Here is a 115,343-nt window from a genome sequence, read left to right as displayed (position 1 = left end):
CTGGACTAAATCAATCGTTTTACTTGTCACATAGAGGCCGATAAGAGCATATAAACCACGTTCGATGTCAAACACAATCGCAGCAGAAAGAACAATCATTCCATCGATAAGCGCAACACACGTGCCTAAGGACAACCCAGTAAATTTGTTTACAATCTGTGCTGCCAGGTCCGTCCCTCCTGTAGACGCTTTACCTCGAAAGACGATTCCCAAGCCCAGTCCTACACCAATCCCGCCGAATAAAGCACCCAGCAGGGGATCTTCCGTCCACGGCTTCCAGTCTTCTGTTAAAAATACTACTAGCGGCAAGAAAACCGTACCGATGGCTGTTTTCACGCCGAATTGAAGGCCCAGAAAGATTAACCCTGCAATGAATAGCGGAATATTAAATGCCCACTGAACGAAGGCTGGCTTCCAATCAAACAGACCTTTCAGGATGGTCGATATCCCACTCACCCCTCCTGAAGCAACCTCATTTGGCAGTAAGAACACATTAAACGCAAGAGCCACAATCGTTGACCCAAACACAACAAACAAATACTCTAACAACTTCTCTTTCCGCGGATTAAATGCCTGCCCACGACGTCTCTCTTTCAAACCCATCCAGTACGACTCCTTTAACCTATGTATTTATAGTATGAGTACAACCTCTTCCTTTATGCAGAGTATGCAGAGGGACGGACCTCTAATTGGTCAGATCGTGAACCTCTGAGCATGAAGATTGTACATATATTTCGCTTTAAGAGTTGAAAATCATATGTATGAAATAGGGCCAAATAAACTTTCCCAACCTTCCAACACGCTCTGTATCAACCTTTGAGAGTATAGCATGGGTACTTAGAGGTGTAAATAACACTTCAATAACGTGGTAAAGCACTAATAAGTTGAGGTGTTTTTGTGGTGAGGGACGGACCTTGATTAGTGAGAGGGTTTACAAGGGAAAATTTAGCTTCCGTCTTCTGCAATAAGTGATAATACCGATAGTCGGCGTGTGCTTATTTGTGTATGTAAAGTATATTCCACGTTCATATCCATACATATGATGGAAGAAACTGACCTCCTTTAAAGGTCCGTCCCTTAAAATCTTTAGAAAAAAGCTGAAACCTCCAATTAATGGAGGATCCAGTTTGAGTATGATTATTGAATTTTGGAACGAAGATAAGCGTTGATGAATGGGTCGAGGTCTCCGTCCATGACGCCTTGTACGTTTCCTGATTCTGTGTTGGTTCTGTGGTCTTTGACCATGGAGTATGGGTGGAAGACGTAGGAACGGATTTGGCTTCCCCATCCGATTTCCTTTTGCTCTCCACGAATTTCGGCAAGCTCCTGTTCCTGCTCTTCGATTCGCTTTTGGTAGAGCTTCGCTTTCAGCATTTTCATGGCTGACTCACGGTTCTTGATCTGAGAACGTTCAGATTGGCAGGTTACCACGACATTCGTTGGTAAATGCGTGATACGAACAGCCGAATCCGTCGTATTGATATGCTGTCCACCGGCTCCACTTGCACGGTACGTATCGATTTTAAGGTCTTCCGTACGGATTTCGATTTCAATTTCTTCATTAAACTCAGGCATGACTTCACAAGACACGAAGGAAGTGTGACGACGTCCTGAAGAATCGAATGGTGAAATACGAACAAGACGGTGTACGCCTTTTTCAGCTTTTAAGTAACCGTACGCATTGTGACCTTTAATGGCAAGGGTCACACTCTTGATGCCTGCTTCATCTCCAGGAAGATAATCAAGGGTTTCTACTTTGAAACCGCGTTTTTCTCCCCAACGAGTGTACATACGTAGAAGCATGGAACCCCAATCCTGAGACTCCGTCCCACCTGCCCCGGGATGCAGCTCAAGAATCGCGTTATTTTTATCATGTTCTTCGCTTAGAAGCAGCTGAAGTTCGTAGTCATTTAATCGTTTGACCAAATCACCAAGCTCCTCTTCAAGGTCCTTTTGAAGATCTTCGTCCGGTTCTTCTTTAATAAGTTCAAGGGTAAGCTCAAGGTTTTCATGGGATTCAAGCAATGATTTGTACTCGTTTACAAGATCCTTTAAACCATTTCCTTCATTGATTAACCCTTGAGCTTTTTGCTGGTCATCCCAGAAATCGGGTTGAACCATGATTTCGTCCAGCTCTTGAATTCTGGCCTCTTTGTTTTCTAAGTCAAAGAGACCCCCTGAAGTCCGCTAATGTCGTAGCTGTTTTTTCTAACTCTGCTCTGATTTCTGATAGTTCCATGAGTGTTCACCTCTATAGTTATTTGGGTTGTTGAATTTACTTTGTTTTGATAATACCTGGAATAGAGTGGCCGGATTTTCTATTAGACAGTAGTGGTTGATTTCCGCTCCAGGTGCTCGCTTTCCGCGGGGCGGGCGGTGAGCCTCCTCGGCTTCGCCTGTGGGGTCTCACCTGTCCCGCTTCTCCCGCAGGAGTCGAGCACCTTCCGCTCAATCAACTTCAGCGGTATGCTTTTACATAACCTATTTAAAAGACAACAATCTTACAAAAAATTAGCCAAGTATAACAACCGCTATCCCAGGCACCCATAAAAAACGGAAAAGTACCTGGCACTTATTTTATCAAAATAAGCACCAGGTAGCATTCTCTTTATTTATCCAGTTATGCCGTGGCAGTGTTTGTACTTTTTACCGCTTCCGCATGGACATGGTTCGTTGCGCCCTACGTCTTCTTGCTTGCGAACTGGTTGTTTCTTAGCCTTACCGCCTTCTTCTTTCGGGTTCACCGCTTGACCTTTGGCTACTTCCTGACGTTCAAGATTGTTGCGGATTTCAGCTTTCATGACGTATTTAGCCACGTCTTCTTCGATTGCGAGTACCATGCTTTCGAACATGGCAAACCCTTCATGCTGGTATTCGCGCAGTGGGTCGGTTTGACCGTAGGCACGAAGGTGGATACCTTGACGCAATTGATCCATCGCATCGATATGGTCGATCCATTTTGTATCAACCGCGCGAAGCAGGATGACTTTTTCAAACTCACGCATTTGCTCCGGCGTAAGTTCTTCTTCTTTTTCATCGTAACGGTGCTTCACATCTTCATAAATCAGATCCATCATTTCTTCCGGCTCTTTTCCACGTAGATCATCAACTGTTACGTCGTTTTCAGGAAGAAGATTCGCGTTCACATAATCAACGATGCCTTGAAGGTTCCAGTTTTCCATATTTTCTTCTGCTGTATGGGCTGCTACCTGACGTTCGATGGCTGATTTGATCATTCCCTCAACAATTTCACGAAGGTTTTCTGAGTCGATTACTTCATAACGCTGTTTATAAATGATTTCACGTTGTTGACGTAAAACATCATCGTATTGCAGAAGCTGCTTACGAGCATCGAAGTTGTTTCCTTCCACTCGTTTCTGGGCCGATTCTACAGCACGGCTCACCATTTTACTTTGGATTGGCTGAGTATCATCCATTCCAAGGCGTTCCATCATGCTCTTCATATTATCAGAGCCGAATCGGCGCATCAATTCATCTTCCATGGAAAGATAGAACTGGGTCACACCAGGATCTCCCTGACGACCGGAACGTCCACGAAGCTGATTATCAATACGGCGTGATTCATGACGCTCGGTACCAATAACGGCAAGACCGCCACGTTCGATGACGCCTTCTCCTAGTTTGATATCCGTACCACGTCCGGCCATATTTGTCGCGATGGTTACGGCACCAGGCTGACCTGCTTCTAAAATAATTTCCGCTTCACGGCCATGGTTTTTCGCATTTAACACATTATGGCGAACGCCTTTTTTTGTTAAAAGTTTAGAAATAAGCTCTGACGTTTCAACGGCAACGGTACCAACCAGTACAGGCTGTCCTTTTTCGTTCCGTTCTTTAATATCATCGACTACAGCAAGGAACTTCCCTTCTATAGAAGCGTAAATCAAATCGGCACGATCATCACGAACGATTGGCTTGTTCGTTGGAATCACAATGACATTCATATTGTAGATATTACGGAACTCTTCTTCTTCCGTTTTCGCCGTACCGGTCATACCGGAAAGCTTTTCGTACATACGGAAGTAGTTCTGGAACGTAATCGTTGCCATCGTCATGCTTTCGTTCTGAATTTCAAGACCTTCTTTTGCCTCGATTGATTGGTGAAGTCCGTCACTGTAACGACGACCCTTCATCAGACGTCCTGTGAAAGAGTCAACGATGACAATTTCACCTTCCTGAACCACATAATCCACATCACGGTGCATGCTGACGTGAGCTTTTAATGCTTGATTGATATGGTGGTTAAGGGTTACATGTGAAATATCAAAAAGGTTATCAATGTGGAAAGCTCTTTCTACTTTGCTGATTCCGTCTTCCGTTAATAGAACACCTTTTGTTTTTTCATCATATGTGTAATCTTCATCTTTTTTCAGCGTACGTACGACCGCATTGGCCTGGATATAAAGCTGAGGCGTACGTTGTGCGTTACCGGAAATGATCAGAGGTGTACGTGCTTCATCGATTAAAATCGAGTCAACCTCATCGATTACGGCAAAATGAAGAGGACGCTGCACCATTTGATCTTTGTACAGGATCATATTGTCACGAAGGTAGTCGAATCCGAATTCGTTATTCGTACCATACGTAATATCCGCTTTGTATGCTTCACGTTTTTCATCTTTAGACATCGAGTTTAAATTCAGGCCTACAGAGAGCCCCAGGAAATTGTATAGCTTACCCATTTCCTCAGCATCACGGCTGGCCAGGTATTCGTTGACTGTGATAACGTGAACGCCTTTTCCTGTGATCGCATTCAAGTACACAGGCATAGTCGCTGTCAGCGTTTTACCTTCACCGGTTTTCATCTCAGAGATGTTACCGCCATGTAAGGAGGCACCACCCATAAGCTGGACGCGATACGGATATAAACCAAGAACGCGGCGAGCCGCTTCCCGTACGACAGCAAAGGCCTCAATCATCATATCTTCAAGGTCTTCACCCTTTTGATAACGCTCCTTGAATCGTTCCGTTCTTTCACGGATTTCATCATCCGTCAACCGCTCCATATCGGGGCCTAATTCTTCTATTTGATCAGCCAGTTTTTCAAGCCTCTTTAATTCTCTTTTATTTGCATCGAACACTTTGTTTAATAGACCAAGCATGTATAAACGCTCCTTTATCTGTGTTTAAATGAGAGCCGAACGTCACCAGTATAACGAAAGAAAATGAAATTCAGATGAGAGTGATGAAAAATCCATGTAATAAGTCACCATTATCCGCTTCCAATCACTCTACTAAAAATTCGCTACAAAATCCAAATATCCTCCCACAAAAACACGATATATTCCCTACCAATCTTACCACTATCCTATATGGGTTACAACTCAAGGAGGGACGGACCTCTCAATCACAGATCTTTCAAAGGTTGGATGCTTCACTATCACACGGTATTCCTGGGTTGATCATGAGATGTGAGGTCCGTCCCTCTAGAAATAGCGTCGATTCAGGTTGAGGGACGGACCTCACCTACTAAATATATCCGTCCAGGGTTGAATTGGTGAAAAGTGAGGTCCGTCCCTCAAAAACAAAAAAGCCGCCTATGCAGACGACTTTTAGGTGTTGTGTATTTGAATGGTTAGACTTTAGTTGCTTTCAGTAGTTCGTAGACGGTGTCCTGGTAGCTTTCCCAGATTTGTTTGCTGCGTCTTGAGATGCTGTTAGCAGAGACATCGAAGTATTCTGCCAGTTCTTTTTGGACGTGGCGGATACTGATTTCGTCGATGTTTTTCGCCATGTCTACCAGTGCTCCCGAGTAGATTTTCGGATTGCGGATCGTTGGGCGCTCTGTGTAGAAGTATTTTTCCAATACGGCTACCAGCAGCTCACTCTCTTTTTTGTCTTCCCCTTTTTCAGTCAGGAAGTTTTGAAGGGATGTGATCGCTTCAACGTATTCAGGTGTTTTCCAGATTTCTACTCCTTCGATCGCTTCTTCGGATTTCTTATCCGAATCCTTGGAAGTATCTGTTTCATCCGTGGCTTTAGTAGATGCTGCTGCTTTTCCGGCCTTTTTCTTCTCAGCACTATAAAGAACGAATCCGACATCTGCTATTTCCAAGTACTGCCCTGATAAGTAGTCATGCAGATTTTCAAACTCACCTTGTTCAAATCGGATTTTCACCAGTTCCATCGCTGCTTTCTCAATCGCAGGATAAATGAAATATTGAGCGAATGGAAGATACTTCTCCCCATTCGGCAATAGTAACCCCAAGAAGAAACTATTCTCTTCTAATTTACCGAACTTTTCAGTTACAATCAGCACATCACCAGTGATGGCTTCTTCCACACGTAATGTATTGTCATCTACCTTCTCTACGGTACCTGCCGTCACACGCACGTTTTTCCACGACTCCAGTACTTCAGCTGTCTGAGGACGAGTCACCGTGCTCAATTGCTTATCGACAAAGCGTTCGATCAAACGAACACCGTCAGCATCCTTTTGAGTCGCTCCGTACCAGCTGACAAAGGCCATTTCATAAATATCCGGATCCGCTTGCATCAAATCCATTTTCGCTAAGTAGCGGTGATAGGATTCTTCCATCTCTGTTGACTGTGCCGTAGCAATATAATCATAAAGCTGCGCCTGAAGCACATCAAGCTCCTGACTCACCAATGTATCTATATTCACAACATTTTCTTTTTCACAGCATTTCTTATATTTTTTCCCACTGCCGCATGGGCATGGTTCGTTTCTTCCGACTGTACTCATGTTTGTATTTACCTCCAACTTCTTGAGTCCCGTACACAAATGTTCATTATATAACATTTAAAGCGTTCCTTAAACTGTTTTAGAACAAGAAAAAAGAACCAATCGCTTTTGGACTGGTTCTTTTAGGATCTATCGTCCTTGTTTTTTCATATAATCCAATACGTCAAGATCAATATAATTCTCATCCTGCTCACGCATTTCAAAGTTTTCGGTATGGAGATAGTCTTTCAAGCTCTGATGAAGGGACTGTCTTTCTTTTGCATAGCCAAGACGGTTGAGTTCCCGCTCCACTTCATCATGGATTTCACCTTCCAGCAATACGACTCTACCAGGCTCTGAATCTTTAAAGTAGAGCTGATGCATCAAGTAGATTCGTTTCAATTCCTTAATTGGAGAGGCGTGATCATCCACCCTCAAATCAATGTACCGATCATTGAAGCCACCATATCCACCGTTTTCCTTCACGATTAAAAGGGCAGCAGACTGCATGCCTCGGGAATCGCCACCAGCTTCCTGACCGGCATCGAGTGCATGGAGTAATCGCTCAGCCAGAGATCCAGTCGTCGACCCAAATGTCTCTGCCATCGCCTTTACGGTCTTCTCATCCACTAAAATATTTCCTTGAGCTGCAAAGTGCTTTCCTGTTTGTCCACCGGCCCAGTCATAACATCCCTCTCCCGTAAAAGTGGCGGGATTCCCACATGCATCAATCAACCCAACCTGGCGTGATGGACGCTCGGAATCATCCTTTGTGATGATATCCAGGGCTTCCTCTGCCGTCTTTCCTTCTTCCATTAATTGAAGTGCATGAGGCCCGTACGAGGTATTCGCGTAAGACTGAGTTGCCACGGCTCCCACACCCGCTTTCGCAAATGGTACGACCGATCCAACACCGAGGAATTTGGATTGGACTGCAATCCCCCACTCTTTCTCTTCCGGGTCATAGCCTACAATGGAATACGTCATGGTGAAGTCCTCCTTTAAATTAAAGCGTCAGGATTCAATCCTTTTAGCTCTTCTACTACAAATAACCCATCCTTGCGAATTAAAACATCATCGAAGTAAATTTCTCCTCCGCCATATTCTGGACGCTGGATACAGACCATATCCCAATGTACACTCGAACGGTTTCCGTTATCCGCCCCTTCATAGGCCTGTCCTGGTGTGAAATGGAAGCTTCCGTTTATTTTTTCATCAAATAGGATATCCAACATCGGCTCATTGATCTTCGGATTCACACCAAGAGCAAATTCACCTATGAAACGGGCACCTTCATCTGTATCCAGAATATTGTTCAGTTCCTTCGTTTTATCTGCCGTTGCTTTCACGATCTTCCCGTTTTCAAACGTCAAAGAAACATTGTCAAAAGTAAATCCACGATACAGTGTCGGTGTATTATACATAATCGTCCCGTTCACACTATCCTTCACGGGAGCTGTATACACTTCCCCGTCCGGAATATTCCGCTCTCCAAAGCACATGACAGACGGAATATCCTTGACGGAAAACGTAAGGTCCGTCCCTTCGCCGGTAATACGAACTTTATCGGTTTTATCCATCAGCTCTTTAAGAGGCTTCTGGGCTTCCTCCATCTGCTTGTAGTCCAGGGTACAGACTTCCAGAAGATAATCGAAGAATGTGTCATAACTCATCTTCGCTTTTTGGGCGAGTGACGGGTTTGGATAGTTTAATAGAACCCATTTCTTATTTTGAATGAGATAGTCATTGGATTCTTTCATATGCGGCATGAGAAGCTGCCACTGTTCGGCCGGCACCTCACTCATCTCTGCATCATTTGCTTCGCTTGAAATATTGAGAAACGCATCGATATCCTGATATTTATCCATATTCCATTTATTTTGCAGAATCATTTGTTCCGGTTTCGCATGAGTGGCCATGATACGCAGTAACTCCTGATCGCCGAGCTCATAATATGGAATCACTCCCATCTCATACGATTTCTGGAGAAGCTCCTTTACAAGTGGTTTCGTGGAATGCTCCCCTGCAATAAAGAGTTTTTCTCCTTCTTTTAATGCTAATGAATGGGTTAGCAGCACTTCTGCCAACTTCTCTAATCGTGGATCTCTCACTTGTATCCCCCTAAATTTTGTCTACCTTCAAACAAACTTCGACAAAAAATGGAAATAACCTCCTTTTGATTATAAAAAATCCTGCGGCCGAAGTGACCGCAGGATTTAAGGTAATTAGTTTGTTTCGATTAAACCATACTTCCCGTCACGACGCTTGTACACAATATTCGTCGCATTTGTCTCTGCGTCTGTGAAGATGAAGAATGTGTGACCCAGCATGTTCATTTGAAGGATCGCTTCTTCACTGTCCATCGGCTTAAGATTGAACTGCTTCGTTCTTACTACTTCTGTATCGTCCTCTTCCTCCAGTTCAACCGCAGCTGCACCATTTGGAGAAACGTGATTCAGATCTTCCTGAGCCGCGAAGAACTCTTTCGGGCTGCCCTTTTCACGCATTTTACGGTTCACTCTTGTTTTATGTTTGCGAATTTGACGCTCTAATTTATCTACAATCAGGTCAATGGCCGCATACATATCCGTGTTGCGTTCCTCTGCACGTAACACTAATTGCGGCATTGGAATAGTCACTTCAGTTTTCGTATTTTTATCAGGATACACTTTTAAATTAACATGTACATTTGCATCAGGAGTTTCATTAAAGTAACGGTCTAACTTGCCAATCTTCTTCTCCACGTGTTCGCGAATCGCTGGAGTTACCTCAATGTTCTCGCCTCGAATGTTGTAGTTCAACATGTAAACTCCTCCTTTTAAAAATAAAGCTATGTTTATATATTCTCCATTCCCTCAATTATTCCTCCTTAAACTTTCTAAATTTTTTGTCAATTTTCCGTAAAGTTTGTTATATGGTGTCGAGAGTGTTGATGGTTGTGGGATTGGAGAATGAAAAATTGAGGTGATGGTTGCGAGTATGTAGGGTTCACCTTTCACTATTTATACTATTATTTTCTCATTTTTGGAGGGGAATAAACGGTGGGGATTTGGAGGATTTGTGTATAGTTTGGGGCGGATTTGTGAAGGGTCTGGTGTGTTAGATTTTTTTGTACCAGGTACAAATGCTGCGGATTGTACCTGGTACAATCAAGGTTAGTTGTACCAGGTACAAAATGAATTCAACTTAGTTATATAGGCTCGTTCCAATCCTTAATATTAAATTTTGTTTCTACATAAAATTTATATTTCTCATATGGATGGTCATCAAGATTTGAAAGAATCTTTTGAGTATCAACAATTGATTTATAACCTGCCGTAATAAAACTCTTATAGCTGCTCCAATGATAGTCTTCAGGTTGTTTAGAGTACTTGGATTTTACCGGGTTCAAATGAATGTAACTACTTGTATCTATCAGTTGCTTAGAGTTATTAATTAGCTTGGCGTAATATCGATCCTGAAACACATGACCGACATAATTGTATTTCCTATTAAAGTACCTTGCATAAATGGAATGAATGTAATGGATAATCTCTGAGGGAGAGTTATCAAGTGTCCCAATAATGAGATGAACATGATTGGGCATGAGGCAATAGGAGTGGAGAGTGAATGGAGTTTTTTCTTTTGCTCTTTGCACTAATCCTAAATAATGATTAAAATCTTTTCTATCTCGAAACAGATTATTCTTTCTGTTACCACGTGCGGTTATGTGATAAATAGCTCCAGGATACCAAATCCTATGGTTTCTTGTCATACACTCTTCCTTTCTCTAATAAAGTTACCATTATTCCTATTCGACATAATTCGAAATTTCCCTGCTTAAAGGTGTGTGGTTGAGAGGAGGAGTTTTATTTGTACCTGGTACCTCTGTACACTTTTGTACCAGGTACAAATACTATGGATTGTACCTGGTACATCAGAAGCTAAACATCCACATCCCGCCGACCAAAAATCCATCCGGCCAATCCACCAAACCCAATCAAATACACCACAATCACTATGACCGAAAACAAAAACGTCATCCCTTCAAAAGGCGGAGTTCCGAAGAAATACTGCTGCAAATCTGTATTCGCAAATAATAAATACCTACCCCATTCCATTCCCCGCTCATTCATGACAATCAAGAAAGTTCCTGCAGAAAATGTCAGAAAGATGGTCGTTCCACTGGCAAAGGAGCTGCTTCTCGTCAGTACAGAAAGGGTGAAAGAAATGGAGCAAATCACAATCAGTTCAAGAAACCTCAGCACATAAGCTCCCGCTACAATAAACACGTTCACGCCGAATTCAAAGAAGCTGTCGTAGAACCAAAGTATGCCCAGTATTGACGAAAAAATAAAATGTGCGGACGTCAGAAGAGTTGCTATGAGGATAACCGTTAAGTATTTTGAGAGCAGGATTTTCATACGGTTGACCGGGCGAATGAGCAATAGCTTGATGGTACCTGACGAAAATTCACTTGATACGATGTCCCCTGCTATGATGAGGCAGAAGACTTGTAAGACTATGAGCAGGTTTGAACTGATCCGCATATATTCCCAGAAGGAAAATTGAATTCCCTCGAACAGCATGTAGACGAAAAGGGATGCGATGGAGTTGATAAATACGATGACCCCAAGGGAGATCCACATGCGGGGACGGGATAGTTGTTTTATGAGTTCATTGGTGATTAGGTTGATCATGTGTCTTCATCCGTTTCGTACTTGATTTGCCAGTTTCTTGGGAGCCACTCTCAAATAGCCCTCGTGAATCAAGGTTTCAATAGCTTTCCATCCTACTTCCTCTGCCTCTACTAAGACCCAGACTTGTCTACCTATGTAGGGGGCTTTTGTGTAACCTGGCTGCTCCAGTAAGATTTCTTGCGTGGTGGGTAGGGTTTTAATAGATAAGGAGAGATTGTTCTCCTCACCAAGAATTACAAAGGGCTTGTCCTTCACCCGGAAAGAAGAGTGTCCAAAGCCGTCTATGTGCTCATGAACTTCAGGATAGGTTACGCAAAGACTTCTGATTTCATCTACCAGACTATTTTTCATCAAGTCTTCCTCCAGCATTTTTTCTATTATTATAGCATGAGATTATTTGGAAAAAGAAAAAAGCCTCGGGGATTCGAGACTTAGTGTGTTAAATAGGGATTAAGTTCTTTTTCAATTGTCATTTTCCATGTAGAAAGTGCGGGTGACAGTATTTCCTGCACAATACTTTGTTTGTCTAAGTTGTTTTCTAACTGCCCATTCAGTTTCCATACCGGATCCGTCACGGTATCAAATTGGATTAGAGCTCATGAATGCCTTCGCTCCCATTAAATATTTCTTTTAGCAAGCGATTGCATTCTGAAATCTGCTCAATGGTCTGGAAGGCTTCTGAAAGGAGCATGTCCCCTTCTGTTTTGCTTAGATCAGTGAAGCTTGCTACAACGTACTTCAGTGCTTCTTCGATTATATCAAGCAAACAACGTATTGGCTGACCAATTTATACTGTTTTTCTTCTAAGTTAGTCGCAAAATTCAAAGAACCACCTATTTCTTTTTATCGTAGAACATTCCATCATATTGCAGGGATTCATATGGATTTGAATACTTTTGAACGGAAGTTTTTTTCTTCGTTAACCCATTCATATCTCGCTTGATTTCTAAACGCAGTTGATCCAACTGCCGATCAATCTGCTGGTTCCAAACAATCATTTGCTTGCCGAGCTCCTGCTCATCCTGAGTATAAGGTGGCTTGATGGTGCCAAGTACGCTCTGTCTTTTTTCTAAAAGAGACTCCACTTCCTCAATCGTGGTTTCCCTGTTTTCATCTTTCACCTGTTCCAATGCTTCTTTCAATTGTTTCGTGATGGTGTAGCAAAGAAGGACAGAGCTCATTAAACCTTTCCACCTTGACTTGCATGTTGCTTCTGGCGGTTGAGTTGAATGACTTCTTTCCAGGTATCACGGAAGTCCGTGATAAGGCCTTCTACTTCTTCTAAAATTGCCACTTCATTCTTGATATTAGCTTCAGTTAAACGACGATTGATATAGTCGTAAAGGGACATGAGGTTTTGTGAAACTTCAAGATCCGTATTCAATGTAACCATTAATTCGTTCACGATGGCTTGGGTCTTTTGGATATTTGTATTTTTCAATTCAATATTTTTGTCTTGAATGGCTTTTTTCGCGATATGAATAAATTTCAGGCTTCCGTTATAGAGCATAAGGGTGAGTTCACCTGGTGATGCGGTGTTAACCGAGTTGTTCTGGTATGCTGCATACGGGTTGTTGATGGCCATAGTGACACTCCTTTTGTTGTGATTAGCCGCCGAATTGGTTCATGAGGAACATGGATTGTTCGTTGGAGCGCTGTATGGCTTTTTCCATGGCGGTGAATTGGCGCCAGTAGCGGTCTTCGACTTGGATCAACCGGTCCTCAAAACGGTCCATTTGGCTGTCCATATTGTTTAATAACCGACCTAGAGTAAATGTATTATTGGTGCTCGAAGCTTTTCCTGCTTTTTTCTCAATGCTGTCCATTGTATTTTTTACTGTATCACGTAAACGACGAGCGATACCTTGTTCATTTGAAGTCGCGCCATCTTTAGCAAAAATCTCATAGATCGCATTCGGATCTTTGGAAATCGCTTCTTTTAGCTTGCTTTCATCAATAATCAGTTTTCCTCGATCAAGATAATTACTTGATGTTTTGATTCCGATTTGGGCTAAATGGTTAACGCCTGAAGTTCCACCTGAAATTGGTGTGTACATGTCTGTTCGCATTTTGTTTAGACCAGATGTCAGAACGGAATCGTTTCTCAGAGTACCGTTACGTGATTTTTCTTCCCATAATTCGATTTCTTTTTCTTCCATTGACTCTTTTTGTTCGGCTGTCAAAGGTTGGAAATCACGGTATTTCTTTTCGTTTACTTCACCGTTTGCTTTTTCGATGAGTTTGTTGTATTCATCGACGAATTTGACGATTTTTTCGAGGATTTTGTCGGTGTCGGGTTGTGAAGCAAAAGTTACATTTGTATTCGATGCGTTCTTAAGAGTCAGTTCAAAACCATTGATTGTAAACGTATTTGATGACCGCTCAGTAGCCATTCCATTGTATGTAAACTTAGCATTCTCGCCGATGGAACCTCTATTATTTGTGAGAGCAGTATCGTTTTCTGCATCGAGGTTCAAATGAGTAGTAAATAACGCCCCTTGCAGTTCAATTTCCGGACCAGCCGAATTGTTGCCCGTGTTCTTGCTCATAACAGACATTTGCTTCGTGTGTTGATCATAAAACATGGTCACGCCGGTCTGAGCATTAATCTTCACAATAAGACTATCTAACGTCTCATCTTCAGCCGTGAATTTAATCTCAGTAAAATCAGCCGACATCGTTCCATCTGCTTTAATTGCCTTCACTTTAATACTTTGCTCACCAGTCATCCCGAACGACTCACTCAATTTCTTCTTAGGATCAAATGTGCCACCGTCGGACTGGGTAATAGCTGAGCTGTACATCGTAGCAGCAGTAGCCAATTTTGCTACTTTTAATGTACCTGAGAAATCAGTGGTAGAACTGATGTTTTTAACAGATACTTCATTCGGATTCGAAACAGAGACTGTCTTCTGCGTATACGTCCCCTGCTTCATCACCCCATCAAAAATAAGATTACTAAAATCAAACATCATTTTATTCATATCCCGGTAGTCATCACGTTGCCATCCAAGATATTGCTTCTTCTGTTCCAATTTATCTAAAGGAATTCTTTCCGCCTTCATTAAGTCCTTTATGATTTGATCCGTGTCCATACCACTGGCAAGGCCACCAATTCGCATATCAGCCATATGTATCTCCTTCCACTAAATCTTCTTATCGACCATTAAACCAACAAATTCCGTCATTGCGGCATGCATATCAAGAATCTTTTTTGCCGGTATTTCTTTTACTACTTCCTGCGTACGATCATCAACAATCGTCACATAGTATTCTTTCAATTTATCATGAAATTCAAATTTGAGGTGGGTATTCGAAGTTGACATAAACTCATTCATTGCATGAACAACATCTTCCATTTTTTCTTTGGTGACAGGTTCTTTGATTGTTGTTTCTTCATGGTGTCGTTCCTGCGCTTGAATTTGTTTCACTTCTTCACTTGTATGATTCTCTAATCTAGTAAATGATTGTATCCCTGAAACTCCGCCTGTCACTTTATCAATCATCTTTGGATCCTCCTGAGGGTTATATGGGTTATATCGGAGTTTGGTGAGGAAAGTTTAGTAGTTAGATAGACTATTCAAATTTTAAACATAAAAAAAGAGACTCTATTGCTAGAGTCCCTCTTAGAAAAATTAAAATTAACGAAGAAGTTGTAAAACTCCTTGTGGTTGTTGGTTCGCTTGCTTTGCGACTATGTCTTTCGATCATAGAATAGACTATATCTTCACCCTTTTGTATGTAAGGAGCTGGGCACTTCGAACAGCATTTACTGTCCTACGAGATTCATAGTCATAGCTTTCGCTTTAGACCGTGTTCTCTAGTCGTTGAACCTTCTCCAGAGTTTCCTCACAGGAGCTTGGCTGCTGATTATCCATTGTAGTATCTCTATCATTTTCAGACCGTTCCGCCTACCGTTTCCAGTTACGTTGTGGTTGATAAAGCTTTAGGAAGTTCCAGCAATTCACCCAGTTATTCTCCAGTTCGTTACCAAACTGGACGCCCTCGAATCAATTATCTCAGAAGTTGTAAAACTCCTTGAGGCATTTGATTGGATTGAGCCAACATTGCTTGTGCTGCTTGAGAAAGAATAGAATTCTTTGTTTGGTTCATCATTTCTTTAGCCATGTCCACGTCACGGATACGTGATTCTGCAGCAGTTAAGTTTTCAGAAGATGTATTTAAATTGTTGATAGTATGCTCTAAGCGATTTTGTGTAGCACCTAATGCTGAACGAACAGTAGAAACTTTCTCAATTGCTGTATCTAAAGCACCTATTGCAGTTTGTGAGTTAGTTTTATCTGTTAAATCTCCAACCCCACCTGTAATTGTGGCAGCATCCATAAGTTCAAAAGTATATGTGATTTTTTGTGCAGCATTTGGTCCTACTTGAAAATCAACTGCAGTTGTAGTTCCATCCCAAAGTTTTTGTTTATTAAATTCCGTATCACTAGAAATTCTAGTAATTTCTGTAGCTAATGCTTGGTACTCTTTATCCAGAGCAGCACGGTCTTCAGTTACATTCGTATCATTCGAAGATTGAACAGCAAGTTCACGCATACGCTGAAGAATTGAATGAGTTTCATTTAATGCTCCTTCAGCAGTTTGAAGCATTGAAATACCGTCTTGTGCATTACGTGAACCTTGATCTAACCCACGAATTTGACCACGCATTTTTTCTGAAATCGCTAGACCTGCAGCGTCATCTCCAGCACGGTTAATACGAAGACCAGAAGAAAGTTTTTCCATAGATTTACCTTGAGCACCATTGGCAGTGTTTAACTGACGATAAGTATTCAACGCCGCAATATTATGATTAATTCTCATAACTAAAATTTCCTCCTTGAAATTAAGCCCACATCCATGTGAACTATAAAAGTTTAGTAGTTTGCAACGAGTCACAAAGGTCGGCCGCCCTTCCCCTCATTGCTTACATAACTAATATCGGTCGTTTTGACTAGTGTTTAATAGTTTATGAAAAATAATTAATCATTTTTTGGCAAAAGATTAAACAGATTGTCGATCCCTTTCGAAGCTTCAGTGTTTTCTTCTTGGATAGAAAGGTACACTTCTTTCCGATGGATATCCACGTTCTTAGGAGCATTGATCCCCAATTTCACCTGATCACCTTTTACAGAAATGACCGTTAGCTCAATGTCATCCCCGATTTGAATGCTTTCTCCCGTTTTCCTTGTCAGCACTAGCATCCCCTCACCCCTTCTTTCCTGCAGGCTGAGCAAAGATCAGGTGCTTGGTTTGGTAATCGGTATTGTTTAAAATAACTTGCTTTCCTTTACGATTTGCTAGATTAATAATAATAGGAGCCTGTAGATTGACCGTTGACTCATTAAGTGGTTCTCTTACTGTCAAAATAGAAAACACCTGCACTTCTTTTTCTGTAAGGTTTTCCAGTAACTCCACACTCGCCTGATTCAATTCAAAATCATATTCCTTAAAAAAGACAAACGGATCAGTCACCACAAATCCAAGCTGAGGCGTCGTCACGGACTGCAATATATGAAACCACTCATTTTCAGGAAGTGGCAATAAAACAAACTGCTTCTCTTCCCCAAATCCGGGGATTCCGTGTTCAAATGTCAGAACATCTTCTGATTTCACTTCTATATCTCCATGATATTTCGTATTGATTTTCATCCGCTTCATTCCTTCATTCTATATTTCTTGTTCGTAGTTAATCCCTACGTGCTTCAAATTCGCAAAATCAATTTGTAAGTCGGCGTAGCGCTTCAAACTGACATCCACTTGTGCAGGCGTATATTGGATGTTCGGTTTCTGTGAACGGGAATTGTTGATTACTCTTTGAGGTTCGACGTTAACTTCTACGCTTCCGGGATCGTATCCAATCTTGACGCTCCCTGCAGAAGGGATCCATCCTATGTTGAATTCATACATCGGATCCTCACTGTTCCTTTTAGCCTGGGCAGCAATCGCACCTCCACCATTCTCGATCATCATGAGTTCATCCCCGTCCTGAGCGACTCGGGCAAGTCCCGATAACCAGTCTTCATATCCTTGTTGGGAATATTCTTCTATCCTGCGACGCACCGATTTCAAGTCCATATCCGACCGGGCCTCGGTTTGATCGATGGTCAGTTTGGAAGGCGTCCGTTCTATTTCCATCTTTGCCTTTGGCTGCTGAATATCCAATTGTGCCGGTGGCTGTTCAATGTCCATACGGCCTGGAGTTGTCCGGATGCTCAGGGCTGCTGAAGTGGACTGCAATCTTATTTGTGGAACGTTCACACATTCTCACCTCCATATAAAAAGGGACTGACCCTAAGGTGACAAAACACCTTAAAGGGTCAGTCCCCTTGCTTTTATCGTAGAAAATCCATTAATGTGGGCTGAATGATTCTCGCTCCGACGCTGAGTGCCGCTCTGTGGACACTTTCCTGGGTTTTCAAATCCGTGATGACGCGTTCAATGTCAGCGTCTTCGTTGTCAGAAAGAATTCGGTTTGCTGTTACTTCCTGTTGACCCAGTCGGTCGTCTACCATTTCAAGACGATTATAACGGGCACCGAGTTCAGAACGTTCTGCTGATAACGTGTTCATGACATTATCCAGATTCTCAAGCTCTGTATTAAGGGCCGAATCATCTCCCGACTCCAATGCTTTTTGGATGTTGTGCACTGTGTCGAACAGTTTCTGATTAAAGACCTTATTCGGATTGACGTTTGCTTTTAGCGAAACGCCTTGCGAAACTTCTACAGGATAAGCATCGATAGCACTGCTGCCTAAATTGTCTGCGACCTGTGGAGTACTTCCGTCTGCGGGATTCCCATCCTTGATCGGAGAATTCCCAACATCCGTTCCATGAAAAATATATCTTCCTGCCACTTTCGTTTCAGCGACACTAACCAAATCTTGTTTAATCTGTTCAATTTCAACAGCCACTGCTTTTCGGTCTTCCGGGCTTAACGTTCCATTTTTCCCCTGCAACGTCAATTCCCGAACACGCTGCAACCCTTGGTTCGCCTGTTCGATTCCGGACTCTGAGTTTTCCATCCAGAGGTAAAGTTCCGATAAATTCCGCTTATACTGCTCGATCCCGGTCAGGTTCGAACGATAAAACATCCCTTTCATCGCAACCACGGGATCATCCGATGGCTTTGTTATCTTCTTCCCTGTCGCCAATTGATCCTGCAGCTGTCCCATTCTTCCATAGGAAGAGCTTAGGTTTCTCATCGAGTTCGCTGTCAGCATACTTTGTGTTACGCGCATATTCGTTCACCTACCTATCTTCCAACGGTCCCCATGCCGTTGATGATTTTATCGAGCATTTCGTCTTGCAGTGTGATCATTCTGGCAGAGGCGTTGTAGGCATGCTGGAATTTGATCATGTCGGTCATTTCTTCGTCAAGGGACACCCCGCTGACGGACATGCGGCGTTCGTCAACCGCTCCTCTTAATACGTTGGAGTTGCTTGCGAGTCGCACGGATTCTTGGGATTCCACTGCCATCTTTCCAATCACGGATTCAAAGTGCCCTTGGAATGAAGCTTCTTTTTCTCCATAAGGCAATTTAGTCGTTGTGATGATGTCGGCAAGCGCCAGAACATTGGATGCGTCTCCAAGCGTGGGATTATCTGCACCCGCTGTCGCGATATTATCGAGATTGCTCATTTCATCGGCGACCTGTATTCTTTGGGCGAAGCCTTCTTTCGGTACACCATCCAAATCTGCTGAAGCATTCTTAGAATCCTGGAAGAACTTCGGTGTATCCGGTGTGAAGTTGTCAGGATCAAAGTTTGGATCATTCATTTGTTCAGGTGTGACCCCTTGTTGATGCTGGTTATTGAATGCTTTGGCGAATTCGTACGCCATGCTGTCCAGTTCATCGAGCATGCTGATGTAGGAGCCTTCTGCTTCACCGTCTTTATTTTTTAAGCCGTATGTATCGACAAGGGCTCTCAGTTTTCCTTCACCTTGTGATAAGAAGTCCTTTACGTCGAGTGTCTGGTTTCCGATCGTTACGGAATCCACCGTATTTTGAGGGCCTTCATAGGTAAGCTTAAGTTCATTCACTCCAGCTTTTCCGACCAGATTGACGGCCAGGTTTCCGTCTTTACCGACCAATGTGACAGTGACCGCACCTTCTGCGATAGGGGAAGACGCTCCTCCATTGGATTGGTAGCTCGTTTGAATGGAAACATGTTTTGAAAGTTCATCGATTAATCGGTCCCGTTCATCGTATAGATCATTCGGGAGATAGCCATGTGGCTCAACATCAGCTATTTGTTTATTGATGTTATCAATTTGTCTCGACAGGGAATTGATTTGCTTTTCACTTACAGACAACTCGTTTTTCAAATCGCCTCTGACACTCGTTAAAGAAGAAGATAAGTAAATAAATGTTTCAGCAACAGCCTTCCCTCTCTCGACGACCACTGACCGGGCTCCGGAATTGGATGGGTTAACGGCTAAATCCTGAAGGGACTGCCAGAACATGTCCATCGTTTTCGACAAACCTGAATCGGATGGCTCATTCATGACTTCCTCCATCTTCTTCATCGCTTCCATTTTCGTTTCCCAGTAGCCTAGTTTCTGATTTTCTCCTCTATACTGCATGTCCAGGAAGGAATCACGCACACGTTGAATCGAACCGGCGTCGACTCCCGTTCCGATTTGACCTGGGATTTGCGGGCGGTTCATGGAGGGGGCAGGATATGGTGTCGTTTGTTCAAAATTGACTCGTTGACGGGTATATCCAGGGGTATTTGCGTTGGAGATATTGTGGCCGGTTGTATAAAGGGCGCCCTGCTGGGTGTACATGCCTCGTTTCGCCGTTTCCAGGCCCATAAAAGTGGATCGCATGGTGTTGCCTCCGTTTCAATTAGTAAGTGCTATGCTTTCGAATCAAACATGGATCGTCCGGATGGTGATGGTTTTTCACCGTTTGGACGTGAGTATGTTGACTGATCCGGCTGCGGTTGCATCATGGATAGATTCATATTCACAAATTGAAGAGATTGATAGACAAGCTTTTGATTCAGCTCGTTTTGAACTTTCAACTCTCCGATGATATCGACCAGTTTTTGCTGCCAATGAGCGAGCTTTTCTTGTTCTCCAGATGAACTGTGCTCGATGCACTGAGAAAGTGTTGGTGGTTCGCTCAAATGTACTCCCCGTGATTGAAGATAGTGACTCGACTCACGTTGCCGCTCAGCTTCAACCGTATGGATGGCGGCCAAATACTTTTGTTCATCCCTCAATACACGATCGAGTTCACTCATATCGCCTTTTTTAATCACATCTGTTTTACTGACAGAAAGATCGAACAAACTATTGTGCAGCTTATACAGTTTTTCAAGAGTTGTCATTAATTTGGTGGCTGACATGTTTGTTCGCTCCTTTTTTATTGTCCGTTATAGAAATCCTTCAATCCTTTAGCAATGGCTTTCGGATCGATGGTGTAGTTCCCGCTCTGTACCTGATCTTTTAAAGCTTCCACTCTGGCTTGGCGCTCCTTGCCGAGTTTAGAAACCTCCTGCATCTCTTTGGCGGCAGAAGAGATTTCGATTTTGTCGGATGCCGGTTTACCTGCTTTGCCGACCTGATCCATCTTGTTAAGATTACGCTTATAAGGATTAATGTTCTGATTTCCGATATTGTTAATCTTCATCATTTTCCCCTCGCTTTCATCACGTCCATTGTTTCTACCTAGTATATCGGATAAAAACGCGTTTTGTTTAGTATAAGAGACTGGTTAGTTCTTCCTGATTTAGTTTACTCTGAACTAGTTCTTATCTCTCATAGTGTAGTACGTTCTCTGACCCGATTCTTTAACCTTACTTTTCCATTCCTGCTCGGTTTCGAACTGCTTCAGCTCATTGACAAGTTCAGAGGAACAATCACCACAGATCCTACCCGTCCCAATAATCTTCCCGCATTTATCACAAGGATAACCCATATTCGGAAACTGTCTCGTCTGAATGCGGCCTTTTTTCACCCATTTATATAGAAGTTCCTCGTCTACTCCCGTTACTTCAATCACACGTGACATGGATGCAGCACGGTTCTCCCGTTTCTTTAAAAATTGGTAGACGGTCTCGTACATGTTTTCTTCTTCTTTATAGCATTTGTCGCATACATCACGAAATTTATTTTTCATAAAAATCGCGTTGCAACGTGGACAATTGATGATTTCTGACATACTTTTTTCCTCCCGGTGAAGCTTCTCTTATTCGTTATATCGGCAGAAAAGAGGATTGCTTTAACCCCTGGCAAGAGTTAAGGAAGATACCTCTTCAGCCCCCGCTTCCTTCAAAAGTTTTGCCGCCTGCCTCAAGGTCGTCCCCGTCGTATAAATATCGTCAAATAGCAAAATGGATGTACCGTTCAGATCGGATTCAACCAACTGAAAAACCTGTTCCTGACGAAGACGATCCTTTCTTGACTTTTTCGACTGCTTTTCAGAATGCGAACGGGTGAGGATATTGGAGGGACGGACCTCCGCTTCTTCCAGTAGAGCGGTAGATTGGTTGAATCCTCTCTCATAGAAGCGGTCACTACTTAGGGGGATGGGAATGATGAGGTCATATTCTATTTTAGTGAGATAGGATTTAATAGTGTGAGAGAAGGCTTTTGCCAACACGTAGTCCCCCCGATATTTATACTTTGCCAGATACTCTTTAAGAAAATCATTATACCGATATAATGAGAAGTTCTGATTTAGAATCCCTCTCCACTCGGGATTCCCTTCCCATCGATGACAGTCCAGGCACTCGGCACCTTTAATAAATTCTGTAGAAAAATCATCTAATGCCCGGGAGCACCCCAAACAACGCTTCCCTTCTATTTTCACCAGCTGTTTATTGCACTCATCACACAGAAATTGCGGTTCCCTGTAAAACAACCCTCTCCAGGATATAACCTCAACCAGTTCATTTGCACAATTCAAACAGTTATTTTTCATCTATCAACCCTCTTTTCCCGGCTTCCTTGTTCATGTGATCAATATGAAGAAGAGCCTTGATCATTTCACCCGTGCGGCCGTAATGAAAATAGATAATTTCTCCCTTTGGATAGTCTGCACTACGTCCTACCCTTCCTGCGATTTGCACGAGGGCGCTTTCCGTAAAAATCTTTTCTTCTGCTCCCAGGACGGCGACATCTATTTTCGGAATCGTTACTCCTCGTTCTAAAATGGTGGTTGTTAATAGAATAGAAATCTCTTTGTTTCGCATTTTCATTACCTTTTCTTTTCGGTCTGGATCTTCGGCATGGACGGATTCGATGAGAGGATTCATTTCTTGAAATAACGGCAGGGCTTTCTCCATTAGTTCGACGGTAGGGAAGAAAATGAGGACTTGTTTGGATTGCTGGAGTTTTGATAATGTCCACTTCTTTAAAGGACGAGGGATTCGATTTTTCTTTAAAGATTTTTTCCAAAGACCACACCACACAAACCTGGGAAGTGGAATCGGGTGACGGTGGAATCGGGCCGGGATTTGGATAAAGGTTCTATTACCCTTGGCACACTGATGCTGTGTTTTTTGATCAGGGGTAGCAGTGAGGTAGATAATCGAGGACTGAGGTTTGCAAGCTTTTTCCACTGCCCATTGCAGGGAAGAATCGTAGGAGTATGGAAAGGCGTCGACTTCATCAATGATCATGACATCAAAGGCGTCCTGGAATCGGTACAACTGGTGTGTGGTGGATAGAACAAGTTGTCCATAGGTATTCCGTTCTTCTGAGCCTCCATAAAGGGTGGTCACCGACGTGGCAGGGAACACCTTTTTAACACGTGGAGATAGTTCAAGGATTACGTCGGTTCGGGGTGCGGCAATGCATACCCGTTTATTCTCCCTAAGAGCTTCATGGATTCCCTCAAAGAGAACCTCGGTCTTTCCAGCCCCGCACACGGCCCATACCAGCAAGTCCTTCCGCTCTTTAACGGCCAAAACCATTTGTTCAGAAGCTGTCTTTTGCGCTTCTGATAGAGTGCCAGACCATTTAAAAGTGGGAGTCGTTTCTGACGTTGGTGCAGGTCCTTTCCAGATTATGAGTGGTGTGCATTCCGATACTCTGCCCATCATGATACAGTTACGGCAGTAGGTGCAAAGGGTGTGGCATCTGGAGCAGGAAAATGAAGCGAATAAATGAGGTCTGTTGTTTCCACAACGGTGGCAACAGCTTTTTTCCACACCTTTTTCATAGGAAACATAGCCATTCAAATAGTGCTCTTGAAGGGTGTCGATTGTAAATGGGATCTCGTCCAGTAGTAATGAACGCCCGCTAAGAAAGGATTGAAGCTCTGGAGAAAAATGAAAAGACGGGTTGAGAGGTCGAGGTGGAAGGAAAGGGAATTCTGAAATCCTTTGTAGAACGGTGGCTTCCTGTTCTATAAGGGGCTCTGGTATTAATCCATTATCTGCAAAAGCAAAACGCAAAAACATCACTCCTAGTTCGGGATAGTGATGTATTCTACATAAAGGGGTGAAAATCCTGCCTAATAAAAATGGTGCAAGGCACAAAAACGTTGTTTTGTGCCTTGCATCGAGAGATCAAGAGTGTACCTGGTACATGATGATCTGATTGTACCTGGTACAAAACCCTATGATTGTACCTGGTACAAAACGTGCGAAATGTACCAGGTACAATCAAAAACACCCAATCCCTATCGACTCATCCTCCGAGCCCAACCCATTCCCATCGATCCCTCACCTAAATGAGTACCGATGACCGGACCAAAAATACTAACATTGAACTCCACATTCGGATACTTCTCTTGAAGCTCATTCTTCCACTCAATTGCTTCTTCTTCGCGATTCGCATGGATAATCGAAGCCTGAAACTCTTCTCGGGAAGACACAGCTTCTTCAAGCAAAGACTCCACCCGCTTCAACGCTTTCTTCTTCGTACGGATTTTTTCAAACGGAACAATCACTTTGTCGACAAAGTGCAGCAAAGGTTTAACCTGTAAAAGGCTTCCGATGATCGCCTGAGCTTGCGATAGCCTGCCTCCGCGTTGCAAGTGAGCCAGGTCATCAACCATGAAATATGCCTGTACTGATTGCTTCATTTCATCCAATAATTCAACGATTTCTTCAGCCGTTTTCCCTTCACGACCAAGCTTTGCCCCTTCAATGGCATAGAAGCCCTGGATCATGCAGCTGATTTCAGAGTCATAGGGATACACTTTTATGCCCTCTACCATTTCCCCCGCTTGAACGGCGCCTTGGTACGTCCCGCTGATTCCACTTGATAAGTGAATGGAAATGACGGCATCGTAATCCTTAGAAAGTTTCTCGAATAACTCGACGAACTTTCCGACTGGAGGCTGTGAAGTCGTTGGAAGCTTTTCCTGGGTGCTGACCTCTTCATAAAATTCACTTGCCGTAATATCAACTTCTTCTTGATAGGTTTCTCCTCCGAAAATGACGCTGAGAGGAATCATATGTATGTTCAGTTGATCACGCAATTCTTTCGGGATGTAGGCGGTACTATCCGTTACAATTGCCGTTTTCATAGAATTACCATCCTTATTGTTTATTTTTATAGCCCCGCTATGAGCTTGTCTAGTCTACCTTATGTATCCTTTTCATTTTATATGAAAACAAATTGGTTTGCATTAGTTTCTCGGGACTTTAGGCTTCACAAAACCAATCAAACGTTTGTTTAAGAATCTGAACCCATATGGTACAAGGGATTCGATGTCCTAATCAAACGTTTGTTTAAAGGTCTTACTTCATGCCAACAGGCAAAGAGGAGACGATTTTTTTCGATTTTCTTGACGATAGGAATACTCCTGCAAAAATGATGAGTAATCCTACTATCAGGTTATGCGTGACAGGTTCCCTCAGAAGAACGAATCCCCAAATCATCGCAGTACCCGGAATCAAGTACGTCACAGTCGAAGCAAATTCCGGACTTCCATTCGTCATGATATAGAAATAAAGAAGCGTCGCTACACCTGATCCTAAACAGCCTAACCCTAAGATACCCAGGATGACCTCTCCTGTTAACAAATCTCCAACTGAGATCGGATTGGTCAATATCATACCTGCAAAGCCTACAGCTGCACCTATCAACAGCTGGAATGTAGAAATGACAACCACACTCGTTCCAGACAGATATTTTTTTGTGAATTGAGAGGCAAACGCATAACTCATGGTGGCCAGCACCATTGTCCCAACACCTACAAAATCAGAGGTAAAGATTCCGCTCACCTCGAAATTCATTAGGACGAGAATCCCTACAAACCCAACAACAATTCCAAACCATTGAAATCCTGTCAATATGACAGAGAAAAATAAAAATCCTACCAGCCCCGTCCAAATCGGTGTGGTCGCATTTAAAATAGAGGCCGTATTACTATTAATCTGTGTTTCACTTAACGCGATCAGGGTCCAGGGTAGCGCGGCATTTCCAATCCCGACAACAAACAGCTTCCACATAGGGAGCGATTTCCTCTCCCCTTTTTTCCTCTGTATGAAAAAGATAGGAAGAAGCACAAGCGCCCCGGATAAACAGCGTAAAAAGACCGTTCCCCACACACCAACGGGATCCACCAACCACTTGATAAAAACGAACGACATCCCCCAAATCAGACTTAAACCAATTAAGGCTACATATAATCTGGCCAATTTGCTCCCTCCTCCCTTTTGTGTCTAGATCGTATAATTTAATAGTTAAATAGATGTTATAACATATTTTGTTAGTTCTATCCTATCTTACTTTGCTGAAGATGGAAACATTCTTTTTTCGTATTTTTGACCTATAATAAAGCATTCTTTTCCAATAAGAAGAGGTTCATTCGAAGGGGATTCACATCTGCCAACTGAAACCATTTAACTTTCATGGGTTTTCGTCATATAATGGTTGGGTAGGATTTAACTTAGAGAAGACGAAAATTACTTTATAGGACTGATATAGAATGTACAATAAGGAAAAAGTGTTTGAAGAATTATCAAAGGTGATGCATTCTGACAATATCAAACGGGACGAATTGTTAAGAGAGCACCTGTATACGAAGTTAGGCGGAAGAGCAGATTTCTTCTTAACGCCAACCACTTATGAAGAAGTTCAAAACATTGTGAAGCTTTCAAATAAAGTGGATGTTCCATTTACATTATTAGGAAACGGATCGAATTTGATTGTAAAAGATGGTGGAATTCGTGGAATCGTTCTTCATCTGAAAAACTTTAAAGACATCAAAACGACTGATCAACTGATTGTTGCTCAAAGTGGTGCAGCGATCATTGATGTGTCGAGACGCGCGTTAGCTGAGAAATTATCAGGACTTGAATTCGCCTGTGGGATTCCAGGTACCGTTGGCGGTGCTCTATTCATGAACGCCGGGGCCTATGGCGGAGAAATCAAAGATGTTCTGGATTATTGCCATGTCGTCGACCGTGAAGGGAACCTGGTAAAACGTACAGCCGCAGAATTAGAGCTCGATTACCGTCATAGCAATATTTCTGAAAAAGACGATATTGTACTGGAAGCAACCTTCAGCTTAAAGCCTGGCGACTACGAAGAAATCAAGGCCGTTATGGATGATCTGACAGATAAACGGGAATCCAAGCAGCCACTTGAATATCCATCTTGCGGAAGTGTTTTTAAACGACCACCTGGATATTTCGCCGGGAAGCTTATTCAGGATAGTGAGCTTCAGGGAACGAACTTCGGTGGCGCAGAAGTATCCAAGAAGCATGCAGGCTTCATCGTAAATAAAGACAATGCGACAGCAACGGACTATATCTCTCTGATTGAACACGTTCAAAAAACAGTAAAAGAAAAATTTGATGTAGAGCTTGAGCGGGAAGTTCGCATCATCGGGGAAGACCTAGAATAAAAAAGTCAGGAATCATTGGATTCCTGACTTTTTTATTGGTTTTACAGCATCTACAATCAGCGATACAAATCCAAGATTTCCATTCTGATTCCGATGATCGAATCGCTTGGAACGATAGATGTATCCTTCCTTCTCATCCCATTGTTCGAAATGAAACTGTCCGGTTTCATCACAGTATTCCAAGAGACGGACCTCGTAACCAGCTTCTTCGAATAGGGAGGTTAAGGTCTTATACGTATGGACGATTTTATGGCTAGCTGCGGGATGGTCAATCGGTCCGGGTCCACCAACCTGTACTCCCTTTTGATACTTATCATTCGGAAAATAACCATCCGGCACTGCACAACGAATGTATCCGCCTGGCTTTATATACCTCCAGCAAATTTGTGCCGCTCTCTTTCCTTCATCAAACGTTAGATGCTCCCATACATGCTCAGCGAGAATGGCTTGTACGGAATCCTTAGTAAACTTCGCTTCCCAATTTTCTTCATTAAGGAGATCAAGCTCTGTTTCCTGAGTCTGAATCCAGCCGGGATTATTATCATATTCCCCTGCACCAATCACCACTCTGATGTCTTTTTCTCTTTTCATTCTTCCACCAACTCCGAATATATATTTACTGAATTTATCATTCTATGGATGGATGCCGATACCTCTTTTTGAACGAAAAAAACAGCCTAAAAGAGTTTTAGACTGAGGAGGGATGATTCGATTTAAATTTTCACATTATCTTTTTTTGACAATGGGGGCGGGCTTCGTTCTACGAAATTCTCTCAGCTTTATCACTTGGGATTGAGTCACTTTCGCATCCTGCTCATATGCTTCACGAGCTTTAAAGTAGAGTAACGACACAGCTAATGCCCTCCTTTATAAAATAATTAGTTTCTTTTTACCCGTAAAATGCTAAATAAAACCATATCACAAGAAAAAATCAGACTTTTTTTCGCTTATAAGAATGATTAGCCCCAGCCTTTTTCACCTCCAATGAACGCTTTTTGTCAGAAGTTATAATCCCATAGAATCTTCCATTCTCCTTCTTCAAGTGTCACATAACATGTTTGACTGATGGTCAGCTCACCGAATTGACTGTCAAAAAATAAATCGACCTCTGCTTTTCTTACATTCTTAAATGTCAGCCCTTCCTCATTAAACGTGAACTTCTCTAATTTCTCTATTTTCCCCACCTCCACGTCAAACTCATCTACACCCATATGACCCATAAATACATGGTTCTTCGTTTGAATATAAGAGGATTTCGGAAACTTGTTCTGCATTTCCGGATGAAACAATTCCCACGCGTTTCCGAAATCACCGGATTGTTCGAATTGATAAAATTCCTTGATGACCTCTTCTGGTGTATCAGGTTCCCGGCTTTCCCCTACTATCATGAATAGGGCTACTACGATAAGAATGGAAGCAATTACTCCAATAACAAGAGGAACCGGACTTTTTCTTTTCATAGCTCCACCACTCCCTGTCTATAGTAATCTTTATGAGGGACTTGCTGGATGTATGTAAATAAAAAAGCTCTACGAAGTGATTTTTTCATGGAACCTCTTATTGGAGTGAATTTAGATTACTTTTTCTCTGAATCCTTTCCCAGCTTTTGAATCAATTCTTCTTTTTTCTCTAAGATAAAGGCTGTCAACTTTTGATTAAATTGAATATCAAAAAGCATAGCCGCTTTGTCCAGATAAGGTAATGCTTCGTGGAAACACTCTTGCAGCTCCAGGTTATACCCAATATGATAATTTAATTGAGCAAAACCATATAAGGTTTCTTCTTCAATGATCCACCGAATACCTTCTTCACAGTATTCTATTGAATCCTGATACTTTCCCAGTCTCGTTAATACTCTGGCAGTATTATATAAAAGTCTTGTTTTAATCGATTTATCGCTAAGTTGATCATTGTATTTCAATGCATGATTTACTTTAGTATAGATTTCTAATGCTTTCTCATAATTATTTCTGCTGAATTCAAGGATCCCCATACTAATTAGAATATTCATTTCTCTTTCCGACATGGCTTTTTTTATATCATAGGTAAGTGAAAGTGCTTTTTCTAGAATCATTAACGCCGTTTCTCGATCCTTTTTTACTTCATTCACATATATCCCCTTATGCCAATAAAGGAGCTGGAGGTTGGTTTCATCTTTTAAAAACAAAGGATTTTTCTCCTCTGTTTTAACAATTTCAATGATTTCATCATATTGCAATTTAACTCTAAGCTTCTTTAACTGCCACTCTACTTCCTTAACGTAATCCAGGCGTGGTGTCATTCCAATCTCAAAAAAGTAGTTTACATCTACTCCGAGCTTCTTTGAAATTTGATAAAGAGAAGTAGCACTTGGATAAATGTCTCCTTTTTCTATTCGACTGATGAGAGCTTGTGTGCATATCCCATCTGCTAATTCACCCTGAGTCAACCCGACTACTTTCCTGAGCTCTTTAATTTTTTTTCCAATGACTGAATAATCCACAATCTCACCACCCAGAATATTAATATATTTATATTTTAACAGAAAACGAGCTGTTTCTTTAGGGAAATCCTCATACATCCCTTCTCAAGCCCATAGAGCGATAATACATACATTTCAAATCTATGTTTTAATAAACTTAACGACAAATTACAATACCTTTGGACGGCACTTTCCTTAATGGGAAGTGCTCTTTTTTTAGGAACGGACCTCTACTCGCTTTCATACAATTCTAAAGGAAGTCCATCTGGATCTTCAAAGAAAGTGAAACACTTATGGGTATATGGATTTATTCTTATTTCTTCCGTTTCAATATTCTTATCATTTAACAGTCTGACACTCTCCTCAATATCCTCTACTTCAAATGCTAAATGGCGCAACCCTTGCGCTTCTGGATAGCTGGGACGTACTGGTGCGTCAGGGAATGAAAATAATTTGATGACGTATTCTCCATTTAACGCTAAATCCAGTTTGTACGAGTCTCTTTCTTCCCTGTAAATTTCTTGTTTCACTTCAAAACCCAGTTTGTTGACGTAAAATTCTTTTGATCTAACATAATCTGAGCAGATGATGGCGATATGGTGGATTTTTTTGAAATTCATGGTCATGGGGCCACTGGCACCTCCCGTATTAATCGAAAAAAAGAAGCAGCCCAAAGGCTGCTTCTCTCAATTCTTATTTCATCGCATCCGTCAACACAGGTACGATTTGCTTCTTACGTGATACAACGCCTTTTAATAGGGCTGTATTGTTTTGAAGGGTTACATTAAATGCTTTTTCCACTTCAGCAGTTTTGCTTCCAAGTGCCAGCGCAGTTGAGTCGTTTTCCAAGATGTCTGTTACAACAAGTAAGAAAAGATCCAATCCTTTTTCCTTGATCATTGTTTCCATCGCAGCTTCCACTTCTGCCTGACGTCCGAATACGTCATTCACATCGACAACGTTGATTTGAGCCACTTCTACCTTCGCGTTACCCATTGAGAATTCTTTCGCATCAAGGGTTACAAGCTCCGCAACTGATTTCGTGCTCATGTTTGCACCGGCCTTCAGCATCTCTAATCCGTACACCTCTGCATCAACGCCTGCGATTTCAGCCAATTCCTTAGCTGCTGCTACGTCTTCATCTGTGCATGTGGGAGATTTGAATAAAAGGGAATCCGAAATAATGGCCGAAAGCATTAAACCAGCCATTTCCTTCGTTACCTCTACTCCTTTTTCCTTGTAGATCTTGTTTAAGATCGTTGCTGTACAACCAACCGGCTCTGCACGGTAGTATAAAGGATCTGCCGTTTCAAAGTTGGCGATACGGTGGTGGTCGATGACTTCAAGAACGCGTACTTCCTCAATGTCTTCCGCGCTTTGTTGACGCTCGTTATGGTCAATAAGGATAACCGTGTCGGTTTCACTGGCAACCTTCTCAACCAAACGTGGTGCGTCAACGCTAAAGTAATCAAGGGCATATTGTGTTTCACCGTTCACGTCACCTAAACGTACAGGCTCTACGTCCATCCCGATCTTTGTTTTCAAATCAGCATAAACTAGTGCAGACGTAATCGTATCTGTGTCTGGATTTTTGTGTCCGAAAATAAGTGTTTTACTCATCATCATTCTCCTAACTCTATGTAATAGTCATCAATGATTTCTCTCTTTACATTTTCTTATATTACCATATTTAAAAGTAAAACCGTATCCGTTGGGAAAGATTTTTCCCAATGATTATGAAGGCAATATTCCCAAATTATGTGTTTTACTAATGGAGGGAGGTCTCCACATATCTGGCCAATTTTCATTCAATCTCCCTCATTAATTCCTTCCCAATTTCACCTTCATATTCTTCATACAGAGGAGCCAGCCTCTTCATCCATTCTTCTTTTTCTGAATTTAACAGAATGTGAACTTCTAAATCAGCGTTTCTTTTCAACTCGCGCATATGATCGTCATTGATTTCAATAGAATGCCTGCGAATCCATTCAGTCGTTTGCTTCATCGCTTCTTCAATTTCCACCCGGTACTCTTCAGGCAAGTCATCCCAAAATTCTACATTCATTAATACGACATAGCCTAAATAAGAATGATTGCTGACTGTAAGATACGATTGATGGTCATAAAGCTTCTTCGAGTAAATATTCGAAATGGTATTTTCCTGTCCATCTATAAATCCTACTTCTAAGTTCTCGTATGTTTTATTAAAAGGCAGGTGACTTACGGCAGCCCCCATCCTTTGATATTGATCTTTTATCACTTCACTCGGCATGGTACGGAAGTGGAGCCGATTGAAATCACCCGGCCTGATCAAGGGTCGCTGACTATTGGTGATTTGTTTAAATCCGTTATACCAAAAGGTAATTCCTTTCACGTTTTCTTGTTTTTCTACCTTTTTAAGTAATATATCTCCTATATTCCCCTCAAATGCCTGTTGAACATCGTCATAACTATTAAACGCAAAGGGTAAGTCGAACACACTATACTCTGGAACATAAGCAGAGACTTTAGACGTGGCGGGGATAATCATTTGGACATTATTATTTTTAAGAGCATTCCATTCACTGATATCCGAATAGAGCGCGCCGTTTGGGTAGATTTCAACCTTCACTTTTCCCTTGGTATTCTTTTCTACTAGTGCTTTAAAACGCCTAATGGCTTTTCCTTTCGGTGTATTTTCAGAAACAACATGACTGACTTTAATGACAATGCCATCTTTCAGTTTTTCTTGATCATCATCATATTCCGAGGTAAAACCGGTCTGAGATTGAAATCCAACAAAATAGGCTGTAGCGATCCCTGTTATAATAAACAACCCTATAAAGAAAAATGTTCTCATTATTGGACCTCCCCTCTCTCCGTTCTACTAAAAATGGTACAATAACTTTGAATGAAGAGGAAGGAATATTCAGAATGAATCGAAAACAAATGCCCATTCGGTGGAAAATGACGATATTATCCTTTGGTGTAGTCCTGTTTGCGCTAATCATTGGATTTATTATATTTATAGGAAAAGCGATTGAAATGAAGAAAGAAGAGTTAGGAAGCCAAGCACTTATTACAGCTAGGACGGTAGCTAACCTTCCTACCGTTCAAAGCCATCTCGAGGATTCCGGAGGATGGGGAAAAATTCAGCCCATTGTAGAAAATATCAGGACGGTAAATGGCTCTGACTATATCGTCGTCCTCAATATGAACCGGATCCGTTACTCACACCCGTCCGATGAGCAGCTTGGAACCATCTCTGCCGGAAAGGATGAAGGCCCTGCTTTTGCCGAGCATAGTTATGTGACGACAGCTAAGGGGGAAATGGGTACGGCGGTAAGGGGGTTTGTTCCGATCATGAACGTTGAGCACCAACAAATCGGTGTGGTCATTGTAGGCATCCTGCTCCCTTCTACACTCGATATAATGAGGAATCTTCAAAATGAACTCATCATTATAGGTGCTATCACTCTCCTATTCGGCATCATGGGTTCATGGTTATTAGCAAGACAAATAAAGAAAGATACCTTTCAGCTGGAACCTTATGAAATTGGAAAACTCCTGGTGGAAAGAACCGCTACTTTTCAAGCCATGAATGAAGGCATCATTGCCATTGATAATCAAAAAAAGATCACCGTCTTTAATGAGAAAGCTAAAGATATATTAGTGGTAGATGGAGATCCAGTCGGAAAATACATTCAAGAAGTACTTCCTTCTACAAAATTACCGGACGTCCTAACAGAAAAGGAACCGATTTATCATGAGGAAATGAGATTAGAGAACAAGATTGTATTAAGTACCAGGGTTCCCATTTTAGTAGACGGAGACATTGTCGGGGCCGTTGCCGTGTTTCAGGATCGAACGGAAATGACTCAACTGGCAGAAGAGCTGACTGGAGTGAAAGAATTCGTTGAAGCATTGAGGGTCCAAAACCACGAACACCAGAATAAATTACATACCGTTGCCGGTCTGATTCAATTAGAAGAAGGAGAGAAAGCTCTCGATTATATCTTTCAATCCTCCCAAGAAGAGGAACATCTCACCGCCACCCTGACGCGGCAAATCAAGCTTGATAGTTTGACAGGATTACTATTAGGCAAGATCAGGAGAGGAATGGAAATGGGGATAGAAGTGAAGTTCGATTCCGATAGCTACCTATCATCCCTTCCCCCTCTTCTGGATGAACATGATTTTGTCATTATCTTAGGTAACCTGATTGAAAATAGCTTTTATGCCCTAAAAGATTCTGGAGAAGAAACCAAGGTCATTCATGTCTATTTAAAAGAAGACCCGGACACTTTTCATATTGAAATAGAAGATAATGGAGCAGGAATGACGAAAGAACAGCTTCCCCACTTATTTCAAAAAGGATACACAACCAAAGGAAAAAATGGCTCAGGCATCGGGCTCTACTTGATTCATAGCATTATAGAGAAAGCAGACGGTCATTTTAAAGTGGAGTCAACTCCCGGTGAAGGGACGTTATTCCAACTCACCTTTCCAATGAATGGAGGGAACAATCATGAAGGAACCAATTAACGTATTACTTATTGAAGATGATCCAATGGTTCAGGAAGTCAATCGAATGTTCATAGAACGTGTACCCGGCTTTACAGTGTGCGCCATTGCAGGAAATGGACAGGAAGGTGCGGAGAAGGTTGCTTCCTATCAGCCCGACCTTGTCCTTCTGGATAACTTTATGCCTAAACAAAATGGCCTTGAAACCTTACAAGCCTTTCGGAAGCAGGATACAGACGTGGATGTGATTGTCATATCAGCTGCACAGGATAAAGAAACCATCAAGATGATGATGAGATTAGGGGTATTCGATTACATCATTAAGCCTTTCAAGTTTGAACGATTGAAACTAGCTCTTGAGAAATATCAACTGTTTAAACAGCAAATGACAGGAGGGGGATCGGTGGGACAACAGGAATTAGATCAGCTTCAGGGTGTTCCCTCTCCCATTAAATCCTCCTCCGTGAAGGAAGAATTACCAAAGGGATTGAACCAGCAAACGTTACAGCAGATCATTCATTTTTTAAAAGACCAAAGAAGCCCCTTATCTGCAGAAGAAACCGCTGAAGGAATCGGCATTGCACGTGTAACAGCCCGAAGATATTTAGACTATTTACAGAAATCAGGGCAAGTTCAAATCATGATCGAGTATGGCGGTATTGGACGCCCGATCAATCGGTATCAATGGAAGTAAGAAAGAATGAGGCGATTGTTTCATGCCCCATTCTTTTTTTGTTCTCCTCGATCACACTCCCGGACCAAAAAGACCAAAACGTCCTTTAAGTTCTAAATATTCTAATTTCTTTATGTAAGCGTTACCATGTTTAACAGGTAACTTAAAGGAGGACGAAGCGATGAAAAAAGTAAAATGGATTTCGATGGTAGCCATCGTCTCATTACTATTGGCGGCATGTGGCAGTGATGGTGCAAGCGGCGGCGATTCAAGCAGTGGCGATGATTCTTCCAGCCAATCAATCGTCTTTGGGACAGGTGGAACGTCCGGTGCTTATTATGCGATTGGCGGATCATTAAAACCAATTTTCGAGGAAAGTGATTCAATCGGGAATGTAACAGTAGAATCAACAGGAGCTTCTGTTGCCAATATCCAAAACATTACAGACGGTTTAAATCAAATGGCGATTGTCATGAGCGATGTTGCTTATGATGCAGCTGAAGGAAAAAGACAATTCGAAGGCAATAAAGTAGAGGTTCAAGCTCTTGCAGGCATGTACCAAAACGTGGTTCAGGTAGTCGCTATGTCTGATAGCGGAATTAAGAGTATTGAAGATTTAAAGGGTAAGAAAGTAGGAGTCGGTCAGGTAGGTTCCGGCGTGGAACAGAGTGCGAAGAAAGTATTGGAAGCGGCCGGCTTAACGTACGATGACCTTGAAAAAGTCACTCACACAGGGTACGCGGATTCTGTCCAGGAAATGAAAAATGGCACACTTGATGCTGCATTCTTCACATCAGGTGTACCGAACAGTAATATTACAGACCTTATGCAGCAAAATGATGTATCGTTTGTTGAAATCAAAGGAGATCTTGCTGATAAGCTAATGGAGAAATACCCATTCTATAAAACATTTACGATTGAGTCAGGAGACGAGGCAAAATATAACCTGGATTCAAAAGTTGAAACCGTCGGGATCCAAAATATGCTGATTGTATCGAAGGATGTAAGTGAAGACACAGTATATAATTTAACAAAACGCTACTACGATTACTTAGGAACAGACGCAGTAGCGGTTGCACCGCTTAAAGAAGTCGACCGGGATGAAATGGCGAAAGGCCTCATTGCTCCCCTGCATCCGGGAGCGAAGAAGTTTTATGAAGAAAAAGGATTACTGGAATAATAGAGAAAGGGCATCAATCCTGGTGCCCTTTTCATTCTATCTATGAGAAAAAGAATCTCGGGTGCCTCTACCCTGCTCCTATTTATCCTTCTCGCCATTGTTCCGTTCAACACGATCGTCTTATCTGATCAAAATACAAATATAGTCGTACAGCCTGTTTTCAATCAAAAGGAATTTTCCATCCGCTGGACACATTCTGTTGAAAAAGAAGATTGGGAAGAGTTTTTTTACATCGAAGATCATACAATCACCCTGACCTCCACCCGTTTCAAAACGTTTGGTGCCGGTGTTCCAGATAACGCAGGCGAGGACACATATATCAAAGACGGCTGGGTGTATATGACGAATATCCATCAACCGATTGGAGACTCATTGCGCTTCCAAACAGGTAAGAATACGAATCATCGTATTTCATTAAACGAGCGAACTCTAGTACTTGATTCTCAGCGGTCCTACCAATTATCGATAAGGTCCGTCCCTATCTATGAACTGATTTATATGATTGTGAATGATTAAGCGAGGTGACTCATGATGAGAAAACAAAAGAACACATCTGTGGAAGAGTTAGATCGGGAGGGAAATACGAGAAGCCGGTTTCCCAAAGTGATTGGTCTATTTATTTTACTATTGGCAGCCGGGATTGCACTCTTCCATTTATACACGTCTTATGCAGGTGCGTTAGTCGATGTTAAGCAGCGAAGCATCCACTTATATGGCTTGATGGCCATTGGATTTATCCTTTACCCTTTTATTAGTAAAAAGAAAGGTCTACCTGTTCCATTTTATGACTATATCTTAAGCGGTTTGTCCTTATTCGTTGGCATTTATATGTTATTCAGTGCGGAGCGCATCATTAAAATGGGGGGACAAATCAACGATACCGATTTCATCGTTGGAATACTCGTCATTATCCTTCTTCTCGAACTGACAAGGCGTGTGACCGGCTGGGGCTTGACTCTTCTTGCCCTTGGATTTTTAATCTATGGTCTCTATGTAAAGCTGGCCATCTATCCGGAATTGAATTCTCAAATCACATTGACTGTTACAAAGAAAATGATTTCCCAGCTTGTTTACATTACGGAAGGGATCCTTGGTACAGCGATTGGGGTGTCGGCAAGCTACATCATTCTCTTTATCTTATTTGGAGCCTTCCTTAGCCGCTCTGGAATGGGGAAATTATTTAATGACCTGGCACTGGCAGTCGCCGGTCATACAAAAGGCGGTCCTGCTAAAGTTGCCGTTATCGCCAGTGGATTTCTCGGTTCCATTAATGGTTCGGCTGTTGCTAATGTTGTGACAACCGGGGCTTTCACCATTCCATTGATGAAAAAAATCGGCTATAAGAAAGAATTTGCAGGGGCGGTCGAATCAGCGGCAAGTGTCGGTGGGCAGATCCTTCCTCCAATCATGGGTGCAGCCGCCTTCATTATGGCAGAGAATCTAAATATTCCTTATACCAAAGTGATCTTGGCAGGTATCATCCCTGCTCTGTTATTCTACATCGGTATCCTGCTTCAGGTGCACTTTAGAGCTTCCAAACGCGGATTACACGGGGTACCGAAATCAGAATTGCCATCCGTGAAAGCAGTACTGGCCGAAAGAGGACATTTAATCATACCGATGGTGATTCTCCTGTACTTATTATTCTCAGGAAAAACACCGTTCTACGCTGCGTTCTGGTCGATTTTAGCAACGATTATCATTTCCGGTTCGAAGCAGGTTCTTACGTTATCAACCCTGCTCGGAGTATTTTTCATTTTCCAACCACAGTTGAATGGCTTCCTTTCAGGAGAAGGCATCCCTCCCCTCAAAAGCGGATGGTGGGAACTCCTGTTGATTGTGGTGATTCCATTAGTGATTAATCTCGTTAGAAAAACAAAAAATCTGGAAGCCGAAGAAATAGGCTTAAAGGATTGCGTACAAGCATTGGAAGAAGGAGCGAAGACGACGATTCCGGTTGCAGTTGCCTGCGGTGCTGTTGGCATTGTCGTAGGAGTTGCCTCACTGACTGGAGTTGCACTTGAGCTCGCAAACAGTATTGTCGGTATTGGTGAAATGATCGACAGCCCCCTCCTTCAGCTCGTTATTACTTTACTGCTGACAATGGTCACTTCCATCGTACTAGGGATGGGCTTACCAAGTATCCCAACCTATATCATTACGAGTACCATGGCAGCACCGATCCTTTTACAGCTACCCTTGTTCCGTGAATTGGCTGGGTCGACGGAAACGGCGGTTTTTGTTGCTCACATGTTTGTGTTTTACTTTGGGATCTTTGCAAATATAACGCCGCCAGTCGCCCTGGCAGCGTTTGCCGGAGCAGGCATCAGTGGAGGTGATCCGACTAAGACCGGATTCCAAGCGATGAGACTTGCTATTGCAGGATTTATCGTGCCGTTTATGTTTGTATTTTCTCACGAAATGCTGATGGTAGACGCATCTGTTATGAGTATTCTTGTCCTGACGGTTACATCAGTTATCGGAGTGTTCCTGCTGTCGGTTTCCATTGAGGGGTATTTCAAGAAGAAACTCCCGGTCAGTATGAGATTGATAAGTGCAGCAGCAGCTTTCCTCCTGATCTATCCTGGCTGGGTGACAGACATTGTTGGCTTCACCGTCTTCGTCTTTGTTCTGTTTTGGAATTACCAAGGAAAGGGTAAACCGATGAATACGGAAATCAATATTCCCAATTAAATGAGGTGAGTTTCAATGGATTTTGGTTTAAAGAATAAAGCAGTGATTGTCACTGCTTCCAGTAAAGGATTAGGAAAAGCAACGGCACTCGAGCTTGCAAAAGAAGGAGCTCACGTGCTTATTTCCAGCAGAAATGAAGAAGAGCTTCGATCCACGGCAAATGAAATCATCGAACTGTCCGGGAATCAGTATGTTTATTTTGCTACATGTGACATGACGAAAGCAGAAGACATTCAAGCACTTGTTGAAACAGCGGTAAATAAACTTGGAGGTGTTGACATTCTCGTCAACAACACAGGCGGTCCACCTGCAGGGGGATTTCAGCAATTTGATGATGAAGACTGGCAATATGCCTTTGAGCTCAACCTGCTCAGCTATATCCGGACCATCCGAGAAGTAATTCCTCATATGAAAAAGAATAAGGGAGGACGGATCGTCAATATCGCTTCTTCCTCTACAAAGCAGGCAATCGATGGTCTGATTTTATCCAACACCTTCAGAACAGGTATTGTCGGCTTATCGAAGAGCTTATCAAGGGAACTTGCCCAGGATCATATTCTCATAAACACGGTAGGTCCGGGTAGGATTGCAACAGAAAGAGTGGCTCAGTTGGATCAAATAAATGCAGACAAACAAAATATCCCTGTTGAGGAGCTAAAGGATATGAGTGAAAAAGCGATACCTATTGGACGTTACGGGGAACCAGGGGAGTTTGCCCAAGTGATTACTTTTCTGGTTTCAGATGCAAATACCTATTTAACCGGTCAATCCCTCGTCGTTGATGGCGGGTTGGTTACCGCACTATAAAAAAAGCAAAGCCCCAAAGGCTCTCACCTTTGGGGCTTTGCTCATTCTATTTATACAGTGAGCTTTCCTCCGTTAGGCTCGCACCCCGTTCGAATGATCATCTCAACCGTCTCATTCGACATATCCAAATGAGAAACCCCGGTACCTTCCATTAGCTCTTGAGTATTGCGATCATCAAACGTCAACGCCCCTGCCAGATACACCTTGAACACATCAATCAAGCTATTAAGCTTCATTTCTTCCTCGTCTAATTCATACTCACCTGTGTTTTCAACGACCGATAAGTTTTCAAATTTTAGTGCTTCTTTTAACATCTTCAATAGCTCTATGTTCTCCGGCGGATTAGGATTCGTAATATGATAGATTTTGTTCGCTTGTGCTTTTTCAGGCGCCAGGCTTAGAATGTCTGCTACATAATCCACGGGAACGAGATTGGAAGTACCGTTTTTAGCCGCAACCAGTCTGTAGGTCCGCTCTTCTCCACGGCGCCTTGCAGTCTTACGCTTGAACACCCCGAGAGCACGCATAAATCCGTACAGTGTGAATTGAGAGTCCGCTTCCCCCGTTTTAGAATCTCCTACAATAATAGCCGGACGGAAAATGGACACATCCATTTTGTCTCGATAAGAAAAAACAAGATGCTCCGATTTCACTTTGCTTTCCTCATATGGGTTATGGAATTCTCCGTCTGCTGGATAAAGTTCCTCCACCCCTTCTGCCAGCTTTCCGACTGTGTAAGCCGTACTCACATAATAAAACTTCTTCACTTGCAGAATGGTAGCCAATTCAAGGATATGCTTGGTCCCATCGTAATTAGCAGCAAATAGTTCATCACGCAAATCAAAATCAAATTTCACCAGGGCAGCGAGGTGATAAACCTCATCAATCTTCCCTGTTAACCATTCAAGATCATCCCTGCTCAAGCCGGCATTGGGAATGGTAATATCCCCTTGGAAAATATGAATTCTCTTTTGCTCATCCATTTGAAAGGAATCTCTTAATCTTTCAGCCTTCTCTACATTTCTTACTAAAATGTAGACTTCGTTACGTTTATGTTGTAAAAGGTTCTTGATGAGCCTCCCACCAAGAAAACCTGTCGATCCCGTTAAAAATAAATTCAAAATTGATCACTCCTGTTGAATTTCAACCTCTAGGGCTATTTTGTCTATCATAGCACATATTGAAAGCGGAATCGTGGTTAAAGAGAGAGTTGGAACATGATGTCAATAGACGGACGTTTAATAGCAAAAAACGATGAGCATATTTTTGCTCATCGTTTTCAACTCATATTCTCTTCACTTTACCAGCTATCATAAAATCTTTTCGTCACTTCTACCGTATGCGTACTGCCTCCCGCTTCTTCTACATCTTCAAGAAGCACGGCGAGCACCATCGTCGGGTCATTCTGATCATACGAGACAAATAATCCATTTTCCGTTCCGGTTGTCCCTTGTTCAGCCTTGATTTCGGCTGTACCGGTTTTTCCGGCGATTGCTTTCCCTTTTACACTCGCTTTTCCGGCAATTCCTTCAGTGACAACTTTTCGAAAATCTGTTTTCAGCATGTCAGCTTGTTCTTTCGTCAGCAAGTTTTTTTTCCAAACCTCATGTTCTTCATCCTTTAGAAGTCTTGGCTTCATCATGTTTCCATCGTTGATGATTCCTCCGTAAGCACTGGCAAGATGAACGATACTCATAAGAACTTCCCCTTGACCAAAGGCTGAATCAGCCAGTTGGACTTCTTTTGAGATGGTTCCGTCGTTGGAGATTTGGGATTTATAAATTGGATAAGAAGATGGAATTTCTTCTCCAAAACCAAAGTCCTTTAATCCTGCAATAAAGGTATCTGCTCCCATCTCTAACCCCACTCGGGCAAAATAAATGTTATCCGAGAATTTCAACGCACTTTCCAAGTCCACTTTACTCTCATTATCAAAGACACGGACGACTCGGTAATTACCCCAGGAATCATCCTTTTGCCACTTCTTCCCCGTAATATCATAGATCTTATTTGGATCTAATTTCCCCGATTTCAATCCAACGGAAGCTGTAATTCCCTTCATCGTTGAACCGGGAGAATAAGCAATAGGGAAACGATTGCGGAATGGCTTTTTCGGGTCATCTGCAAGTTTCTTATATTTCTCAGAAGACATTCCCAGTACAAGCTCATTCGGGTTATAAGCAGGTGTGCTGACAAGAGCTAACGCTTCACCTGTTTGTGGATTAAGAGCGGCAGCTGTTCCTGCTTCACTCTTCATCTGTTCATACAATTTCTTTTGCATTTCGGCAGCGATGGTTAACGTAATATTTTGACCGTCCTGTACGTCCTGTTCAGCAACGGTTACGACCTCTTCAGAATCTTCCTTCTTCAAATAAATCCGCTGACCATCTTTTCCTCTTAATTGATCTTCATATACTTCTTCTGCACCGCTGAGACCCATTAATGACTGAGCTGTATAGCCTTTATCCTTAAGTTTCTCCAACTTTTCTGCAGTAAGCTTTCCTATATATCCCGTCAGGTGGGCGGCAGCTTCTCCATATGGGTATTCTCTTGCAGGCACCCGCTTGGAGTACAGACCGCCTAACTCTATAACTTCCAGAGCTAAAGGTCGCTCGGTAAGGGCGATCTTTTTAATCGGCACAAAAAATTCCGGTTTCACCCAGCTCTGATCAAGTTTACCCTGAATGGATTCCGCTGACATATCGAGCAGGGATGAAAGCTTCTTTAAATCACTCTCGTTAAACTCTTTCGGTACGATCCCGAGCTCAAATGCTTCTCCGTTCATCGCAAGTGGCTGTTGATTCCTGTCAAGGATATCCCCACGCTTAGCAGGTATACTCTCCACGCCTACTTTATCTCCGTTTTCCATTTCCGGCAGGATAAAAGAAGGCTCCCATTCTACAAACCAATTTTCATCTTCACCTTGTTTTTCTTTTGTTAAAGTGATTTCTTTTTCGTAGGAAACCTCACCAGCCAAAGTGTTGAATGAAATAGTCAAAGGAAATCCCGCTTTTGTTTCTTTGTCCCAGTCCACTTCTTTTTCCGGTTTTTTAAAAGATACTTTAACGTCCTTCACTTCTAAATCTTCATAGATGTCCTTGTATCTCGTGACGAAATCTTCCTTTTTAAATGTATCTTTCGTTGAGCTGTTGAGGTAATTTGTGAACATATTTTCGAACTTTTCTTTATTCCACAGATTTACATACTCTTGTAACTGATCCGTTGGTTTGGGCTTTTCTTGGCATCCGGCGATCAATAGACTGAAAGCAACAAAGAGACAAAGCAGCATGACTTTTCTATACATATGTACTGACAACCCCTATATTAGACTTTTCATTTCACTTCTAATTCTTTCAAAAATAACAAATTTTTTCAAATTTAATGTATCTATATGCTTGTATCTCGTTTATGATGATGACCTGGAAGGGCAGCGAAATTTGTCATATTTTAAAATAGTGGAAGATAGAATGAAAATATGGAAGATAAATCCAAAATTGTACACAAATTCGAAATACGGCAGATAAAGCTCAAATATGGCAAATTTCCCTCCGCAAAATCCTGATATGCGTACCACTCCTCCACCGAAAATCCAATTTCCACCACCTTTTCCTCCCAATCCCCATCTTTTCTCCACCCTACATAATGCATTTCTTTAAAAATTTGTTATAATAGTACATCGTAAGAGTAATAAGGAACAGAATCCTAAGATTATATCTTGCAAATATATATCGATAGGTGGAAATAAACATGAAAAATTATCGAGTACTACTGTATTACAACTATGTAGCCATTGAGAATCCTGAGGAGGTTACTGCCAAGCATAAGGAATTATGCGCGGAACTTGGCCTTATGGGACGTATTTTGATTTCATCTGAAGGAATCAACGGAACATGTTCCGGTACGATCGAACAGACGGATGCTTATATGGAAGCGATGAGACAGGATCCTCATTTCGCGGACACTGTGTTCAAAATCGATGAGGCAGACGGTCATGCCTTCAAGAAATTAAAAGTTAAATACCGTCCGGAACTAGTAACCCTACGTCTTGAAGATGACGTGAATCCGAATGAACTCACTGGGAAATACCTTGAACCAAAGGATTTCTTTGAACAAATCCAGCAGGAAGATACGATCCTTCTTGATGCACGTAACGACTATGAATATGAACTGGGACACTTCAGAGGAGCCGTGAAGCCGGATATCAAAAACTTCCGTGATCTTCCGAACTGGGTCCGCGATAATAAAGATAAATTGGAAGGCAAGAAAATCATTACGTATTGTACGGGTGGTATCCGTTGTGAAAAATTCTCTGGCTGGTTAGTGAAAGAAGGCTTTGAGGATGTAGCGCAGCTTCACGGTGGAATCGTTACCTATGGCCAGGACCCGGAAGTAAAAGGTCAGCTATGGGACGGTCAGCTTTACGTATTCGATGAGCGTATCGGTGTTCCTGTCAACCAGACAGAGCACGTTGTTGTCGGGAAAGACTACTACACAGGTGAACCTTGTGAGCGCTACGTAAACTGTGCGCACCCGCCTTGTAACAAAAAAATTCTTTGTTCTGAAGAAAATGAGCATAAATATATGAGAAGCTGCTCTGATGAATGCCGTAAGAGCCCGGAAAACCGCTACATTAAAGAGCATGGTTTGACGGAGGAAGAAGTGGCAGAGCGTTTAGCCGTGATTGAAAAAGAGAAGGAAACTGCAACAATCTAAATGATTTAAAAGAGAACTGGATTTCACTTCCAGTTCTCTTTTTGGTTTTTACCGCTTCTCTCTCTTCTGACTCTCCATATACTTCTTCTCTTCCTTAGTCGACAACAATCCTGTTGCTTTTCCGATATTCCCGTTTCTCATTTTCCAAACGGCATTATGATCCCTGACTGCACCTGAAAAGTCTTCTTCTTTCCAGCTGACTAAGATTTCGTTGTAGGTATGTTCATGCTTATATTTGTTAACTTCTAATTGTGAAAGCAAGTAATCGATTCGTTCATCGGTAATTTCAAAAAACGACCATTTTTCTTTCGCCTTTACCTTTTGATGACTCATCGCGTGTATGTATTGCTGGATCAGATCTTCACTTAGCGGAGTTTTTACTTTTTCCCCGAATGGGTTTTCTTCGCCGGTTTTGGTTTGTGGTGCAGTGGTTTCCACACCGGCAGTTGAGACAACGTCCGTCTGGGTAGTATCTTCAATGGTGCCGGTATTGTTTAAACTGCTTACGGCGAAATATACTCCGATGGCCGTTAAGAGCAGGACGCTCCCTACAATGATAGAGAAAGATTTTTTTCGTATCATGATGATACTCCCCCTGTATGCTATGGAATCTATGTTCCTTTTTTTCTGTATTACTTCCTTCTATATTTTAGGCTAAATGTCCTGCAAGAATTTGTAAACGAATTGTAATGCTACTATATTTTTCATTGGTACTTAAGAGATAGTCGCTAAGCTGGTTGTATTCAAGTGGTAACTGCTATATAATGACTCAATGTTTGTAAATTGATTTCCAGTCTACATAAAGGGAGCTTTGATAGATTTGAAGAATCAGACGTGGTTGTCCATTCAGTTCTTTGCGATTTTTTTCACTTGGGGAATTTTCATACCTTACTGGACAGCGTGGCTGGTAGAAAGTAAGGACTTTTCCATATCGGCTGCAAGTACGGTGATTGCGGTTGGAATGATCACGCGGTCGTTTTCGAGCTTTTTCCTGTTTCCGAAATTGAGTCAGACGGTTTCGTTGGGACGACTTTCTCGATGGTTAGTGTTGATTTCCGGGGCTTCATTGTTGCTATTCCTGCCTATGAATTCTTTTGGGATGATTTTGGTGTGTATGGGGTTATTCAGCCTGGTGTATCCGATGCTGCTTCCGATGGTTGAGAGCATGGCGGCTGTGATGATGAAGGAAGATGGCATTGATTATGGCAAGAGCCGTTCGTGGGGATCGATTGGATATACGGTTGCACTGCTTATGGTTGGATTTATGACGTCTCTATTTACCGAGGGGGCAGTCATTTACCTGCTGTTCGGTGGGATTGTGGTGATATTACTGTCATCTCTTGTGAAGCTGCCTCAGTCCATTAGTGGGACCCGTGGTCAGGAAAAGCTTTCTTATCGAGGATTGCTCAAATCCCGTAAGTTTGTCTGGGCCATGGTCATTGTCGTGTTGATTCAGGGAGCTCATGCTTCTTACTATAATTATGGTGTCCTTTATTTGAAAGAATTAGATGTCAGCGCCGTTTATATCGGTGTCATTTTAAATATTGCCGTGCTATCTGAAATTCTGTTCTTTGCGTTTTCAGATCGGCTGTTAAAAGGCAAAAGCATTTCTGTCATGTTTATGATTGCAGCAGGGGCTGCTGTGACGCGTTGGACTTTGTTGTTCCTATTCCCCAGCACCCCTGTGTTCATCTTTACCCAAATCTTTCACTCTCTAACCTTCGGATTAACACATTATGCCTTTATGCGGTTAATTTATGAAGAATTGGAGAGCAAGGACATCCCGGCTGCCCAGGGAGTGTATACTTCGTTGGGTATGGGGTTGAGTACCGCGATCCTGACGTTTATCGGTGGATTCCTGTATGATATCTCGCCTGGTTCTGCGTTTCTTGGAATGGCCGTTGTGGTGGTTCCCTGTGTGGTGCTTGGTGGATGGATGTATTGGAAGTATGACCGTGTGGCGGATGGTGTGTTTTTTTATAAATAGTGTTGTTTGAGAGACCGTTCAGGATGTAGATGCTGGGCGGTTTTTTATGTGAAGATTTTGGTGTAGACGGTGCCTTTGGTGGAGCCGGTTGTTTTTAGGTTGAGTGATTGCAGGATCAATGTAGCAGATCTAGGTGATGATAGGTTCAGAAAGTTCCGTAGTTCCTGATTGGTGATGGTGGGTTTGATAAGGAGGAAGTAATCCTGAATGGCTTGGAAATGGGCAGTTTTGGACAAGTGGTGGCAGTTGGGGCATAGCCATATGCCTGTCTTCCTATTCATGATGTGAAGGCATTTTTCACACTGGACTCCTTTTATAATGTCTTTTTCGGTTAGCTGGTAGGTGGTGAGGATTGATGAATAGTTAGGTCGATGTTGATTCAGGAGGAGTCGCTTTACTTTTTTGAGGTCGATGACTTCCCGGGTGTATTCTGTGTTTAACTTGCTGATTTCCCTCACGATGTTTTGGGCGTGGATCATTTTGTCATAAGGCGGGACCCTTTTGTGGCCTGGTGCCATTTTCAATATGGTGGCCGGATTGCTGAAGACGACGAGGAATTCGACTGGAGGACACGGGAGTTTATTATTATGGAACCATCTTTGCAGGAATAACATCTGACGGTTGGCTTGTGTGATGGGATCCGGATAACCTGTTTCGATTCCGTTGAACTGCTTGGAGAGCTGGTTGAATTCGGGGTCCATCATAAGGATTCCCGATAGATTCTTGATTTCGATGGGAAGCGAGTAGTGGGAAGTGACTAGTAAGCTATCGATTTGGAAGTAGTCCGGTGCGATGGGCAGCCTGAGGTCATTGAAGATCATATACTTTTTATCCGTCAGGAAGCTTAAATGATAATCGACAGCCTTCTCTCCGTGGTATCCTGCTTTTCTTTTTTTAAGATCCTGTTCAATGAGTGTTCTTTTTGGATGATCGATGGGCTTAAGCCGATTTAGCAAGGCTTCGGTTTGGAGAAGTCTAATGGGAGTTTTTCGTTCTTTTACAATCATTTTATTAGGGGACACTCCTTTTGGGTTGGGATATACATTAGTTCTACTTTTTTGATGAAATTCCTGCTTTTTGATGGGATTTTGTTTAAGGTTGTCTGTTTTAGCTGGAGGATTGGTCCTTGATGGGGGCTTTGGTCCGGATAAGGGGGTGAAATCCCTGATCGAGGATGTCTTCGTAGAGGAATTAATCCCATTGGGACTGTATTCGATCTCTATTTCGGATTATTGATCCTGTTTGAGATTTTTTAATCCTGTTTGAGATTTTTTAATCCTGTTTGGGATTTTTTAATCCTGTTTGGGATTTTTTAATCCTGTTTGGGATTTTTTAATCCTGTTTGAGATTTTTTAATCCTGTTTGAGATTTTTTAATCCTGATTTTGATTTATTGATCCGCTTTTTAAATAATTGATCCTATTTGTCGAATTTTCTTGATGTATGTATGCGTTAGGGCCATTAAGGAACGCTTTCCCAACTGCGTCAACAGGCAGAGGCTCCGTTGTTGGAACAACGTATCTTACGGTTTTTTTCTGCTTTTTACTAGAAAATAACTTTAGATAGTCTTTTTTTATCTGGAATGTGATCCTGTACGGGGACTGAGGGCCGGATTGGGGGGGATATTTCTGATCGGGAATGCCTTCGGGGGAGGAATTGATCCCATTTGGACTGTATTCGATCTCTATTTCGGATTATTAATCCTGTTTGGGATTTTTTAATCCTGATTTTGATTTATTGATCCGCTTTTTAAATAATTGATCCTATTTGTCGAATTTTCTTGATGTATGTATGCGTTAGGGCCATTAAGGAACGCTTTCCCAACTGCGTCAACAGGCAGAGGCTCCGTTGTTGGAACAACGTATCTTACGGTTTTTTTCTGCTTTTTACTAGAAAATAACTTTAGATAGTCTTTTTTTATCTGGAATGTGATCCTGTACGGGGACTGAGGGCCGGATTGGGGGGGATATTTCTGATCGGGAATGCCTTCGGGGGAGGAATTGATCCCATTTGGACTGTATTCGATCTCTATTTCGGATTATTAATCCTGTTTGGGATTTTTTAATCCTGATTTTGATTTATTGATCCGCTTTTTAAATAATTGATCCTATTTGTCGAATTTTCTTGATGTATGTATGCGTTAGGGCCATTAAGGAACGCTTTCCTAACTGCGTCCACAGGCAGAGGCTCCGTTGTTGGAACAGCGTATCTTACGAAAGATAAAACGCCCCACCCATACCAGGCAGGACGCTCCATTTAATTAGTTAAATCGCTTATATCCGACAAACTTAGGATTCCAATACGTATTGCTCAACTTCGAAATCATTACCCCGCTGTCTGAAGCGTGGACGAATTCTCCGTTTCCAAGGTAGATTCCCATGTGGCTGATGCCGGCTTTGTACGTATTCTCAAAGAATACCAGGTCGCCAGCTTTTGGACTTGAGACGAAGGATGATTTGCTATAGTAGCCATCTGTGTTGGTACGTGCAATCGATTGTCCCGCTTGATTGAATACATAGTAGATGAATCCGCTGCAGTCGAAGCCGGATGGTGATGTTCCTCCCCATGCGTATGGAGTTCCTACATATTTCTTCGCGATATCTACCACATTTGAAGATGGCGTTTGAGATCCGCTATCTGAAGTTCCTTTAATGGAAAGCTTTTGACCGACATAGATGTTATCAGAGCTTAATCCGTTCCATGACTTGATAGAAGAAACGCTTACATCATAACGGACTGCGATATGTGATAAGGTGTCTCCGGATTGGACGGTATAGGTACTAGAGCCTGATGGCGGTGGCGTGCTTGTGCTTCCAGAAGAAACGACCAGCGTTTGACCAGGAAAAATGACATCACTCTTTAAATTGTTCCATGCTCGGAGTTCCGCAACGTACACGTCAAACTTGGCACCGATTTTTGACAGGTAATCACCTGATTGAACGGTATATGTTTTAGCAGAAGTACTTGTTGGTGCTGATACTTCAAGGATTTGGTTTACATAGATCATGTCGGAGCTCAGTTTATTCCAGCTCTTCAGGTTTGAAACAGATGTATCATATTTATAGGCAATCACCGAAAGGGAATCCCCTGATTGTACGCGGTAAGAAACCGCTTCCGATGAATTGACAGCAACTGACGAAAGTAAGGCAGCAGTAGTAAAGGCAATAATGGTTTTCTTCAAAAAAAATGTCTCCTTTATCGATAATGTCGAATTTTGATGCTTGTCCATTATGGATGAAGAAGACTGATATTTTAATAGGCTAAAATTCTTATATGAAGAAAAATAAGGAAGAAACCCCAGTATAATAAGGTTTAGTAATTTATGGTTACATTACCAAGTGGAGTATCTTCTTTTTCCGGGTCTTTTCTCTCCTTCTTTTTGAAGAATCTGACTACACCTGCCTTTCCCTTGGCCTAGGGACCTCCTTTAATAAGTTGCCATAGTCCTGTACTCTTTTTTTATCAAGAAAATTCTGAATGACAATTTGCTAGTTATAGACTAAAATGAATAGAATTTATATTTATGTAAACAAGGGGCGGGTTGGATTGGCGGAAAAAATTAGGCTGTCAAACTTTGAATCTCTCAGGGTACTGTCAATGGTCATGATCGTCTTGTTGCATTTCGGTACCTACGGATTTTCAAAATATATTGCGATATCAGAGTTAAGCACTGTGAATCAATTTCTTTTCCATTTAATAAAGGTGCTTTGTATCGTCGGGGTCAATGTATATGTGCTAATAAGCGGATATTTTTTATGTAAGTCACAATTTAAAATGAGCAAAGCGTTCAGGGTCGTGCGGGAAACATTCATTTTCTCGGTTCTTATTTTTGCAGGATTGACCGTTTTACAATTAACGGATGGATCCTATACCAGCTTTATCAGGTCGGTATTCCCGGTGTATCTGTCTACCTACTGGTTTATCACCGTTTACATCGTATTGTTTATGCTTTCACCTTACTTAAATATCTTGATCAATCAGCTTTCCAAGAAAGATTACGGAAAATTTCTCTTCCTATTATTTATAATAAATTGTGTATGGCAATTCTTCCATCCCTTAGGGAGCTTCGGGGTGAACGGTGGCTATAGCATCGTGCATTTCATCTTTCTTTATTTTGTGGCGGGCTACTTAAGACATCATGGACAGTTTCTGTCTGCCTTAGGCAAGCACTATTATTTAAGCGTTTACATATTGTTGGGAGCCGTTTCGGCCTTGGTTTTACTACAATCGTGGGAATTACCATTTAAGCTGTTGTCGTATAACTCCCCTGTTATTGTGGCCATGTCACTTGCGCTGTTCCTATTCTTCTCGCAGCTTACGTTTGTATCCAGGCCGATAAACTTCATATCCGGATATGTGCTAGGGGTTTATTTGATCCACGAGCATCCAATGATCAGGCAGCGATTGTGGAATAATGTGATGGAATTAATGGGAACCGGGAATGAAGCTCTCTTGATCGTGCAATTCCTATTATATGCGGTCATCGTCTTTTCAATCTGTCTGGGCATTTCATATGTGATTTATCAGATCATTAATTTCAATACCTTGATTAAGAAAGAGTCCCCTAAGAAGGTTAAAGAAAAGATGGCGGGTTAGTATTTTCGAAAGAGTCACTTTTTAGTGGCTCTTTTTGTTTTGCCTATTTTCAAATGAAAACGGCTACACTTTTCTATTGACAACTTGTATATACATGAATACAATAAAACTATATCTTGTATATACAACAAGATCCCTTTTAAATGAAAGCGTTTCGTTTTATCGGAAGTTTTTTACCGAAAGCATAGTGAGAAGCGTTTCCCACACACCATTTAGGGGAATTCCATTAATAGAAATGAAAGCGGGTTCAAGACAACTTTCGACATTTTTCGAGAGTTGCCATGCACCATTACTAAGGGAGGGAAACTCATGAGCGTGAAACGTGAAGACGTTCTGGAAATCATTGAAGCGATTGGCGGCAAGGATAACATCCGTACGGCCACTCATTGTGTGACTCGTCTTCGGTTGGTACTGAATGATGAGAAAAAGGTTGATAAGGAAAGATTAGAGACGATTGATTTGGTGAAGGGTTCATTCTCTTCCAATGGTCAGTTCCAAGTTGTCATCGGACAAGGTCTTGTAAATAAAGCGTATCAAATGTTAGCAGAGGAAACGGGGATTGAGCAGGCTTCCAAGCAGGATGTGAAGGATGCCGCTACTCAAAACCTGAATCCATTGCAGCGTGCGATCAAGGTATTGGCGGATATCTTTATACCGATTCTGCCTGCGATCGTAACAGCCGGTTTGTTGATGGGTCTGAATAATATTTTGACAGGACCTGGGATTTTCTTTGATAAAGATACATCGGTCATTGATGTGTACCCTCAATGGGCGGATCTGACGAATATTATTAACTTAATCGCGAATACCGCCTTCGTGTTCTTACCGGGACTCATCGGTTGGTCGGCGGTTAAGCGTTTTGGCGGAAGTCCTTTGCTCGGTATTGTATTAGGTCTTATGCTCGTACATCCGGATTTACTTAATGCTTGGTCTTATGGTACAGCTGAAGAAATTCCGACATGGAACCTGTTTGGTTTAGAGGTTGACAAAATTGGCTATCAAGGACAAGTGTTACCGATCTTATTTGCTTCCTTATTATTAGCGAAAATTGAAAAGTTCCTGGATAAACGGGTTCATGACTCGATTAAATTGTTAGTGGTTGCTCCTGTAGCCTTACTGATTACTGGTTTCGCATCATTCATCCTAATTGGACCTGTGACTTTCTTCCTTGGGAACATGCTGACAGATGGGGTTGTTTGGGTATTTGATCATGTATCCTGGTTAGGTGGACTACTATATGGTGGATTGTATGCAGTGATGGTGATCACGGGTATGCACCACACGTTCCTGGCAGTAGATTTACAGCTTGTATCGAACGCAGGCGGTACATTCTTATGGCCGATCCTGGCACTATCGAATATCGCTCAAGGTTCTGCAGCCCTTGCCATGATGTTTGTGGCGAAGAAAGAAAACGAAAAGCTCCGTGGGTTGGCAGGTACGTCTGCCCTATCCGCCTATCTCGGAATCACAGAACCGGCTATGTTCGGAGTTAACTTACGCTATAAATATCCGTTCATCTCAGCATTAATTGGTTCTGCGATTGGCGGGGTATTACTCGCAATGACAAGTACGAAAGCATTCTCCATCGGTGTTGGAGGACTACCTGGTATCCTGTCTATTAAATCTGAATACTGGGTACCTTTTGCGATTGGAATGGTCATCGCCATCGTCGTACCATTCGTACTGACGATGATCTGGTCAAAATTCAGCAAAAACGAAGTCGTATAATCAATAGATAGAGAAAATAGTTGTCACAACTTGTATATACAAGTTAAAATAAGGGGGACAAATCAATTCTAGCCACTAGCCTGCTCAGGTTATGTGTAATGGATGGTTGTCTCCCTTTTTGTTTAGGGACGGACCTTCGAAAAGCTTGCAGTAGTGAGGAGCGTCCAGTCTCATTGTCTAAAAACTAGAGGAATATGTGTTAGAGGTCCGTCCCTCTTGATGGACCTTAAAATAGCAAAATCGCAGAAGAATCATGTTTGACGGGCATGAACTTGTATAAGTGAAATCGATTGAGGTCCGTCCCTCAAAATTAAATCTAGGATGGTGTATAAGATATGAAGCAGCCTTGGTGGAAGAAGTCGGTTGTGTATCAGATTTATCCGAAGAGTTTTTATGATACGTCGGGGAATGGCGTGGGAGATATTAAGGGAATTACGGCGAAGTTGGATTATTTGAAGGAGCTTGGGATTGATGTGGTGTGGCTGACGCCTATTTACAAGAGTCCTCAACGCGACAATGGTTACGACATTAGTGATTATTTCAATCTTCACGATGAGTATGGAACGATGGAGGATTTCGAAGAGCTCTTAGAACAAGCTCACCAGCGTGGAATCAAGATCATCATGGATATTGTGATCAACCATACATCCACGGAGAATCAGTGGTTCATTGAGTCTCGTAAATCGCAGGATAACGAGTACCGAGACTTCTATATTTGGAAGGACGGCAAGCCTGATGTTTCCGAGCCGACAAACTGGCAGTCCAAGTTCGGCGGCAACGCCTGGCAGTATGATGAGGAGACAGGTCAGTACTACCTTCACCTCTTTGACGTGACGCAGGCTGACTTGAACTGGGAGAACGATGAGGTCCGTAAGAAGCTTTATGACATGATGCACTTCTGGCTGAAGAAGGGCGTCGACGGCTTCCGTTTAGATGTAATCAACCTTATCTCCAAGGACCAGGACTTCCCTGACGATGATGGTTCGGTCGCTCCTGGAGACGGACGCAAGTTTTACACAGACGGTCCCAAGGTCCATGACTATATGCAGGAAATGAACAAGGAGGTCTTCTCTCAATACGACATCATGACGGTTGGCGAGATGTCTTCTACAACGATCGATCATTGTATTAAGTATTCACATCCTGACCGGAACGAGCTCAGCATGACGTTCAACTTCCACCATTTAAAAGTGGATTACCCTAATGGGGAGAAATGGTCGGTCGCCGACTTTGATTTTCTTAAGCTGAAGGAAATCCTTTCTACCTGGCAGCGTGAGATGCATGAAGGTGGCGGCTGGAATGCCCTATTCTGGTGTAACCATGACCAGCCTCGAATCGTGTCTCGCTATGGTAACGATGACAAATACCATAACGAATCAGCGAAGATGCTCGCGACGACGATTCATTTGATGCAAGGTACCCCTTATATCTATCAGGGTGAAGAGTTCGGGATGACAAATCCCAAGTTTACAAGTATCGATGAATACCGTGATGTTGAGTCGATTAACATCTTCAATATTTTAAAAGAGCAAGGTAAATCTGAAGAAGAGATTTTAGAGATCCTTCGACATAAATCCCGTGACAACTCCAGAACGCCTGTACAGTGGAATAAGGAAGAAAATGCCGGATTTACGAGCGGCACTCCTTGGATTCCTGTAGCGAAAAACTATCAGGAAATCAATGCTGAACAAGCGTTGAAAGACGAGAAGTCGGTCTTCTATCACTATCAGAAACTTAATCGCCTACGCAAGGAATATAACATCATTGTGGATGGAGACTATCAGTTAATTTTGGAAGATCACTGCGATGTCTTCGCTTATGTGCGAAATGGCGATGGTGAAAAACTTCTTGTGATTAACAACTTCTATGGTCATGAAACGGAGTTCACTCTTCCTGATGAGGTTTATGTTGAAGGCTGGTCGAGTGAGGTATTGTTGTCTAACTACGAAGATACTGCTAATAAATATAAGAACATAACATTACGTCCATATGAGTCTGTTGTGTTTCACTTTCAAAATAAGCATTAACAAATAAAGAACGTTTAGAGATGAATGATTCTCTAAACGTTCTTTATTTGATATAACCATGTATAATGGTTTTAATAGGAAATTGGTGGGTATTGTAAATCATTACAAATGAATTTAGACTAACTTGGGCAGAGATAGAGAACCATTTCTATATTAGAGAAGGAAATATATAAATAAACTGAAAGTCAAACAATCTGTAAGAACTGCACTTTTATTGTACGCCATCATCATCGGGATAAGCGGGATCATTATGTTCTCAGTATTATTGTTCTGGGTAATTCCCCCAGACAAAATTCCAATTGTAATAGTTCCCTTATCCGCTATAGCTTTTTTCTATTCGGCTCTTGCGCCATTACACTCATTCTTCGTATGAAATTCTTCAGAAAAGAGGGTACTCCTAAAGATCAGTAAGGAAAAAGCAAGAGAGCTTTTCACCATGACTACTATTCAAGTCATAGATACCATTCAAAAGATGGGAACAAAAAAAGCTGGAGATCCAGGAGCTTGATGACATATTTAATCATTACTCAACCAAGCATTGAATACATTCAAAAACAGACTGAGGCGGATACAATCCACCTCAGTCTGCACTATTGCTATTCAGTAGCTTCCTCTTCCCCTTCACTCGCCAGGAAGAAAATTGCCGCAACCTTCCATCCATCTTCTTTCTTATGGAAGACGGTTACTTGCTTACCGGAACGAGTCACTTCTTTATCACTATTCGGGTCCTTCGTCGTCGCTTCAATTTCAGCATACACATCTGCTTTTTTACCGGCCGCGTAATTAATAATTTTCACATTTTCAACCGTACGCTTTGAGTCGACGGAGTCAAAGATTTGTTTCACATAGCGCTCTTCATCCGCGTATTCGAAATTCACCGGTGTCTTCGAGATGACACTCATATATGATTCGAAGTCTTCTTCGTTAAATGCATTGATATATTGATTAAAGGCTTCGTTAATCGCCGTTTTCTCTTCTTCAGGGATACCCTCTGCTTCTTTCAGCTCGCTGGCATCCTCAACGATCTGTGTCATTTGATTCAGAGATGCCGCTTCGTCTGTTGCCGGGTCTTCACTTGGCTTTACCTCTTCCGTACTGTTTGTGTTTTCTTCCTTCTTCTCTTCGTCTGCACCACAAGCACCCAATAGTAATGTACTCATGCCAATTCCCAACATGATTTTCTTCCAATGCTGTTTCGACAATGCTCTTCACCCTTTTCTAAAATTTGCGCTATCTCCATTCTATTGAAAATATTCACAACACTCAAGTTCAATCTCATTTCTTCCTATTAATTATGGTAAAATAATAGCAGGTGATATTATGACGAAAAGCAATAAATACAAACAAATCTTCGAGGATCTCTCTGAAAAAATACAGGATGGCACCTATACAGCGGGTTCGATCCTCCCATCGGAAAACGAGCTCTCGGTGATGTATGCCACTTCACGTGAGACTATTCGTAAAGCGCTTACATTATTGGCGCAAAAAGGATTCATTCAAAAGCTGCGTGGGAAAGGGTCCCTCGTACTTGATGTGTCGCGTATGAGCTTTCCGATTTCAGGGCTTGTGAGCTTTAAAGAGCTGCAGACCTCCATGGGGCGGGATCATATAGAGACATTCGTTCATGACTTTGGATTGATCCATGCTGATGACCAGATTGCTTCACAGCTCGAGACTTCTCCAAACGCTGAAGTCTGGAAAGTCGTCCGCTCCCGTCAAATCAGCGGGGAGAGAATTATATTGGACAAATCCTATTTTCTGAAAGAACAAGTCCCTTTGTTGACGAAAGAAATATGCGAGAACTCCATTTATGAATATCTGGAGGGTGAACTGGGACTTCCAATCGACTTTGCCAAAAAAGAAATTGTTGTGGAAGAGTGTACCGATGAGGACCGGGAATATCTTGATTTAGATAGATATGATCATGTGGTTGTCGTGAAAAATTTTGTCCATTTGAAGGATGCCACACTGTTTGAGTATACGGAGTCGAGACATCGGTTGGATATGTTCCGGTTTGTTGATTTTGCGCGGAGAAAGCATTGATGAGGATCCACTTCCTTGATGGGGAGTGGATTTTTTGTATCAAATAATACGCTTTTTTTAAAAACAAGCTGAGAGAGCGGTCCCCAATAGGATTGCATACATACATCATGAAAATTCGACATGCAGGATCAATTATTTAAAAAGAGGATTAATTAATCAAAATACAGGATTAAATATCCGATATCGGGATCGAAAACAGACCAAATGGGATCAATTCCTCCGCGAAGGTATCCTCGATTAGGAATTCCACCCCCATATCCGGCCCATAGTCCATGTTCAGAATCCTACTCCAGCTGAAAAAGACAATCTAAAGTTATTTTCTATTAAAAATCAGACAAAGTATGGACATAACATCTAAAATCAAAACCGAAAGATACGCTGTTTCGACAACCAATTATCTGCCTGATGATGCAGAGAGGAGAGCAGTCCTCAATGGTCCTAACGCATACATACATCAAGAAAATTCGACAAAGAGGATCAATTATTTAAATAGAGGATTAATTAATCAAAATACAGGATTAATATATCCCAAACAGGATTAAATATCCGATATCGGGATCGAAAACAGTCCAAATGGGATCAATTCCTCCGCGAAGGTATCCTCGATCAGGAATTACACCCCCTTATCCGGCCTTCTGGTCTTTCGAAGATTCCATTCCCAGCTAAAACAGACAATCTTAAGCCTGAAACCCACCAAAACTCCAACAAACAAACCAAAAAACGGCCCTTCTCAAAAAAGGGCCGCTCTCTCAACAACAAATTAACAATACACTATTCTCTATTATCGTACTTCCACCCAACCGTTCTTGATCGCAGTTACAACTGCCTGGGTACGGTCGTTCACATTCATTTTTTGTAATATATTACTTACATGGTTTTTAACAGTTTTTTCGCTGATGTATAGTCCTTCTCCAATACCGCGGTTACTCTTACCGTCAGCCAGCATTTGCAGTACTTCACATTCGCGGCGCGTTAATAGGTGAAGCGGGCGGCGAACTTCGGATTGTTGGAATCCACCTGAGTTTTGGGCGTTTGCCAGGCGCTTGTATTCTGCTACCAGGTTATGAGTTACCTTCGGATGAACGTAAGAGCCTCCATCTGCGACGATCTTCACGGCGTCCACAAGGGCGTCTGAATCCATTTCTTTTAATAGGTAACCGAGTGCTCCTGTTTTCAACGCATGGTTTACATAGTTTTCATCATCGTGGATGGATAAGATGATTACCTTCGTATCCGGATATCTGTCCATCAGTTCACGTGTTGCTTCTACACCGTTTGTTTCAGGCATATTGATATCCATCAGGACAACATCTGGTTCGTGTGTTTCAACTAGGTTCATGGCTTCTGAACCGTCATCGCCTTCTGCTACTACGTTGAAAGAAGGTTCGAATTCTAGGATTCGTTTTACTCCCTCTCTGAAAAGCTGATGATCATCAATGATAACAATATTTGTTGCCATGTCTTTCGCCTCCCTAAACCTTGGAAAAATTTACTTATTAAGTGGAACTTGGATCAGTATGACCGTTCCTGTTCCTACTTTTGAGTCAATCGTGATGTCTCCTTCAAGAAGGTCGACACGTTCTTTCATCCCCATGATGCCAAAGGATCCTGTTTTTTGTTTATCTTTGTCGAATCCTTTGCCGTTGTCTTTGACAACAACTGTTATTTGGTCTTTCTTTACTTCTACTTTAACATGAATATGTGTCGCTTCAGCGTGCTTAAGTGCGTTTTGAACACTTTCTTGTACTAATCGGAACAGAGCGACTTCGAATTTGGAAGGAAGTCTGATATCGAGCCCCATATTCACAAACTGAATCGAGGTCTCCTGGTTATACTCTTCGATTGTACTCAAGTATTTTTTGAGGGTCGGAATTAACCCCAGGTCATCTAGTGCCATTGGTCTGAGGTCGTAAATGATGCGACGAACCTCGTATAGGGCTGAGCGGACCATCCGTTTGAGGTCGCGGATTTCTTTAATGGCATCGTCTGTCCCTTTTTCACGGTATACGCGTTCGATCAGATCCGAACGCATTAAGACGTTGGCCATCATTTGAGCAGGACCATCATGAATCTCACGGGATAAGCGTTTCCGCTCGTCCTCTTGTGCCTCGATGATTTGAAGTCCGAAATCCTGACGCTGCTTCGCATCCTCCAGTGCCTCATTCACTTGCCTTAAGTCACTATTTAAATAAGTGAGAACGACGGATATTTGTGAGCAAAGGTTTTCTGCCCGTTCAATCGTGTCCCCCAGTGTGTGTAAGCGCCTTTCCAATTCATCCCGGCGATCTCTCAGCTGCTTTTCTTGCTGTCTATTCATGGATAGCTTCATTTGCAGGTCATGAGCCTTCTCATACGCTTCTCTTACCTGATCTTCTGAATAGGTTTGAAAATGTTTGCTTACTTCAGAAAGTCTGAGTCGGGCGAACTTCGATTTCTGTTGGAGGTGATCTCCTTCATCAATCACTTTCAAGACCATTTCTTTCACTTCCAACAGTTCTTTCATCAAATCTTCATAATCAGTTCGACATTGCTCGCCAATCTGGAAGATTTCATCCTTACTTTCGTCAACCGTATCGACCATCTTTTTCAGGATGCTATCTAACATCTTGGTGTCTATTTTTTTAAGTGACACGGTACACCCCTCTTTTGTTCCACAATAGTAGTCAACCCAGAATAAAGTTCATGTAAAACTATATTTACATAGCAATAATCGGCATTTTCAGCTTGTGCTTCAGTCTTTTCAATGAAACCTTAGACCTACCACTCACCTATAAATCCGTACCTATTATTAATTCCATGTATAATGACAAAACTCCTTTATTCATCTAGGCATATTCCTATGTAATACCTCTACCAAGGGATCATTCGCTCCAGGAACATAAGAGAATGAATGGGAATTATCTAGACCATTCGACTTCCCTTTCAGAGCTTTGGAACAACTGAAGTATTACTATCAGCGTCCATTATACCATGTCATATATTGTCGGAGATTAAAGTTTGATTACATTGTATTACCATTATTTCATGGAGAACCAGTTTTTTTCCGTATGTATTCGGATATTGATATTTATTTATGTGCAATCCGTTCTACTTTTATATATAGTAGATATAGGATGCAAACAGAGATTAAACGCGTATTTCGCCATTATTCATACATAAGGAAACGGAAAGGAGAAACCTTATTGCTACATCACTATAATACCGTCAAGGGTTACCAAGAACATGAAATCAATATAGAACGTTCCAGGTTCATCACTTATGTAAATCGGGTGGAATCAGAAGAGGCAGCACATGAGTTCATCGCAGCCATTAAGAAAAAGCACTCGGATGCCAATCATAACTGTTCTGCTTATATGATTGGTGAACATAATCTGATCCAGAAAGCGAATGACGATGGTGAACCTAGTGGGACTGCCGGAGTGCCGATGCTGGAAGTGTTAAAGAAGAGGGATCTTAAAGATACCGTTGTCGTGGTCACCCGTTATTTCGGTGGTATCAAGCTTGGCGCCGGCGGACTTATCCGTGCATATGGACGTGCAACTTCCGAGGGGTTGAATGCTGCCGGTATTGTGGAAAGAAGCTTGATGCGTATCATGAAATCCACGATTGATTATACGTGGTTAGGAAAAGTTGAAAACGAAGTGAGATCCTCCCAATATCAACTGAAAGACATTCATTATCTGGAAGCTGTAGAGGTTGAAGTCTATGTCGAGGAAGCCAATAAATCTGCGTTCATCGAGTGGATGACGGAGCTGACAAATGGACAGGCTGACATAATGGAAGGCGATGTGGAATACCTTGAAACACCTGTTGATACCAACTCGTAAATATATTTACATTGGAAAAAATTTTTTTCTTACAAAGCCATCATTAAACTCATACTAATCGTATAGAAGTAACACGGAAAAATGACTCTTTAGACGGATAGAGAAATATACTTTTTTCGCCTACAATGGTGAAATTAATTGGACATCCTAACGTTTAGATTCACTTGGTTAATGGGTAGTAGTAAATTAACTTGTTACTTTTTGAAACTTTTCACTAAAATACGACGTCTAACTAAGAAAGCCTCTGCTTTTTTTGACATAATACCCACTACGCATTTTAGTAATTGTTCCCTTAAAAAAATTGTTGCACATCATTAAATATGTGGTATTCTTACAATTGGAGTGCCCATAGAAGAAAAAGAGGTGAACGAATGTACTCTCTAATTGATTTTGTAATTGCTTTTGCTATTTCTTTAGTTGTTTCTGTAGCAGTGACTCCATTCGTAATCAAATTCGCCAAGCGATTTGGCTTTGTCGATAAACCAGACCATCGAAAGGTTCATAAAGGGCTGATGCCTCGTGTGGGCGGCTTGTCGATTGTCATTGGTGCATCAGCTGGCTTGTTGTATTTGAATGATCTAATTGCTCCACTTTGGCCGGTCATTCTTGGGGGAGGAATCATCCTGATCGTAGGGATCCTTGATGATCGCTTTACCCTATCACCAAAAGCTAAGCTCGTTGGACAAATCCTGGCAGCTTGTATCGTCGTGTTTGCCGACTTTAAAATTGACTTCATTACTTTGCCGTTCGTGGCAGAGCGTATATATTTAGGGAATTTCAGTTATGTGTTCGGCATTCTGTGGATCGTTGGAATCACCAATGCCATCAACCTGATCGATGGACTGGATGGACTGGCAGGCGGAGTATCCGTTATTGCCATGACTTCCATTATGGCTCTTGCAGCTATGAATGGTCAATATATGGTCGTTGCCCTTACCGTTATCTTAATCGGAGGGACCATCGGATTTCTATTCTTTAACTTCAATCCTGCGAAGATCTTCATGGGTGATACGGGAGCATTATTCCTTGGCTATTGTATCTCTATTATCTCACTCCTTGGATTGTTCAAGAGTGTTACGATCTTCAGTTTAGTTGTTCCAATTATCATTCTGGCTATACCGATTTTCGATACGTTTTTTGCGATTATCAGACGTATCCTGAATAAGCAAAAGATTTCAGCACCTGATAAATCTCATTTACACCATCGCTTACTGGCAATGGGCTTCTCTCACAAAGAAACGGTCTTGATCATTTATGCGATTGGAGCATTTTTCGGACTATGCGCGATTCTTTTCACTCGATCAACTCTTTGGGGAGCTATTTTATTCTCCGCTGTTCTGGTGATTATCATTCAGTTAACAGCAGAAGTGGTTGGATTGATCGGGCAACATAAGCCTTTGATCAATACGATGAAGAAGTTACGCGAGAGATAAGCAGACGCTTTCGTTTATGCGTGGAAAATACTAGATTAGTAGAAAACCTTGGATGATTATCCAAGGTTTTCTTTTTGATTTGTTGGTTAAGGTCAAGATTAGAACTGAATTGAGACATTTATTTTTAAGATTGACTTTTTTTATCTGAAAAGGGTTTCGGGGTGGGGAATGACTGCTGGATGTAAGGATGATATTCGGATAAGTACAGTCTTCACGGGATAATTGATCCTTTTTTCACTACAATTAATCCTGATTTCGGATAATTAAACCATCTTGGGAATGATTAATCCTGAATTTGATTAATTAAACCTTTTTTCAATTAATTGATCCTTCGTGTCGAATTTTCTTGCAAAAGTGTTCGATACATCAGGACCGCCCCCCCCCATCTCAAACAACCGATCGTCCGAAACTAACGTTTAAGAAAAGGAGTTGACTCTATTTTGCCCACCATTCGTCAAATCACGCATATAAACGCTCCTGTGTCCGTTTGTTTTGATTTAGCCCGGCATTGTGGATATTCATACTCAAACTACCTCTAAAACGAAAGAGAGGGCTATTGGAGGCGCACATGCGGATTATTAGAGGTTGGAGATACCGTCACATGGGAAGCCGTTCAATTTGGCGTTAAACAGCGGCTGACGGCTCAAATTGTCGAAATGGACGCTCCCCATTCGTTCACAGACGTGATGTGGTAAAGGTTGCTTTTAAATCCTTTACTCATATCCATGAATTTCGTGAACAGGAAAATGGCACAATAATGAAGGACATATTCTCTTATAAAGCTCCTTTGGGCTTACTAGGGACGCTTACAGACAAAATCTTTTTAAAAAGGTACATGCACACATTCATCGAGATGAGAGCAAACGAATTGAAGAAGATCGCAGAGCAAAAAAACACTCCTACCTCATGAGATAGGAGTGCGATGGTTATTCTTTTTCTTTTTCCTCAAAGTAATTACTTCTGATGATAAGATCCGATACTTGCTGTGCTTTCAGTTCGAATTCCTTCTTCTCTTCTGCCAATTCACGATCGGATTGAATGATATTCTCAAGTGGAATAACGGCAAAACTGTCATCAGATGTAAGCATATTTCTTCCCATTACGACATCTTCATATTTCTTTTCCTCAATGCCCATTACATAAGCCAGAGTAGGATAGATATCGACTTGACCATAAGCTTTGTCTAATTCCAATGGTTCCATTCCCGGATTGTAGAGGATGAACGGCACCCTGCCCTCTTCATCAATTCCTTCAACCTTAGGATTTTCTTTCATCATTTGATCCTTGTAGCTGTTCTCGAAAGCAGCGTGATCACCGAAAATGGCAATCATGGTGTCATCGAGCATATCTTTCGCTTCCAGATCCTCTAACAGCTTCCCTACTGCCATATCCGTGTAATGAATCGATTGAAGGTAGTGGGCGGCCGAGGTGTTGCTATATTGCTCTTCAAATTCAAGACCCCTGTATTGTTCCGGCATCACGAACGGCGTATGACTGGTCAGGGTAATCAGGTAGCCGTAGTAAGGCTGCTCCTGCTCACTAAGGAAATCAACGGACTGATGGAAAAATTCTTCATCACTTAAGCCCATTCCGATTTTTTCGCCTTCTTCATAATCTTCTATGGCATGATAATGATCGATATCCAAATGAGGATATGACTCGCGTCGATTCCAATAAGTGCCTTCGTCCCCATGAAAAGCAAAAGTTGAATACCCTTTCTCTTTCAATAGGCCGGGAAGCGTTGTGTAATCATTCGTCGGATATCGGAAAAATGTACTCCCCTCAGCTACCGGAAGCAGGGACGTATTCACGACAAACTCCGCATCAGAGCTTCTCCCGCCTTTCGTTTGAGGATAGAAGTTCTGAGCATAGATACTGTTCTTCAACAGTTTGTTCAGGTTGGGTGTGACTTCTTTCCCATTCACCTTTTTATTCAGCACCCAATTTTCAAGGGATTCGAATTGCAGAATGATGAGGTTTTTACCTTCTCCGACTCCTTCGTACTTATTATTTAAGTATAGTCTCTTTTCTCTAAATTCTTCTTTATTGCCAAACCAATCTTTGACTAGAGCTTCTTCTTCCTCGTTCAAGTCAATGTAACGGTTGTTTTGATAAAACAGGTACATATCCAGCACACTGTATTGAAGCGGATTAAACTTCAATATGTAATCATAGCGATCGTAAATTTTAAAGATTTGAGCATATGGAGTGCCATCGACATAGTGATTCTTCAATGGCTTCACAGCAAGAATGCTGAAACCTACAAGAAAAAGTATGATAAAGGTTTTCCATTGCACCTTAGGAATCGAAAATGATTTCTTTTTAGTCAGAATGAGCAATATGATGATATCTACTACAAATAGGACATCCAGCCCGTTGATGAGTTCCATGATGCTCGGTCCTAATCCTGATAGATTTGACGTCTGCAGCAAGGCAAAGAACGATAAAGGTGTTCCAAAATAGCGGATATACCATAACTGAGACAGCAACAGGAAGGTAGCTATTATATTGAGCCCGATGATGGCCGTCTTCCTAGACCACGTTTTTAACAGAAACACAAAAGAAAATAACATCAAAATACTACCTGGAAGTGTCACAAATAAGCTTTTCACTTCAAATAGGCCTTTTCCTAAAAATAAATAAAATAGCACTACTTTAATGGAAAGACCAATGGCAGAGATGAGCAGGAGTTTGTCTTGCCATATGGATAGCAACGCCTGTTTTAGCTTGTTTACTAGATTCATAATCTTAATACCTCGTTTACATAATTGTAATAAAATTTTAACACTTTTCCCTTTACTTATAAAGTCAGGATTTGACATTTTAGTGTAGAAATCGACTTTATTAGAGATGGACACGATAAATAAATACGCGAAAAAACCCGGTTTGAGTAGGCTCAAACCGGGTTTTATTTCCATTATCTACTAGTTGGTGTCCATGTCGCCTGTCTCTTACCCGAGATCGCTCTCAGTGTACCGAGGAAAGCTGCATAGTTTACCAGGCAGAAGTAGTAAGGGATATACGTTATTTTGTTGCTCGTCACTTTGCCTAATAGTGCGAGGATATAGAATACCCATTGTAAGCCGAACATGACTTGATATAATGGCTGATCCAGCAGGAAAAGATTAATGATAAAGATCGCAATCATATAGTAAGGAACAAGCCATCTTAAGAATTTATGAGACATGTATTTATAGAAGAAATCGAAATTCCTAAATGGATTCAACACATGCTTGTAGCTCATGATTCCTGTGAAGCTTCGGGTTACGATACGAACTTTCCGGCCAAATTCTTCTGATGATTTTGGTGAGGTCTCTTCCATCGTAATCGCATTCGGTTCATAGACGAATCTCTTTTGCTGGTTGATGATAATCAGTGGGTTTTGCATATCATCCCCAACGTTCGGATTCATTTCTTTGAATAATTCTTTACGCAGGGCATAGATTGAACCATTTGCAACGATTGTCGTACCTGTTGCCGTCTCGAGCATTTTCAAGAGCTTCTCATACTTCCAGTAAGCACCCTCTGATTCTCCAATTGATGAGTTTGTTGGATTGGTTAATCTAAGCTCACCACAAACTCCACCGATTTCTTCATCTTTAAAATGCTTCACTAAATGATGAACGGCATCCTTATTATAAAGAGAGTTCGCATCGGAGAATACAAGAACTTCACCCGTTGCCAGAGGGACGGACTTGTTCAGTGCGGCAGTCTTTCCTTTTCTTCCTTTTACGACATTCAACTTCACGTTCGGATATTTCGCCACGAACTCATTGACGATGTCGTTCGTTCTGTCGGATGAATCATCTGACACAACGATGATCTCAAGTTTGTCTTGTGGATAATCAAGATCCACAGAGTTTTGTACTTTTTCAGCGATGACTTTCTCTTCGTTGTATGCTGCGATAAAGAGCGTTACCTTTGGTTCATAACCTGCATCCGTGATTTGATTCTTTTTGACAACTCCTGAAATGAGTTTCAGCAGGATCGGATAACCGGCATAGATATAAACCGAAAGAAGGATCAGCAGCCAAAAGATTATTTCTAGTATCATATCATGACTTCCTCTCATCTATCCTTATATACCAATTGAAGGTGGACCCTGATGAAGGATCCACCTATCATGTTATGCTTTGATCGTTTTTCTCCCGATTGACGCGTAGTAGTATCCGTTCTCTTCCATGTGAGCAGGATCAAAGATATTACGTCCATCAACGATTACTTTGCTGTTTACTAATGTAGCTACTTTTTCTAAATCAAGCTCTCTTACTTCATCCCACTCTGTTAAAATCAGGATGGCATCTGAGTTTTGGATCACTTCATATAGATCTTGACCTGTACGGAGGTTTGGAATAACCGCCTTCGCATTTTTCTCTGCAATGCGATCATAAGCAAGAATTTCGGCTCCAAGTTCATGCAGTTTAGGAATGACATCAACAGAAGGTGCGTCCCTCATGTCATCTGTATTCGGCTTAAACGCAAGACCCAGGACAGCAATTTTCTTGTTTGTCAGGTCACCATCGAAGGCTTCTACCAGCTTGTCTACAACCTTAAAGCGCTGAAGACCATTCACCGCTTCAACTTCTTTGACGATTTTGAAATCGTAGCCTACTTGATCAGCAATCTTTACAAGGGCACTTGTGTCTTTAGGGAAACAAGAACCTCCGTAACCGATTCCTGCGTTCAGGAATTGAGGGCCGATACGCGGGTCATACCCCATTCCCTCTGCTACCTTCGTCACGTCTGCTCCAACAAGCTCACATACGTTTGCCACTTCATTGATGAAGCTGATTTTCGTTGCAAGGAACGCATTGGACGCATATTTGATCATTTCAGATGTTTCAATATTTGTCACGACGATATTTTTGGTAAAAGGAGCATGTAATTCCTTCAGAATCGCTTCCGCTTTCTCAGATTCCACACCAATGACCGCTCTTTCCATATTCACCGTATCGTAAATGGCCGATCCTTCACGAAGGAATTCAGGGTTTGATGCGACATCGAATTCTTCATGTCCGACAACATCTTTGATGACACTTTTTATCATGGCACCTGTTCCCACTGGAACCGTACTCTTTGTCACGATCACTTTATAGTCATGCAGGTGCTCTGCAATCGAGCGGGCAGCCGCTTCGATATATTGCAGGTTCGCTTCACCATTCTCTTTTGGAGGAGTTCCAACCGCAATGATAACAAGGTCCGCCTCCTTCATTCCTCCAGCATAATCCGTGGTGAAGGATAAGCGACCTTCGCTGATATTCTTTTCTACTAATTCGGTTAATCCCGGCTCGTATATAGGAATGATCCCATTTTTCAGGTTCTCTACTTTTTGAGCGTCTATATCCAGGCAAGTCACGTTATTTCCGGCATCACTGAAGCACACGCCAGAAACAAGTCCAACATAACCCGTACCAATTACACAAATATTCATCTTAATTTCTCCTTGTTCATTCTGAAATGATGTCTTTTAACCAATCTTTTAATGGACCTTTAAGGTCATCTCTCATTAAAGCAAACTCTACTGTTGCTTGAACAAAGCCGTATTTGTTTCCAATATCATATCTTTTACCATCAAAAGAATATCCGTAAACATTTTGCTTAGTATTTAATTCTTGAAGAGCGTCTGTCAATTGAATTTCATTTCCTTGACCAGGCTCCAAGTTTCCTAAAATATCAAGTACATCCGGTGTGAGAACGTAGCGCCCCATGATAGCCATATTAGAAGGAGCATCTTCTAATTTCGGCTTTTCCACCAGTCCTTTGACTTTGAAAAGAGGACCTTCGTTCGTAGGGTCTTCTACGTCGATAATACCATATTTGGATACGTCCTCGTCAGGAACTTCCTGTACGCCGATGATGCTTGATTCTTTCTCTTCGAATTCATCGATCAATTGTTTAAGACAAGGTTTCTCAGAAACCACGATGTCGTCTCCAAGAAGGACTGCGAAAGGATCGTTACCGATGAATTTTCTGGCACACCAGATGGCATGTCCGAGTCCCTTTGGCTCTTTTTGACGAATGTAGTGAATGTCCGCCAGATGAGAGATTTGTTTGATTTGCTCGAGCTCATCGTATTTTTCTTTCATTGCCAGCATTTCTTCAAGCTCTAAAGACTTGTCAAAATGATCTTCGATGGCGCGTTTTCCACGGCCAGTTACAATCAGGATATCCTCTATCCCGGAATTTACAGCTTCTTCGATAATATATTGGATTGTAGGTTTATCTACAATTGGTAACATTTCTTTCGGCTGTGCCTTTGTTGCTGGTAAGAATCTCGTACCTAAACCTGCAGCCGGGATAATCGCTTTTTTTACTCTCAAAGAACTCACCTCTTAGTTTTGTGTAAATCAATTCTTCTTATTCTGGTTCGAAGTCTTTTTAGTAGTGTCTGCAGATTTCGGCTCCTTTACGCCTCGTGATGAGAAAACGTCCGACCAAATTTCTTTGCTCTTGCGTTTTCTCACCAAGTGTCTACCTTTCAGCTTTCCTATGAAAGGCGAGTGAAACTTTGGTTTCACTCGAATGAGCCAAAATCTACTAAAATTCATGTGTATTATACCATATGTTCTTGTTTTCTTAATCTCACAGGTTTAATGTGCTATAATATAGCGAGTAATTTCAGATGTGAGGATGAAGAAAATGATTAGTGTAATCGTACCAACTCTTGGAACGAAGCCAGAGGAACTGAAACGATTGTTTGAAAGTCTTAATAATCAAGTATATAAAGACTTCGAAGTCATTATTGTATCACAAGACAATCACAATTATATTACATCCGTTTTAAAAGATGTTAACTTTAAATACAATCATATTGAAATTGATCGCAAAGGGTTGTCACTTGCCCGAAACGTAGGTATTGAGCATGCCAATGGAAGCATTCTGACGTTTTCAGATGATGACTGCTGGTATAATGACGACTCGTTTCAGCTTGTGGTGGATTACTTCGACGAGAATCTTGAGACCGATGTCGCATGCTTCCAAATCTATGATCCGATCCAAGGCGTTTACTATAAAGAATATGACGAAGAAGAGCAGAAACAGGTTACAACCGGTAAGCTGTTGAAGAAGTCTTCTATCGAGATCTTTATCCAAACGGCGAATATCGAGCGTTCCCTGATTCGATTTGACGAGAAGTTCGGCTTAGGTGCGATCTATCCTTCTGGGGAAGAAAATGTCTTCTTATTTGATTTAGCCAGAAATAATAAGTCCATCAGCTATTATCCAAAGATTGTCGTAAATCACGAGAAGCCTGAGATGCAAACCCGTTTATATGAAAAGTCATTTATCGGAAAAGGGCCGTTGTTTAAGAGAATGTACAATACCCCTACTGCAGTTGTTCTATTGACCCTTTTCTTTTTAAAGAAGTATCGTCATTTAGATGAGCCGTTTGGGTATTATGGTAAAGCGATTAGAGAGATTTTCAGGTATGAGAAGAAATAGTGTTTGTTCGATTCGATTTGATTTGCGGCGGGTGCCAGATTGTTGGCGCCTGCCGTTTTTGAGTATGTAATAGATCGATTTTCTTCCATTCTGGATTGATTTTTCTTTTAGATTGTCCTTTTTTGGGCTGGGAATGTGGTTTAGACTGGCTTAAGGGCCGATTCGGGTGATGGATCGATGAGTGGATATGGTCTTCGGACGATAATTGATCCGGTTTTGAATGGAATTGATCCTGATTTACGATAATTTATCCTGTTTTAACTTTATTAATCCGGAATTTAATTTATTGATCTTAATTTCGAATAATTGAGCATCTGTGTCGAATTTTCTTTATCTCTGGAGGTGCAGATGCCTCCAAAATGGATCCCGTCTTCATCAACAGGCAGTTCCTTGGTCTTTGAAAAAGCGTATCTTTGATTTTAGGATAAATTGGGATGCTATTGATCGATTTTCGTTCATTCTGGATCGGTATATCTTTTAGATTGTCCTTTTTCAGCTGGGGTTGTGCTGTTTGGGTAGGTTGCGGGCCGATTTGGGTGATGGATCGATGAGTGGATATGGTCTTCGGACGATAATTGATCCGGTTTTGAATGGAATTGATCCTGATTTACGATAATGAATCCTGTTTTGGCTTTATTAATCCGGAATTTAATTTATTGATCCTGATTTCGAATAATTGATCATCTGTGTCGAATTTTCTTTATCATTTGCCGGATACAGAAATAAAGAGGTGCACCCCACTTGCCCGGGTGCACCTCAAGAAATCACTTCTCTTTTAAAATGACTTCTGTAATCATGTCATTTTCTTTCGTTAACTCCAACTCATTTTGTTCGAGATCGAGCTCATTTTCAAGATCACCATGGATCTTTTCGAATTCCGCGGCCGGAATGTTTACTGGGAACTTGATTTCCACGAGTCGCTTATCTTCGTTTAATCCCACAAAGGAGTTGAACTCTTTGTAGTAGTAGAAGTATTCAATCTCGCCTTTCCCTTCAAAGATGTAAACAGGATCACCATACTTACCGAACAGGTTCTTTTCTGAATACCCTATTGGAAGAGGTGTTTCTGGTAAGAGGCCTGCGTCCAGGTATTGCAGGAATTCATCGGATAGTACCTTTCTGTTGTTCTTCTCGTAATCGATTCGGAAGCTCAGCATACCGGACTTTTTGAGAAGCTCTTCGTCTGTTAACTCCAGAAAGTCTTCCGTCGCCAGCTCTTCATTCAAAGCACTTATTAACTCGACAATTGGAATTTCTTCTTGAGCCAATAATACTTTTGTAATCTTACCCTCTTCTACTTCGAATACAATGCTTTGTTTTTTAATAATCATATACACGTACGATTGTGCAGCATTTTCATCTGCTTTATATTCAAACATGTCCAGCTCTAAGTTATTGTCAATAACCTTTTGGAGGTCATCTCCTACATTAATCGTCTTAGAAATCTTGAACTTTTTATTGGACGTGATCAGGTAGTCTGCTTCGCCGCCTGTGAAGTGAACACGAAGCTTCTGTTCTGAATCATCCAGTACTTCATCCTTGGATTCAGGATCTTCAAGAACCTTGAATACTTCTTGATACCTTTCTCCTAAGCCAAAATTCAGGAGTGAATATTCGTTTCCGACCGATTTATATTCACTTTTTTGCACCTCTTTTGTTTTCACGCCAACAATAATGCCAAACAAAAGAACCACAAAGATCAGATATGAAAGAAAGATTTTGTATGAACTCAACTGTATCACTCCGTTACATTTTGCTTATCTTTGTGTTTCATTTCACCGATTTTCACTAGCACGGCGATAACTAATAGAACTGCCCAGAATCTTGGTGTGACATAATCCGCTCTGTATAAGGATGTAACCATCAGGTGAAAGTACTCTACTAATGCTATGAAGTAGTACATGTTCTTCATGCCGTTCTTCAATAGGAATACGGCGATGGAAATTAAACCTGTTAATAAAAGAAGGAGTCCGATGACACCTTGCTCGAATAGGACATCAATAAACATATTGTTTGCCGAGATGGCCAGGCTCATCTGAGTATGGGGGACAATTTTGGTCCCCGCCAAGAACTCATAAGCTCCCGGTCCGTATCCAAATAGTCCCGATACGATGGAATGATCGAACAGCCACTGGAATGGCATGACGTACATATAAATCCGGCTTGATTGTGTCGGATCAAAAAGGTTATCTCTTCTTCCCCAAATGGGAGAGAAGAATTTTGCCAGTAGATCCGGGTTCACTATATATAGGCCAACGATCCCGATGACTCCCACTAACGGAATCATCCATAGGATTTTCTTTGGGAATCTTGGATGGAACATTAAATAGACCATTAAGAAGCCTATCACCAGTACCAGGTTGAAATAGGCGCTCACGGAAAATGTAAAGGCCAATATGAACAGAGTCGGAATAAGTACAACGACTGCATACACCCATTTACGTTTCACAAACAGGAATGCCAAAATAATCAGATCGATTAAGAACGGTCCCATATAGCTTGGTTCATTTGTGAATGACGTGATCCGGAAATCGAACAGTGTCACTCCTTCTACACTATGAACAAAGGAACGGGTATTTAAATTAAGGAATGGAATGTTGAACATGAAATAAGCAAGCTGCCAAAAGGCTACAGCCACTAATAACAATATAGACAAAGGGTAGACCTTGATGATACTTTCGTTATCCTTTGGCTCATTGACAAGCAAACGGTAGCCGAAGTACACAAACATGAAAAAGCAGAGATAATAGGCAAGTCGTGTAATCATCGAGCTTTTCAAGTAGCTCATATACTCTATACTATTCACTACTGTCGCTGTATAAAAGGCAGAAAGAATAGCCAGTGCCAATGAGATAAGGAATAGAATCAGGAAGCGTTTTAAGTATTTATCAAACTTTGAGGTTTGCGTTAAACGTTTTCGATTGAGTAAGTAATACAGGAATAATAATGAGCCAACCCCCAGTGTCAGCACCGCAGGAACGGGTACGGGGAGAAGCTTGATGTATTTGGCTTGAGTAGAGAACTGGGCGAAGAACAAATATCCGGCCACTAAAATCAAGATGATCTGTTTCAGCCTTGGCTCATACTTGTTCATGAGTGTGGAAAAATTCATACTAAACTCCTCATTGTCTTTTTAGTTTATTGAAGGCCTGTGTTCGCACTAGCGAGAAAAACCTTATTGAATATAGTCTATATCTTTCAGTAAAAGAATTCCGTCCTTCTTCTCCCACTCAGTCATATAAACCAATTCATTTTCTTTATTAAATCGATAGAACTTATTGACAGCTTCGGTATGAAAGTAACTTTTTCTTTGAGATGTCAGTTTCTCTTTAAGATAGTTGAAGTCCGTTTCTGTCACTGTGTTATCAGGACTCAGCATATATTTAAAGGTATCCCAATCCGTGTTTTCAATATTATTGCGAATGTATTGATCAGCTTCCAGAAGGTTTCTGAATTTCAATGGCTGATCACCGCAGCCGCTTAAGAATAAGGCAATCAAAATTAGTAGAATGGCAAACTGTCTTTTCATTACAAACTCCTTTCCTATGAGGACCATCGTCTCTTACGAATTCCTTATTTCCTATGTAAAAAAGGGACGCACCCTGTTAAGTCTTGATAATCAAACAACAATAAAAAATTATACATGAAAAACGATCATTTGAAAATGATTTGTTCCCTACCCCCATAAGCTTTGTCACCCTTGTCAATACTGAAAATGACGCAGATTCTCTATGATTCCGTTATGTTAAATATGTGTTACAAACATGATTTATAGTCATATTTTTGGAAGATTGATCTATATAAGCCAAAGTTACGCTTTTTTAACTACTGGTTATCTGCCTGTGGGCGGGGGTGGGAGTTTGAGTCGGATGGGCTTAAAGCGTAGAAAATTCGACAGGGAGAATCAATTATTTGAAATTCGGATCAATTAATCAAATTCTGGATTAATAAGCGCCAAAACCATACTAATTATCGGGAATTCGGATCCATTACATTCAAAACCGGATCAATTATCGCGCGAAGACTATTTCAACTCATAGATTCATCACCCGAATCGGCCTTCAGGCTAGTCTAAGACCACTTTCCTAGCTGAAAAAAGGCAATCTTAAAGAATAACCCTTCCAAAAGTGAAAAAATCTATTATACTCAATTCCCATTAAAAAAACTGCCATCCCAAAGAATGGCAGTTTCATGATTCGGATTAATTCGCTAAAGCCTGTTGGATATCTTGACGAACAGATTCTGAAATGGCACCTTTACCACCTAAGAAGTAGGTATCGGCTAGGACAGTGCGCTCATCCAGCCATGTTTCTACATGATCCGGCAAGGCATCCTTACGCGTTAATAATAATGGTGATTTCATCGCTGCTGCTAATGAAGACGCAGGCAGGGCATCGATGAAGATGTCTCCGCGCGCGAAGAATAGTGTCTTCTCTTCGAATTTATCACGGTATTTCTCTGCAATGGTTAAGCTCGTGTCGTAACGGTCCAATCCGTATACTCTTGATACATTTGAAGCAAGGTTTGTTAATTGGCGTTCTACTTCAGGAGAAATAGCAGTCTGACCACCAATGATTGTTACTTTATTAATCGTATTCTCTTTCATGTAAGCTTCAACACTCTCATGCAGGGAATCTTTTGTCGTATAAAGAATCGGAATTTGCATCATGCTTGCATATGAAGCAATTGACAAGGCATCTGGAGATTTCTCGTCTTTTGTCACAACAAAAACTTCATCATTATTGTTAATTTCATCTGCCACTTTCACTGCTGTCTCATAACGCTCTTTCCCGCTGATGCGAGTAATATCGGAATCAGAAATGAAAGATAATCCTTTAAGCTGATTCTCTACATTGCCACTGATAGCATTCGTACCACCAAGTAAGTAGACTTTTTCAGGCTGAAGTCGTTTAATTTCATTAAGGACTGTATCTGGAAGTGACTTGGATGTTGTTAATAATAACGGTGAATCCAATTTCTTCGCCAGTACACTTCCTGTTAAAGCATCGATCGATAAATCGCCGCGGCCGATGACAACAGCCTTCGATTTATTTTCCCAGCCATATTCCGATACACTAACACTTGTTTCATAGCGATCAATACCTTTAAGCTCATGAGAATAGTCGTTTAAGTCCAGTTCTCTATTCACACTTGTTGTTGGATAGTAGTAGCCAAGGATGGTTCTGAAGTTGTTTCCTTCTTTCGACATCTGGTAAGCACCGTATTGGCTCATCCCGATTCCGTGACCGAAACCGCCGCCGTTAATCGTATATAGCTCATCCGTCTCGGCAAGGCTCTTCACATAAGGACTCTTCATGATAGATGTCCCCAGCATAAAACGAATGTTATAAGAACGGTCGTTAATCGTTTGGGTTTGCAGTTTGATTGTTTCATCTTCATTCTTCACAAATCCACTATCTTTTTTCTCAAAGTAAGTGAACGATACTGTTCCTTTTAACACATCTGTTGAAGTGAAAGAAGAATCCGGAATATCAAAAGAGACACCCTTAATATCTACAATTTTAATTTCACTCTTATCATCAATATGATTTTTATTTTTCAACCATGATTTCATGTTCGAAATGATCGTTTGATCTTTTTCCTTCACATCCGACCACCAGGCTCCCGGTTTCTTAAGGTCTAATTGACTATCGTCGAATTGAGATTTAGAAAGAGGGACTGCCCAATTTCCATGTGGTGAGATTTTCGCATCATAGATGTCCGGCTTCGTCTCCAGGTAAGGAACTAAAGGTGATCCCCAAACATTTTGATTCGAGAATACTCTTCCCCCATTAGATGAAGAATAAAAAGCTTCAGCATAGTTATCGCCTTTTTTCAGAACTTCACCTTGGGTTTCATTAACCGCTTGAGTAGTATGAGGATTCCAATCATACCCTTTATAGACTTGATCACTTTGGCCATCATAAATCGTCCAGTTCCCTTTTTTCAATACAAACGTTCTGGCCGCGACAGCTTGAGCCTTCAAGGCATCCAGTCCGCCGTTACCGCCCCAGGAAGCAGGCATTTCAGCAGGAACCACGCCTTTTAAGTAATCTTCTAGACTAATATGATTGACGGGTCTCACATATTTACTGGATTCAACTGTGAACTCAACTTCTCCTAAGTATTGCTTGTCGTAATTCCCTTTAATCGTCATGGAACGATCCATCGCTTCTGTAATCGTCGGGATGATCGAAACGTTCCCATCGAACTTTTTCACGAGTGTGGAACCTTTATAAAGAGATAGTTTCCCAGATTCAACCTTCATGGTGTAAGCTACCCCTGGTTGAATAAAAATCGACGTACCCTTTACCTGGTAATCACCATTCGTTGTAAATGGAAGCGCAGTCTTGCTTCCGATATAGTTCTGCAGTTTAACCGAAATCGGCTGCCCCGCTGCACTTGTCCCAAGGGGTGCTGCGATAAGTACCGTGATCACTGTGGAAAGCAATAGCATGGATAGTACTTTCTTCAATGGTATTCCTCCTTGCGATATGTTTTGAGGAAGGCGTTCCAAACCGGAACACCTTCAGAAATTTATAGGGCTTCTACTTTTTTCAAGACTGATTCAATTTTGTACCCTTTGTCACCGGTTTCTTCATATACTTCTTTGATCATGCCGATTCCGGGAGCATAATACATGGTATTGATTGTTTTCACGTTTCCGTTTTTCACCGTATTTCGAACCGCGACGACATTTTCGTACGTGTCGTAAGGAACTTTGACCGTTTCGTCTTCACTGATGATTTCCCATCGAGTGGTGTTGCCTTTTCCTTTACGCTTGATATCGGCCAGCGGCTGCGCTTCTTCATCCGGAGTAAAGTTTTCCAAAATGCTGTCTTTCACGTTTTTGGGGTTACTTTCTTCATACACAACTTGAATGGCATCCTGATCCCATTTAAGAATTTGAAGAGTGACCATCTCTCCTACTTTGAATACGCGCTGAACATGCGTTTCATTGTGATCGACTACCGTCTCCGTCAAGCTGAAATCCTTGTTTTCAAAAGTTTTGACCATGTTTTTTTCTGGCTTCAGCTGTTGGAGTAACAGGTTCACTTCTTCTTTTCCTGATGTTTCATTGTCTTCTTCAGATCCTACTTCTTCTTCAGAAGATGAGTCTTCGGTCGGCTCCTGAGTTTCCTCTTCATCCACTTCTTCCTGAACAGTGGAGTTATCCGACTCTTCATCTAGAGAGGTATCTTCATTCGACGTTTCGCTTTCGACTTTCGTTGAATCAGGTTCTTCCTTCGTTGTTTTCTCACTTGGCGAGGAAGCATTACATGCTGTAAAGACAGTCATAGACAAGATGAGCAGAGTGACTAGAAAGAAATTTTTACGACTGTTTAACACGGGTTGTCCTCCTTAATACAAGACATTCTTCATTTTTGCAATGATGGCGTCATCGACTTTTCCGCCTACTTTAATGACTTCTTTTACGCCACCAGCCGGCTGATACTCAAGGATGAAATCCTCTAAATGACCATCTAATGTGCCGCCTACTAATACGATTGGTGACTTGGTTTTAACAGATAGCGCAGATGCGGTTAAAGCATCAGGGTAATTCGTTCCCGTCGAAACGATGAATTTGTCTGATCCCATCACTGATTTAAATTTCGTCAGCACTTTTGCAAGTGTTTTATAACGGTCCACTCCGGAGAGTCTTTCAACATTGGTTGAATAGCGTCTAATCGATTGTTCAACCGTTGAAGAAATAGCACTTCCCCCACCCAGTACCTTCACTTGCTTTCCTTTTAAATACGATAGAGCGGTAGAATTGATGCTATCTTTACCTGTTAGCACAATCGCCCATTGATTGGCTGAAGCAATCGGTGCAGCTCCAAGGGCGTCCGCGTAATTTTTGCCTGATGCCACGAATACACCTTTTACATTCGTCAGCTTTTTGTTAATTAGAAGATTCGTATCATAGCGATCAGCTCCACCGACTCTTGTAACCGTCAGTCCAAGCTTCGCTAATCGATCTTGAACCGCATTCGAAACGGCTCCTTTACCACCAATCATGTATACTTCTTTCGCGTTCAATCTCGCAAGTTCTTTTTCTACTTGTAAAGGAAGCTGGTCCTTAGCGGTTAATAGAATAGGAGCGTTATCCAATTGAGCTGCCAGAGGCCCTACTGAAAGTGCGTCTGCGAAGTCATATGCGGTTGCTAATACCACCGCTTTTTGTGTTTTGGAGCTGGAGAAACCGTTAGGATAAAGGTCTTTGGAAACCTTAATCGCCGTTTCCATTCGATCAAGGCCAATTAAGTTTGTATCATTAATGAAACGATTGATTTTAACCCCATCGATACTCGACCAAATGACTCCTTTAGAATCAATATCAACCACTTTTAATGGTGTTGCCTTCCATTTAGCGTAATCGATTGCACTTTTGACATCGTAATAAGACCATAAACTTTTACCAGCTTCTGTTTGAACACTGTATTTTTTGGTTAAATAATTTGACCAAAGAATCTTTTCAGTGTGTTCATCTACTACTCTAGTATTCGCCAGACTTTCTGCATATTGAATAGCGTCTTCTTTAATCGGGTAGGTTTTAAGCTTTTCATTCCCTTTTTGATAGACACTGTATTCATTCAAATTCTCGTACACTTTTTTCTGCTGGTATTTATCAAATACATATGTATTAGATTGAGACTTGGAATATTGAATGGCTTCCTCTTTCGTTTCATAGACTTTAAGTCGTTTGTTCTCTGCGCTGTATACTTCATATACTTTGAAATAAGAAACGATTCCATTTTTAATCCCTTCAGCTGCACTATTCTGAAAAGACCATGTCTTAATGAGCGCTTCTTCTTGAGGATTCGACATGTACCCCATTTCCAGTAAAAGCGAAGGCATTTGCGTGTTACGAATCACGTAAAAGGCCTGATTATTCCTCATTCCCTTGTCATTTAAGCCAGTCGAATTCAGGACACTCGGGTGAATCGTTTCTGCTAATCTCTTGGATTCACTGCCGTACGCCACTTGAATCGGGTCGGGCGGATATTCCGCTTCCCAGGCATATTTATGATCATAATGATAGGACTCAAAACCACGTACGTAGGGGTTTGTTGGTGCCGCGTTGTGATGGACTGAAACAAACACCGTTTGATCATTCTTTCCTTTTGCGAATGAATTCGCTATATCCGTACGATCTTGAAGACTCAAATACGTATCTAGATTATCATGAGTCATAAAAACGTTGAATCCTGCTGCATTTAGCTTATCCCTTACCATTTTAGAGATTGCCAGATTGGCATGCTTTTCATAAAAACCAGTTGAATTCCCAGAAAATCCTGCTGTTCCTGAATCCCAACCTCCGTGACCTGGGTCAATGACTACATTCTTCTCAGCTGATGCCAGAATCGGTATGACAAGAAACATAGTCATTGTAACAACAAGCATCGCAATCTTTTTCTTCATTATTATGCATTCTCCTCCATTATATTAAAATTTTCCTTTATTCTACCATTAATATCGGCAATAGTTGACATACTTTTGACATGTTTTCGTAAAATTCTACATAAACGTAAAAAAGGCACTCATTTTTCCTTTATTAGGATTTTGAGTGCCTTAGATATTTATGAGTTCGAAAAAACATAAATTACGTAAATAGAGATGTTTAACTCTCTACTTTACTATTTCATTATAAAGATCTATCATTCTCTTAGAATTCTCTTCCCAATCGTAATGGTTGATAACGTGCTCCCTGCCGTTTCTCCCTAACTTCTCTCGTTCTGAGGAATCCTTATAGAGATATAGCAGTTTTTCGGCTAGCGCTGCCGGATCCTTAGATGGAATCAAATAGCCTGTTTCCCCGTCCAGCACGACTTCCGGCAGACCTCCGACATTGGTTGCCACAACCGGTACGCCACAAGCCTGGGCCTCAACAGCTGAAACTCCGAAGCTTTCAATCAAGGAAGAAATGACAAATATATGAAGAGACGAGATGAAATCAGGAACATCCTCATGAGCGATTCTTCCTAAAAACTCTACATTCTCACTAATGCCAAGGTCTTCTGTCAGTTTCATATATTTCGCAAGATAAGGTCCGTCCCCAGCCAATTGCAAGCGAACATACTGGCGCTCCGAGCCCAGTATGTTAAGAAAAAGCTTAAAACCTTTCAGCAAATATTCTATTCCATACTTTGGCTCCATCCCTTTAGCAATTCCGATTCTAAATTGACCTTCGATCTTTTTCGCGGGGTTTGGTTTGAATTGTGTAGTATCCACACCAAAGGGGGTAATGGCCAATGGCTTGTTTGCATCTATATATTTCTTTGTTTCCTGTTCTAATGCAGGACTTGTTGAACAAATGTAGTCCGCTTTTCTCAAGGCGTACTGAAGGATTATGCGATTCATCACATTCCGTTTAGGGAAATCATAGATGTCCGATCCCCATACCGATAGGATGTATGGACTGAATCCGGTTAACGCTCCTATTAATCCGTAGCTCGAGGCATAATGGGAATGGATTAAATCAGGCTTATAGTTTCGAATGATTTTCTTCAACCTGGAAACCGTAAATAAATATGAAATCTTGTGATTCAATTTCAGATTTAAATAGACTCTGCTTACATTCCCCCAAGGGATGTGTTCAGTAGAGTCTTTGTGGTTCTCTAAGCTAATATTCATGACCTCGATACCAATCGAATTATAGTAATCAAGCCATTTCTTGGTATGTACATTATTCGCTGGTGCTAATAATAAAACTTTCATAACTCGGGTACCACACTCTCTTTTTTACTACTGACTTGCTGCATTGATCTAAAAAAGCTGTTATTAGAAGGAAGACCTAAGCTCTTAATGTGCTTGTTAAAACAGTCTGACAAAAGAAATATATTCAACAATATCGATTGTGATATAATATACTAATTGATTTGATACTTCTTATCATAATATAAAAAGCGATTAAATTGAATTTATTTGTAAAAACTATATAAATTTTGTTAATAAAACGGATCAACAGAGAGGTATTTCCATGTTTAAACATACGTTTATCTATTTTCTATCTAAAGGTGTGCCAGGGATTATCAACTTTGTCGCGATTGCCTTGTATACACGCCTCATTTCACCTGGCGAGTATGGAGAATACTCCCTTGTCATTGCAGCGGTGACCTTTGTTAATACAACGTTCTTTCATTGGTTACGGTTAGGGCTGCTTCGATACAACCCTAAATACGAAGGCAATCAGAAAGCCATGTTCATCAGCTCGATCACGGCAACTTTTATATCCATGACGATCTTGACAGTATTCTTGGGTACAGGAGCTTTCATTGCCTATACTCCATTGCACTCGATGGCGATGCTTTGGTTCTTAGGAATTGGACTGCTCATGATGCAAAGTCTGTTCGATTTGTTCACTGAATACTTGCGCTCGGAGCTTTCATCTAAATTATTTGGAGTAGTGACAGCATTAAAAGTGGTACTATCCCTTATTATTGCTGTGGTGCTGATTAAGTTCTTTGGATTTGGAGCAGAAGGAATTATTCTTGGACTGATCATTGGAATCTTCTTATCGATCGTCTTCTTTATTCCAAAGTATCTGCACTTGATCAACATTAAGTTGATCGATCGTGACATGATTAAAGAAGTCGTGAAATATTCCATTCCATTCATTGCTGCCCTTTCAATGGAAGCAATCATCCTGAATACAGACCGGTACTTGATTGGCTGGTTAATGGACAAGGCATCTGTCGGTATCTATGCCGTTTCATACGACCTGGCCAAACAAATCCTGTTCTTACTGATGATGATCATCAACCTGGCCGCTTACCCACTTGTGGTCAAAGCGCTTGAAACAGGCGGGATCAAAGAATGTCAGAAACAATTAAATGAAAATACGTCCCTGTTATTACTAGTATCGGTCCCGGCGACCACAGGAATGATTCTGTTGAGCGACTCTTTTACCGGGATCTTCCTGGGGGAATCCTATCAAGGGAAAGCAGCAACGATCTTTTCACTGATTGCCTTTGCGATCTTTATCCAAGGTTTTAAAATGTACTATTTTGATCTTGCCTTCCAGCTCGGGAAAAATACGAAGCTTCAGATCTGGCCAGTGCTGGCCGCAGCTGTATTGAATGTAGTCCTGAACTTACTCTTCATACCAGAGTACGGAATATTCGGCTCAGCATACGCGACCATCATTTCCTACGTAGTATCGGTTCTGTTGAGTGCCTTAATTGGAAAGAAGATTTTCCCGCTTACCTTCCCGTTTAAAGAAGTCGGAAAGATCTTTATCGCAACTGGTGTAATGGCGCTTCTAGTTTGGCCGGCACTTGCCATTGATGGCATCTTCGGATTTATCTTACAAATTGCAGTTGGGATTGCAGCCTATGCGGCTGTAGTATTCGCTCTGAATATTAATGGAATACGCCAACTTGTTATGCGCAGATTGAAGAAATCTCCTCAGTGATTGAGGGGATTTTTTGTTTGGTATTTGAGTATGGATTAGTGTTTATTTTGCTAATTTTCTTTTTTGAGCTGGGGATGTGCTGTTTGATTGGCTTGTTGGCCGATTCGGGGCTTGAATATGGGAGAGGGAATGGTCGTCGCGGGATAATTGAGCCGATTTTGGATGGAATTGATCCCCATTTACGATAATTAATCCGGTTTTGGCTTTTTTAATCCGGAATATGATTATTTGATCCGAATTTCAATTAATTAATCCTCCGTGTCGAATTTTCTTTAAGTATGTTCATAATATATCCATCCGCCTCAAGCTCCCTCCCACGCCAACAGGCAGATAACCAGTAGCTGAAAAACCGTAACTTTGGCTCTTCGGGTTCTTCTGTAGATGGGTAAGTGTTTGATGTCATTCTTTCACTTATGGAAGGATTTTTGCTTTAGATTGTCCCTTTTTAGCAGGGAATGTGGTCTTCGACTAGCTTGAAGGCCGATTGGAGTGATGAATCCATGACTTGAAATGCCCCTCGCGCGATCATTGATCCGGTTTTGGATGGAATGAATCCCCATTTACAATAATTAATCCGGTTTTGGCTTTTTTAATCCGGAATATGATTATTTGATCCGAATTTCAATTAATTAATCCTCCGTGTCGAATTTTCCTTACCAATACCCGCATTATGCTAATCATATTTAAGGTCGACATCTCCTTCCACACGTACAAAAAAACCCACGGAGCATCACTTCACTCCATGGGTTCAATCTATAATCTCTATTCCTCATAACTACTTGAATCTTCTATTTCAGTCGATTCCTCGTAGCTTCCAGTATCCTCCACACCAGTCGAATCCTCAACCACGGCATCGTCACTCAACGCTTCTTCCTCAACATACTCTGCATACGACTTAGGTTCTTCACCATTCAGAAAGTCTTTTAACGCTTCCGTATTCGCATCCAGGTCTACGTCTAATACGGCACCGGCGCCTTCATATCGAGCATTTTCAAACGAATTGTCGATTGGTAATCTCATTGTTTCGATGTTATCAACCGGATTCAGGACAAATTCTTTTGCAAGACTGATACGGTCCATCGAGCCGATATTCGTTTCGATATATGGTGAGACTGTACCCATCAGTTTAGGGATTTTGGATACTCCGTTTAATGACAGCATTTCGTCTTTCAAGGCATTGATGACTTCCTGCTGGCGCTTAACACGGCCGAAGTCTCCTTCCGCGTCATGGCGGAAACGGGCATAGCCTAATAATTCCTTGCCGTTCAATTTTTGCAAGCCAGGTTCCAGTGTCACATTAATATTAGTGGACATTTCTTTTTCTACATTCATTTCAATTCCATCTGGCGCCAGTGCATCTACAACCTTCTGAAATCCTTTAAAGTCCATTAACGCATAATATTGTACATCTATATCGAAGTTCTCTTTTAATGTTTGACGAAGGAGTTCAGGCCCCCCGAGGAAATAGGAAGTATTCAATTTATACTTTCCGTATTCCGGAACATCTACATACATATCTCTCATTAATGAAACCAATCTGGCCTCGCCTTTTTCAGGATCGTATTGAGCAATCATGATTGTATCTGTACGGGATTTTTCTTCGCCCCTTGTATCTGATCCGAGCAGTAATATATTTATTTTTCCATGCTCATCTTTTTTACCATTAAATTCAGGAAGTTCTTCAGTGGCTGCTTTCGGCTTACCTGCATGCATAATTCCACTCTGATACTGATACAGAAAATAAGCTGTTACAATACTTGCTCCAAAAAAAGATAAAACGAGAAAGATCCGAAAGAATCTCTTTCTTCTTCTCATCCGCTGTCTATAGTCATTGCGAGTCTTCATATATGTTTTTCACCTTTCAAATCGAAGATCAATACGAAAAATAATTTTATCATGAAATAGTTTAAAAAAATAGAATCTTACATAAATGTAATCTCTGTTTAATAATCCTATCAAAAAAGACTCTACCGATGATCGATAGAGTCTTAATATTAATATCTACTATATTAATAATACAGCTTTTTGTATAAATCTCCAAGCTCGTCTTCTACATTCATTGCACTAGGTCCTCCGAGCAGGAAGAACTCTTTATATTTCTTGGTTGCGATAAAGTTATTGACGCTTGTTGGCAGGTGTTCCGGATTAGATAGAAGTAGTGGTGTCTTTTGCTTTGCAGCCAATACAGATCCCGATAACGCATCCGGATAGTTTTTACCGCTCGCGAGAAGAGCTTTCTCATCAGGGTTAGCCAGTGGCAGCTTCTTCGCAATTTCAAGAGAAGTTTCATATCGGTCCACTCCGCTTACTCTCTGCTCGGCTTTCACCTTTTTCATAACGCTATCACTGATGACACCTGCTCCACCGACAACGATCGTACTATCCACTCCAGTAAGGGCTTTACTCGTATAGGAAGAAATAGCATCCTTCGCTGTTAAAAGGATCGGGTACCCTTTTACAGAAGCATACGGTGCCACAGAAAGAGCATCCGGGAAGTTTTTGCCTGACGCAATGATGGCTTTAACAGGATTGGGATTCACTTGCTCTGATATAAGCTGGGCTGTTTCGTAGCGATCGATACCACCGATTCGGTCAACTTTCAATCCCATTCCTTCAAGAGCATCCTTGACTCCATTGCTGACCGCCCCTTCTCCACCTAAAACGATGATGTTAGAAGCTTTCAATCGTTTGATTTCATTTTTCGTTGATTCAGTCAGTTTATTTTTGTCCGTTAATAGAAGTGGTGCATCCTTCTTATAAGCAAGGGGACCACCCGTTAGCGCATCGGGGAAGTTATATCCCTGGGCCAGCACGACCGTATCAGCTTGATTCCAGCCAGCCTGGGATATGTCAACGGCTGTCTTGATTCGATCGGTTCCAGATAGCCGCTCACCGATTTTATTTAGCTCGCTTGAAGCAACGTATGCCTCTTGTTTGTTGTCTTCACGTTCAACGTTGTACCAGACGAAGTGATTCGGATTCTTGGATTGATCGTATGTAAATCCTTGGAGAATCTCAAGAACTTCCGTTTCACCGCTAGGTAGTTTAAGCGAAATCTCTTTGGACTCAGACGTTGGTCGTTCTCTAAAACGGGATCCATCCGCAGAAATCACTAAATCCCCTGGTTGATATGAATGTTTAGTCGTATGGGCGAGTCCCTCTACTTCATACTTTTTCTTGTTGAATAATAAATAATAGTTTGGCTCGCCTGTGTAGGTGAAATCCTCTTTAGCAAAAGAAAGTTCGACTCTATCATTCTTGAAGATGCCTGGGTTTCCACTTGAAAGCTCCGCATATACCCGTTCTTGATAGCTTCCGAAGTTTCTTTCACCAGTCGCCATTTTGATTGGACTATTTTCTTGCGCCTGTCCGTTGTAAGCTAAAAGGGCAAAATACCAGTTCTCGATGATGTCACGCTCATTATCTCCAATGGTAGGGATGCTTGTAGAACGATTCCAGTTTGATAGACCCTTTTCACCAAGCTCCCATTTTCCATTTAAAATCTTAATTCCTGCTTCAATATTGAATCCGATATCATTCTTTAAACGCTCGACATCATAGCCGGCTGTATCGGTCACCTGCATAATTCCAATCCCGCCATCATCCGAAATATTCGGTTCTCCATCTGCCGTGAATTGCTTCCAACCACTCTCTTCAGCAGCTACAGCCTTCACAATCTCGGCGGGAACATCATATTTCATCGCTGCTTCTGTCAACAGTTTATTGATTTCATATTTAGACGGATTTTCATATCCCGCTGCCTTCGAAGTAATTGGACTCGCCAGTGTCGCGCTAAGTGCCACAGCTGCTATCCCTGATACAAGTTTCTTCATTTTAGAATTCATTGCGTTCCCCTTTTTAAATGTTATTTTATTCCATCTTAACATAGTATCTAGTAAACTTTAACCCTTCTATACCAAAAAAAGATAGAGAGGCAATCTCTCTATCTTACTTATTCATCATATACTGATCGATTTCCCATGCTTTCTCAACCGATAAAGCTCCTGGTCCACCCAGAATATGATAATTGTTCCGTTTGGTTAACAAACTGATTGTTTTCTTCAGGTTCAGGTTATCGTTTCTATCAACCAGAACGACCGGGCTGTCTTTTCTTGCAGCCAGCGGGCTTATGCTAAGGGCATCGGGGAATTTCCCTCCTGTGGCAAAATAAACTGAATCTGAATCTTCCAAAGCAAAGGTCTGATGAACCTTATAATTGGTTTCATAACGATCCAAGCCATATATTCGGAAATGTCCCGGCAGATTATCTACTACTTTATTAGAAAGAATACCTTGACCACCGATGACATACGTCTTGGAAATTTCATTCTCTTTCATATAGGTACGAACCGATTGTGGAACACTCTCTTTTTGAACAAAGAGTACAGGATATTGCATACTGCCACTGTAGGAAGCAATCGAGAGAGCATCAGGATAGTTTTGACCAGAAACGACAAAGGCCTTGTTGGTTGTGTAGGGAATCACGTTATTGATCGCTACGGCCGTTTCATAACGGTCCATGCCATATATTCGATTGGTCTCGATTGATAGATTCTTAATCTCATTTTCTACTTCATGAGAGATTGCATTTTCTCCTCCGATCATTAAGACATGAGAAGGATTCAATCTCTTCAGTTCTTCCTTAAGGGATTCACTCAATCGATTGTTCTTTACTAATAGAATCGGGCTGTCTAAATGCGATCCCAGTGGAGAAGCAGCTAAACTATCCGGGAATGAATCACCGCTAGCTAAGATAACAAACGATCCATTCAATTTGTTGTGACCGATCGTCAACTCTTGTTCCTCTAGTGAGGGCCAGCCATTTCGAGATATTTCTACAGCCGTTTCCACAGAAGTCAGTCCGTAGAGACGATTTTTCGTTTGGACATAGCTTAACGCTTCTTCAGCATTGATCAACCCTGTCCCCAGCAAATCGACTTCTGGTAATGGGGTGGTTGAGTTTTCAAGAACATCTTTCACCTGCAATCCTTTTAAAAAGGGGTACTGCTGTTTGACCATGGACGAAACCGAACTTGCAATGGCTGTTGACATACTGGTACCATCCAACTTTTCATAGCCACCCATCCATGTACTGAAAATGTTCGTTCCCGGGGCAGATACATCTACTGCCTTCCCATAGTTTGAGAACGTTGATTTTGTTAATGTAGTAGAGTCCACACTGCCTATAGCCAGAACATTCGAGTAGGTTGCCGGGTAAAGAACAGCGTGCTCGTCATCGTTTCCTGCCGCACCTACTACCAGAGCTCCTTTGTCCACAGCGTAATCAATAGCATCCTCCAGCGCTTTCATATTGCTATAGCTGCCAAGACTCAAATTGATGATATCCGCTCCGTTGTCTGCTGCATAACGAATGCCTTGAATAACCGTGGACATATAGGTGGTCTTACCTTCAAACACTTTGACGGGCATGAGTTTTACCTTTTCAGCCGCAGAAGCAATACCCATTTTGTTATTGGTCACAGCTCCTACCAGACCTGCTACATGGGTGCCATGTCCTGACCTATCGACGGGAGGCTCCCCTTCATTAATGAAGTTCTTTCCTTCTATTAATCTACTGCGAAGCTCGGGATGTTTCAGATCAATACCTGAATCGACTATCGCAACGGTAACTTCTTCAATGGGATTGTAGTTTTCCCACGCTTCCAATACCTTCATTACCTCAAAGTCCCGGGATTGATTATTAAAATATGGATCATTGGGTGGAGCAGCCTGTGTGTAAACGAGCTGATCGACCTCTGCATATTCTATGTTTTCATCATTATTTAGTTTAGATAGAGTATCAGGAACGTCTTTTGAAGGTACTGACACGACCTCAAATTTCTCTTCACCTTTGTCTGAAGACTGTGTAGATACTTCACCATTTTGATCCTTGTGAACCACCAATAGTTGAACCTTCTTCTCATCACCCGCTTGCGCAATTCCGTTTGGAAGCAGGATACAACCTAATAATATGATTATAGAAGCGATTACTCTCATTTTCATCAAGCCACTCCTCTCTCAGTTGAATGTCATTTACATCATCTGTAAAAAGTATATAAGATGATGGAAGACCTGTCCATGAATTCAAGGAACTTTCAGAATGATAGGCTAAAAGCCCCTGATATTCCACAAAAAAAGCCACCCGCTATAAATAGCAGGTGACCCTATTAACCTTATTCTATTAGTTTGATACTTTTTCTTGAAGGTCTTCTCTTGCGCTTTCACCAACTGCACCTTTACCACCAAGTACAGTGACAGAAGAGATTTTGTTCTGGTACAGATACTTCGTTAAGAAAGCATCTACTTCTTTCGGTAATCCATTAGGATCTGTCAGTAATAGTAAGCCTGCGTTATCTGTTACAAGTGGAGCAGCAGATAATGCATCCGGGAAGTTCTTACCGCTGGCAACATATAACTTATCTGTGTTAGTCGCGAACTCTCCAAGGATTGCTGCCAGTGTACCATAACGGTTCACACCAGAAAGTACTTTAACATCGACAGCTACTTTTTTAGCTTGAGCTACTACATTTTCAGGAACAGCTGACTTACCACCAAGCACATAGACTTTCTGGTCTTCAAGAATGGCTTTCGCTTCAGCAGATAAATCTTTTCCATCTGTTAAAACGATTGGCATATCATTGGCACCAGCAATTGCCGCAGCACTTAGTGCATCTGCAAAGTTCTTACCAGTTGCAACGAATACACCGTTTCCTTTGAATCCAAGCTCTTGAAGCTTCGAAACGATGGCAAGGTTTGTACCGTAACGGTTTAGCATTCCATCTGTTTCTAAGCGTTCGATATCAGAAGAATCGATCGAAATGCTGTTTAATTGTGCGAATACATCGGCAGAAACGACACCTTCTCCACCAAGGATATATACATTTTCAGCACCAAGACGTTCGATTTCATCTAAAACTTCCTTAGAAAGCTTCCCATTGCTGCCTACAGGTAAGATTGGAGCATCGATTGCGGATGCTAATGGACCTGCAGATAATGAATCCGGGAAGTTGTATCCAGTTGAAAGGATAACAGTTTTGTACTTATGGTCATCGGCAAAGCCATCTTTATGAAGCTTTTTGGAAACTTCGATCGCTGTTCCGACACGGTCTTGACCGGAAACCTCAGTGATGATGTCACCGTCTACCTTGATTGGAAGAAGTGATAATACTTCATCTGTTTTCGCATCAAGTAAATATACTGCTCCGATTGAGCTAACTGACTCGGATGGAGTTGTAATGTTTACATCCGTCGTTAATGATTTTCCTACTTTAAGATGTTGTGAAGCTTTAACATCTACTTCACCTTCACCTTTTTCTCCAGGAGACAGTACACCGAACTCATTGATTGATAGATCAAGAGTCGTGGTTGGATCCATTGTTGCGTATCCTTCAATGGCAATTGTGTACGTATCATCCGGTAATGAAGTCAAGGAAACTTTTTCGTCAGATGTAGCACCCGCAGAATATGCTACTTGATTTCCTTTAGAATCAAAGATATATAAATCTACATCATCAGTAGCATGTGATGGATTAGAAGTTTGAACTTCTAATGATACATTGTTCTTCACTTTGATATCTTGATAGTAGAATTCATTGTTACCAGGTACTTCTACCTTTTCAGAAGAAATCTTAGGCGTACTGAACGGTGCACCAACAACCTTCACATCTCTTGCTTCAGATAAGTAGTTTGAGAATGTAACAGACTTGGTCATTTCAGTTTCAGCTGCAACGTTACCTAAATCAATTTCACCCGGTTCAGCAACGACATCCTGAACAACAGCCTCTAATTGATATTTATTTACTTCCTTACCTGCTTCAGGCCCAGAAGTTCCATATACATGTACTTCCCATACTCCTGGTTTAGGAGACTTGAATACATGATCTTCAACACCTAATCCACCGGCACCGTAACCTGCATACCCTTGGAATTCGCTTACTTCCACTCCGTCAGGATTAAATACGATCGCACGTACCCGGCCTTTATAATCATCATTTTCACTGATTGCATTTAAAGAGAAACGAACTTCACTAACGCCAGGCTTCACTTCGAATGTGTATCCTTTCGTTTGGGAAGATTGAACCTCTCCTTCTTCACGGAAACGGAAACGGTTATCCTGGTTGAATTCATGTCCGGTAATAATCGTTTGTGCTGATCTCGCTTCTACGTAAGGAGTTGATGCATCATCAAATACTAACGTTTCAGCATTTACGCCTGTCTCTAGTTTCGACGAATCGTACTCAACGGTAATCACTTTGCTTTCTCCAGCTTTAAGATTTACTTTCGAAGCAGATGGCTTAATCCAATCGCCCGTTGGAGATACATCCAGGCTCTTATCTTCATCAGTCTTGTTCTCTACTAATACATCAACTGTTTCAGGAATTTCTTTATTTCTTACATATAGACCCGGACCGCCGGACACTTTCTCTCCATGATATACGGTTACGTCTACATCTTTAATGTCTGTGATGAAGTTTTTGCGCAGGTACTCATAAGCGGCCGGAACATCAATCAATCCGCCACCTTCTTGAGCCCGGTTGTATCCATCTAAATGATTAGCCGTTTCAATCAACGCTTCACGGGCAATTTCATAATTAAATGGAATACGATCTTTCTCAGCTGCAGATTTAAGTAACGCTACAGCACCAGCTACATATGGTGAAGACATACTTGTCCCCTGCATCACAACGTACGGTCCATTTTGTACCGGATGAGCAGCATAAGCAGATCCAGGTCCAACGATATCAGGCTTTTGATTCCCTGCTTCGTTAGGTCCTACAGAAGAGAAGTACCATAATCCTTGTCCTTCTTTCGGAGTGCCGTCTGCGTTTTTACCATATGGATAAGAATTGTATTCTTTTGCCCACATGTCAGCCGTGATATGTGCACCAACAGAAATGATTGGCGCTACGTCACCAGGTGATCCAACTGTGTCTGCACCAGGACCCGCATTACCAGCAGATGTAACGAATACGATATCTGTATCTTCACTTAAGACCGTCATTAATTCTCCATAGGATCCTAGACCATCATTTAAATCCGGGGAAGAACCTAAGCTTAAGTTTGCAACATCGACGTCAAACCCGCCTTCGGATTCAGGAAGCGCAGCATCAACCATAGCCTTTTGGATACTGAATGTAGGTGCTCCGCCAGCTGCTTTGAACACACGCATACCGACAAGCTCTGCTCCAGGGGCAACCCCTTCACCAGCAACGGCTCCGAATGCATTTGCTTTTGCCGGGCCATTTGCTGCAGAGATACCTGAAACGTGAGAACCGTGCCCGTTGAAGTCAGTGAACAGATTGATTTTCTTCAGACCTGCACCGAACCAGTTCAATTCCATATCATTGACACGGAAGTTCGCTCCAAGATTTTCATCTTCTACATTCACATCGAATGTACCTGTATCGTTATTGGCATATGCCGTTTCGTCGGTGAAGTCATTATCCATATCTGTATCGATATAGACTTTGTCCCCTACCAATAAAACAGAGAAGTTATCTGAATTCCCATTTTTCCCATCTGCATTTAAATCCTGGTTCGTCCAGTTGGAATTGCCTTGTGGATAAGGATTTGTTTCAAATGCCGTTTTCCCGAAGTGAAATTTATCATCGGAAGCGTCAAGTCCTGCTGTATTATATGTAGTTTCCCCTACTGAAATGGAGTCACCTTCAGCATGTCCTTTATCGAATAGCACGTCTCCCTCAGAAAGGTAATTGATACCGTCACCTAAGTATTTTTTATAGCGCTCTTCAATGCCATAAGCAAGTTGACGATTCGAAATGGTATAGTCTCTTACTGCAACAATTTTAGAATCCCCATATTTACGCGTTCCTTCTTCAAGACCCTCTGTAAAGGATTCATGACCTGGATCGGGTCCTGAGTCAATGATTCCGATACGTGTACCACTACCATCAAACTTATCGTGGAAATCATCCACTCCCGTCGGAGCATGAGTTTCTGCCTGATTAGGTTTTACAACCGCATCCTCATCCACTTTATTTTGGTCCTTCACTTCCAACTCGGGGTCATTCACTTCCCCTAATTGGATTTCAGTGTTTTTGCCTACTGTGCGGACACTCTTAAGATCCAAAACCTCCATCACTTTGCGTGTAGGTACATCCGCTAAGTAAACATAGTTCTTATAATTCTGTTTCACCTTAACGCCAAGCTTCTCTAATTGACCAGTCGCATCTACTTTACCGTTACCTACGATCACAAGCTCTTGAACAGCTTGATCACTCATAGACAGTGCTACAACCTCTGAGAAATTCGAAACCTTGAATTTTTTCGTTTCCTGTAAAGCAGCTTCTGCTTTATCAGGATTGAAGGCTGTTACCCCAGCGAACGAGGAAGCTACTAAAGTAGCACTTGCCATTACCGAAAATACCTTTTTCTTAAGCGTCAATCCCTTTTCCCCCTTGATAGATTAATAGTAGTGGTCCGAAATACTCCGTATCTTCCAAAATAATATAATTATGGAAAAATTCGAACTCTATTTTCCATTTTAATCTCAGTTAGTTCTTTAGTCAACAAAAGGAGACATTATTTTCAGAAAAAATAATATATTTTTACTATTGTCTTTTCTGGTTCGTTAAATTATTTATAAGAAAAGGTTTAAGGACTATTGAATCGGGTAAATAGAAAAAAACTGATTGCCATGTGACAATCAGTTTCTCTATCAATCTATTAATTTACAACCTTTACAGCGCCTAAATAACGGGGTTTCCAATATACATTATTCATACTAGTTACCTCTACTCCACGATCACCAGCATGAATAAACTGGTTATTCCCTATATAGATTCCACCATGTGAAGGGCCTGGCTTGTACGTTTCAAACATGACGATATCCCCAACTTCAGTAGAACTTGACCGGCTTCCAAAATTCCAGATGTCTGATGTCGTTCTAGGCAGATCAATATCATATTTGTCATATACATAGTTTAAATAACCACTGCAATCAAAACCACTTGGAGTCGTTCCACCCCATTTATAAGGTGTTCCTATATACTGTTTCGCCGTCTTGATTAAACCATCTGTATCAAAACCAAATAGACTTTGGGCTTTCTCAGAAATCACGGACGTTCCACCAATAATCGTAAACTGATTAATACCCAATTTATCAACTGTCGATTTGACGGAAGTTGGGACATTATTCGATTGAATCAGCATAACCGGTGAGCCTTTTTTGGCTGCAAGGACAGATCCTGTCAACGCATCTGCATAGCTCTCGCCTGTTGCAATGACTGTACTATTTGAAGCTGAGTAATATTTCTCGGCGACTTTTGTTGCCGTATCATATCGATCTTTTCCGGAAATACGGGTGGCTCTTGGCAATTGCTTCTTAACGCCGTCACTAACCACACCTGTACCTCCTACAAGAATAGAAGAACTATATTTACTTAACGCTTTTTTTGTCTCTTCAGGGACATGGTTTTTTTCTGTTAAAAGAATCGGCATTGACTTACTGGCAGCAACAGGTGCAATGGCAAGACTGTCCGGGAAGTCCCTGCCATATGTGACAATGGCTTGTGATCCTCCTACTAATGCAGCAATTTTCGCCGCTGTTTCGTACCTGTTTTCCCCTGCCACTCTTGTACTGGTAATACCTAAACTCTTAAGCTGAGTTTCGACAGAAGATGAAATAACGGAACTTCCACCTAATATGTATGCTTTATTTGGCTTTAATCGTTCTAACTCTTTTTTCACACTATAGGGAACACTATCTTTGGTTACTAGTAGGATTGGAGCATTATACTTATCGGCTAACGGCGCACCTGCTAACGCATCCGGAAAATTATTTCCCACTGCAATGACGACGGTTTTTGCACCACTGCCCCACCCTTGCCTGGAAACTTTAACTGCCGTTTCATACCGGTCGACACCACTTACTCGATCTATCTGTGTACCTGCAGCTGATGCAGGGTTCTGGAAAAATAATAGAAACATGAAGCTTACTACCGTGACGAAAGTAATAGATACAGGTTTGCGATAATTAGACATTTCTCAATTTCCCTTCTCTATAAATCTACAACAACAATCTTATCATTAAAATTTTCAAAATAATTTTACAGTTATGTAACAAAATTCGTCATATTTACCCCTTTTTTGTAACATCCCTCCTGCAAACGACACAAAAAATGCCCGTTTCCACAACAGAAACGGGCACTTTTCGTTATTCGTTTTCTTTGTTCCAATACTCCAAAAGTCCTTCTCTCATAGAGAACTTTGGATCGAATCCTAAAGATTTAAGCTCAGATATATCAGAGTAGGATTCTTTAATATCTCCTGAACGTTCTTCTAATTGTTTGATTGAAAGCTTTGTATTCGTAATCTCTTCATACATGCCAATCAATTCGTTTAAGCTTGTCGATTCCCCTGTACCAACGTTGAATACCTTACCGATTGCCTCTGAAGATTCTGAAACGAGAAGGTTTGCTTGAACAACATCTTTTACATAGATGAAATCTCTCGTTTGTTTTCCATCACCATAAAGAGTGAAGGATGTTTCTTCATTGTTTACTAACTGTTTAAATTTATCCGTTAAGATCGATACCACACCAGAGTATGGTGACGATGGATTTTGTCTATTTCCAAAGACATTGAAGAAGCGAACGGCTGTTGTTGGAATATCATATAATCGACTAAATGCCAGCACATATTGCTCTGAGGCAAATTTATCGATGGCATATGGCGTCAATGGTCTGATCGTTGATGTCTCTTTCTTAGGAAGTGTTGGCTCGTCTCCGTAAACCGCTGCAGAAGAAGCAAAGATAAATCGCTCCAATCCGCCTTGTTTGCGTGTTTCTTCCAATAAATATAAAGTCGCTTCCAAATTGGTTTGATGTGTATGAAGGGGATCTTCTACTGAAGCCGCAACACTGGCAATCGCACCTAAATGAAAGACTTTCTTGAATTTATGTTGTTGAAATAGCTTTTCAATTGTCTCTTTCGAAGAAATATCTCCTTCTACAACTGTTAACTTAACGTCTTTCGGAAGGTTATCCATTGAACCCATTGAATAATTATCTATCACTACCACTTGTTCGTTTTGGTTTAACAATTCTTCTACAATATGGGAGCCAATAAATCCGGCCCCGCCTGTGACAAGGATCTTGCTCATTTATGTTGTTCCCCTTTCAGTATGGAGAGTTATCCTTTACTTTTTTCACTGATGTAAGTATAGCAAAAATCACATCCGGTTTCTATTCGGTCATTAAAATGTAAAACACCCTTAATTTTTATCCTATTCAGCCTTTCTAAAACCCCTTCCATTCATGTCATAAAAAGGCGAAAAATATTTATTTGAAACTATCTAGTCAAGCGTTCAAAACCCTATTATACTATTCTAGATGTTATGAATTTTTGGTATGGGAGTGCCAAAGACATCAACTCTGTTCCAGAAAGAACAGAGTTCTCTAAAAATAGAAAGAACATGACTATCGGGGGAAAGAAAGATGAAAAAGTGGTTTATTGTTTCAGTTGGTTCAGCTTTACTTGCATCTAGTTTATTTAGCACATCTGTTTTAGCGGAAAGCCCTTCTACAACCGTACAACAAAAGATGGACCTTTTAGCGTACGATCGTGATGGTTTCTTCGTTGAGGAAGAGCCGAATAATACGTTTACTAATTCCAATGAAATTCTTCTTGAGGATGCCGTAAAAGGAACATTTACTAAAGATGATGTGGATATGTATAAGATTCAAGTCGTCAATGAAGATCCATTGATTATATACGGAGGATCATGGGATGAAAACCCTGGGATTCTATTAGATATTACTCTATACGATGAGAACAAGAATGTAATTGAACCAAACGAAATGAGTACAGATGCGACAGAAGGTTTTATGGCCGACTACACTGTTACTTCAGGCACGTATTATATGTCTGTAAAGGATACAAACAATTTAGCAACTGGGGAAGAGTATGTAGTGGTTCCGTCTCAATTCACAATTGATCCTTACGTAGACCGATTATTTGGTGCAGACCGATATGAAACCGCTCTTGAAATTGCTTTACAGGGCTGGGGATACGGGACAGATGAAATGATTTTAGCTACAGGAAGCAACTTCCCTGATGCTTTGGCCGGTGCACCGCTGGCTTACCATAAAGACGCTCCTATTCTATTAACTACGAAGGGTTCTCTTCACCCATCAGTAGAGGAAGCCATTTATGAATTAGGTGTAAATAAGGTGACGATCCTTGGAGGGCCAGGTGTCATTTCGGATAATGTAGTGAAGGAATTAAAGGCATTGGGTGTGTCTGTTACACGTATCAGCGGCAAAGATCGTTACGAAACGGCAGTTGCGATCGCTAAAAAGCTGCCAAACAATGACGTAGCTGTAGTCGTAAGCGGAAAAAATTATCCTGATGCTCTATCCATTGCGTCTATTGCAGCACAAAACGGATATCCTATTCTTTTATCTGATAAAGATAGCATCCCGGCTGCAACGTTGACACAGGCGAAAACATATGTGAAGAATTTTGTCATCGGGGGGACCGGTGTGATCAGTAATACAGTTACTAAGAAGCTAAACGATCCGACTAGGATTGCTGGTATAAATCGCTATGAAACGAATGCAAATATCATTCGCAAGTTTGACGTTCCAACTGACTTCGTCTTTGTTGCGACTGGTACTCAGTTCGCCGATGCGTTAACAGGTTCTGTTCTTGCAGCCAACTGGGGAGAGCCGTTGTTACTGACTACTCCATATGAGTTACATCCTGAAATCAAGGAATTAATGATTGATTCCACATTTGGTGTGACGATCCTTGGTGGAACGAAAGCGATCCAGCCTAAGGTAGAGGAAGACATCTGGTCCATCATTGAAGGTAACGAATAATACTGAACGCGCTCTTTAGAGGAGCGCGTTTTTTATTTTGAATAATATATAGAATTTTCTGTATATTAATGGTAAAATAGTAGCATATCTCAAAACCATACATAAGAAAGAAGGCATACTACCCATGGAGTCTCTCACACAATCAGTTGCAACCATCTATAAAAAACTGGTCATACACCTTGATAAGGACAAGCTCCGCGAAGAAATAAATAATCATTTACTCCAAACGATGAAAAGCTCTTCAACAGAGGAAGAATACACAAAGAATTTGGTGAAGGCCATTGTTTTTCATGTTGAATCAACAAAAGCTCTTCATGGAATTCTGCAGCCTCTTCTGTTAAATGTAAAATATCCTAACCTCGCTGGTGTTTCGAAGCTTATGAATCGCGCACATGTACGCATTGAAAATGACATGGAGGGACTAATCCCCCTTTATCAGGAGCGGATTGAGAGTGAAGAATCAGTTAATGATATCGTCACCCAGTTGGAAATTTACTTTACGACGACCTTCACCGAACTTCGATTAACGTACCGTTTCGTCGACGCATTCGGTACAGAGAGTAATAAAGAGCTGTTCCAGCCTTTATTTGATTTTCCAGCTGAAGAAGTAGGAGAAACCATCTTGAAATACACAAGAACCTATGCAAGTCTCCTATTTGAAAAAACACTAAATCAGAAATAGTTGAAGGTCCGTCCCTCAACCTGCGGGACGGACCTTCTTTCTTCTATACTTTCAAATACCATTTCTTCTTATGACAGACAAAGGCTACGACCGTCCAGAAGAGCAGGTTAAGTAATCCATATGCCAGTTGCGGATGTGGGGCAAACGTTGCCACCCATTCATTTATCACTCTGGACCACGATTTCTCAATGCCATCATGCGTGATCGAAAGATGGATCAGTACGGAACCGAGCATGAATTTACCGAAATAGATCAAGAAGCTATTGCGTCCATAGGCTTCGAGGAACCAAACAACGGGCTTCAGCGCCGTCTCTTTGGCGTCTACTTTTCGTTTATCGAATACTAGATACAAAATCGATAGCATACCAGCGGCAAATCCAGCTGCCAATAAGGCAAACGCAGGCGTCCATAATCGCTTATTATAGGGAAGGAACTGATCCCACGCGAGGGACAGGGCGAACAATAGAGCGCCTATCCCCAATAGTTCCCGCCACGCCCCTGTCTCTTTACGGGTCACTATTAATCGTCCGAATGCATATCCGAAAAGAACATTTGATAAGGCGGACAAACTGGTGACCAAACCTTCAGGGTCATACCCCCGCTCGCCATGATGATATAAATGACTCTCCCCAAACACTGCACTATCAACCACATGTGAAGGATTGCATTCCGGCTGAGGCAACCCTCCTTCACACGATTGACCTGTGTATAGGATGAGCCCCCCATACACCGACGACACCAACAAGGCAATCATCATCAACTTCATAGGAGATTGTACAAACTTGGTGATCGCCACCGTAACAATTCCCAGAAGGGCAAACATCTGTAATACACCGGTCAGGCGAATAGTCGGGAAATCCAACGTCCATTCCACAATAATCGTAAAAATGATGCCGTACACAATCAATCGGACGGTCCGCTTTAAAATCTTCTCCCATTTCACCCCGCGCTGATACGCAATCGCCATACTCACACCGAAAATGGTGATGAACGTAGGTAAAATGATATCAATCAAGGTGACCCCATACCATTCCGCATGTCGGAAATAGGGGTAGTCCACCTTCCCATAAGGAATCGTACTTAAAAACACGGATAATGCTACAATAATCCCTCGTAACATATCGAGGGAATAGACTCTTCTTTTCTTTGTCACTTGTATCGGCTTTTCTGTTGGTTGAACTTGTTCCATACTCCGTTCCTTTCACTTCACGTTCTATACTTTCCTACTATGAAAGTATACACCAGCACAAAAAACTTTGGTAGAATCAATGAGTAAAGATTTAACTATTTTCTCTCCTTGGAGGTCAGCATGCGATCTATCTATTTATCCATTATACTATTATTATCCGCCTTCCTGAGCGGCTGTACTCTTTTTGAAAAAGAACCTGAAACCTCTGTCTTTTACGCTCCACACGCAGACGACGAAACGCTCAGCTTAGGGCCTTCCATCCTACGTCAAATCGACAAGGGAAATGAAGTAGCCGTGGTACTGCTCTCCCATGGTGAAGCCAGCCAATCGATCAAAAAAGTCAATGAGAACCTAAAAGAAAAAAACCTTCCCACCATTTCTAAAGAGAAGTTCGGTGACTCACGGGTAAACGAATTTAGAAAGTCCGTGAAAGAATTGGGAGTCAAGTCGGAGAATGTCTTCGTATACGACCTTCCCGATGGTGATATGAAAGAAGACGAAGTCATGACCATCATGAAGGAAATGAACGAACGATACCCTGAAGCAAGACACCATGCCTTATCCTATCATGACCCTCATCATGACCACGCTGCATCAGGATCAGCCTTAAAACAACTGGTTGAAGACGGGACCATTCAATCGGCTCTTTATTATCTTCCCGTTCAAGAGTTTAAGAATATGGAGTACGACGACACTTACCCTGTACCTGATGGGCTTTCTCATGAGTATAGTAAGAGTTTGGATGCTTATCGGATTTGGGAGCCTGCAGAAGGGTTTTATCGTATTGGGTATACTTCGGTGGAGCCTTATTTTGTTGAGGCTGGGAAGTTTAGGGAGAGTCGTTGGCATAAGTAGAAAAAACATCCCCATTGTGTTTAGCGGGGATGTTTTTTCTAATAATTCCAACTCCCTGATAAGAAGTATTTCTATAGTGAATTATGGACAATCAAGCTCTTTAAGGAAGCAGCTATTACGTTCCTGCTACCCAATGTTTAAGAAGATCAAAATTATAAATAAACTATATGGTGATCCTACATACATCTAATCATTCCTCTGTAGTTTGCGTTAACCATCCATAGCTATTTTAAAATCATATTGACAAAAAAAGCCATCGAAATCAATCGATGGCTTCTTATTATTTTGAGTTATTTCATTAACTTCTCAACTACAGCATCACTTACAGCATTTTCTCCACCAAGAATGTGGAAATCCTTCGCTTTTAACTCTTCAATGGCATCAGAAGTGACAGCTGGTAGATTATCAGGCTGTACTAAGAGCATAGAAGCATTTTCTTTTGCTGCAAGGACAGAACCTGCTAATGCATCGGCAAAATTCTTTCCAGTCGCTAAGTATACTTTAGTTGATGGATTAAGATCAGTTGCGATTTTTGCTGCCGTACCGTAACGATTAAGACCGAAGTAACGAGTCGCTTCAGGAAGTGATTCCATTACGTCCTTGCTTACTACAGCTTCACCACCGACTACGATCGTACTGTCGATCCCTTTTAAAGCTTTCTTTGTCTCAGCTGGAAGTTTATCTGAATCCGTTAACAGGATCGGATATCCATTGCTCGCTGCATAAGAAGCGATGGCAAGGGCATCAGGGAAGTTTTTACCGTTTGCCATTACTGCTTTCTCTGGTGATCCTCCCAGACTCGCAGCGATATTCACGGCCGTCTCCCAGCGGTCATCCCCACCAATACGGTCTACATCAAGACCCATTCCTTCAAGCTGATACTTCACATAGTTACTTACAGCACCTTTTCCACCAAGAATAATGACATTCTTAGCACCAAGACGCTTGATTTCTGCTTTTGCCGCTCCGTTTAATGTACCTTTTTCCGTTAACAGGATCGGTGCATCATGCTTGTATGCAAGCGGTGCCCCGGCAAGAGCATCAGGGAACGAATCTCCACGGGCAAGGATGACCGTATCCGATGTTTCCCAACCTTTTTTGGAAATTTCAACGGCTGTCTCGTAACGAGTATCACCAGTCAGGCGTGTTACTTCCGGAGCTTCTTCTTGAACGATTCGATTTTCAACAGCTGGTGATATAGGGTTGTTCTTTTCAAGGTAAGAAGTGAACACCTCAAAATCGACAACGAATAATTCTGTCATGCGTCCTTCTTCTTTCGCTTCCTTGAACATTGTATAACCGTCTCCACCATCGGCAGTAAAGGCGTTTGTTGCTACAGAGTACATCATTTCAGGGTCAATCTCTTCAAAACCGTTGTCTGTCTTCACTTCTACGGACCATACTCGTTCCCCGGCAGGTTTGCTTACATCATACTTGAAGTTAATCCCTGACACTTGAAGGAATTCACCTGGTGCATCTTCCCCTTCGACTCTGGCTACACTGTGCTCAAGGGCATCCATAATTTCTTGTCCCGTTAAATCAATAGTTACCAGGTTGTTTCCAAATGGCATGGTCGTTAAAACTTCTCCAAGAGTGATTTCACCGGCATCGATTGAAGCACGGATCCCTCCACCATTTTGAAGACCGATATGCGTTTCCACGAATTCATTTGCTTTCGCAACCATACCGTCCGCGATTAAGTTTCCTAGGTTTGTTTCTTTTCTGCGAACGTCTGCACGCTCACCATCTAACGCTACTTTGGTGTTTCCTACAACTTCTTTCTTTAACTCATCAAGAGGTGCTTTGAACTCTCCTACCTTCGCAAGAGCCTCAGCATTTTCTTCATAGCTTTCAAGATCCAGTACTTCACCATTATGACTTGTTACTACACCTTCATCATCAAATGTTACATCTAATAGTCCAAGCAGGTTCAGGTATTCGCCGGCTTGAACGATCAGTGTAGGCTCCTCCTTCTCAATGACCACAGGCTCATCAAGTACAGTATGAGAGTGACCGCCCACGATGATATCAAGTCCTTCTACTTCTTCGGCCAATTCTAAGTCATTCGAGTATCCCAGGTGAGAAAGGACGATGATTTTATTGACGCCTTTATCTTTAAGCATCGCGATTGTTGCCTTCGATTTTTCAACTGCATCTTCAAAGACGACGTTTTCTCCAGGGTTAGCGATGAATTCTGTGTCTGGAGTCGTTAATCCGTAGATTCCCACTTTCTCTCCATCTACTTCTTTGATCATTGCAGGGTAGACGTTTCCGCCGTCACCAGGCTGGCCAATTTCATTTTTGAAAAGGGGTTCCAAATCCGTATCACCTGTAACGGTAACATTTGATGAAACCATCGGGAAGTTCATTTTTTTTATGAAATCTGCGAGGGTTTTAGAATCTTTATCGAATTCATGGTTCCCCAGAGTCATGGCATCGAAGCCAAGCTCGTTCATAAAGTGTAAGTCGGCTTGGCCAAGATATTGACGGAAGTAAAGGGTTCCCGAGAATACGTCACCAGCGTCTACCAGTAAAGAGTTCGCTTTTTCAACGCGCAGTTCATTAACTGCGGTTACTAAACGGGGATATCCTTCAACATGAGCATGAGTATCGTTGGTATGCATAATCGTTAAATCAAATTCTTCCCCTTCTGCAGAAGCTGAAGTAGCAGGGGATACTGCAAAAATAGCAGTGGCCAAAGCTGCAGTCGATAACACACCGTATAGAGATTTTTTAATATTCATTTGGTTCATCCCTTCGTTTTCATATGTAGGTTTTTGTCGGAATCCCTCCACAAAACCAATTATATAGTAATTTTTTGGTTAAGTGTGCCAATTTTACTAATTTTATCAATTAATATAGAACTTTTTACACATAGTCAGGGGGGAACGAATCCCCCCACCTTTTTTCAATTATTTCTTCAGTTGTTTTAAAACTTCTTCATTTACAGCATTCTTTCCGCCGACAACGTGGAAGTTAGAAATATTGTCCATTTCAATTGCTTCCATGATGTCCGCAGGTATCTCATCTTTCTTCACTAAAAGGATTTCAGCACCCTTTTTAGCTGCCAGCACGGAACCGGCCAGTGCATCGGCAAAATTGGCTCCTGTTGCCACAATCGCATAGTTTGTTTGAGGAGTTAAGTGCTTCGCAATTTCAGCTGATGTTTCATAGCGATCCAGTCCACTATAACGGGTCGCTCCATCAAAGCTCTCAAAAATTTCTGTGCTGATCGCATTTTCGCCACCAACGACGATTTTTTCATCAATGTCTTTTAATACTTTATTAGAGGCTTCTGACAATTTGTCTTGAGCAGATAGTACAATCGGATATCCATTCTGTGCTGCATAAGAAGCAACAGAAAGGGCATCAGCGAATTGGTATGCATTTGCTACAATCGCCTTTTCAGGATCCCCATCCAATTTAGCAGCGATATTTGCCGCTGTTTCAAATCGATCGTCACCTGAAATACGGTCTGTTTTCAAACCTAATCCTTTAAGCTGATATTGAACATACTTGGATACGGCACCTTCACCACCAAGGATGATCGCTTTCTTCGCACCTAAACGTTTGATTTCTTCTTGTACTTCAGCGTTCAAACTGCCTTGCTGCGTCAATAAGATCGGTGCATCATGTTTGTATGCAAGTGGAGCTCCTGCAAGGGCATCAGGGAATTTATCGCCCCTGGCAATGATCACTGTGTCTGAGGACTCCCAGCCTTTTTTAGAGATCTCAATGGCCGTTTGGTAACGATCGTCACCTGAAATGCGTTCTACCTTGTTTTCAAACTGAATCTTAGCCAGGACAGGATCGTGATCACTCGCACGTCCATCTTCTTCACTAAAATCAGAGTTGATGTTGATACTATCAATCATCGTTGTTTTTGCCAGATTATTCGTCACTAGAATATGATCAAGAACTTGAGAGTTTCCTTGATAAATATACGTGTAGCGTTCCTCTGCAGGGAGCTTTTCCATCATATTGGTCAGGACGTCCCCTTCGAGAGTATTGATTGGAGCAGAGAATTCGAAGTCGTTCAGGTCACCCAGAACCACAACATTTGCATCGTCTACTTTTTCGTTAGCATCTTTCACAAACTGATTTAAGACTTTAGCTTGCTCAATACGCTGTACCTCACTACCAAGCACAACCGGATGATCTGCACCGAATAAAGCTCCGTCACCACCTTTGGAGTTAAAGTGGTTTGCTACGACGATGACTTTTTCACCGTTAAACATGAATTCGGCTGCAAGGGCTTTACGGGAATCGTCAAATGCTTCGTTTGTGGGATCGATGCGTCCCGGGTTATGAGTAAGTCCATCTTCATCAACACCCACAGAAGTCACCGCATCTCCAGCTTCTTTATCTGTTAATTGGACACGTTCTGGGTTGTAGATGAAACCTACACGGATGTTTCCACCAGGCTGCCCGCCATCTGTTTTATCCAAAGGTGCGATATCGGTGAATTCATAAGTCGGTCCGCCCGCTTCTTCAATGGCCTTGATGATTGTCTCATAGGATGCACTTGCATCTGTCGTACCATCATCTGTTGGCCCGTTATTATCCTGAACCTCGACCAGGCCAATGATATCTGGCGTTTTCATATTCGAAACAATTGAGTCAGCAATCTTCTCAACTTTACTTTCTTCAATTCCAGCATAGAAGTTTTCAATATTATAAGAAGCAATCGTTAGATCTTCTTTTACCGGAGTAATCGACGTTACTTCCTGCGCTGTTTCCCCATCAACAACTGTAGGGAATGTTCCTGTTGGACGGATCTTAAAGTTGCTATAATCATAGCTTACGTTTCCGGTAACGGAACCATCCAGCATATCACCTGTTTTCACATTGATATTAATGCCGTCCACGTCGATCAGCATGCGTTCAGGGTTATAATCTTCAGGAGAAATCAATACTCCCCCTGCTCTTGTGCGAAGTTGATCTTCGCTTGTATTCACCACTACAGGAAGTTCATCATATTTTACCGGACCTGTAATCGTAGCATCCGGAATTTCAATCAGCATTCCTTCAAGACTCTCATAGAAGTCCAGTCCGTCTGATCCCGGATCGAATGTTTTCATTTCATCATCTTCAATGATTTCAGTTGGAGGTACACGGTCTACCCCCATCATGATGGCTGCAGGTCCTGTATTGTCTGAAGATTCTACAGTAACGGCTGATGCCGTGATTTGAGTTGTAAGAAGATCTTTAGCATCATCGTAGCCATCTTCTCTCCACTCTTTTACTTGTCCAGCCACGTTTACTTTATCCCCGACTTTGACAGAGTTGCCCTTTGCATAAACATAGATGCCTTCAGAAGTAGCCAGATTATCGTCCGGTGTCTCTTCCTGCATATAAAATGCATTGGAACCGGCCTTCGCTGTCACAATTCCTTGAACGTTAGAGACGGTCATATTTTCGTAAGGAGAGGCATGGGAATCTCCTTGAATATCATGAATGCTTAAACCATCAGCAGATTTAAGGATTTTGTAGATGAAAGTGGAAACATCGCTTGTGTTGCCCTCTTTTACAACAACTGCTTTAATCGTTACATCCGCAGTAAGTTCGATCGGTGTTATATATTCTGGACTGGAAGCTGTCGGATCCGTTCCATCGATCGTGTAATGAATGGATCCATCTTCCGTTGCCGTTTGAAGTGTAACCTTCGTTCCTTCTACAACAGACCCTGAAGCAGGATCAGCGGTTACAGAGAAGGCAGTTTCAATTACATCTGACGTATTACGCGGGACCAATTTGTATTCGTCAAAGTTATAATCAACCACGCCGCGAAGAATTTCGTACGTTTTGCCAACTTCAAGCATCGTACTATCGTTTGGTTTGATGACGAACTCACCAGAGCTGTCTGTTGCAGTGAAATTACCGTTGCTGTCTTTGGATTCCACTGTCACATCCGTCAATTCAACGAACATTCCTTCGTGATTTTCACCATTTTCAGCTGTGAGGTCTGTAGAGATAAGAGGGGCTGGTGAAGGTACTCCCTTGTCTTCTTCTGTAATTTCAACGCTTGAAGCAGTCGCTTCAATTTGCTGCATTCCATAATAGTCACCCAGTTTACCCTCTGCGATTACTTCGTCACCTGGCTCGGCAGTAAGTCCGCTTCCCCTGATGATGACACCAGCTGTTCCATCCTGGATAAACAGGTTCGTTTGACCTCCTGCTTCAAAGGCTGCTGTCGCAATACCTTGTACTTTAACAACCGTGCCTTTAGGAGCTGTGCGTGCTTCAGCAATGGTGGAAAGTTCAACAGGGGTTGGTTCTGGAGCCGGTTCATCTGATAGATGCGTTCCGAGATCACTGAATACATCTTTGCCTTGATCATACCATTCTCCGCTTAGATCAAATGCATCGGTTACGTCTGCATCTCCTGTCACCACAGAATCACTACGGACGATCGAGACGTCTTTTGCGAAGTCGGCTTCTGAACCAACCTGTCCGAGTGAATCAATCACAGTGCCATTCTTCTTTAATGTAATGGGATCATTCCCGTTGAAATTGATGATAAAGCTGTCTTGAATATCTGCTTTAGCAAGGATGGCTGAATCAGCCTGTTTGTGAGCAATTACTAAAGTTTCCCCTGCATTAAGAGTGCCTGTTAAAGGAAATGTCTTATCCGTTTCTGCTGCACCATTTGTATGTAATTCCAAGGAGTAGTTCGATAAATCAATTGCTTCACCAGTACCGTTATAAAGTTCAATTGCTTTATTGTAACTGGATCCTTCGATATATTCAGAAATGATTAAGTCCTGAAATGCCTCGTCTGCAGCGGATACGTGCTGTGATAGAGGAGGTGCAAACAAGCTTAAAGCCATACTGGAAGCAACTGTTACACTTAACAATTGGCGCTTCATTGTTTTCCCGTTCATTTTCTTCCCCCTGTTCGTAGTTTAGTAAAGTGGGAGATTCGCCACCATCTACCAGTATACAACAGTATTTGTCATAATAGTGTAAAAATAGGGTAAATTAACTCAATTTTTGTTAGCGCTTACATTTTTATTGAGTAAATTTGAACTATAAAAATTGACAAAGCCCGGTTCTGGAGCTTATCAACAGCTCTTGAACCGGGCTTATGATCATTTTTTAGTTAAATGGTGGTAACAGTTGAAATTCTGCCTTTTACAAGTAAACCCCTACCCCAGGACCAAATGGAATGCCTAATAACGCAAAAGTCAGGAGTAATACGATCCATACAGATAAGAAAGCAATCGTATAAGGAAGCATCAAGGAAATCAGGGTCCCAAGTCCCGCTTTCTTATCATACTCCTTCATAAAGGCAAGAATCACGATGATATACGGGTTCATCGGCGTGATGATGTTCGTTGATGAGTCCGCAATACGATAGGCCGCTTGTACAAACGCCGGGTTATATCCAAGTGTGGCAAACATTGGGATAAAGATCGGTGCTTCCAATGCCCATTGAGCGGATCCACTAAAGATTAATAGGTTCAATAATGCTGTCAACAGCACAAATCCGATGATGGCTGCAAGTCCCGTCATATTGATTGATTCCAGGAAATTCGCTCCGCTGACCGCTACCCATGTCCCTAGATTTGTCCAATCGAAGTATGCGATAAACTGTGCGGCTGCAAAGATTAATACGATATAACCGCCCATGTCTTTCATCGCTTCTGTCATATACTTTGGTACGTCTCTTGACGACTGAATTTTCTTCACGGTGACCCCATAAGCAACCCCGATCACGATAAAGAAGAATAGCGTGATGGGAATGATTCCAGATAAGAAGGTAGAAGGAATAAGTCCCCCATCTTCATTTCGCATCGGAGAGTTCGGCCAGGCGATTGAAACGACTAACAGTACGATGAATGCTAATCCTGCGAGGGTAGCATTTCGAAGTCCCTTTCCTTCTAACGGACTCTCTTCTTCTAATGTTTTATCTACTTTCCCTTTGTATGTTCCTAAACGGGGTTCAACAATTTTTTCTGTGACAAAAGCTCCTACAGCTGTAAGAAGGACAACAGAAGCAATCATAAAGTACCAGTTATCCACCGGCGTTACCGTTACTTCAAAAGCTCTGGCAGCTTCTGTTGAAATCCCGGCTAATAAAGCATCAGTTCCGGTAATGATAAAGTTTGCCGTAAAACCTGCTCCTACTCCCGAGAACCCGGCAGCAAGTCCCGCCAGAGGATGTCTTCCCACCGTATAGAAAATCATGGCGGCAAGTGGAGGAATGATAACGAACGCTGCATCGGACGCCAGGTTCCCCATGATCCCTACCATAATAACAGCGTATGTAATCAATCCTTTTGGAGCGTTTAAAACCGTTTTCTTAATCGCTGTCTCAAGAAGACCTACCTTTTCCGCAAGTCCAATCCCCAGCATCATCGCTAATACGAGGCCGAGTGGAGCGAAGCCGGTAAAGTTATCGAGCATGGAGGTCAGGATGTATTGGAGTCCCTCTCCAGATACCAGGCTCTTGATCGCTAACTCTTCTCCATTTTTCGGGTGTATCACCGTCACACCCAGACTTGAAATAAACCAGGAAAATAAAACAATAAAGACAGATAAGTACACAAACAACATGAATGGGTCAGGGAGTTTATTCCCTACCTTTTCAATTCCACCTAAAAGTCGAAGATATCCCTTCTCCTTTTGAGGTGAATTCGGCTCTAAATTGGGATTTGTCATGAGGTCACTCCTTCATAAAAATGTTTTAAGGAATAATTCCTTTTTACTTCCGTTAATAAGTATTTCGATATTGATTGTATAAATCCTCTTTATTTTTTAATATTTATGAGAAAATTTTAAATTTACGGATTACTGCTTAGACGAATATAAAAAATCCCCCACTCATAGATAGAGTAAGGGATTTCTGGATCCACTTATTTAAGTTGGAAACGATACAACTTTCTCGGTCTTCCCCTGCCTCCACTTTGTTCTTCACCGCTAATGGACACAATCCCGATTCGTTCCATTTCAGTAAGGATTCTGCGTCCGTTCCGTTCGGTGCTTTTCAGCCAGCGGGACAGATCCTGGGACGTGATCTCCTCTTTGTCATAGTGACGGGAAAGAGAAAGGATTTTTGAAACGATAGCCGAACTGATAGAAGCCTCCTTAAAAGTTTCCTTCCATTCATCCCCCCAAATGTTGAGAGAGTAGGTAATGGACTCGGACGATGGAAGGATTTCGGTTACCGTCTTGTCTTCATTGACACTTATGACGATGGAAGATTCGTGCTTTCTCGCATGTTGAAAAGCAAGACGGACATGATGTTCCGCTTCTAACACGGTCACCCCAAACCCTAATCCCACACGAATATCCAAATCTGTATGGGCCTTCACTTCCTGAGTCAATGTAGTGAAAACCGACTCCTTCTCATGAAGGTCGAGTTCCCCTCTCGTTGTATAAACGAAGAATAATCCGTCCCCTAGTTGAACCATGGATCCATTGATCTTCTGGGCAATATCCAGGAGGTTTCGTTTCAGATCCAGTTCTTGATGCTTCATTTTATAGGAGAAATGTGACTCGTCCAAGGTCTGGGTGGAATAGATGACTTCGATTCCAACGATGGCAATTTGGGATTTTTGATATTTCCTCGATTGTGCCCTCTCTAATAAATACTGCAAAATCATCCGGATGGATAAATTCGTTGGTACGACACGGTAACAAGGAATGCCTGCTTCAGTGAGACGCTTCTGAACACTTTGAATACACGTGATCGCCGTTTCAATTTCACCTTTTTCGTAAAGGGAACGATGATAGTCTACGAGCTCATCTGCCCTTCGGTATCCTTCATATGGATAGCTTGAGATTTCAAGTTGATCAAATGAGTGAAATTGAACCGCGGTTTCAATTTCCTCCTTTGAAATCGTATCAATACTGATTTTATTTAATAGAGTCCGTTCTTTCATTTGCGCCTCTAATAATGCACCGAAAAAGCTGGATCCGTGCAGGGGAGGAAAGCTTCCTTCCTTATCCGTGATCCATCCTTTTTCCAGCGCATAGTAAAAAGGGGACTGTCCCGAAAAGAACCATTGATCAACCAAGCCCCTGTTCTTCTCAAGAATCGCTTCTATCTCATTCACCCCATGATAGGGAAAATTCATAAGTTCTATATTGTCAAAATGAGTGGCCACATGATTGATCCGCTGTATCGAATCATCCGGGCCGATGACACCAATTTTTATCATCAACTGTTATTCACCTGCTTCTTGCCGCAATACTTCAGCTAGAATCTCAACACCTGCATACAAGTCTTCTAACGAGCTATGTTCCTTTGGATGATGGCTGATCCCTTTTTCACAGGGAATGAATATTAAAGCAGAAGGCCATTTCGCTGCCATATTCATGACGTCATGCCCTGCCCCGCTATCCATTTCAAACGTGTTGTAGCCCAGGGATTCCCCGGCTTGTTTGACTCTGGCTGTCAGCTCTTCATCTAATAGAATAGAAGGATTATCTACAAGAGTTTCTAGGTTGATTGTAACATTAAATTCATTCTCTAAGCTTCGACACTTTTCAATTATCTTATCGGCCATGGATCTCTTTAGGTCATCGTCGACGGAACGAATATCGATTCCCGCTTCTACATAGCCCGGGATGACATTCATAACGTTCGGTTTTACGTTCAACGTGCTGACGGTTGCTACAAGTGGTTTCTGCGACTGATTTGATAGCTTTTCCGCCTCTTGGGAAACAAATGTGATAAGGGGAGCAAGAGCCACAAGTGCGTCCACCCGTTTCCCCATTGGTGTCGTTCCCGTATGACCCGCCATCCCTTCCACCTTTATCTTCAACCGGATCGGACAGGCTACACCTCGGACAATTCCGAATTGGGCACCATGATCTTCGATTTGGGTTCCTTGTTCAATATGAAGTTCGATGAAAGAGAGGATTTCCTCTTGGGATCGCTCAGCTTTTTCAATGGATGACCAGTCCAATCCAGTGGATTCTACCGCTTCTCTTACAGTGACCCCATGACGGTCCTTTACGTTTTCGATCGTCTTATCAAGAATTCCTGCAACACTTTTGCTTCCCAGGGTAGAAACACCAAAACGTGCTGATTCTTCTGAGGCAAAACAGGCCACTTCAATAGAATGATAAGGTTTGAAACCACGGTCTTTTAAAGCTTTCACAGCTCCCAGACCACAAAGAACACCGGCTGCCCCGTCATAGCCTCCTCCATTCTCAACCGTATCCAGATGAGATCCGGTCATGACAACTTGATCGGTCTCCCCTTCCCACCTGGCAAATAGGTTTCCTGCCCGGTCCCTACGTACGGATAACCTCAACGTTTCTGCAACGTTCCGAAACACATTCATAGAAGCAATCTCTCCCTTGGAATATCCCAATCTCGTAAATCCATCGGGTTTTTCCATCGTTTCAACAAGATTTAAAGCTTTTAGAGTTGTACTTAACCAGTCTATCAACTCGTAACCCCCTATTATTGATGAGATAATTTTAAAATAAGACGTGCGAAGGCATCCACTGCCACATTTAATACTCCTTCTTCAAAATCAAATTGATGGTGATGATGTCCGTTTTTCAACCCGGTTCCAAATACCATGAAGGTTGCGCTGCCACCCTGATTTTGGACTTCATTCATCATATAGGTCACATCCTCCGAGGCCTTTAAAGGTAAACCATCGAGAACTTCTGAAATCACCGGACTGTCCTGCACCGCTTCCTTTAGCCATGCTATCCATTCTTTATTGCACTCGGCTTCTACGGTCTCGCCTACCACATCGATTTCTGTGTTCATACTATACAGGTCCCCCGATGCTTGAAGAATTCGCAGGGCTTCTTTCAGCATGTACTGATTAATAGCGGTCGTTTCCCCCCTTGTTTCCATTTCAAGAAGGGCTTCATCAGCAATGATATTTCGTCCTGTTCCAGCTTGAAGCTTCCCTACATTGATCCTGGTCGCCCCTTCAGAATGGCGCGGGATATTATAGAGGTGAAGACTTGCAGCTGCAGCAGCCAATAAAGCATTCCTCCCTTTCTCAGGCTCGAGACCAGCATGGGCCGCTTTTCCTTTATAAGTGACGTTGATTTTGGATGAAGCGAGAAAAGAATGAGTCGTAGCATACACTCGTCCAAGTTTTGTATCCCGAATGCCGATATGACCGCTTGCAAAATAATCGACATTCTCCAGCCAGCCTTTTTTCACCATGGCTTTTGCTCCCCGTCCACCTTCTTCAGCAGGCTGGAAGAGAAGAGTGAACCTTCCACAGAGCTGATCTTTGTAAGCTGATAGGAAGCTTGCCACACCCAATCCGATGGCAGCATGTCCGTCATGACCACAGGCATGCATAACGCTTTCATATTGGGAACGAAAGCCTTCTTTCGTCGGAAAGTGGTGATCAGGATCATCCGATTCCTTGATGGGCAGAGCATCGATATCGAATCGGAATGCCATATGAGGACCAGGCTTACCTGTATCGAATGTGGCAGCCAATCCTGTATGACCACCTTTCATTTTGTCGAGCCAGCCCTTTTCCACGCCTTCTTTCATGGCTCGTTCTTCCTCAATGGCTAAATATTCCTGTGAGGGAACCCCCATTCGCTCCGTGGACTCCAATGCGTCTGTTCCAAGATGAATCGTAAAACCTTGATTGATTAATTCTTTTCCAATCAGATAGGTGGTGACATATTCAGTGAATCCCAGTTCAGGCTTCAGATGTAAGGTGCGTCTGAAGGCAGTGAGTGACGGCACTATTTCGTCAATAAACTGTTTTAAAGAGCTCATAATTTCGACTCCCTTATTTCAAGATTTTTCAAGGTATCCAGTGCAAGCTGGGTCATTACTTCAACCCCTTTTCCTAAAGCACTTTCATTCAATTTAAAACGCGGATCATGGAGTGGGTATTGGGGTTCTGAATTCTTCACAGATGTCCCCAGCCAGTAAAAAGCACCTGGATATTTCTTCAGAAAGCGGGAGAAGTCCTCTCCTCCAAGGGACGGCGAGACCACAGGCGCAGCATCTTCTCCAAGTACTTTTTGGGCAGCGTTACGCACTTCATCCGCCCATTGAGGTGTGTTGACCGTCGCAGGATATCCATCAAAATAGTCAATGATCATATGAGCCCCGAAGCTTTTCCCGACTCCTTCAATGATGGAGTGGAAACGATCCTTCACCATGTCTTTCACTTCCGGTTTGAACGTTCGAATGGTCCCTTCAAGGGTTACTTTATCCGCGATTACGTTGTAGCGGTAACCTCCTTCGATTTTCCCGATGGTGAGGACAGCTGAATCGATGGGATCTGTATTCCTGCTCACAATCGTTTGAAGCTGGGTGATCAGGTTATTGGCAATAATGATGGCGTCATTGGATTGATGGGGCATACTCGCATGTCCACCAGATCCTTTAACGGTAATCTTAAACCGGTCCGAAGCACCCATGATTTCATGATCTACAATCCCGACTTCCCCGACAGGCAGATCCGGCCATACATGCTGCCCGTAAATGACGTCAGGCGTATATTCGTCGAATACTCCATCGTCCATCATTTGCTGAGAACCTCCTACAGGAGCATTCTCCTCCGCCGGTTGGAAGACAAGAAGGACCGTGCCCGCTATGTCCGATTTCAATTGATTCAACACTTTCCCTGTACCAACGAGCATGGCGGTATGAGCATCATGACCGCAGGCATGCATTTTGTTGGGGATGGTGGATTTGTAGGAAAGGTCATTTTCCTCCTGTATTGGCAGAGCATCGATATCAGCTCTTAATGCGACCGTGCCTCCTGGCTTTTCTCCTTTAATGATTCCAAGCACTCCTGTTTTGGCATAGCCCGTTTTAAATGGAATCCCGGCTTCTGCTAATTTCACTTGAATCGTTTTCGATGTTTCGAACTCCTCCCCGCTCACCTCTGGATGCTGGTGAAGGTGTCTCCGTAATTCAATGACTTCATACTCTATTGTTTGGACAAGCTGCTTTAATTCCATGAAAAATCTCCTTTTTCGGCCGAATGATCATTTAAGGAAAAATTCCTTAATAATACCGTTAATACATATATTCGATATAAAGTTGGAAAATCCTATGTGGATGGGAAAGTTTTTTAAAAGAATAGTAAAAGAATAGGGACGGACCTCTGCGCTTTTGCGGAAGCCCGTCCCTATCGTATTCTTCCTTTATACCTACGGCTTAGAGGTCCGTCCCTCTTTCCTTCTCTTTCCTTTTCCTTTCTCACCCATTACACTAAAGGAAAATATGGATGATAAAGGATGGTTGGATGAATCGTTTTGTTGAAAGGGTCGAACCTTATTTTTTGAATGAGGATCCATTTGTGCAGAGATATGCCATAGAAATATTAGAGGATACTTATTTAGTTGATGGGGATACGTTTTTAACCGGATTGAAAGCCGTTGAACGTGAACCGGTGTCGGAATTCTCCTCCCCGGTTCTTCCTTACTTAATGTACATGCCATTGAATGAGGATGGGATGATAGAGGTCATCAACCGTTTAAACCGTCTGGACAAAAAGGATGATGATCGGCTGTTCTATACCCAGTTACTGCTAAATGCTGATACCAATTTGTTGATTGCGCAGAAGAATGATGTAAAACGTTTTGTGGGTGAAATCCAATTAGCAGAAATCGTGAAGCTGCCTTCTTTAACGATTGAGGAACTCTACCAGGAACTCGCGGGCATCACCGTTTACTTGGATAATGATACATATAGCCAAGCCCATTATGATCATGGTAAGAGGATCATCAAAGAGTTGATAAAAAAGAGCGGGTTCGAAAGCTGGGAAGTACAGAATGGTTTAAAAGATCATGAAGAGGAAGAAGATGGGTTTGGTTTTCACGGGATATACATCATTTATTCAGTTGGTGAACTTCGTGAAGAAAGCGTCGTCCCTCAGTTAGTGAATCTCTTTAAAGATGAAGATGAAAGTGATCTATTATTCGAGGAAGTGGCCAATGCCCTGGTGAAAATAGGAACGGAGCAGGTAGTTCACGAGGTTGAAAAAGTAGCCCTCTACGGAAATACCTTTTACTATACCTTGGACGCACTAGGAAGAATCAAAACCAAAGAAGCGGAAAAAGCGTTATTAAGATTATTTGATCAAACAGATGATATAACCGCTAAAACACTGATCTCAGATTATTTATGCCATCAGTTATCAATAGAAGCTATTCCCAAAATTGAAGCGTTCATCGAGGAAGGCTATGATGAAGGAATGCTTTGTCTAGAAGAATCCCTCTATGTCAACTGCATCATGAATGGGATCGACCATCCAAAGCTTGCTGCCTGGAGGAGAGTCATTGAAGAAGTGGATCACCCGTCAATGGATGGCCAACCACTTCTAGTTCCTCAACTTGCCCATACTGGAGACAAAATAGGACGCAACGACCCTTGCCCTTGCGGAAGCGGTAAAAAATACAAAAAGTGCTGCCTTTAAAACGTGAGGGACGGACCTCTGCAAGCAGCGGAAGCCCGTCCCTATCACTTTCTTATATTAAATATTTCGGTTAGAGGTCCGTCCCTCTACTCCATCCACTCCGGCTTGCCAAAGCCTTTGAATTCTTCGTCGATGACTTTTTCGAATTCGTCTGCTTCGACGACTGATTTGATATCCTTCGCCAGTTGTGAATCAACGTCTTTTGTGTTCACGACGACTCGGTTACGGTATTGATCGGGCATGTCTTCCAGCTGTAGTGCATCAAGTAAGTCCATATTGGCAGCCAGTGCGTAGTTCCCTGGAACCGCAGATAGATCAACACTGTCAACGGCTCTTGGAAGCTGTGCTGCTTCGATTGGTTTGAACTGCAGGTTTTTCACGTTTTCAGCAATGTCTTTTTCTGATACCGTCAATGGATCTGTATCCGGTTTTAACGTGATCAATTTCGCATCTTCTAAAATTTGAAACGCCCGTGCTGCGTTCGTTGGATCGTTTGGAATCGCGATGGCACTGCCTTCTTTGATGTTTTCAATTGAATCAAACTTTTGTGAGTAAATCCCCATCGGAGCAGTTGGTACGACAATCACTTCGGATAAGTCCATGTTATGCTGCTTCGCGAAGGTTTCCATGTAGATTTTATGCTGGAAAAGGTTCGCATC

91 protein-coding genes and 1 pseudogene (2 of these 92 cut by a window edge) are annotated in these 115,343 nt (G+C 41.9%); 23 read left to right on the top strand and 69 right to left on the bottom strand.

Translation table 11 applies throughout. The annotated features are described in order from the left end of the window. From AC6CIB_RS11650 to AC6CIB_RS11515, 28 genes are all read right to left on the bottom strand, one after another. Positions 1-603, bottom strand: the 5' portion of a protein-coding gene (locus AC6CIB_RS11650) for a YitT family protein (RefSeq protein ID WP_427599333.1). Its footprint begins 270 nt before the window's first position; only the first 603 of its 873 coding nucleotides appear in the window; the start codon lies at positions 601-603; the stop codon falls past the left edge of the window. Between the two features lie 534 nt (positions 604-1,137). Then, positions 1,138-2,239 (bottom strand): peptide chain release factor 2 gene (gene prfB / locus AC6CIB_RS11645; protein WP_498280838.1). Its coding sequence is split into 2 segments (ribosomal slippage): positions 1,138-2,166 and positions 2,168-2,239, totalling 1,101 coding nucleotides; the frame shifts between segments, so codons are not numbered across the junction. Positions 2,240-2,612: 373 nt separating this feature from the next. Continuing rightward, a complete protein-coding gene (gene secA / locus AC6CIB_RS11640; protein WP_498280836.1) occupies positions 2,613-5,123 on the bottom strand; it encodes a preprotein translocase subunit SecA in 2,511 nt (836 codons plus the stop codon). Positions 5,124-5,596: 473 nt separating this feature from the next. Beyond that, positions 5,597-6,727, bottom strand: coding sequence for a YecA family protein (locus tag AC6CIB_RS11635; protein ID WP_498280834.1), 1,131 nt, complete (start codon positions 6,725-6,727; stop codon positions 5,597-5,599). Positions 6,728-6,856: 129 nt separating this feature from the next. Beyond that, a complete protein-coding gene (locus AC6CIB_RS11630) occupies positions 6,857-7,693 on the bottom strand; it encodes a DUF1028 domain-containing protein (protein WP_498280832.1) in 837 nt (278 codons plus the stop codon). Between the two features lie 14 nt (positions 7,694-7,707). Continuing rightward, on the bottom strand, positions 7,708-8,817 hold the full coding sequence (locus AC6CIB_RS11625; protein ID WP_498280830.1) for an aminopeptidase: 1,110 nt from the start codon (positions 8,815-8,817) through the stop codon (positions 7,708-7,710). A gap of 114 nt (positions 8,818-8,931) precedes the next feature. Next, positions 8,932-9,510 carry a ribosome hibernation-promoting factor, HPF/YfiA family gene (hpf, locus tag AC6CIB_RS11620; RefSeq protein ID WP_113971339.1) on the bottom strand — a complete coding sequence of 193 codons (579 nt, stop codon included), beginning with the start codon at positions 9,508-9,510 and terminating at the stop codon, positions 8,932-8,934. Between the two features lie 386 nt (positions 9,511-9,896). Next, on the bottom strand, positions 9,897-10,460 hold the full coding sequence (locus tag AC6CIB_RS11615) for an REP-associated tyrosine transposase (RefSeq protein ID WP_498280828.1): 564 nt from the start codon (positions 10,458-10,460) through the stop codon (positions 9,897-9,899). 169 nt (positions 10,461-10,629) lie between these two features. Further along, on the bottom strand, positions 10,630-11,385 hold the full coding sequence (locus AC6CIB_RS11610; RefSeq protein ID WP_498280826.1) for an ABC transporter permease: 756 nt from the start codon (positions 11,383-11,385) through the stop codon (positions 10,630-10,632). A 6-nt stretch (positions 11,386-11,391) separates the two neighbouring features. Next, a complete protein-coding gene (locus AC6CIB_RS11605) occupies positions 11,392-11,736 on the bottom strand; it encodes an MmcQ/YjbR family DNA-binding protein (protein ID WP_498280824.1) in 345 nt (114 codons plus the stop codon). Between the two features lie 238 nt (positions 11,737-11,974). After that, positions 11,975-12,151, bottom strand: a complete 177-nt coding sequence (locus AC6CIB_RS11600; RefSeq protein ID WP_498280822.1) for a DUF8042 domain-containing protein — start codon at positions 12,149-12,151, stop codon at positions 11,975-11,977. 67 nt (positions 12,152-12,218) lie between these two features. Continuing rightward, positions 12,219-12,566: a flagellar protein FliT gene (fliT, locus tag AC6CIB_RS11595; RefSeq protein ID WP_498280820.1), complete on the bottom strand. Its 348-nt coding sequence runs from the start codon at positions 12,564-12,566 to the stop codon at positions 12,219-12,221. Next, complete coding sequence (gene fliS, locus AC6CIB_RS11590) at positions 12,566-12,970, bottom strand: flagellar export chaperone FliS (protein ID WP_498280818.1); 405 nt, start codon at positions 12,968-12,970, stop codon at positions 12,566-12,568. Before fliS ends, fliT begins: the two co-directional genes overlap by 1 nt. 22 nt (positions 12,971-12,992) lie before the next feature. Beyond that, positions 12,993-14,516 carry a flagellar hook-associated protein 2 gene (locus AC6CIB_RS11585; protein ID WP_498280816.1) on the bottom strand — a complete coding sequence of 508 codons (1,524 nt, stop codon included), beginning with the start codon at positions 14,514-14,516 and terminating at the stop codon, positions 12,993-12,995. 15 nt (positions 14,517-14,531) lie between these two features. After that, entirely contained in the window at positions 14,532-14,891 is a 360-nt protein-coding gene (gene flaG / locus AC6CIB_RS11580; RefSeq protein ID WP_498280814.1) for a flagellar protein FlaG, read from the bottom strand. A 508-nt stretch (positions 14,892-15,399) separates the two neighbouring features. After that, a complete protein-coding gene (locus AC6CIB_RS11575; RefSeq protein ID WP_498280812.1) occupies positions 15,400-16,212 on the bottom strand; it encodes a flagellin N-terminal helical domain-containing protein in 813 nt (270 codons plus the stop codon). Between the two features lie 158 nt (positions 16,213-16,370). Then, the gene (gene csrA / locus AC6CIB_RS11570; RefSeq protein ID WP_034764426.1) at positions 16,371-16,592 is read right to left on the bottom strand and encodes a carbon storage regulator CsrA; all 222 of its coding nucleotides are present in this window, start codon (positions 16,590-16,592) and stop codon (positions 16,371-16,373) included. 4 nt (positions 16,593-16,596) lie between these two features. Continuing rightward, complete coding sequence (gene fliW, locus AC6CIB_RS11565; RefSeq protein WP_498280810.1) at positions 16,597-17,040, bottom strand: flagellar assembly protein FliW; 444 nt, start codon at positions 17,038-17,040, stop codon at positions 16,597-16,599. Positions 17,041-17,058: 18 nt separating this feature from the next. Further along, positions 17,059-17,649, bottom strand: coding sequence for a DUF6470 family protein (locus AC6CIB_RS11560; protein ID WP_498280808.1), 591 nt, complete (start codon positions 17,647-17,649; stop codon positions 17,059-17,061). A gap of 74 nt (positions 17,650-17,723) precedes the next feature. Then, entirely contained in the window at positions 17,724-18,629 is a 906-nt protein-coding gene (gene flgL, locus AC6CIB_RS11555; protein ID WP_498280806.1) for a flagellar hook-associated protein FlgL, read from the bottom strand. 14 nt (positions 18,630-18,643) lie between these two features. Beyond that, complete coding sequence (gene flgK / locus AC6CIB_RS11550; protein ID WP_498280804.1) at positions 18,644-20,221, bottom strand: flagellar hook-associated protein FlgK; 1,578 nt, start codon at positions 20,219-20,221, stop codon at positions 18,644-18,646. 29 nt (positions 20,222-20,250) lie between these two features. Continuing rightward, positions 20,251-20,745 carry a flagellar protein FlgN gene (locus tag AC6CIB_RS11545; RefSeq protein ID WP_498280802.1) on the bottom strand — a complete coding sequence of 165 codons (495 nt, stop codon included), beginning with the start codon at positions 20,743-20,745 and terminating at the stop codon, positions 20,251-20,253. A gap of 17 nt (positions 20,746-20,762) precedes the next feature. After that, positions 20,763-21,029: a flagellar biosynthesis anti-sigma factor FlgM gene (gene flgM / locus AC6CIB_RS11540; protein ID WP_498280800.1), complete on the bottom strand. Its 267-nt coding sequence runs from the start codon at positions 21,027-21,029 to the stop codon at positions 20,763-20,765. Positions 21,030-21,143: 114 nt separating this feature from the next. After that, positions 21,144-21,560, bottom strand: coding sequence for a TIGR03826 family flagellar region protein (locus AC6CIB_RS11535; RefSeq protein ID WP_498280798.1), 417 nt, complete (start codon positions 21,558-21,560; stop codon positions 21,144-21,146). A 60-nt stretch (positions 21,561-21,620) separates the two neighbouring features. Beyond that, the gene (locus tag AC6CIB_RS11530) at positions 21,621-22,322 is read right to left on the bottom strand and encodes a ComF family protein (RefSeq protein WP_498280796.1); all 702 of its coding nucleotides are present in this window, start codon (positions 22,320-22,322) and stop codon (positions 21,621-21,623) included. Further along, positions 22,312-23,799, bottom strand: coding sequence for an ATP-dependent helicase ComFA (locus AC6CIB_RS11525; protein ID WP_498280794.1), 1,488 nt, complete (start codon positions 23,797-23,799; stop codon positions 22,312-22,314). Before AC6CIB_RS11525 ends, AC6CIB_RS11530 begins: the two co-directional genes overlap by 11 nt. A gap of 227 nt (positions 23,800-24,026) precedes the next feature. Further along, entirely contained in the window at positions 24,027-24,878 is an 852-nt protein-coding gene (locus AC6CIB_RS11520; protein ID WP_498280792.1) for a DegV family protein, read from the bottom strand. Between the two features lie 214 nt (positions 24,879-25,092). Further along, positions 25,093-25,995, bottom strand: coding sequence for a DMT family transporter (locus AC6CIB_RS11515; RefSeq protein WP_498280790.1), 903 nt, complete (start codon positions 25,993-25,995; stop codon positions 25,093-25,095). A 290-nt stretch (positions 25,996-26,285) separates the two neighbouring features. Here AC6CIB_RS11515 and murB point away from each other — a divergent pair, with 290 nt between their 5' ends. Then, the gene (gene murB / locus AC6CIB_RS11510) at positions 26,286-27,206 is read left to right on the top strand and encodes a UDP-N-acetylmuramate dehydrogenase (protein ID WP_498280788.1); all 921 of its coding nucleotides are present in this window, start codon (positions 26,286-26,288) and stop codon (positions 27,204-27,206) included. A gap of 12 nt (positions 27,207-27,218) precedes the next feature. Here the strand turns inward: murB and AC6CIB_RS11505 are convergent, their stop codons facing one another. From AC6CIB_RS11505 to AC6CIB_RS11475, 7 genes are all read right to left on the bottom strand, one after another. After that, on the bottom strand, positions 27,219-27,797 hold the full coding sequence (locus tag AC6CIB_RS11505; protein ID WP_498280786.1) for a class I SAM-dependent methyltransferase: 579 nt from the start codon (positions 27,795-27,797) through the stop codon (positions 27,219-27,221). Positions 27,798-27,932: 135 nt separating this feature from the next. Then, a complete protein-coding gene (locus tag AC6CIB_RS11500) occupies positions 27,933-28,058 on the bottom strand; it encodes a hypothetical protein (protein ID WP_498280785.1) in 126 nt (41 codons plus the stop codon). 146 nt (positions 28,059-28,204) lie between these two features. After that, a complete protein-coding gene (locus tag AC6CIB_RS11495) occupies positions 28,205-28,666 on the bottom strand; it encodes a hypothetical protein (protein ID WP_498280784.1) in 462 nt (153 codons plus the stop codon). 116 nt (positions 28,667-28,782) lie between these two features. After that, positions 28,783-29,688 carry a helix-turn-helix domain-containing protein gene (locus tag AC6CIB_RS11490; RefSeq protein ID WP_498280783.1) on the bottom strand — a complete coding sequence of 302 codons (906 nt, stop codon included), beginning with the start codon at positions 29,686-29,688 and terminating at the stop codon, positions 28,783-28,785. Positions 29,689-29,897: 209 nt separating this feature from the next. Further along, positions 29,898-30,287, bottom strand: coding sequence for an SMU1112c/YaeR family gloxylase I-like metalloprotein (gene gloA2 / locus AC6CIB_RS11485; protein ID WP_498281390.1), 390 nt, complete (start codon positions 30,285-30,287; stop codon positions 29,898-29,900). 73 nt (positions 30,288-30,360) lie between these two features. Continuing rightward, the gene (locus AC6CIB_RS11480) at positions 30,361-31,287 is read right to left on the bottom strand and encodes a manganese-dependent inorganic pyrophosphatase (RefSeq protein WP_498280782.1); all 927 of its coding nucleotides are present in this window, start codon (positions 31,285-31,287) and stop codon (positions 30,361-30,363) included. Between the two features lie 184 nt (positions 31,288-31,471). Further along, entirely contained in the window at positions 31,472-32,506 is a 1,035-nt protein-coding gene (locus tag AC6CIB_RS11475; protein ID WP_498280780.1) for a DctP family TRAP transporter solute-binding subunit, read from the bottom strand. Positions 32,507-32,580: 74 nt separating this feature from the next. Between AC6CIB_RS11475 and AC6CIB_RS11470 the strand changes: the two genes are divergently transcribed. The 6 genes from AC6CIB_RS11470 to AC6CIB_RS11445 all read left to right on the top strand — a co-directional run bounded on the left by AC6CIB_RS11470 (position 32,581) and on the right by AC6CIB_RS11445 (position 39,524). Then, positions 32,581-34,191, top strand: a complete 1,611-nt coding sequence (locus tag AC6CIB_RS11470) for an ATP-binding protein (RefSeq protein WP_498280779.1) — start codon at positions 32,581-32,583, stop codon at positions 34,189-34,191. After that, a complete protein-coding gene (locus AC6CIB_RS11465; protein ID WP_498281388.1) occupies positions 34,172-34,864 on the top strand; it encodes a response regulator in 693 nt (230 codons plus the stop codon). Before AC6CIB_RS11470 ends, AC6CIB_RS11465 begins: the two co-directional genes overlap by 20 nt. Positions 34,865-35,024: 160 nt before the next feature. Next, positions 35,025-36,023 (top strand): TAXI family TRAP transporter solute-binding subunit, encoded by a 999-nt coding sequence (locus AC6CIB_RS11460; RefSeq protein WP_498280778.1) that lies wholly within the window; start codon positions 35,025-35,027, stop codon positions 36,021-36,023. 42 nt (positions 36,024-36,065) lie between these two features. Next, positions 36,066-36,539 carry a DUF1850 domain-containing protein gene (locus AC6CIB_RS11455; RefSeq protein ID WP_498280777.1) on the top strand — a complete coding sequence of 158 codons (474 nt, stop codon included), beginning with the start codon at positions 36,066-36,068 and terminating at the stop codon, positions 36,537-36,539. Between the two features lie 15 nt (positions 36,540-36,554). Continuing rightward, positions 36,555-38,717 carry a TRAP transporter permease gene (locus tag AC6CIB_RS11450; protein WP_498280775.1) on the top strand — a complete coding sequence of 721 codons (2,163 nt, stop codon included), beginning with the start codon at positions 36,555-36,557 and terminating at the stop codon, positions 38,715-38,717. A 15-nt stretch (positions 38,718-38,732) separates the two neighbouring features. Continuing rightward, positions 38,733-39,524, top strand: coding sequence for an SDR family oxidoreductase (locus AC6CIB_RS11445; protein ID WP_498280774.1), 792 nt, complete (start codon positions 38,733-38,735; stop codon positions 39,522-39,524). A 50-nt stretch (positions 39,525-39,574) separates the two neighbouring features. Here the strand turns inward: AC6CIB_RS11445 and AC6CIB_RS11440 are convergent, their stop codons facing one another. Both AC6CIB_RS11440 and AC6CIB_RS11435 read right to left on the bottom strand, forming a co-directional pair. Beyond that, the gene (locus tag AC6CIB_RS11440; protein WP_498280773.1) at positions 39,575-40,645 is read right to left on the bottom strand and encodes an SDR family oxidoreductase; all 1,071 of its coding nucleotides are present in this window, start codon (positions 40,643-40,645) and stop codon (positions 39,575-39,577) included. Between the two features lie 179 nt (positions 40,646-40,824). Then, positions 40,825-42,828 carry a penicillin-binding transpeptidase domain-containing protein gene (locus AC6CIB_RS11435; RefSeq protein WP_498280771.1) on the bottom strand — a complete coding sequence of 668 codons (2,004 nt, stop codon included), beginning with the start codon at positions 42,826-42,828 and terminating at the stop codon, positions 40,825-40,827. A gap of 443 nt (positions 42,829-43,271) precedes the next feature. Here AC6CIB_RS11435 and trhO point away from each other — a divergent pair, with 443 nt between their 5' ends. After that, positions 43,272-44,237, top strand: a complete 966-nt coding sequence (gene trhO / locus AC6CIB_RS11430) for an oxygen-dependent tRNA uridine(34) hydroxylase TrhO (RefSeq protein ID WP_498280770.1) — start codon at positions 43,272-43,274, stop codon at positions 44,235-44,237. A 48-nt stretch (positions 44,238-44,285) separates the two neighbouring features. On the opposite strand, the gene AC6CIB_RS11425 is transcribed toward trhO, so the two are convergent. Then, positions 44,286-44,819, bottom strand: coding sequence for a DUF6241 domain-containing protein (locus AC6CIB_RS11425; RefSeq protein WP_498280769.1), 534 nt, complete (start codon positions 44,817-44,819; stop codon positions 44,286-44,288). Positions 44,820-45,057: 238 nt separating this feature from the next. Here AC6CIB_RS11425 and AC6CIB_RS11420 point away from each other — a divergent pair, with 238 nt between their 5' ends. Then, positions 45,058-46,224 (top strand): 3-phenylpropionate MFS transporter, encoded by a 1,167-nt coding sequence (locus tag AC6CIB_RS11420; RefSeq protein WP_498280768.1) that lies wholly within the window; start codon positions 45,058-45,060, stop codon positions 46,222-46,224. A 44-nt stretch (positions 46,225-46,268) separates the two neighbouring features. Here the strand turns inward: AC6CIB_RS11420 and AC6CIB_RS11415 are convergent, their stop codons facing one another. Both AC6CIB_RS11415 and AC6CIB_RS11410 read right to left on the bottom strand, forming a co-directional pair. Beyond that, complete coding sequence (locus AC6CIB_RS11415) at positions 46,269-47,231, bottom strand: nuclease-related domain-containing protein (protein WP_498280766.1); 963 nt, start codon at positions 47,229-47,231, stop codon at positions 46,269-46,271. A gap of 1,252 nt (positions 47,232-48,483) precedes the next feature. Further along, positions 48,484-49,404, bottom strand: coding sequence for a C40 family peptidase (locus tag AC6CIB_RS11410; protein WP_498280765.1), 921 nt, complete (start codon positions 49,402-49,404; stop codon positions 48,484-48,486). Positions 49,405-49,769: 365 nt separating this feature from the next. On the opposite strand from AC6CIB_RS11410, the gene AC6CIB_RS11405 reads away from it, so the two are divergent. The 3 genes from AC6CIB_RS11405 to treC all read left to right on the top strand — a co-directional run bounded on the left by AC6CIB_RS11405 (position 49,770) and on the right by treC (position 54,574). Then, positions 49,770-50,819, top strand: coding sequence for an acyltransferase (locus AC6CIB_RS11405; protein ID WP_498280763.1), 1,050 nt, complete (start codon positions 49,770-49,772; stop codon positions 50,817-50,819). 309 nt (positions 50,820-51,128) lie between these two features. Continuing rightward, on the top strand, positions 51,129-52,547 hold the full coding sequence (treP, locus tag AC6CIB_RS11400) for a PTS system trehalose-specific EIIBC component (protein ID WP_498280761.1): 1,419 nt from the start codon (positions 51,129-51,131) through the stop codon (positions 52,545-52,547). Between the two features lie 335 nt (positions 52,548-52,882). Then, complete coding sequence (gene treC / locus AC6CIB_RS11395) at positions 52,883-54,574, top strand: alpha,alpha-phosphotrehalase (protein WP_498280759.1); 1,692 nt, start codon at positions 52,883-52,885, stop codon at positions 54,572-54,574. A 596-nt stretch (positions 54,575-55,170) separates the two neighbouring features. On the opposite strand, the gene AC6CIB_RS11390 is transcribed toward treC, so the two are convergent. Further along, entirely contained in the window at positions 55,171-55,776 is a 606-nt protein-coding gene (locus AC6CIB_RS11390) for a Cif family virulence factor (protein WP_498280757.1), read from the bottom strand. A 118-nt stretch (positions 55,777-55,894) separates the two neighbouring features. Between AC6CIB_RS11390 and treR the strand changes: the two genes are divergently transcribed. Continuing rightward, complete coding sequence (treR, locus tag AC6CIB_RS11385) at positions 55,895-56,617, top strand: trehalose operon repressor (RefSeq protein WP_498280755.1); 723 nt, start codon at positions 55,895-55,897, stop codon at positions 56,615-56,617. 781 nt (positions 56,618-57,398) lie between these two features. Here the strand turns inward: treR and AC6CIB_RS11380 are convergent. Both AC6CIB_RS11380 and AC6CIB_RS11375 read right to left on the bottom strand, forming a co-directional pair. Further along, on the bottom strand, positions 57,399-58,076 hold the full coding sequence (locus AC6CIB_RS11380; protein WP_498280753.1) for a response regulator: 678 nt from the start codon (positions 58,074-58,076) through the stop codon (positions 57,399-57,401). A gap of 30 nt (positions 58,077-58,106) precedes the next feature. After that, a complete protein-coding gene (locus AC6CIB_RS11375; protein ID WP_498280752.1) occupies positions 58,107-59,249 on the bottom strand; it encodes a sensor histidine kinase in 1,143 nt (380 codons plus the stop codon). A gap of 550 nt (positions 59,250-59,799) precedes the next feature. Here AC6CIB_RS11375 and AC6CIB_RS11370 point away from each other — a divergent pair. The 3 genes and pseudogenes from AC6CIB_RS11370 (at position 59,800) to AC6CIB_RS11360 (ending at position 62,787) form a co-directional block, all read left to right on the top strand. Further along, a complete protein-coding gene (locus tag AC6CIB_RS11370; protein WP_498280750.1) occupies positions 59,800-60,444 on the top strand; it encodes a YigZ family protein in 645 nt (214 codons plus the stop codon). A gap of 371 nt (positions 60,445-60,815) precedes the next feature. Beyond that, positions 60,816-61,877, top strand: coding sequence for a glycosyltransferase family 4 protein (locus tag AC6CIB_RS11365; protein WP_044338402.1), 1,062 nt, complete (start codon positions 60,816-60,818; stop codon positions 61,875-61,877). Positions 61,878-62,317: 440 nt separating this feature from the next. Then, positions 62,318-62,787, top strand: a pseudogene (locus AC6CIB_RS11360) (SRPBCC family protein). A 16-nt stretch (positions 62,788-62,803) separates the two neighbouring features. Here AC6CIB_RS11360 and AC6CIB_RS11355 read toward each other — a convergent pair. The 4 genes from AC6CIB_RS11355 to galU form a co-directional block, all read right to left on the bottom strand. After that, the gene (locus AC6CIB_RS11355; RefSeq protein WP_498280748.1) at positions 62,804-64,621 is read right to left on the bottom strand and encodes an LTA synthase family protein; all 1,818 of its coding nucleotides are present in this window, start codon (positions 64,619-64,621) and stop codon (positions 62,804-62,806) included. 173 nt (positions 64,622-64,794) lie between these two features. Further along, a complete protein-coding gene (locus AC6CIB_RS11350) occupies positions 64,795-65,931 on the bottom strand; it encodes a glycosyltransferase family 2 protein (RefSeq protein ID WP_498280746.1) in 1,137 nt (378 codons plus the stop codon). 72 nt (positions 65,932-66,003) lie between these two features. Then, positions 66,004-67,314, bottom strand: coding sequence for a UDP-glucose dehydrogenase family protein (locus AC6CIB_RS11345; protein ID WP_498281386.1), 1,311 nt, complete (start codon positions 67,312-67,314; stop codon positions 66,004-66,006). 10 nt (positions 67,315-67,324) lie between these two features. Beyond that, on the bottom strand, positions 67,325-68,197 hold the full coding sequence (gene galU, locus AC6CIB_RS11340) for a UTP--glucose-1-phosphate uridylyltransferase GalU (RefSeq protein WP_498280744.1): 873 nt from the start codon (positions 68,195-68,197) through the stop codon (positions 67,325-67,327). 319 nt (positions 68,198-68,516) lie between these two features. On the opposite strand from galU, the gene AC6CIB_RS11335 reads away from it, so the two are divergent. Then, positions 68,517-69,317, top strand: coding sequence for a glycosyltransferase family 2 protein (locus tag AC6CIB_RS11335; RefSeq protein WP_498280742.1), 801 nt, complete (start codon positions 68,517-68,519; stop codon positions 69,315-69,317). A gap of 764 nt (positions 69,318-70,081) precedes the next feature. Here AC6CIB_RS11335 and AC6CIB_RS11330 read toward each other — a convergent pair. The 7 genes from AC6CIB_RS11330 to AC6CIB_RS11300 form a co-directional block, all read right to left on the bottom strand. After that, the gene (locus AC6CIB_RS11330; protein WP_498280740.1) at positions 70,082-71,050 is read right to left on the bottom strand and encodes a hypothetical protein; all 969 of its coding nucleotides are present in this window, start codon (positions 71,048-71,050) and stop codon (positions 70,082-70,084) included. 5 nt (positions 71,051-71,055) lie between these two features. Continuing rightward, positions 71,056-72,429, bottom strand: coding sequence for an O-antigen ligase family protein (locus tag AC6CIB_RS11325; protein WP_498280738.1), 1,374 nt, complete (start codon positions 72,427-72,429; stop codon positions 71,056-71,058). A gap of 63 nt (positions 72,430-72,492) precedes the next feature. Further along, positions 72,493-72,846: a hypothetical protein gene (locus tag AC6CIB_RS11320; RefSeq protein ID WP_498280737.1), complete on the bottom strand. Its 354-nt coding sequence runs from the start codon at positions 72,844-72,846 to the stop codon at positions 72,493-72,495. Positions 72,847-73,518: 672 nt separating this feature from the next. Beyond that, positions 73,519-75,792 (bottom strand): SpoIID/LytB domain-containing protein, encoded by a 2,274-nt coding sequence (locus AC6CIB_RS11315; RefSeq protein WP_498280735.1) that lies wholly within the window; start codon positions 75,790-75,792, stop codon positions 73,519-73,521. A 62-nt stretch (positions 75,793-75,854) separates the two neighbouring features. Further along, positions 75,855-76,667: a hypothetical protein gene (locus AC6CIB_RS11310; protein WP_498280733.1), complete on the bottom strand. Its 813-nt coding sequence runs from the start codon at positions 76,665-76,667 to the stop codon at positions 75,855-75,857. A 12-nt stretch (positions 76,668-76,679) separates the two neighbouring features. Beyond that, positions 76,680-78,740: a cell wall-binding repeat-containing protein gene (locus tag AC6CIB_RS11305; protein ID WP_498280731.1), complete on the bottom strand. Its 2,061-nt coding sequence runs from the start codon at positions 78,738-78,740 to the stop codon at positions 76,680-76,682. A gap of 207 nt (positions 78,741-78,947) precedes the next feature. Continuing rightward, complete coding sequence (locus tag AC6CIB_RS11300; protein ID WP_498280729.1) at positions 78,948-80,036, bottom strand: glycosyltransferase; 1,089 nt, start codon at positions 80,034-80,036, stop codon at positions 78,948-78,950. Between the two features lie 262 nt (positions 80,037-80,298). Here AC6CIB_RS11300 and AC6CIB_RS11295 point away from each other — a divergent pair, with 262 nt between their 5' ends. Together AC6CIB_RS11295 and AC6CIB_RS11290 are read left to right on the top strand one after the other, a co-directional pair. After that, positions 80,299-81,732: a lipopolysaccharide biosynthesis protein gene (locus tag AC6CIB_RS11295; RefSeq protein ID WP_498280727.1), complete on the top strand. Its 1,434-nt coding sequence runs from the start codon at positions 80,299-80,301 to the stop codon at positions 81,730-81,732. Between the two features lie 17 nt (positions 81,733-81,749). Then, positions 81,750-81,920 (top strand): hypothetical protein, encoded by a 171-nt coding sequence (locus tag AC6CIB_RS11290; protein WP_498280725.1) that lies wholly within the window; start codon positions 81,750-81,752, stop codon positions 81,918-81,920. 574 nt (positions 81,921-82,494) lie between these two features. On the opposite strand, the gene AC6CIB_RS11285 is transcribed toward AC6CIB_RS11290, so the two are convergent. The 6 genes from AC6CIB_RS11285 to AC6CIB_RS11260 form a co-directional block, all read right to left on the bottom strand. Next, positions 82,495-83,577: an LCP family protein gene (locus AC6CIB_RS11285; RefSeq protein ID WP_498280723.1), complete on the bottom strand. Its 1,083-nt coding sequence runs from the start codon at positions 83,575-83,577 to the stop codon at positions 82,495-82,497. Between the two features lie 164 nt (positions 83,578-83,741). Next, positions 83,742-85,577 carry a cell wall-binding repeat-containing protein gene (locus tag AC6CIB_RS11280; protein ID WP_498280721.1) on the bottom strand — a complete coding sequence of 612 codons (1,836 nt, stop codon included), beginning with the start codon at positions 85,575-85,577 and terminating at the stop codon, positions 83,742-83,744. Positions 85,578-85,680: 103 nt separating this feature from the next. After that, complete coding sequence (locus tag AC6CIB_RS11275; RefSeq protein WP_498280719.1) at positions 85,681-87,735, bottom strand: cell wall-binding repeat-containing protein; 2,055 nt, start codon at positions 87,733-87,735, stop codon at positions 85,681-85,683. A gap of 178 nt (positions 87,736-87,913) precedes the next feature. Next, entirely contained in the window at positions 87,914-92,137 is a 4,224-nt protein-coding gene (locus tag AC6CIB_RS11270) for a cell wall-binding repeat-containing protein (RefSeq protein WP_498280717.1), read from the bottom strand. A 281-nt stretch (positions 92,138-92,418) separates the two neighbouring features. Then, the gene (locus tag AC6CIB_RS11265; RefSeq protein ID WP_498280715.1) at positions 92,419-93,735 is read right to left on the bottom strand and encodes a cell wall-binding repeat-containing protein; all 1,317 of its coding nucleotides are present in this window, start codon (positions 93,733-93,735) and stop codon (positions 92,419-92,421) included. A gap of 172 nt (positions 93,736-93,907) precedes the next feature. Further along, positions 93,908-94,855, bottom strand: coding sequence for an NAD-dependent epimerase/dehydratase family protein (locus AC6CIB_RS11260; protein WP_498280713.1), 948 nt, complete (start codon positions 94,853-94,855; stop codon positions 93,908-93,910). Between the two features lie 334 nt (positions 94,856-95,189). Between AC6CIB_RS11260 and AC6CIB_RS11255 the strand changes: the two genes are divergently transcribed. After that, positions 95,190-96,575, top strand: a complete 1,386-nt coding sequence (locus AC6CIB_RS11255; protein ID WP_498280711.1) for a cell wall-binding repeat-containing protein — start codon at positions 95,190-95,192, stop codon at positions 96,573-96,575. Positions 96,576-96,699: 124 nt separating this feature from the next. Next, positions 96,700-97,257 (top strand): hypothetical protein, encoded by a 558-nt coding sequence (locus AC6CIB_RS11250; RefSeq protein ID WP_498280709.1) that lies wholly within the window; start codon positions 96,700-96,702, stop codon positions 97,255-97,257. Positions 97,258-97,300: 43 nt separating this feature from the next. Here the strand turns inward: AC6CIB_RS11250 and AC6CIB_RS11245 are convergent, their stop codons facing one another. Beyond that, positions 97,301-98,446 carry a heparan-alpha-glucosaminide N-acetyltransferase domain-containing protein gene (locus tag AC6CIB_RS11245; protein WP_498280707.1) on the bottom strand — a complete coding sequence of 382 codons (1,146 nt, stop codon included), beginning with the start codon at positions 98,444-98,446 and terminating at the stop codon, positions 97,301-97,303. A gap of 120 nt (positions 98,447-98,566) precedes the next feature. On the opposite strand from AC6CIB_RS11245, the gene AC6CIB_RS11240 reads away from it, so the two are divergent. Further along, positions 98,567-99,301, top strand: a complete 735-nt coding sequence (locus AC6CIB_RS11240; protein ID WP_498280705.1) for a PIG-L family deacetylase — start codon at positions 98,567-98,569, stop codon at positions 99,299-99,301. A gap of 290 nt (positions 99,302-99,591) precedes the next feature. On the opposite strand, the gene AC6CIB_RS11235 is transcribed toward AC6CIB_RS11240, so the two are convergent. The 7 genes from AC6CIB_RS11235 to AC6CIB_RS11205 form a co-directional block, all read right to left on the bottom strand. Further along, complete coding sequence (locus AC6CIB_RS11235) at positions 99,592-102,045, bottom strand: cell wall-binding repeat-containing protein (protein ID WP_498280703.1); 2,454 nt, start codon at positions 102,043-102,045, stop codon at positions 99,592-99,594. A 168-nt stretch (positions 102,046-102,213) separates the two neighbouring features. Then, positions 102,214-106,185: a cell wall-binding repeat-containing protein gene (locus tag AC6CIB_RS11230; RefSeq protein WP_498280702.1), complete on the bottom strand. Its 3,972-nt coding sequence runs from the start codon at positions 106,183-106,185 to the stop codon at positions 102,214-102,216. Positions 106,186-106,435: 250 nt separating this feature from the next. Next, positions 106,436-107,965, bottom strand: coding sequence for an AbgT family transporter (locus AC6CIB_RS11225; RefSeq protein ID WP_498280700.1), 1,530 nt, complete (start codon positions 107,963-107,965; stop codon positions 106,436-106,438). Between the two features lie 194 nt (positions 107,966-108,159). Continuing rightward, entirely contained in the window at positions 108,160-109,467 is a 1,308-nt protein-coding gene (locus tag AC6CIB_RS11220) for a hypothetical protein (protein WP_498281384.1), read from the bottom strand. Positions 109,468-109,473: 6 nt separating this feature from the next. After that, positions 109,474-110,706 (bottom strand): M20 family metallo-hydrolase, encoded by a 1,233-nt coding sequence (locus AC6CIB_RS11215; protein WP_498280698.1) that lies wholly within the window; start codon positions 110,704-110,706, stop codon positions 109,474-109,476. A gap of 14 nt (positions 110,707-110,720) precedes the next feature. Then, positions 110,721-112,025, bottom strand: coding sequence for an amidohydrolase (locus AC6CIB_RS11210; protein WP_498280696.1), 1,305 nt, complete (start codon positions 112,023-112,025; stop codon positions 110,721-110,723). Then, entirely contained in the window at positions 112,022-113,224 is a 1,203-nt protein-coding gene (locus tag AC6CIB_RS11205) for a M20 metallopeptidase family protein (RefSeq protein WP_498280694.1), read from the bottom strand. Before AC6CIB_RS11205 ends, AC6CIB_RS11210 begins: the two co-directional genes overlap by 4 nt. A 287-nt stretch (positions 113,225-113,511) precedes the next feature. On the opposite strand from AC6CIB_RS11205, the gene AC6CIB_RS11200 reads away from it, so the two are divergent. Beyond that, positions 113,512-114,684 (top strand): SEC-C metal-binding domain-containing protein, encoded by a 1,173-nt coding sequence (locus AC6CIB_RS11200; RefSeq protein ID WP_498280692.1) that lies wholly within the window; start codon positions 113,512-113,514, stop codon positions 114,682-114,684. Positions 114,685-114,770: 86 nt separating this feature from the next. Here the strand turns inward: AC6CIB_RS11200 and AC6CIB_RS11195 are convergent, their stop codons facing one another. Next, positions 114,771-115,343 carry the 3' portion of a MetQ/NlpA family ABC transporter substrate-binding protein gene (locus AC6CIB_RS11195; RefSeq protein ID WP_498281382.1) on the bottom strand. Its footprint extends 210 nt past the window's final position, so only the last 573 of its 783 coding nucleotides appear in the window; its start codon lies off the right edge, out of view — the gene reads right to left on this strand; the stop codon is at positions 114,771-114,773.

Source organism: Rossellomorea sp. GQ25, assembly GCF_059758515.1.
The sequence above is the reverse complement of the archived record's forward strand: the minus strand, read 5'-3'. Positions and strand labels throughout refer to the sequence as shown.

Bases quoted from the DNA above. Each gene is read 5' to 3' on its own strand.
- AC6CIB_RS11435 (WP_498280771.1), bottom strand. From the start codon at position 42,828: ATGTATAGAAAAGTCATGCTGCTTTGTCTCTTTGTTGCTTTCAGTCTA.
- AC6CIB_RS11220 (WP_498281384.1), bottom strand. From the start codon at position 109,467: ATGATAAAAATTGGTGTCATCGGCCCGGATGATTCGATACAGCGGATC.
- AC6CIB_RS11425 (WP_498280769.1), bottom strand. From the start codon at position 44,819: ATGATACGAAAAAAATCTTTCTCTATCATTGTAGGGAGCGTCCTGCTC.
- murB (WP_498280788.1), top strand. From the start codon at position 26,286: ATGTACAATAAGGAAAAAGTGTTTGAAGAATTATCAAAGGTGATGCAT.
- AC6CIB_RS11285 (WP_498280723.1), bottom strand. From the start codon at position 83,577: ATGAAGACTCGCAATGACTATAGACAGCGGATGAGAAGAAGAAAGAGA.
- AC6CIB_RS11255 (WP_498280711.1), top strand. From the start codon at position 95,190: ATGAAAAAGTGGTTTATTGTTTCAGTTGGTTCAGCTTTACTTGCATCT.
- fliW (WP_498280810.1), bottom strand. From the start codon at position 17,040: ATGAAAATCAATACGAAATATCATGGAGATATAGAAGTGAAATCAGAA.
- AC6CIB_RS11545 (WP_498280802.1), bottom strand. From the start codon at position 20,745: ATGTCAGCCACCAAATTAATGACAACTCTTGAAAAACTGTATAAGCTG.
- AC6CIB_RS11520 (WP_498280792.1), bottom strand. From the start codon at position 24,878: ATGAAAACGGCAATTGTAACGGATAGTACCGCCTACATCCCGAAAGAA.
- treP (WP_498280761.1), top strand. From the start codon at position 51,129: ATGAGCGTGAAACGTGAAGACGTTCTGGAAATCATTGAAGCGATTGGC.
- AC6CIB_RS11355 (WP_498280748.1), bottom strand. From the start codon at position 64,621: ATGAATCTAGTAAACAAGCTAAAACAGGCGTTGCTATCCATATGGCAA.
- AC6CIB_RS11505 (WP_498280786.1), bottom strand. From the start codon at position 27,797: ATGAAAAGAGAAAAAGACATCAGAGTGGTGATTGGTGCAGGGGAATAT.
- AC6CIB_RS11365 (WP_044338402.1), top strand. From the start codon at position 60,816: ATGTACTCTCTAATTGATTTTGTAATTGCTTTTGCTATTTCTTTAGTT.
- AC6CIB_RS11470 (WP_498280779.1), top strand. From the start codon at position 32,581: ATGAATCGAAAACAAATGCCCATTCGGTGGAAAATGACGATATTATCC.
- AC6CIB_RS11235 (WP_498280703.1), bottom strand. From the start codon at position 102,045: ATGAATATTAAAAAATCTCTATACGGTGTGTTATCGACTGCAGCTTTG.
- AC6CIB_RS11630 (WP_498280832.1), bottom strand. From the start codon at position 7,693: ATGACGTATTCCATTGTAGGCTATGACCCGGAAGAGAAAGAGTGGGGG.
- AC6CIB_RS11450 (WP_498280775.1), top strand. From the start codon at position 36,555: ATGAGAAAACAAAAGAACACATCTGTGGAAGAGTTAGATCGGGAGGGA.
- AC6CIB_RS11575 (WP_498280812.1), bottom strand. From the start codon at position 16,212: ATGAGAATTAATCATAATATTGCGGCGTTGAATACTTATCGTCAGTTA.
- AC6CIB_RS11350 (WP_498280746.1), bottom strand. From the start codon at position 65,931: ATGATACTAGAAATAATCTTTTGGCTGCTGATCCTTCTTTCGGTTTAT.
- flgM (WP_498280800.1), bottom strand. From the start codon at position 21,029: ATGAAGATTAACAATATCGGAAATCAGAACATTAATCCTTATAAGCGT.
- AC6CIB_RS11615 (WP_498280828.1), bottom strand. From the start codon at position 10,460: ATGACAAGAAACCATAGGATTTGGTATCCTGGAGCTATTTATCACATA.
- AC6CIB_RS11415 (WP_498280766.1), bottom strand. From the start codon at position 47,231: ATGATTGTAAAAGAACGAAAAACTCCCATTAGACTTCTCCAAACCGAA.
- AC6CIB_RS11230 (WP_498280702.1), bottom strand. From the start codon at position 106,185: ATGAACGGGAAAACAATGAAGCGCCAATTGTTAAGTGTAACAGTTGCT.
- AC6CIB_RS11460 (WP_498280778.1), top strand. From the start codon at position 35,025: ATGAAAAAAGTAAAATGGATTTCGATGGTAGCCATCGTCTCATTACTA.
- AC6CIB_RS11455 (WP_498280777.1), top strand. From the start codon at position 36,066: ATGAGAAAAAGAATCTCGGGTGCCTCTACCCTGCTCCTATTTATCCTT.
- gloA2 (WP_498281390.1), bottom strand. From the start codon at position 30,287: ATGAATTTCAAAAAAATCCACCATATCGCCATCATCTGCTCAGATTAT.
- AC6CIB_RS11225 (WP_498280700.1), bottom strand. From the start codon at position 107,965: ATGACAAATCCCAATTTAGAGCCGAATTCACCTCAAAAGGAGAAGGGA.
- AC6CIB_RS11320 (WP_498280737.1), bottom strand. From the start codon at position 72,846: ATGAAAAGACAGTTTGCCATTCTACTAATTTTGATTGCCTTATTCTTA.
- csrA (WP_034764426.1), bottom strand. From the start codon at position 16,592: ATGCTAGTGCTGACAAGGAAAACGGGAGAAAGCATTCAAATCGGGGAT.
- AC6CIB_RS11530 (WP_498280796.1), bottom strand. From the start codon at position 22,322: ATGAAAAATAACTGTTTGAATTGTGCAAATGAACTGGTTGAGGTTATA.
- flaG (WP_498280814.1), bottom strand. From the start codon at position 14,891: ATGATTGATAAAGTGACAGGCGGAGTTTCAGGGATACAATCATTTACT.
- secA (WP_498280836.1), bottom strand. From the start codon at position 5,123: ATGCTTGGTCTATTAAACAAAGTGTTCGATGCAAATAAAAGAGAATTA.
- AC6CIB_RS11380 (WP_498280753.1), bottom strand. From the start codon at position 58,076: ATGGCAACAAATATTGTTATCATTGATGATCATCAGCTTTTCAGAGAG.
- AC6CIB_RS11325 (WP_498280738.1), bottom strand. From the start codon at position 72,429: ATGAATTTTTCCACACTCATGAACAAGTATGAGCCAAGGCTGAAACAG.
- AC6CIB_RS11495 (WP_498280784.1), bottom strand. From the start codon at position 28,666: ATGAAAAGAAAAAGTCCGGTTCCTCTTGTTATTGGAGTAATTGCTTCC.
- AC6CIB_RS11300 (WP_498280729.1), bottom strand. From the start codon at position 80,036: ATGAAAGTTTTATTATTAGCACCAGCGAATAATGTACATACCAAGAAA.
- treR (WP_498280755.1), top strand. From the start codon at position 55,895: ATGACGAAAAGCAATAAATACAAACAAATCTTCGAGGATCTCTCTGAA.
- fliS (WP_498280818.1), bottom strand. From the start codon at position 12,970: ATGGCCATCAACAACCCGTATGCAGCATACCAGAACAACTCGGTTAAC.
- AC6CIB_RS11205 (WP_498280694.1), bottom strand. From the start codon at position 113,224: ATGGAATTAAAGCAGCTTGTCCAAACAATAGAGTATGAAGTCATTGAA.
- AC6CIB_RS11265 (WP_498280715.1), bottom strand. From the start codon at position 93,735: ATGTCTAATTATCGCAAACCTGTATCTATTACTTTCGTCACGGTAGTA.
- AC6CIB_RS11275 (WP_498280719.1), bottom strand. From the start codon at position 87,735: ATGAAAATGAGAGTAATCGCTTCTATAATCATATTATTAGGTTGTATC.
- AC6CIB_RS11335 (WP_498280742.1), top strand. From the start codon at position 68,517: ATGATTAGTGTAATCGTACCAACTCTTGGAACGAAGCCAGAGGAACTG.
- AC6CIB_RS11295 (WP_498280727.1), top strand. From the start codon at position 80,299: ATGTTTAAACATACGTTTATCTATTTTCTATCTAAAGGTGTGCCAGGG.
- AC6CIB_RS11245 (WP_498280707.1), bottom strand. From the start codon at position 98,446: ATGGAACAAGTTCAACCAACAGAAAAGCCGATACAAGTGACAAAGAAA.
- AC6CIB_RS11480 (WP_498280782.1), bottom strand. From the start codon at position 31,287: ATGAGTAAAACACTTATTTTCGGACACAAAAATCCAGACACAGATACG.
- AC6CIB_RS11585 (WP_498280816.1), bottom strand. From the start codon at position 14,516: ATGGCTGATATGCGAATTGGTGGCCTTGCCAGTGGTATGGACACGGAT.
- AC6CIB_RS11240 (WP_498280705.1), top strand. From the start codon at position 98,567: ATGCGATCTATCTATTTATCCATTATACTATTATTATCCGCCTTCCTG.
- flgK (WP_498280804.1), bottom strand. From the start codon at position 20,221: ATGCGATCCACTTTTATGGGCCTGGAAACGGCGAAACGAGGCATGTAC.
- AC6CIB_RS11305 (WP_498280731.1), bottom strand. From the start codon at position 78,740: ATGAAGAAAAAGATTGCGATGCTTGTTGTTACAATGACTATGTTTCTT.
- treC (WP_498280759.1), top strand. From the start codon at position 52,883: ATGAAGCAGCCTTGGTGGAAGAAGTCGGTTGTGTATCAGATTTATCCG.
- fliT (WP_498280820.1), bottom strand. From the start codon at position 12,566: ATGAGCTCTGTCCTTCTTTGCTACACCATCACGAAACAATTGAAAGAA.
- trhO (WP_498280770.1), top strand. From the start codon at position 43,272: ATGAAAAATTATCGAGTACTACTGTATTACAACTATGTAGCCATTGAG.
- AC6CIB_RS11475 (WP_498280780.1), bottom strand. From the start codon at position 32,506: ATGAGAACATTTTTCTTTATAGGGTTGTTTATTATAACAGGGATCGCT.
- AC6CIB_RS11260 (WP_498280713.1), bottom strand. From the start codon at position 94,855: ATGAGCAAGATCCTTGTCACAGGCGGGGCCGGATTTATTGGCTCCCAT.
- AC6CIB_RS11605 (WP_498280824.1), bottom strand. From the start codon at position 11,736: ATGAAAAATAGTCTGGTAGATGAAATCAGAAGTCTTTGCGTAACCTAT.
- flgL (WP_498280806.1), bottom strand. From the start codon at position 18,629: ATGCGCGTAACACAAAGTATGCTGACAGCGAACTCGATGAGAAACCTA.
- AC6CIB_RS11610 (WP_498280826.1), bottom strand. From the start codon at position 11,385: ATGATCAACCTAATCACCAATGAACTCATAAAACAACTATCCCGTCCC.
- hpf (WP_113971339.1), bottom strand. From the start codon at position 9,510: ATGTTGAACTACAACATTCGAGGCGAGAACATTGAGGTAACTCCAGCG.
- AC6CIB_RS11445 (WP_498280774.1), top strand. From the start codon at position 38,733: ATGGATTTTGGTTTAAAGAATAAAGCAGTGATTGTCACTGCTTCCAGT.
- AC6CIB_RS11280 (WP_498280721.1), bottom strand. From the start codon at position 85,577: ATGAATTCTAAAATGAAGAAACTTGTATCAGGGATAGCAGCTGTGGCA.
- AC6CIB_RS11635 (WP_498280834.1), bottom strand. From the start codon at position 6,727: ATGAGTACAGTCGGAAGAAACGAACCATGCCCATGCGGCAGTGGGAAA.
- AC6CIB_RS11200 (WP_498280692.1), top strand. From the start codon at position 113,512: ATGAATCGTTTTGTTGAAAGGGTCGAACCTTATTTTTTGAATGAGGAT.
- AC6CIB_RS11535 (WP_498280798.1), bottom strand. From the start codon at position 21,560: ATGTCAGAAATCATCAATTGTCCACGTTGCAACGCGATTTTTATGAAA.
- AC6CIB_RS11250 (WP_498280709.1), top strand. From the start codon at position 96,700: ATGGAGTCTCTCACACAATCAGTTGCAACCATCTATAAAAAACTGGTC.
- AC6CIB_RS11210 (WP_498280696.1), bottom strand. From the start codon at position 112,025: ATGAGCTCTTTAAAACAGTTTATTGACGAAATAGTGCCGTCACTCACT.